The organism is Klenkia soli (assembly GCF_900103975.1).
In the GTDB taxonomy this organism is placed as follows: domain Bacteria; phylum Actinomycetota; class Actinomycetes; order Mycobacteriales; family Geodermatophilaceae; genus Klenkia; species Klenkia soli.
Genome location: NZ_FNIR01000007.1, coordinates 1 through 113,757 on the forward strand (window position 1 = coordinate 1; position 113,757 = coordinate 113,757).

The following is a 113,757-nucleotide window of genomic DNA, read 5'->3' on the forward strand; positions in this document are numbered from 1 at the left end:
CTCGCCGGTGATGTGCTGGGTCAGGTCGACCACGTGCGCGCCGATGTCGCCCAGTGCCCCGGAGCCGGCCTTGTCGGCCTCCAGCCGCCAGGACATCGGGGCCTGCGGGTCGGCGATCCAGTCCTGCAGGTAGGCCGCGCGCACGTGCCGGATCGTCCCCAGCCGCCCCTCGGCGACCAGCTGGCGGGCCAGCGCGATCGCCGGCACCCGGCGGTAGGTGAACCCGACCATGGCTCGGACGCCGCGCGCGGCCGCCCGGTCGGCGGCGGCGGTCATCGCCTCGGCCTCGGCGACGGAGTTGGCCAACGGCTTCTCGCACAGCACGTGCTTGCCGGCCTCGAGCGCGGCGATCGCGATCTCGGCGTGGGTGTCACCGGGGGTGCAGATGTCGACCAGGTCGACGTCGTCCCGCTCCAGGACCGCGTGCCAGTCGGTGGCGGTCTCGGCCCAGCCGAGCTGCTCGGCGGCTGCGGCGGTGCGCCCGGCGTCCCGACCGACCAGGACGGCGAGCTCGGGACGCAGCGGGAGGTCGAAGAAGCGGGGCGCGGTGCGCCAGGCGTGCGAGTGGGCCCGGCCCATGAAGGCGTGGCCGACCATCGCGACGCGCAGGGGGCGGGTGGTCATGGGGGTCCTCCCAGGTGGTGGCGGGGGTCGGTGGTGGCCGGCTGCGGGTCGGGGGACGGGACGGGCGGTGGCGGCGGGCCGGTGGCGGTGCCCGGGAGGGCCAGACCGCCGACCCCGGCGACCAGCACCAGTGCGGCGCCGACGAGCAGCGCCACCCCGTACCCGTCGGCGAGCAGGGCGGCCGACGGCACGGCGCCCCCGGCCCGGTGGGCGGTCACCGTCGAGGCGATCACCACGAACGCCGCCAGGCCGACGGCACCGCCGATCTGCCGCGAGGTGTTCAGCAGCCCCGAGGCCAGTCCGGCCTGCTCGCGGCCCACGCCGGAGGTCGCCGCCATCGTGATCGGCAGACCGGCGGCGCCGAACCCGGCCGTGGCCAGGAACAGCGGGCCGAGCACCTCGCCGGCGTAGCCGCCGCCCGAGCCGATCCGGGACAGCAGGAGCAGGCCGACGACGCTCACCAGGCAGGCGGCGCAGTACACGCTGCGCGGGCGGAACCGCCGGAGCAGCCGGGGCCCGGTCTGCAGGCCGACCACGATGCCCAGTCCGGCGGGCAGCAGCGCCAGACCTGCCTCGAGCGGCGGCATGCGCAGCCCCTGCTGCAGGTGCAGCGAGACGAAGAAGAAGATCGCCGGGATCAGCCCCGCGGTGAGCAGGCTGAGCCCATTCGCCAGGGCCAGCGACCGCACCCGGAACACCCCGAGCGGCACCAGGGGGTGCGCGGCCCGGCGTTCGACCAGCACGAACGCCGCACCGAGGACGACGGCCGCCCCCAGCAACCCGAGCGTGGACGGCGCCCCCCACCCGTGCTGCTCGCTGCCCACCAGCCCGCCGATCAGGCAGCTGGACGCCGCGGTGACCAGGGCCGCGCCGGTGAGGTCGAGCCGGCCACGCAGCGGTCGCCGCGGCTCGGGGGCCAGCACCCACCAGGCCGCGGCGAGCACCGCCAGCCCGATGGGCACGTTGACGATGAGCACCCACCGCCAGCTCAGCAGGCCGGTGAGCACGCCGCCGATCACCCCGCCCAGCGCGCCGCCCGCCGACGCCACCCCGGACCAGATGGCCAGCGCCCGGGCCCGCTCCCGCGGCTCCACGAACGTCGTCGTGACCAGGGTCAGCGTGGCGGGGGTGAAGACCGCACCGCCGACCCCCTGGAGCGCGCGGGCGGCGACCAGCTGCCAGCCCTCGGTGGCCAGCCCGCCCAGCAGGCTGGCCACCGTGAAGACCGCGAGTCCGGCGATGAACACCGGACGTCGTCCCAGCAGGTCCGCCGCCCGACCGCCGACCAGCAGCAGGCCGGCGTAGGTGAGCGTGTAGCCGTTCACCACCCACTGCAGGCCACCGGGTGACAGGCCCAGGTCGGCCCGCATCGACGGCAGCGCCACGTTCACGATGCTGACGTCGAGGATGCCCATGAACGAGGCCACGCAGGCCACGGCCAGGACGGCGTTCGGGCGGTGCCGGACGGGACGGTCGACGTCGGGCACCGCCCGGGTCGTCACCGGGCGCCGCTGCCGACGGCGCTGGTCAGCGGCAGCAGCTCGCGCTGCAGCAGGTACCCGGCGACCAACGTGCTCTGCGCCGGGTGCGGGCTCTGGTCGCTCTCCACCACCACCCAGCCGGTGTAGCCGGCGTCCAGCAGGGCGCGGGTCAGCGCCGGGAAGTCCAGCCGGCCGCCGTCGGCACCGGGCTCGGCGAACCAGCGCGGCACCTCCTGCGCTCCCCCGCGCACCCGCACGGTCCAGTGCGCGGCGGGCTGCCGGTACTCCCCCGCCTCGTCGACGGCCAGCGCGTCCTTGAACTGGACGTGCCGGATCCGGTCGCCGCGCGCGGCGATGACCGCCAGCGGGTCGATGCCGGCCACGGCCAGCTCGCCGGTGTCCAGGGCCAGCCCGACCAGCGCCGGGTCGGTGCGGGCCAGCAGCGCGTCGAGCGCTCCGTCGGCCCGCAGCGAGGAGAGGAAGTCGACGTGCACGGCGAGCTGCACGCCGTCCTCCGCCACGGCCGCACCGACGGCGTTCCAGGTCGCCGCCAGCTGGTCGAGGGCCGCGTCGTCGAGGGGCGGCTTGTCCTCCGCCGCCGGACCGGCCGGGACGACCAGCACCGATCCGCCGAGCTCGGCCAAGGCCTGGGCGTACCAGCGTGCCTCGGCGACGAGGGTCGGGACATCGTCGGCCGACAGCGGCGACAGCGACCCGGTGAGGTGCTCCATCGAGCGCTCGGACGGGTCGTAGACCCAGCTGCTGACGGCGGTGAGCGCGCAGCCCCGGACGAACCGGCCGAACCCGGCGACCGACCCGAAGTTGGCGGCCAGCTGCTCGGGGTTGCCCATCGGCTGCCAGCGGCCGGTGCCGCTGGTGAGCTCGACGCCCTCGAAGCCGGCGATCGAGATGGTCTTCAGCGCCCGCTCGTGCGCCTCGCGGCGGACGAAGTCGTCGAACTGCGGCTTCCACTGGTTGATCGCGTAGGCCCAACGGATGCCGCTCACCGGTAGATCTCCTCGAGGACGTTCTTCGCGTACCAGCGGGAGATCGCGGTGCTCTCGGAGTAGTCGCCGCCCTCCTTGTTGGCCTTGTCGTGCTCCACCGAGATCCAGCCGGTGTAGCCGTTGTCGCGGACGGCGGTCATCATCGCCTCGAAGTCGACCAGGCCGTCGGGGGTGCCCATCTCGTAGAACCACTTGCCGGTGGTCGGCGCCATGATCTCGGAGTCGGGCCGGTTGGCGTGCTCGCCGGGGGCGGCGACGTGGTGGGTGTCCTTGAAGTGGAACCCGCTCACCCGCTGGGCGTGCCGGTCGTACAGCGCCACCGGGTCCAGCCCCGCGATGCAGTGCTGCGCGGTGTCCACGAACAGCGACACGTACAGCGGGTCGGTGTAGGAGTAGAAGGTGTCGATGTCGGCCTCGGTCTGGATGCCGCAGAAGAACTCGTGGTGGCAGGTCAGCCGCACCCCGAAGCCGGCGGTGATCTCGCCGACCTTGTTCCAGACGTCGGCGGTGTGCTTGAGCTTGTCGTCGGTGACCGGCTCCATGTCGTAGGCCAGCGTCGCCGGCATCACGATGATGTTGTCCAGCTGGATCTCCGACCAGCGGCCCATGGTGACCCGGAAGTCCTCGAGGATGGCCTCGTGGGTCTCGGGCAGGTGCGGGGCGTAGGTGCGGGTGTCGTAGTCGGCGGCGTGGAAGGTGTTCACGATCCGCTCGAGGCCGTGGTCCTGGACCATCTCCTGGTACTTGGCCGGCCCGCCGTAGTCGCCGTACATCTGCCAGATGCGGAAGTCGAAGGTGTCGATGGCGTCGAAGCCGACCGCCTTCACCTGCTTGAGGAACGCCGACATCGTCCGGTGGGAGTGCCACTGGTCGACCGGGCCGGCGGGGCCGTTGCTGCGCCAGTGGTCCATGTAGCTCCACTTGATGGCGCGCTCGGCGGCCGTGGGTGCGGCGGTCATGCCGACGCCGCCAGCGACCGGATGTGCTGCACCGAGGCCACGGTCTCGGTGGTCGGCACGTACTCCAGACCGATGGGGCCGTCGTAGCCGACGGCGCGCAGCTCGCCCAGCCGGGCGGCCCAGTCGATGTCGCCCGTCCCGGGCTCGCCGCGGCCGGGGGCGTCGGCGATCTGCACGTAGGCGATCACGTCCGCCGCGCCCTTCAGCGCCAGCGTCGCGTCCTCGCCCTGGGCGACCGAGTGGTAGAGGTCGAACAGCAGGCGGAGGTCGTCCGAGCCGACCATGCGCACGACCTCGACCGCGTCGGCGGTGTGGTCCAGCAGCGCGCCGGGGTGGTCGACCCGGGTGTTGACCGGCTCGAGCACGAGGGTGATGCCGGACCCGGCGACCCGCTCGGCCGCCTGGGTGAAGATCTCGGCCAGCCGCTCGTGGTTCGCCGTCCGCTTGGCGCCGCCGAAGCCGCTGCCCGACCCCAGCACGATGCGCGGGCAACCGAGCGTGCGGGCGGCCTCGACACCCTTGTCCAGCCCGGCGAAGAAGGCGTCCATGGTCTCCCACGGCATGGCGAAGTTGGTGCGGGGCTCGGCCAGGATGCCGGTCATGGAGACCCCGGTCTCGCGCAGCGCCGCGGCGATGGCCGGGACGTCGCGGGTGGACGTCTGCCACATCTCCACGGCGTCGAAGCCGGCCGCAGCGGCCGCCCGGACCCGGTCGGCGAGGTCGGGCCCCGCCTCGCTGAAGAGCAGTTCGATGTTGGGTGACAAGCGGTACACGGGGACCTCTCCCGTTGCGGTGGGCGGGCCGTCGTCCGACGACCCGCGGGTGCTGGGCTGACGAGGTGGCTCGGGTGCCTCGTCGAGGTCGGCGTCAGGGAGGTGCCCGCACTCGAGCGGGTCCCGCAGAGCGGGCCTGGCGTCTAGCGGCTCTTCAGAACCGCCATTCTGATTCTAGCCCGACGTGGTCTGGGTCTCAACCCCCTGGGCCAGCCGGGCGGCGATCTCGCGGGCCCCGGCCACGGCCAGCGCGACGGAGGTCAGGGTGGGGTTGCAGGCCATCGGCGTCGGGATCACGCCGTTGCCGGCGACGAACAGGCCCTCGACGTCCCAGACCTCGCTGGTCGGGCCGCAGACCGAGGTGCCGTCGTCCACCGCGCCCATGCGGGTCGACCCCTGGTAGTGCAGCGAGGCGCCCGACGGCAGCACGAACGGCTCGTCGCCCAGTGCCTCGCCGAGCGCATCCGCGGCGCGCCGGACGCTGCGGGCGGCCTGCGCCAGCGTCGCCCGGTCGCGGTCGGTCAGCGTGTAGTGGACCAGCGGCTTCGGCATGCCGAACTCGTCGACGGCGTCGTCGTCGAACTCCACGCGGTCGGTGGCCTGCAGGTCCTTGCCGCAGAACCAGCCCAGCCCGACGACCGTGCCCGGCGCCGGGACGTCGCCCACGATCGGCACCGGCGAAGCGTCCAGCTGCATGACCTGGCCGTGGAAGGGGTTCGCGTCGGTGTAGGGCACCCACGACACCCCGCTCTGCTGCACGATCGCGGTGTCCCCGCGAGGGTCGTGCTGGTCGGCGGCGGTGCTGCCGACGTCGCGCAGCCGGACGGCGAAGACCATCTGCGGCTGGTCGTTGAGGTACCGGCCCAGCGCCGGCGGCCGCACACCCGAGGCGTGCAGCAGCTGCGGGGTGCGCACCGCATCGGCGGCGGCGACCACGAACCGGGCGCGCACCTCGTGGTCGGTGCCGTCCCGGCGGTCCCGGACGACGACGCCGACGGCCCGGCCGTGCTCGACCAGCACCCGGCGGACCTGGGCCTCGGGGAACAGCGTGGCGGCCGGGTTGTCCCGGGTCACGTCGCCGAAGACCACGTCGGCACCGCTCCAGGTCAGGGCGCCGTCGGCCCGGCGCTGCACGGCCAGCGGCATGGACCGCACGTACCGGTCGGCGGGGCGCTCGGCGTCGAACTCGGCACCCAGCCGCTCCCGGACGACGTCGGAGTACGGCGCGTCGCCGAAGGGGTCGCGGGAGACCCCGAGCAGTCGCTCGGCCTCGTCGAGCAGCTCGTCGAGGTCGGGGCGGGCGTCGATCCGCTCCGCCCCGCCGGGGCGGGGGCAGGCACAGGTCCAGTGCGCGCCCATGCCGCCGACGTTGCTGGACATCGCCAGGGCCGGGATGCCGTCCTCCCCCGGCTGCCGGAAACCGTCGGGCAGCACGTGGGTGCCGGGCCGGACGACCCGCTTGGTCGGGTCGGTGAGGGCGGCCTCGGCCTTGGTGGCGGTGTGCGGGTGCACGCCCTCGGACCGCCGCTGGGCGACCAGCCGCTCGTCGAGGTCGGCGATGTTCTTCACGTGCATGCCGGGCGGGTCGGTGAGCGCCGGGCCGACCTCGAACACCGCGAGGGTGGTGCCGGGCGACAGCTCGCTGAGCACGCGGGCGTAGGCGGCGCCGGTCGGGCCGCTGCCGACGATCGCGACGTCGACGGCGGAGGGGAAGGAGCGGGGCACGTCGTCTCCGGTCATCGGGGTGTGGTGGCGGTGGTCGTGACGACCTCGGCCACGAGGTCCAGGGCGCGGCCGACCGGCTCGAGCTCGGCGGGCAGGTTGAGGAAGGCGTGCAGCATCCCGGGGACGAGGACCTGGCGGACGTCGACCCCGGCCAGCGCCAGCGCCGCGGCGAACGCCTCGCCCGAGGCGCGCAGGTTGTCGTACTCGCCGTTGACCAGCACGGTGGGGCACAGGCCCTCGAGCACGGCGAGGGCGGGCATGGCGTACCCGTCGGCGGTGCCCAGCGGCCCGCCCAGGTAGTTGGTGGTCACCCACGAGGTGTCCTCGCCGGGCTTCTCCTGGTAGAGGCCGGGCAGCTCGGCCAACCGGGCGGCCAGCGCCCGGGACGGCGCGGGGACGACGGGGTGGAAGACGCCGTAGACCAGCACCAGGGCGGCCGGGACCCAGCTCTCCCGGTCGCGCAGCTTCAGCACGGCACCGGCGGTGAGGTTGGCCCCGGCGCTGGCGCCCCCGACCGAGATGCGTGCCGGGTCCACGCCCAGCGCCGCGGCCTGGTCGCGCACCCAGGCGATCGCCGCCACCGCGTCGTCGTGCGGCACGGGGTAGCTGACCTCGCCCTGGGCCAGCCGGTAGTCCACGCTCACCACGACGGCGTCGGCCCGGGCGCTGACCTCGCGGGCGGTCCAGTCGGCCTCCCGCATGTCGAGGTCACCGCCGGCGAACCCCCCGCCGTGCAGCCACACCAGGCAGGGGCGGGTGGTCCCGGCCTCCGGCCCGGGCCCGTAGACGCGGACCGGCACCGGGCCGTGCGGTCCGGGCGCACGGTCCTCGCGGACGTCGACCTGCGGTGGCGGGACCGTCGGGTCCCAGGCCTCGAACCGGTCGATCTGCGCGCGGCCGGCCGCGGTGCCGTAGGCCTCGCGCAACGAGGTGAGGCCGTCGAGGTGGTGGAACCGGGACGCGACGTCCGGGTGGATGGGCACGGATCTCCTGTCAGCGGGTCAGAACATCGGGTGGTCGGTGGCGGACGTCGCCGGCCAGGGCTGGATGACGTCCCAGTGCTCGACGACCTGCTCGCCGTCCCAGCGGTAGAGGTCGACGACGGCGGCCACCGGCCGGCCGTCGCGCACGATGCGCAGGTGCACCGCGCACAGGTCGCCGTCCACGAGGAGCCGGACAACCTCGGGGGCGAAGCCCGGGTCGGCGAACATCGCCACCAGCGGCTCCCGGGCGGCGTCCCGGCCGTCGGCCAGGCCGGGGTTGTGCTGCACGTAGTCGGCGGCCACGTAGGTGTCGAAGGCCGCGCCGACGTCCTTGCGGCGGTACATCACGTCGACGAAGTCCTCGACCAGCCGGCGGTCGGCGGTCACCCCGCGAGGGTCAGGCGCTTGCGGTCCCGGCCGCCGCCGGGCACCGGCATGTAGGAGATCCGCAGCCGCACCGCCACCGCCACGTCGTGCTCGCCGGGCGCGAGCGGTGCGTCGGTCTCGAAGGCCAGCTGGGCACGCTCCCCCATCTCCCACCGGTCGTGGAGCACCGTGGGCAGCTGGTCGAAGCCGTAGCTGTTCCCGTGCACCGTGAGGGTGGTGCGCGCAGCCGGGACCGGGACGCCGTCGAGGGTCAGGTCGACGGCCTCGACCATCGACAGGCCCAGACCGCGGTAGTAGGGCATGCGGACCTCGACGACGCCGCCGGTGCGGCCGTCGTCCCGGGCCCGGAAGCCCTCCTCGCAGACGATGTACTGGTCGAACATCAGACGGACTCCGTTCCGAGCAGGCGGGTGAACAGGGCGTGCTGGCGGCGGACCTGCTCGACGCTGTCCACGGGGAAGGCGTCCTGGATGTGCCGGTTGCCCTCGTACTCGCTGGACAGGTAGCCGTCGTAGCCGCCCTCGACGAGCACCGGGACGATCCGCTCGTAGGGGATCGAGTACTCGGAGCCCTCGTCGGTCATCTCGTAGAACTTCGCCTGGATGTGCCCGATCAGCGGCATGTGCGGCAGCATCGAGCGGGGGTCGGTCCAGATGTAGTGCGTGGCCTGGCGGGCCAGCCCGACCTCGACCGGGCCGCCGTGGCGGTAGTTCATGATGTCCATCAACGCGTGGGTGTCGCCGTGGTCGTCGTAGGTCTTGACGATGTAGTCCACGAGCTCGGGCCGGGCGCCGTCGCGCAGGGCGCGGTCGCTGACCACCCGTGGGAACCGCTCCACGAAGGTGCCCATGTCCGGCATGAGGCCCAGGGCCGGGGAGCCGGTGCGGTGCATGACCTCGAGGTGCTCGAGGATCCACGGGTGCTCGTAGTGGAAGGGCGCGTGCACCTCCAGCAGCAGCCGCACGCCGTGGGCCTCCGCGTAGGGCGCGGCCCCCTCCATCACCTCGGGCGGAGTGTTGATGATCGCCCGCACGATGCGCGCGTCCAGGCGCACGGCGATGTCGACGTCGCGGCGGACCGAGGCGACCTGCTCCGCGAGGGTCAGCCAGCGGTCGGCGTGCAGCTTGGTGTCCAGGAAGAGGTCGGTGGCCACCGGCGTGGTGCCGTAGGTCTCCATCCAGCCGTGCCAGGTCGCGACGAACTCGTCGGTCAGCTGCGGGAAACCCGGGACGGACTGCTCGGGGATGATCTCGATCCCCCGGGCACCCATGTCGGCGGCGGCGCGGATCTGGTCCTCGAGGCTCAGGGTGCGCAGGAAGTACTCCTCCTGGAAGGAGTACAGGCTCACGCCCCTCTTGATCTGGTGCTCGGCCACGGTGGGCTCCTGTCTGATCGGGTCAGGGGGCGGTGGGGGCGAGCTCGCCGGCCACCAGGTCGGGGGCGCCGCCGGCCTGCGGGTGGCCCGAGGCGGCGTCGAAGACGTGGCAGGCGACGACCCGGTCCTCGAACGGGGTGTCGGCGGGCCGGGTGGTCCAGCAGACCTCGGCGGCGTGCGGGCAGCGCGGGGCGAACGGGCAGCCCTGCTCGGGCGCCGGGCGGGCCTGCGCGGTGGTGGCGCGGACGACCGCCTGCCGCTGCCGGCGCAGCACCCGCTGGGCGGCCACGTCGGGCACGGGGACGGCGGCGCGCAGCGCCTGGCTGTAGGGGTGGGCCGGCCGGGCGTGGATGGTGGCCGCGGGGCCGGACTCCATGACCCGGCCGCGGTACAGCACCAGCACGCGGTCGGAGAAGTAGGACACCACGGGCAGGTTGTGCGCGATGAACAGGAACGCCACCCCGGTGTCGCGCTGGAGGTCGCGCAGCAGGTTGAGCACCTGGGCCTGCGTGACGACGTCGAGGGCGCTGATCGCCTCGTCGCAGACGATCAGCTTGGGGTTGACCGCCATCGCGCGGGCGATCGCGATGCGCTGCCGCTGGCCGCCGGAGAACGCGTTGGGGTACCGGTCGACGGCGTCGTCGGGCAGCCGGACCTTGCTCAGCAGACCGCGGATCTCGGCCAGCGCGGTGGAGCCGTCCGCGCCGGCGACCGCCTCGAGCGGCTCGGCGAGGGTCTTCCCGACCGTGCGGGAGGGGTTCAGCGAGCCGTAGGGGTCCTGGAAGACCACCTGCAGGTCGGAGGCGATGTGCTTGCGGTCGCCCGCCTTCGTGTGGGTGATGTCGTGCCCGGCCAGCTCGATCGAGCCGCTGGTGACCGGCGCGAGGCCGAGCAGGGCCCGGCCGATGGTCGACTTCCCCGAACCGGACTCCCCCACCACCCCCAGCGTCTCGCCCTCGGCGAGGGTCAGGTCGACCCCGTCGACCGCGCGCAGCGGCGTGGTGCGCCAGCCCGGCAGCTTGTAGTCCACGTGCAGGTCGGCGATCCGCAGCAGGGGTGACGACGGCGACGTGGTGCCGGGAACGGTCATGACTGGCCTCCGGTGGCAACGGGGTGGACGCCCCGGGCGGTCTCGGCGGTGCGGATGCAGCGGCTCTGGTGGTCGGGGCCGACCACCTCGATCGGGACCGGTCCGGTGCGGCAGGCGTCGGTGGCCAGCTCGCACCGGGCGGCGAACCGGCAGTGCGTCGGCCAGTCCTTCGGCAGCGGCACCACGCCGGGCACGGTCCGCAGCGGGACGCCGCGCTCGGCGTCCTCGGGCATGGCGTCCAGCAGGCCGCGGGAGTAGGGGTGCCGCGGGGCGGCGAGCAGCTCCTCGACGGGGGCGAGCTCGACCACCTGGCCCGCGTACATCACCGCGGCGGTGTCGCCGATGTCGGCCACCACGCCCAGGTCGTGGGTCACCAGCACCAGCGCCAGGCCCAGGCTGTCCTGCAGGGACCGGAGCAGGTCCAGGATCTCGGCCTGGATGGTGGGGTCCAGGGCGGTGGTGGGCTCGTCGGCCACCAGCACGTCGGGCTCACCGGCCAGGGCGAGGGCGATGCAGACCCGCTGCGCCATGCCCCCCGACAGCTGGTGCGGGAAGCTGCGCCCCACCCGCTCGGCGTTGGGGATGCCGACCAGCCGCAGCAGGTCCAGCGTCCGGGTGCGCACGTCGGCGCGGGAGCCACCGCGGTGCAGCCGGACCACGTCGCCGAGCTGGCTGCGCACGGAGAAGCAGGGGTCCAGGGCCACCATCGGCTCCTGGGACACCAGCGCGATCCGGCTGCCGCGGACCCGGGCCATGGCCTTCTCGTCCAGGCCGATGAGCTCCTGGCCGCCCAGCCGGACCGACCCGGCGGCCGCACCGCCCTCGGGCAGCAGGCCGAGGGTGGCCAGTGCGGTCATCGTCTTGCCGCAGCCGGACTCGCCGACCAGGCACAGCGTGCGGCCGCGCTCGACGGCGAACGAGACGCCGTCCACGACCGGCTGCCAGCGGCCGTCCTCGCCGCGGAAGGAGACCACCAGGCCCTCGACGACCAGCCGGGGCTCGTCGCCGCCCGGGCCGGCGGGCAGCGGGGCCGGGGCCGTCGAACCGGTGCCGTGGGCGTCGGCGACGGGCAGCACCGGCCGACGCGTCGGGGTGAGCAGCCGGGCCCGGCGGGAGGAGGGCAGGGTGGCCAGCAGCGCGTTGCCGACGTAGTTCAGCGCCGCGACGGTGGCGATGAGCACGACCCCGATCGGCACCATCAACCACGGGTCGGTGTCCAGCTTGGCCGTCGCGTCGAAGACCAGCTGGCCCCAGCTGGGCTCCTGCGGGTCGAAGCCCAGGCCGAGGAACGACAGCGAGGTCAGGAAGAGGAAGGCGCCGCTGTAGAGCAGGAAGCCCTGCACGATCAGCGGGCCGAGCACGTTGGGCAGGATGTGCCGGGCCAGGATGGTGGTGCGGGTGACACCGCTGACCCGGGCGGCGTCGACGTAGAGCAGGTCCCGCGAGGCCTGCGTGGAGGCCCGCACGAGCCGGAAGATGCCGCCGCTGACGACCACGCCGAACACCACGGTCATGATCGGCAGGTTGTTGTCGGTGACCACCGAGACGGCCAGCACGACCACGAGCGCCGGGATCGCGAACAGCACGTTGACCACGAAGTCGGCGACCGCGTCGGCCTTGCCGCCCACGTAGCCGACCAGCAGCCCGGCCGGGACGCCCAGCAGGTAGGAGACCAGCACGGGGACGACGGCGGCCAGCAGCAGCACCCCGCCGCCGTGCAGGATCCGCGACAGCAGGTCGCGGCCCAGGTCGTCGGTGCCCAGCAGGTGGGCGGCGGTCGGGCCCTGCAGCCGGCTGCCCAGGTCCTGGGCCAGCGGGTCGAACGGGGACAGCGGTCCGGCCAGGAGGCTGGTCACGACGACCAGCACCAGCCACCCGAGGGCGATCAGGACCGCGGGGCGGCGCAGCGTCTGCCGGACCGCCCGGGCGGTGGCGCCCACCGGGCGGGCGGCGCGGGCCGCGGGGGTGGCCGCGCCGACCTCCTGGCCGACGGGCGTGGGGACCGTGGTGGTCATCGGACACGCACCCTGGGGTCGAGGCTCGCCGTCGCCACGTCCACCACGAGGTTGACGAGGATGACGGCGAGGCTGAAGTAGAGGACGCCGCCCTGGACGACGCTGAAGTCGTTGGTCTGCACCGACCGCAGCATCAGGTTGCCCAGGCCCGGGAGGTTGAAGATCAGCTCGAGGATCACCACACCGCCGAGGGTGAAGATGAAGGTGAGCCCGGTGACGGTCACGACCGGCACCGACGCGTTGCGCAGCACGTGCTTGAACAGCACCCGCCGGCGCGGGGTGCCGGTGGCCTGCAGGGTCCGCACGTAGTCACGGCCCAGGGCGTCGGCGAACGCCGCGCGGGCCTGGAAGGCGATCTGGCCGAGGTTGACCGCGCTGAGCGCCAGCACCGGGAGCACCAGGTGGGACAGCCAGGGACCGAGGCCCTCGGTGGCGAGCTCGGCGTACCCGGTGGCCGGGAACAGCGGCAGCTCGATGGCGAGGACGAAGACCAGCAGGGCGGCCAGCCAGAAGTTGGGGATGGCCATGCCGAGGCTGCCGACCCACTGCACGGCCTTGTCGGTGCGCCCGCCGCGGACCGCGGCGGCCATGCCCATCACCAGGCCGAGGCCGAGGGTGAGCAGGGTCGACAGCACCGCCAGCGACAGGGTGGGCGCCAGCGCCTGGCTCAGCGCGTCGGACACGGGCTGCCCGGTGACGTAGGACCGGCCGAGGTCGCCGTGCGCGGCGCCGGTCAGCCAGTCCACGAACTGGGTGGTGGCCGGGGCGTCCAGGCCGAGGCTGCGCTCGAGGGCGTCGACCTGGTCCTGGGTGGCGGTCGGGCCGAGGATCGCGGCGGCCGGGCTGCCGGGCACCAGCTGCACGAGGAAGAAGGAGATGGTGGCGACGACGAGCACCAGGGGCACCGCGACCGCCAGGCGGCGGAGGACGTACCGGGTCATGGGGTCTCCTGCGGCGGTCGGGACGGATGGGGGTGGTGCACCGGGGGTGGGCCGGTCGGCCCACCCCCGGCGGGGATCAGCTGGGGAGCTGGTAGTCGTACAGGTGGATCGCACCGCGGTCCGGCGGGGTCACGGTCACGACCGAGGGGTCGTAGGCGGTGACGGTCTGCAGGACCAGGGTGGCGATGTACCAGGACTGCTCGGCGCCGGCGACGGCCGCCTGCTGGTACAGCGCGTTGCGGGCGGACTCGTCGGTCGCCTGCGCGGCCTGGGTCAGCAGCGAGGTGACGTCGGTCGCCTCGCCGTGGTGGACGTTGAAGAACGCGTTCGGGTCGAAGGCGTTCTGCAGGTCCTGGCCGGCGTCGCCGGTCAGCCGCTGCAGCACCAGGCCGGAGGACTTCGCGCCCGACTGCACGGTCTGCACCAGGTCGGCGCCGTGCACCTCGACCGACACCCGGACGCCGACGTCGGCCAGCTGGCCGGCGATGGCCTGGGCGAACTGCTCGGCCTGCGGGACGGCGATCATCGTCATGTCGAAGCCGTCGGCGTACCCGGCCTCGGCCAGCAGCTGCTTGGCCTTGTCCGGGTCGAAGGAGTACAGGTCACCCAGCTGGCTGCTGTAGGCGGCGCTGTCGGGGGTGATCGGCACGCCGGCGACGGGGATGGCGGTGTCCTGGTAGGCGACCTCGCCCAGCTGCTGGGTGTTGACCGCGTAGTTCAGGGCCTGCCGGACCCGCTCGTCGCCCAGCGCCGGGGTGACGGTGCCGGTCATGTCGACCCAGGCACCGGTGATGCCGGCCTGGTCCCCGGACTCGCTGGTGACCTGCTCGAACCCGGTGATGTCGGTGCCCGGCTGCACGGTGAGCGCGTCGACCTGGCCGCTGGTGGCCGCGTTCTTGGCCGCGGTCGGGTCGCCGATGATCGAGTAGGTGACCGTGTCGAAGGGGAAGAGGTCCTGGTCGGCGGCCCAGTAGTCGGGGTTGCGCTTGTAGACCACGGTGACGCCGGGGCGGGTGGCGTCGGTGTCGAGGAGGTAGGGGCCCGAGCCGACCGGCTCCTGCTGCAGGCCGTCCTCGGTGGCGAGCGCCTCCGGGCTGGCCATGTAGCCCGACAGCTGGGAGAAGTCGTAGGGCAGGGCCGGGTTGGGCTGGGTGAGCGCGATGTCGATGGTGGTGTCGTCGACCACCGTCATCCCGGAGATGTTGGCCAGGAAGGTCTGGTCCTGCTGGTTCGCGCCGGCGTCGATGGCGTACTGCAGGTTGGCCTGCACGGCGTCGGCGTCGAAGGTCGAGCCGTCGGTGAAGGTGACGTCGTCGCGCAGCTTCAGCTCGAGGGTGTTCGGGTCGGTGAACTCCCACGAGGTGGCCAGCCAGGGCTGCAGCTCGCCGTCGGAGTAGTGGATCAGCGTGTCGTAGACCGGGTCGAGGAAGGTCGAGGTGGCCGAGCCCGGGTCCCAGGGGTTCCAGAAGGAGGGGACCGGACCGGTGGTGGCGATGGTGATGCTCTCGCCCGCGGCGTCCCCACCTCCTCCGCCGGAGCTCGAGGAGCCGCAGGCGGCGAGGCCGGCGGCGAGGGCGACGACGCCGCCGGTGGCGACGACGGCCCGGAGGCTGCGAACCGTTCTGGGGAGGTGCACCGTGGTTGCTCCTGGTGTCGGGGTGTCCCTGGACGGGTCCACCGCGGCGTCGCGGACCTGGTGGTCTGCGTCACGTTCGGCGTCAGTGTGCACGGGACCGGGATCAGAAGCAAGGTTCTGATTCAGAGAATTCCGAGCGTGCCTGATACCCGGTATCGACGGTATCGATGCAGGTCACAGGCACGCCGAGGAGCCGGCCCGCAAGCGGGACCGGCTGGGCCCGATCGCCTCCGGATCGGGGTGGAACGGGTGGGTCAGCCCGCGGCGGGGCGCGCCAGGTAGGCGGTCACCATGTCCGACAGGTCGGCCAGGATCTGCTCCCAGTCGCCGTCCCCGGCCGCCTCGGGCGCGCTGCCCAACCCGAGGAACCGGGCCAGGACGCTGTAGACGACGCGGTAGGCCCACTCGACCGCGCGCACCGGGTCGGCGTGCGCGATCGCCTCGGCCCGGGCCAGCAGCCCGCTGGTGAAGCGGTGGTGCATGTCGTCGTAGGCGGGGCGGGCCTGCTGGTAGATGACCGGGTCGTCGCTGCCGATGCGCATGAACGGCGAGAGCACGGGCGCCTCGGTGCGCAGCAGCTCGGCGGTGACCCGCACGGTGCGGGTCACCGCCGACTCCAGGGAGTCCGGGACGTCGTCCCCGCCGTCCTCGAACGCGGCCCGCTGCACCCCGAGGAGGCGGTCGGTCTCGCGCAGGTGGGCCGCCCGGATCAGGTCGGACTTGCTCTCCACCCGGCCGTAGATCGACCCGGTGGAGACCCCCGCCAGCTGCGCGACCTCGGCCAGGGTGAAGGCGTCGGAGCGACGCTCGGCCAGCAGCGTGACGGTCGCGTCGAGCGCCTTCTCGAAGGACTGCCGGCTGCGTTCCTGCTTGGGCGCCTTCACCGGGCTGGTCGGGTTCTGCACGGCTCGACGGTACGGGCGGGGGGCGGTGACCGCGATACCCGAACGAGGGTTCTTGTTCACCGATGCACGGCCAGCTCCGCGGTCAGGTGCACCGACGACCGCCCCACCAGCACCTCGTGCCGGCCCGGAGGGGTGCGCCAACCGCCCTCGTCGGCCGACCACCGGGCGAAGGCGCGGTCGCCCAGCGGCACGGTGACCTCGGCGGTCGCCCCGGGCTCCACCCGGACGCCGGCGAACCCGGCCAGCCGGGTGTCGGCCTCCCCGGGTGCGCGCACGTAGACCTGGACGACCTCGCGGCCACGGCGCTGCCCGGTGTTGCGCACCGTGACGGTCACCTGCGCCCCGCCGTCGGGCAGGTCCTCGACCCGGGCGTCCCCGTGCACCCAGGTCGTCCAGCCCAGCCCCGACCCGAACGCGAACCGCGCCGCCCGGCCCTGCCGCTGCAGGCCGCGGTACCCGGTGGGCTCGGTGCCGGTGTAGTCCAGCGCCAGGTCCTCGTCGAGGGCGACGCCCCAGGTGGACCGGTCCTCGTCGGCCACCGGCACGGTGACCGGCATCCGGCCCGAGGGCTCGGCGTCCCCGGCCAGCACGGCGGCGACGGCGTCGCCGAAGCCCTGGCCGGGCAACCAGGTCTGCACCAGCGCCGCGACGTCGTCGGCCCAGGGGGTGTGCACCGGCCGGCCGGCGTTGAGCAGCACGACGGTGCGCGGGTTCTCCGCGGCCACCCGGCGCACCAGCTCGACCTGCTCGGGCGGCAGGCCCGAGGCGGGCAGGTCCCGGCTCTCGCGGGAGGTCTCCAGCACGTCGCCGACGACGAGGACGACGGCGTCGGCGGACGCCGCGGCCTGCACGGCCCGTTCCAGCACGCCGTCCGGCTGCGGCGCCAGGCACCCCACCGTCAGGGCCTGCACCCGCGCCCCGGCCGAGGTCATCTCGACCTCGACGGTGACCGGCCGGCCGGCGGTCAGCTCGACCTCGCCGTCCGTGGTCTCCGCTCGCGCCACCTGGCCCATCACGTCGCCCGGCGCGGGGGCCGGGCGGGTGGCCACGACCTCGCCGTCCACCCGGACGACGGTCTCCCCCGACCCCCCGGCGCCGATGCGGTGCACCCCGGTGGCGGTCGGCGTCAGGACGGCGGTCAGCCGCAGCACCCCCGGCGCTGTGGTCGGCCCGACCCCGGGCACCGCGCCGAACCAGATGAAGGCGGTGTCGGCGCGGACCTCGCCGAGCACCGCCTCCCCTCCCCCGGCCGGCAGGTGCTCCAGCAGCACACCGGGCTCGCCGTCGGGCGTCGTGGTGGCGAACCCGCCCAGCGGCTCGAGCCGGGTGCGCGCCACGCCGACCTCGTGCACGACGTCCCACGACCCGCCGAAGCGGTCGCGGACGGCGTCCAGCGGGGTGGCGACGACCCCGGCCGGGCGGACCCGGCCGAAGGTGGCGCCCTGGTAGGTGGGCCGGGAGGCGTTGGGGCCGACGACGGCCAGCCGGCCGCCGGCCGACGCCGACAGCGGGAGCAGGTCGCCCTCGTTGCGCAGCACGACGAAGGAGGCCGCAGCCGCCTCGACGAGCAGCTCGGGTGCCTGCTCGGCCGGGACGTACCCGGGCGGGGTCGGGTCGGCGGAGGGCCCGTCGCCGAGCGCACCGACGCGGGAGGCCAGCCGCAGCTGGCGCAGCACCGCGTCGTCGAGCCGGTCGGCCAGGACGTCGCCGTCGGCCACCGCGGCGCCGAACCGCGCACCGAGGTGGATCGCCGGGCCCGGCATCTCCAGGTCCAGCCCGGCGGTCGCCGGGCCGAGGGTGTCGCCCAGGGCGAAGTAGTCGGAGACGACCAGGCCGTCCCAGCCCCACTCGTCCTTCACCACCGCGATCAGCTCGGCGTGCGCGGTGCACGGGACGCCGTTGAGCCGGTTGTAGGCGGCCATGACCGCCCAGGCACCGGCGTCGCGCAGCGCCAGCTCGAAGGGCCGCAGGTACACCTCGCGGAGGCTGCGCTCGTCGACCTGCGCGCTCATCCGCTGGCGCTCGGTCTCGGTGTCGTTGGCCACCAGGTGCTTCGGGCAGGAGGCCACGCCCTGGCTCTGCATCGCGCTGACGAACGCCGCGCCCAGCACGCCGGCCAGCTCCGGGTCCTCCGAGTACATCTCGAAGGTCCGGCCCGACAGGCCCGTGCGGGCCAGGTTGAGGTTCGGCGAGTACACCGCCGCGTAGCCGCGGCGCAGCGCCTCCGAGGCCTGCGCGCGGGCCACCGTGCGCACCCGCTCGGGGTCCCAGGTGGCGCCCAGCGCGGTGCCGCAGGGCAGCAGCAGCGCCGTCTCGCGCTCGTCGAAGGTGTGGCTGACCAGGCCCAGCGGCCCGTCGCCCATGATCATCGCCCGCAGGCCGACCTCCGGGGCGGCGACCGTGCTCCAGCCGCTCGCCCCGGCGGTCAGCTCGGCCCGCCGCTGCGGGCCGAGGGCCTGCAGCGCCTCGTCGGGGCTCACCGCCCGGTGAACTTCGGCATGACGTCGGAGGCCATGAGCTCCATGGCCTGCCGGCCCCAGGCAAGCCGCTGCGGGGTGACCGTGCCGCCGAGGTAGCCGCCCAGGACGTTGCCGATGCCGATGTCGCGGACCTCGGCCAGGTGCTCGGTCACCGTGGCCGGGCTGCCCCACAGGCACCACGTCTTCTGCCACCCGGGGCTGCGGCCGTCGTGGGCCGGGCCCAGCTCGACGCCGCTGATCGCCTCGGCGGCCTTGTTCGCCTCGTGCTCGCGCTCGATCGCGGTCTGGTAGAGGTCGATGATCTGGCCGAACTCGTCCTCGGCCTGCGCGTCGCTCTCGGCCACGTGCACGTGCTGGTAGGTGTGCGTGGTCCACTCCAGCGCCGCGTCGACCTTCGCCTGCGGGTGGCCGGCGGCCTCGAGGGCCTCCTTGTAGGCGGCGAAGTAGCGACGCAGGTGCGGCAGCGGGTCGCCGTCGTCCAGGGCCGGCGGGGTGAAGGCCGGGATGAAGGCGGGCTGGCCCATGGTCGCCGCACGCTGCACGCTGGCCGGCCGCATGGCCACGCTCATCACCCGCGGGCCGTCGGCGGAGTAGGCGGCCGGTGCGATCCGCGAGACGACGGCACCCTTGTAGTGGCCGTTGTCGAACACCACGGGCTCGTCCTCGGGCTGCTTGGCCCACAGCTGCTCGACGATCGCGATGTTGGAGTCGGTGAGGGTCTTGGTGTCCTTGTAGTTGACGCCCAGCCCGATCATCTCCTCGGGCGTGGTGCCCGAGCCGATGCCGACCAGGATCTTGCCGTCGGTGAGCTGGTCGAGCAGGTTGAGCCGCTCGGCGAACCGGACCGGGTGGTGCAGCGGGATGGTCTGCACCGAGAAGCCGAAGTGCAGCCGGGGCAGCTTGGCGGCCAGGTAGGACGCGAACATCATCGGGTCGCTGGCCGGCGGGGCGTAGCCGGTGAAGTGGTGGTCGGGCAGGAAGACGGCGTCGAAGCCGAGGCGCTCGGCGTCCACGGCGTTCTGGACCATCGCGTCCATGACCGCGCGGTCCTCGTGGGGGCCGGACGAGCGGGTGGTGAGGAAGGCGGAGAAGTGCACGGGGTCCTCTTTCGGCGGGGGCGGGCGGGGTGGGTGGTGGTCGGGACGGCCGGTCAGCGGCCGAGCAGGAGGGAGCAGCGGGCCGCGGCGGCGTGCAGCTCGGTGACGGCGCGGCCGATCTCCCAGCCGGGCTCGGTGCCGGTGAAGCCGCTCAGGTGCAGGGCGAGCACGACGCGGCCGCCGGCGTCGCGGACCGGGGCGGTCAGCGAGGTGACGTCGACCAGCTCGGCGACGGGCTCCTCGGCGACGGGCAGCGGCCCGGTGTCGAGCAGGGCACGCAGCACCGGGGCCAGGCCGTCGGCCTCCTCGCCGCGGACGACCCGCTCGAAGGCGTCGGCGGTGGCGTGGCCGGTGGTGACGTGCACCCCGCGCTCGCGCACCGCGTGCAGCTGGGCGGCCAGGGCGTCGTCGTGGCCGCCCCCGGTGAGCGCCCGGGCCCGGTCGGCCCAGGCACGCTGCTCGGCCTCCGGGGCCCAGGCGACGAACACCGGTGCCAGCGGGGCGACGAGCGGGAAGGAGGTCCCGACCCGGGTGGCCGACCCGGCCGCGCGGGACTCGACCCCGGCGGCGACCAGCGACACGACACGGCCGTCGACGGCAGCGGTGACCAGGCACTCGAGGTGGGTGGCCGCAGCGAGCGCCTCGGCCTCGGGCCGCACCCGGTCGGCCCACGCCAACTGGGCGGCCCACGCCGGGACCTCGGCCTGGACGGAGGGGACCGACGGCGCACCGTAGCCGCCGCGGACGAACAGCAGGGGCAGCCGACCACCGGCGCCGGGCGCCAGCGAGCGGACGGCGCCCAGCACGAGGTGGTGGTCGCCGGCGTCCAGGACGTCGTGCACGGTGCAGTCCACGGTGAGCACGGCGCCGCGGACCGCGCGCCCGGCCGTGCCGGGCTCGACGGGGTCCAGCAGGTCGAACCGGCCCTCGGCCTTGGTGGCGAAGGCGCGGCAGACCGGCTCCTGGTCGGCGGCCAGCACGCTGACGCGGAACCCGCCGGTCGCGGCGATGCGCGGCCAGCTGCTGCTGGACCGGTCGGGCAGGAAGCCGACCAGAGGTGGGTCCAGCGAGACGGAGGTGAACGTGCCCACCACCATCGCCGCGGTGCCGCCGTCGGCCTCGGTGGCCGTGACGACCGCGACGCCGGTGGCGTGCAGGCCCAGGGCGCGGCGGAGGTCCTGCGGCGCGACGGCTGCCGTCACGGCGACCACCCCGATCCCGTATCCGAATGTTGATTCTGATCTGAGAGGAAGTTAGGTGGGCTGGGTCACGCTGTCAACACCCTGCGCGTGTCCGGACCTGCGATGCTGGCTGGTCGTGGCCGAGACACCCGTGGGCAGCCCGTTCGCGAGCCGGGGGTTCCGGTGGTTCTTCACCGGTCGGCTGGTCTCGCTGGCGGGCACGTCGCTGAGCTCGGTGGCGCTCGCCTTCGCCGTGCTGGACGCCGCGGGGTCGGCCACCGCGCTGGGGGTCGTGCTGACCGGTCACAGCCTGGCGATGGTCGTGTTCCTGCTGGCCGGAGGCGTGGTCGCCGACCGGCTCCCGCGCCGCGGCGTGCTGGTCGTCTCGCACCTCGGGGCCGGGCTCACCCAGGCCACCGTGGCCACGGTCCTGCTGTCGGGATCCTTCGACCTGGCGGCGGTCACCGCACTGTCGGCGGTCAACGGTGTGGTCACCGGCTTCACCATGCCTGCGTTGCGCGGCATCGTGCCCGAGCTGGTGGCCCGCGGGCAGCTGCAGCGGGCCAACTCGCTGCTGGCGAGCACGGCCAACGCGACCAAGGTGCTCGGGCCCACCGTGGCCGGGGTGCTCAGCGCCACCGCCGGCGGCGGGTGGGCGCTGGCCGTGGACGCGGTCAGCTACCTGCTGGCCGCGCTCTGCCTGGCTCGGGTCCCGGTCAGGCCTGCCGCCGGTGCGCCGCGCAGGTCGGTGGTGGACGACCTGCGCGACGGCTGGGACGCGTTCCGGTCGCTGACCTGGGTGTGGGCGGTGACCCTGGCGTTCCTGGTCGTCAACCTGGTGCAGCAGGGTGTCTGGTCGGTGCTGGGCCCGACCATCGCGCGGGCGTCGTTCGGCGAGGCGGCGTGGGGTGTGATCCTCAGCGGGCGGGCCGTCGGACTGCTGGCTGCCAGCCTGCTGCTGTACCGGGTCGCCGTCCGCCGCCCGCTGCGCGCCGGGCAGCTGTGCACCGCCCTGCTGGCCCTGCCGCTGCTGCTGCTGGGCACCGCCGCGCCGGTCGGCTGGTTGGTGGCCGTCGCCTGCCTGGCCGGTGCGGGCTCGGCCGTGGCCGGCATCTGCTGGGAGACCGCTCTGCAGGGGCACGTGCCGCAGCGGGTGCTCTCCCGGGTGTCCTCCTACGACGACCTGGGCTCGTTCGTGGCGATCCCGCTCGGTCAGGCGGTGGCCGGCCCGCTCGCCCTGGCCTTCGGCGCCGGTCAGGTGGCCGTCGCCGGCGCCGTCGTCCTCGCCGGGTCGGCGCTGCTGCCGCTCGCGGCCCGCTCCGTCCGCGACCTGCGGCACGCCTGAGCACGCCGTCCGACCCCGGAGCTCCACGTGGGCGGCGGCCGCGTCGTCCGGCCGCGCGGCCTGCAGTCAGCGTCCGAGCAGGTGGCGGACGGCGGCGTCGGCCTGGGCGGAGACGAAGGCGGCGTCGTCCAGCGGGACGGCGGTGGTGAAGTCGGCACCCCAGGCCACCCGCAGCACCCCGGCGGCGAAGACGGATCCGAAGCAGGTGCGGGCCGCGGCCGCGGGCGCGGGGTGGGTGACCGCCTCCCCCAGCCGGCCGACCAGCTCCACGAAGGCCTCCTCGAGGGCGTGCGCGTACCCGGCTCCGCGCCGGTGCACCTCCGGGTGGGCGGCGGAGATCAGCACGACGGCGCCGAGGAACCGCCGGTGCGCGAGCATCCCGCCCAGCACCGCGGCGACGGCGTCGCGGACGAGCTGCGCGGGATCGCCGTGCTGCAGGTCCTCCAGCGCGCCCTGCGCCGGGGCCAGCCGGGCGATGCCGTGCTCGTAGACGGCGAGGAAGAGCGCTTCCTTGTTCGTGGTGCGGGCGTAGATCGCCGGAGGGGCCACCCCGGCCCGCTCGCACAGCGCGGCGATGGTGAAGGCGTCGTAGCCGCCCTCCTCCAGCAGCTGCACGCCGGCGTCGAGCACCCGGGCCCAGGCCTCACGGCTGCGGCGCTGCAGGGGCGGGCGGATCTGCAGGTCCGACGGCAGGGGTTCAGCCACGACGACATCCTCCCTTGACAGCCGGGTGACCTGGGTTACGGTCGCAACAGTAGTGCTCACTACTGTTCAGCCGACACGACGAGGTGCCCGACATGTCCCACCCCTCCCCCGGACGGGTCGCCGTCCTCGGCGCCGGCCCCGCCGGCATGGCCGCCGCGCTCGGCGCGATCCGCGCCGGCCACGACGTCACGGTGTACGAGCGGTACCGGGAGGCACGGCCGGCCGGCAACATCCTCAACCTGTGGCCGCCGCCGCTGAAGGCGCTGCGGGCGCTGGGGGTGGACACCGTCGACCTCGGGGCCCCGACCGACTCCGAGTTCCGCAACCTGCGCGGCGACGTCCGGGTGCGGGTCAAGCTCGACCAGGCGGCCAAGGACGAGTTCGGCGGCGGGTTCATCGGCCTGCTGCGCCCCGAGCTCTACCGCCGCATGCTCGAGGCCCTGCCCGGGGGCACCATCCGCTTCGGCCAGCAGGTCGAGCGCATCGAGCAGGACGACCGCGCGGTCACCCTGCACTTCGCCGACGGCAGCACCGCCGAGCACGACGTGCTGGTCGGCGGTGACGGCATCGACTCGCTCGTGCGGCGGACCCTGTGGGGCGACGCCCCCAAGCGGGAGCACAAGCTGCACATCTTCGGCGGCTTCACCTTCGCCGAGGTCCCGGGCACCACCCCGAACAGCTGCGTGCTGACCCACGGCCCGACCGTGCAGGGCAGCTGGACGTCGATCCGGCACGAGGGCCGCGACGGCCACCAGTGGTGGGTGCTGACCGCCTGCGACCCCGACGCCCCCGCCCCGGCCGACCTCAAGGCCGCGGCGACCGCGCTGGCCACCGGCTTCCCCGCCCCGCTGCCCGGGCTGATCGCCGCCACCGCCGACGCCGACGTGCAGCGGTGGGTGCTCCGCGACCGGCCCGCGCTGGAGCAGTGGTCGAGGGGCCGCGCCACCCTGGTCGGCGACGCCGCCCACCCGACGTCGCCCTACGCCGCATACGGCGCGGGCATGTCCATCGAGGACGGCTACTTCCTCGGCGTCGCCCTGCGCGGGGTCGACCTCACCGACGCCGCCGCCGTGGCCGTGGCACTCCAGAGCTACGAGGACCCGCGCAAGCCGCACACCGCCCAGCAGGTGCAGCAGGCCTACCTGCTGGGCAAGGTGTTCCACCACGCGCCCGCGTTCCTGCGGCCGGTGCGGGACTTCGTCTTCGACCACACCCCGTTCCTGCAGAAGGTGGCCGGCGACAGCAACCCGGCGATGATCAGCAAGCAGCTGGCCCTCATCGAGGGCTGACCCGGTCCGCCGCAGGGTGGGCGACCAACCGGGCGCGGACCAGGTCGATCGTGTCCAGGACGGCGATCGTGTCCCGCAGCGGCCGGTCGGGGTGCTCCAGGAGTCCCGCGGCGAGGGCCTCGCCGACCGCGCGGAACATGGGCACGTAACCGTTGCCCTCCAGCGGCAGCGTGATGCGGTCGGGCCGCCGGGACGGCGGCGTCAGCACCTCGAGGGAACCCGTGGCGAAGAACGGTGCGTCCAGGGTGATCGCCCCGTCCGTCCCGCCGATGTCCGCGCCCGCCCCGACGAAGCTGCGCAGGCTGGTCAGCAGGGAGGCGAACCGGGCGTCGCCGTGGCGCAGGAACACCGACGCCGTCAGGTCGACGCCGTCCGCGCGCACCTCACCGGTCGCATCGACGGCCGTCGGCGCGCCGAGCAGCAGGTGCGCCAGGGTCAGCGGGTAGACCCCCATGTCCAGCAGCGCCCCGCCGCCGTCGGGCCGCCAGTGCGCCGCGCCGGGCGGTGGCGGGAAGCCGAAGCTGGCCCGGACCGAGCGCACCTCGCCGATCCTGCCGTCGGCGACCTCCTGGAGCACCCGGCGCACGGCGGGGTTGAAACGCATCCACATGGCCTCCATCAAGAAGCGGCCCTGCTCGGCGGCGAGCGCGGCCAGCGACCGCGCCTCGTCGGCCGTGCTGGCGAGGGCCTTCTCGACGAGGACGTGCTTGCCGGCCAGCAGCGCCCGGCGGGCGAGGTCGGCGTGGGTGCCGATCGGGGTGCAGAGGTAGACGACGTCGACGTCGTCGGCGGCGAGGAGCGCGTCCACGTCGCCGTACCACCGCGGGACCTCGTGGGCGGCCGCGAACGCGGCCGCGGTCTCCTCGTGGCGCGAGGCGACGGCCACGAGGTGGACGTTCTCGGCCAGGTGCAGATCACCGACGGTGGCCCGGCTGATCCCGCCGGTGCCGACCATCCCCCACCGCGTCCGGCCGCTCATCAGCCGGCCACGCCTCCGCCCTCGAGCAGCGCGTCCGCGGCATCCGACCCGCGGTACCGCAGGGCGCGCACCAGCACCCTGCCGTCGGTGCAGGTGATCCCGGCCAGCCGGCCGGTCATGCCGCCGGCGACCTCGGTGGAGACGTACCGGCCGTCCACCGACCCCAGGGCCTCGAACGCCCCGTCGACGACGATGCCCGCGGTGACCCGGTCCGGGCCCAGCCCCGTGGAGAACGGGCGCGGCTCGGTCCCCGGCGAGGTCGCGATCCGCAGCTGCGTGCCGGCCGGCAGCTCACGCGTCCCGAGCACGTGCCGGACGTCCCCGACCGCCCAGACCGCCGACACCCGGCCGTCGGCCACCTCCAGCTCCAGGCCGTGCCGCGGGTCGATGCGCAGCGCCACCCCCCCGGTGCCGGTGACCTCGAGGTCTGCGGTGACGTCGCAGAAGAGCTGCTCCTGCCGGGTGCCCAGGAAGCCCGGGCCCACTACCAGCCCGCGGTCGGTCCAGCGGGTCAGCTCTGCGGGGAACCGCTCGGCGGCCACCCACTCCGGGCCCGTGCCCGGGCCGGTCAGCTCACGGACGACGACCTCGTCCACCGGCCCGATCGGCTCGACCGGCCCCGCGACGACCGGCCAGCCGTCCACCCAGTCGATGTCGACGGCGAAGGTCTCCCGGCCCAGCACGTGCCACTCCGGGCTGGCGCCGCGGGCCCGCACGCCGTGGAACACCATCGCCCAGCTGCCGTCGGGGCGGTGCACCAGGTCGGCGTGCCCGGTGTTCTGCACCGGGTGGTCGGTGCCCCGGTGGGTGAGCACCGGCCCGGTCGGGCACGCCTCGAAGGGGCCGGACGGCGAGGCACTCCGCGCGATGGTCACGGCGTGACCGCGCTCGGTGCCGCCCTCGGCGATGAGCAGGTACCAGTGCTCGCCGATGCGGTACAGGTGCGGGCCCTCGGGGAACTTGCCCCCGGTGCCCGACCAGATCCGCCGCGGCGGGGTCAGCACCTCGCCGGTCACCGGGTCGATCGCCGACTGCACGATGCCGCCCAGGGCACCGAACCCGGCGTACGTCATCAGGCAGGTGCCGTCGTCGTCCCACGCCAGGTCGGGGTCGATGCCGACCGCGCCGGGGATCCGGGCGGGCACCGACCAGGGGCCGGCCGGGTCGGTCGCCCAGCTGATCAGCTGCCCGCCCTCGTCGGTCCAGTTGGTGGTGGCCATCCAGCACCGGCCGCCGTGGTGGCGCAGGGTCGGTGCGAACACACCGCCGGCCGGGCCCGCGTCGCGCACGTCGAGCTGCTCGGGCCGGTCCAGCACGTGCCCGATCTGCTCCCAGGTGCGCAGGTCGGTCGACCGGAACAGCGGGACGCCGGGGGCGTACTCGAAGCTCGAGCAGGCCAGCAGGTACTCCCCGTCGACGACGCAGACGCTCGGGTCGGGGTGGAAGCCCGGGACGACCGGGCGGGTGCCGACGCTCATGACCGCTCGGCAGCGATGGAGCGCATCAGGGCGTGCGACCGGCGGACCTGGTCCCCGCCGCGGTACGGGTCGCGCCGGCCCTCGTACTCGCTGGACAGCCAGCCCGACCAGCCGGCGTCCTGCAGCGCCGGGATGATCTCCCGCCACGGCACGTGCAGGTCGTGCAGGTCGTCGTCGACGGTGGCGAACTTGGCCTGGATGAAGTGCACGTGCGGCAGCACCTCGACCAGGTCGGCGATCGGCACGGCGAGCGGGCGCAGGTGCATCGGCACCTCCTCGTCGTCGTCGACCTGGATCTCCTCGGACAGCTCCAGGACCGGTGCGGTGTTGAAGATGCCGGTGTCGACGAGCAGCTTGAAGTGGTCGCTGCCGGTTCGCTCGATGAAGTCCACGTAGGCCTGGGTGACCGGGTGCTTGATCGGCGTCGGGGCGTGGATCTCCGGGCAGATGACGACGTCGAGCTCGGCGGCCAGCTCCAGCGAGCGCTCGACGGACTCCTGCCAGATCGGGTGCGGGTCCAGGTCCCAGGAGGTGACCCCGAACTTCGGCCGCACCGAGGTGAAGCCCAGCCGGGAGGCCAGCCGCAGGTCCTGCTGGATCTGGGCGGCGCCCTCCTCGGCGGTGAGGCTGCGGTCGTGCCACATCTCGGTGTCGACCCAGGAGCCGTAGTTGGTGGCGGTCAGGGAGTAGCGGTCCAGCAGGGTGCGCCAGTGGTCCACCCAGCCGGCGTCCGGGGTGGGGTAGCCCGGGATGTTGCCCTCGCCGAGGATCTCCACGCCGGTGGCACCCATGTCGGCGATGTCGGCGAGCACGTCCTCCATCGTCATCAGCGTGTAGATGTCGGCGGTGTAGCTGTAGGTGGAGACGCCGAACTTCAGCCCGCCGCCGGGCACCGGCGGGACCAGCACCGGGGTGGCCGAGGCGGTGAACGTCGTCCGGTTCACCATCGGCGGGAAGTAGGGACGGCGGAGGAAGACCACCACGTCGAGCTGGTGCACACCCGCGGCGAGGCCGCCGGGCTTCGGCACGGTGATGGTGGCCAGCTCGTCGAGCTGCCAGCGGACGTCGGTCGAGGCGCGCAGTTCGTCCAGGGTGAGCGTGCGGCCCTGCAGCGTCCACAGCGGCACGTGGTCGGGGACCCGCTCGCCGTCGACCACGACCTCGACGCCGTCGAGCAGGCTGCCCGAGACGCCCCGGTAGTTGGGGTTGCGGAGCTGGAACCGGAAGCCGGTGACCCGGCCGCCCTCGGTGACGTTGCGGAAGCCGCGGGATTGGATGACGGAGCGGTCGAGCATGGTCAGTTCCTCTCGGAGAGCGAGCCGGCGATCGAGCGCGCGCCGGCGACGGCGAGCGCGACCGAGGTCAGGGTGGGGTTGCAGGCGATGGGGGTGGGGATGACGCCGTTGCCCGCGACGTGCAGGCCGGGGACGTCCCAGACCTCCGAGGTGGGCCCGCAGACCGAGGTGCCGTCGGGGGTCTCGCCCATCCGGACGGTGCCCTGGATGTGCAGCGAGGCGCCCGGGCCGAAGGTGAACGGCTCGCCGCCCAGCGGGTCGCCGAGGGCCGCGGCGACCTCCTTCACCGCGGCGGTGGCCGCCGCGATCGAGGCGTGGTCGGCCTCGGTGAGCCGGTAGTGCACCTGGATGCCGGGCATGCCGTACGGGTCGGGCGCGGTCTCGTCGAACTCGAGCCGGTCGCTGTCCTGCAGGTCCTTGGCGCAGAACCAGCCCAGCCCGACGATGGTGCCCGGGGTCGGGACGTCGTCGGCGGCCAGCGGCACCGGAGAGGCGTCGAGCTGCATGACCTGGCCGTGGAAGGGGTGCTGGTCGGTGTAGGGCACCCAGCTGACCCCGCTCTGCGCCACGATCGAGCTGCGGCCGCGCGGGTCGACGTCCTCCTGGTCGGCGTGCCCGACGTCGCGCAGCCGGACGGCGTAGACGGTCTGCGGCTGGTCGTTGAGGTACCGGCCCAGCGCGTGCGGCCGGACGCCGGAGGCCCACAGCAGCTGCGGGGTGCGCAGACTGTCCGCGGCCACGACGACGTACCGGGCGGCGACGTCGTGCTCCTGCCCCGTCTGCAGGTCGCGCACCCGGACGCCGGACGCGCGCCCGTCGGTCAGCAGCACCCGGGTGACCAGCGCCTCGGGCAGCAGGGTGTGCCGCGGGTTGGCCCGGGTGACGTCGCCGTAGACGACGTCGGAGCCCGACCAGGTCAGCCGGCCGTCGGCGTGCCGGGTGACCGCCAGCGGCATCGGGCCGACCCGGCGGTCCTCCGCCCGGTCGGCGTCCAGGTGGTCGGCCAGCCGCTTGCGGACCTCGTCGGCGAACGGGGCGTCGTCGAAGGCGTGGTCGTCGACGGCCAGCAGCCTCTCGCCCTCGGTCAGCAGCTCGTCGAGGTCGGCCAGGAACGCGATCCGCTCGCCCTCGCCGGGCCGCGGGCAGGCGCCGGTCCAGTGCGCGCCCATGCCGCCGACGTTGCTGGACATCGCCGCGTTGGGCAGGCCGTCCTCGCCGGGCTGGCGGTAGCCCGCGGGCAGCAGCCAGGTGCCGGGGCGGGCCATCCGGGGCGCCTCGTCGGCGTAGCCGTCCATGGTGTCGGTCGGGGTGTCCGCCGAGAGCGGCGCCGGGCCCTCCGAGGCGCGCTGGGCGGCGGACCGGGCCTGCTCGTCGAGGATGTTCTTCACGTGCCCGCCGGGCGGGTCGGCCAGCTGCGGACCGACCTCGAGGGTCAGCAGGGTGGCCTGCGGGGCGCGCTCGCTGAGCACGCGGGCGTAGGCGGCGCCGCACGGGCCGCTGCCCACGATGACGACGTCGACGCTGGTGGGGAAGGTCCTGCTCATGGGGTGGCTCCTGCCGGTGCGGCGGTGGTGGGGGTGACGTCGACCCAGCGGTCCGTGCGCGCGGACTCCAGGACCGCGGCGGTGAGGTGCGCGGCCCGCAGGCCGTCGGTGAAGGTGGGCAGCCCGTCGGGGGTGTCCCCGGCGAGCGCGGCGTAGGTGTCGGCGACGAAGGCGTCGAAGCAGTCCTGGTAGCCCTGCGGGTGGCCGGCCGGGACCCGGTCGTACCGGGTCGCGCCGGGGTGCGCCGACGTTCCGCGGGCCAGCAGCGTGGTGGCGTCCCGTTCGCCGACCCACAGCGTCTCGGGGGCCTCCTGGTCGAAGACCAGGCCCTCGTGCTCGCCGTCCAGGGAGAACCACAGCCGGTTCTTCCGGCCCGGGCTGACCTGGCTGACGGTGAGGTTCCCGGTCGCGCCGCCGTCGGTCTCGAACAGCACGACGGCGCCGTCCTCGGTGCGCACCGGGCGCCCGCCCCGCTCGGGGACGGCGACCAGCAGCCGGGCGGCCAGGCGGGTGACCCGGTGGCCGGTGACGAACTCGACCAGGTCGCACCAGTGCACGCCGATGTCGGCGAACGCGCGGGAGGGCCCGCCGACGGCGGGGTCGACGCGCCAGTCGTCGTCCTCGTGGCCGGTCAGCCAGTCCTGCAGGTAGGACCCGTGCAGCAGGCGCAACGGACCGGTCCGGCCGTCGGCGACGCGGGCGCGGGCCTCGCGCACCGTGGGGTAGAAGCGGTAGACGAACGGCACGGTGGCGACCACGCCGGCCGCCGCGGCCAGCGCGGTGAGCTCGGCCGCCTCGGTCGGGTCGACGGCCAGCGGCTTCTCGCAGACGACGTGCTTCCCGGCGGCGAGCACCGCGCGGACCAGCGGGGCGTGCGTGGCGTTGGGCGTGCAGACGTGGACGACGTCGACGTCGGTGGCCAGCAGCTGGTCCAGGTCGTCGGCGCACGCCTGCGCACCCAGCCGGTCGGCGGCGGCGCGGGAGCGCTCGGGGGTGGAGCCGACGACGGCGGCGAGGACGCCGCCGCTGCGGGTGATCGCCCGGGCGTGCACGGTGGCCATGAAGCCACCGCCGACGACGCCGGCTCGGATGCGGTCGGTCACGGTCGTCTCCTCTCGGGGCTGTTCAGGACGTGCGGGACCCCGGCGACGGGGTGCGTCGTCGTGGCGGGGCGGGGCGGGGTGAGGGGTCAGGCGCGGGCGGCGGCGAGGCGGTGGCGCTCCTCCCGGCGGGCGGCCTGACGGGCGGGGTCGGGCACGGGGGCGGCCAGCAGCAGGGTGCGGGTGTAGGAGTGCCGCGGGTCGCTCGTCACCTGGGCGGCGTCGCCGGTCTCCACCAGCTCACCGCGGTGCATGACGGCGACCCGATGGCTGATGTGCCGGACAACCGACAGGTCGTGGGTGATGAACAGGTAGGCCACGCCGGTGCGCTCCTGGATCTCGATGAAGAGGTCCAGCACGCGCGACTGGGTGCTGAGGTCCAGCGCGCTGACCGGCTCGTCGCAGACGATCACCGCGGGGTCCCGGGACAGCGCGCGGGCGATGGCGATCCGCTGACGCTGGCCGCCGGAGAACTCCCGGGGCAGCCGCTGGCCGGCGTCCTGGGGCAGGTGCACCTCGTCGAGCAGGTCGCGCACCCGGCGGTCGGCGTCGGCCCGGCTGGCCCCGGCCACCACCAGCGGCTCGGTGAGGATGTCGGCGACGGTCATCGCCGGGTTCAGCGAGCTGTAGGGGTCCTGGAACACGACCTGGATGTCCCGGCTCAGCGCCCGGCGGGCCTTCGTTCCGATGCCGGAGATGCGCTCGCCGCGGAACCGGATCTCCCCGCCGGTCACCGGCGCGAGCCCGAGGACGGCGCGGCCCAGCGTCGTCTTGCCCGAGCCGGATTCTCCCACCAGCCCGACGGTCTCGCCGGGGAGGATGTCCAGGCTGATCCCGTGCAGCACCCGCGCGGGCGCCTGGCGGAAGCCGCGGAGCGGGTACTCCACGACGACGTCCTCGATCTCCAGCAGCGGCGCGGTCATCGGGTGCCTCCGGCGGGGGTGGTCAGGGCCGCCCGTGCGGGACCGCCCTCGAGGGTCGCGGCCAGCAGGCTGCGGGTGTACTCGTGCTGCGGGTCGGCGAACAGCTGGGCGGCCGCCGCGGACTCCACGACCTCCCCGGCGCGCATGACGGTGACCGTGTCGCACAGGTCGGCCACCACGCCGAAGTCGTGGGTGACCAGCAGGACGCCGAGGTCGCGCTCGGCCTGCAGGTCGCGGACGAGGTCGAGCACCTCGGCCTGCACGGTGACGTCCAGGGCGGTGGTGGGCTCGTCGGCGATCAGCAGGTCGGGGTCGCAGGACAGCGCGCCGGCGATGAGCACCCGCTGGGCCATGCCGCCGGAGATCTGGTGCGGGTAGCTGTCGAAGACCCGTGCCGGGTCGACGATGCCCACCCGGTCCAGCAGCTGGATCGCCTTGGCCTTGGCCTCCGCCTTCGACAGGCCCAGGTGGTGCCGCATCGGCTCGGTGAGCTGGGAACCGATCCGGAAGGAGGGGTCCAGGTTGCTCATCGGCTCCTGCGGGATGTAGCCGATCCGCCGGCCGCGCAGCTGGTTCATCCCGCGCCGGGAGATGCCCCGCAGGTCACCGCCGTCGAAGGTCAGGGTGGTCGCCGAGGTGTGCGCCTGCGGCGGCAGCAGCCCGAGGACGGCGAAGGCGGTCTGGCTCTTGCCCGAGCCTGACTCCCCCACCAGGCCGTGCACCTCGCCGCGGCGGATGGTCAGCGAGACGCCGTGCACGACCTCTCCCTCGCCGCCGTCCGGCTCGGGGTAGGCCACCCGCAGGCCCTCGACCCGGAGCAGGGCGTCGTCGGGGGCGGGGGCCGTCCCCGAGCTCGGCCGGCCGTCCTCGACGACCGGACCGACGGCCCGGACCGCCGAGCGCCTGCGCACCGGCGGGGTCGCCCCGACGCCGAGCACGTCGCGCAGGCCGTTGCCGACCAGGCTGCACGCGGTGACGGTGACGACGATCGCCAGCCCCGGGAGGAGGAGCAGGTTCGGCGCTGCGTAGATCTTGGCGAAGGCGTCGTTGAGCATCCCGCCCCAGCTGGCCTGGTTCGCCGAGCCCAGCCCGATGAACTCCAGGCCGGCCTGCAGCACGATCGCGATGCCCAGGACCTGCGACATCTGGATGATCGTCGGGGCCACCACCACGGGCAGCACGTGCCGCCGCATGATGCGCGGGTCCGAGAGCCCGGCGACCCGGGCGGCGTCGACGTACAGCTCGCCGCGGACGGCGATGATCGAGGCGCGCACCAGGCGGAAGACCCCGGGGGCGATGACGACGCCGAAGACCAGCATCGCCAGCTCGGTGCTGCGGCCGAACTGGGCCAGCACCACCAGCAGGATGATGATCGCCGGCTGGGCCATCACCAGGTTCGCCACCCAGCTCGCCGCGGCGTCGAAGCGGCCGCGGTAGTAGCCGGCCAGGACACCGGCCGGCAGGCCCAGCACCAGGGCCACCGCCACCACGATCAGTGCGCCGACCAGGCTGGTGCGGGCGCCGTAGAGCAGCTGGGCGAGCACGTCCCGGCCCAGGCCGTCGGTGCCCAGCGGGCTGTCGCCGCCGAAGGGGGCCAGCGCGTTGGTGATCGAGGACGCCGTGGGGCTCGCAGACGTGAGCAGCGGCGCTGCCGCCGCCAGGACCGCGACCAGCAGCAGCCAGGCCACCGAGGCCACCGCCACGGGCTTGCGCAGGAACCGGCGCGCCACGCCGGCCCGGGGCGGGACGGCGGTCGGGGCGACCGAGGACGAGGGAGCGGCTGCGGCGGCCGGACCGCCGTCGGACAGGAGGCTCATGCCGTGCGCACCTTCGGGTTGAGCCAGCCCAGGGCCAGATCGGCCAGCAGGTTGACGACGACGACGAGCACGACGGTGAGCACCACGACGCCCAGGACCACCGGGACGTCGCCCGTACTGGCCGCCGAGGTCGCGCGCTCGCCGATGCCGTTGAGACCGAACACCTTCTCGATCACGACCGCGCCGCTGATGAGGGCGATGAACTGCAGGGACAGCACGGTCAGCGAGGCCGGCGCGGCGTTCCGCAGGGCGTGCTTGAGCAGGATGCTGCGGGTCGGCAGGCCACGGCTGCGCAGCGTGCGGACGTAGTCCTGGCCCAGCACGTCGATCATCGAGCCGCGGGTCTGGGTGGCCACGGTGGCGGTCGCGCCGATGGCCAGCGCGACGGCGGGCAGCGTGATCGACGCCGCCCACAGCCCGGGGTCCTGGGCGAACGGGGTGTAGCCGATGGCCGGGAAGAGGCCCAGCTGCACGGCGAAGACCAGGGCGAGCAGGAGGCCGACCAGGAAGTTGGGGACCGCGAAGGCCAGGATCGAGGCGCCCTGCAGGGCCGAGTCGACCCAGCCGCCGCGCACCGCGGCCACCACGCCGATCACCACGCTGACCAGGGCGGTCAGCACGATCGCGGCGACGACCAGGGACAACGAGATGGGCAGGGCGTCGGCGACGGTGCCGCCGACCGGCTGGTTGGTGAACCAGGAGACCCCCAGGTCCCCGTGCACCGCGCTGGTCAGCCAGTCCCAGTACCTCTCGAGCACCGGGCGGTCCAGCCCGAGCTCCTGACGCTTGGCCAGCACGGTGGCGGCGTCGGCCTGCGGGCCGACGATCCGCCGGGCGGGGTCGGACCCGGTGGCGTTGGTGAGGAAGAAGGTCGCCGTGGCGGTGACCCAGACGAGCACGACACCGGCGCCGAGCCGCTTGAGCAGGAACCCGAGCATCGTTGCCCTCCTGGTCCAGGTGGATGGGTGGACCCGCGCCCGCGGGGGTGTCCCCGCGGGCGCGGGGTGGGTCAGCTACCGGCCGGTGCGAAGCTGCTCAGCGGCGGGATCGACAGCCCGGGCACGCCCTGGACCGTGACGTCGGCCGTGGTCACGTAGGCACCCTCGAGGGCGTACCAGGGGGCGAACCAGGCCTGCTCGACCAGCTGGTCGGACAGCTGCTGCAGCACGTCGGCCTGCTGGTCGGCCGGGGCGGTGACGGCCTGCTGCACCAGCGCGTCGATGGAGGGGTCGCTGCTCTTGAACGGGTTGAACGGCGACTGCTGGGTGAGCGTGAGGCCGATCATCTCGTAGGGCGACCCGGCGGTCAGCGTGAAGAAGTTCGCCGGCCACTGCGCGCCGATGATGCTGCCGACGACCTGGTCACCGGTGATCGGCGCGTAGGTGACGTCGATGTTCAGCGAGGAGAAGGCCTCGGTCATGGCGGCCTGCTCGTCGGGGTAGACCGGCGAGAAGTCCGGCAGCGTCATCGAGAAGCCGTCGGCGTACCCGGCCTCGGCCATGAGCTCCTTGGCCTTGTCCAGGTCGAAGTCGTAGGTGCCCTCGAGCGAGGCGTCGTAGCCGTCGGACTCCGGCCCGAAGACCTGCACGGTGGGCTGGCCCAGACCGTTCTTCACCACGTCGACGATCGACTGGCGGTCGATGGCGTAGTTGATCGCCTGCCGCACCCGCACATCACCCAGGGCCGGGGCCAGGGCGCCGGCGCGGTCCCACAGGTAGATGCCCTCGATGCCGCCGCTGGTGTAGGTGGTCACCGTCAGGCCCGCGCTCTCCGCGCCGTCCTGCAGGTCGTTGGTCTGGGCGGTCGAGCCGTCGATCTGGCCCGACCGCAGGCCGTTGAGCACCGCGGTGGTGTCGTCGAGGTACTGCACCTCGACGGTGTCGAAGGGGTAGGAGTCGGCGTCCCAGTAGTCCTCGTTGCGGGTGAACGTGTAGTCGCTGCCCGCGGTGCTGGCGTCGGCGTCGTAGACGTACGGGCCGGAGCCGACCGGGTTGGTGGCCAGGTCGGGGCTGTCCAGCGCGTCCGGGCTGGCCATGTAGCCGCTGCTGCGGGCCAGGCTCTGCAGCAGGCCCGGGTCGGGCCGGCTGAGGACGAGGTCCACGTGGGTGGCGTCGACGACCTCGACGCTGCTGATCGACCCGAGCGCGGTGCCGGCCTCGCCGGTGGCGGCGCGGGCGACGTCCAGGTTGGCCTTGACCGCGTCGGCGTCGAACGCGGTGCCGTCGGTGAAGGTCACGCCCTCGCGCAGGGTCAGGCTCAGCGTCGTGTTGGTCTCGTCGTAGGACCACTCGGTGGCGAGGTCCGCGGCGGGCTGGCCGTCGGCGTCCTGGGTGAGCAGCTTGTCGTAGACGGCCTGGTAGTAGGTGTCCTCGGGGCCGCTCTGCGCCATCGCGCCGATGGCGAACGAGCTGGGCGGGGTGATCGCGGCGAGGGTCAGGGTGTCGTCACCGCCCCCGGACCCGGAGGAGGAACCGCCCCCGCCGCCGCACGCGGCGAGCAGGAGCAGGGACGCGGCACTGGCCGCGATGAGGGACCGACGCATGGGGACTCCAGGGGCGACGGGACCGACGGTGGCCCCGGGCGGCGCGAGCCGCTGTGACAGGTCGCAGGCGCCCGGTCTGTGCCTCGGGTCACCCTGCATCGCCGACTTTAGCGCCAGTGGCACATATGTCAAGGACCACGTTCGTGGCTCAGCCCACGGCCACCTGGTGCAGGTGCGCGGCGTGGCCCACCGGGCTGCCGTGCTCGACCCAGTGGCCGAGCCCGGCCGGGTCGAAGAGCTGCTCGATGGCCAGGATGGCCGCGCCGGTCACCCCCTCCTGGAAGCCCAGCGAGGCAGGCCGGATCACCAGCTGCTGCCCGGCCAGCCGGGAGACCCGGCCGCGCACGGTCTCGGCGAAGGTGTCGAACACCGACTCCCCCACCCGCAGGGCGCCTCCGCCCAGCACCACGGTGCCCGGGTTCACGAAGTTCACCAGGTTGGCCACGGTGGTGCCGACCAGCCGGGCGCTGGCCAGCACCACCTCGGTGGCCAGCGGGTCGCCGTCCCGGGCGGCCATGCCGACGTCCTCGGCGGTGAGCTGGCCGTGCCGCTCGAGCAACCGGCGCAGCGCCGGGCTCTCGTCGACCCGGCCGGTCACGCGGCGCACCAGGCTCCAGCCCCCCGACAGCGCCTCCAGGCACCCGGTCTGGCCGCACCGGCACAGGACGTCGGGGTCGTCGGTGACCTGCAGGTGGCCGATGTCCCCGGCCGCCCCGCTGTCGCCGCGCCACACCTGGCCCCGCGAGACCAGACCGGCGCCGACCCCTTCGTCGACCAGGATGTACAGCAGGTCGCGCCCGTCCTGGGGCTCGCCGACGTGCCACTCGGCCAGGGCCATGAGGTTGACGTCGTTGTCCACCCAGACGGGGGCGTCGTAGCGCTCACGGAACCAGGTGCGCACGCTGTGGCCGTCCCATCCGGGCAGGATCGGCGGGGCCACGATGCGGCCGCTGCCGAAGCTGACCGGCCCGGACACGCCGACCCCGAACGCCCACGGCTCGGTGCGGGTCCGGCGGGCCAGCCGGGTGAACATGCCGTCGAGCATCGCCATGGTCGCCTCGGGCCCGACGTCGGCCACCCAGTCCTGCTGCATCGAGGCGATCACGGCGCCGTCGAGGGTGGCCACCGCCACGCGGCTCTCGGTGGCCCCGATGACCGCGGCGAACACGTGCCCGGCCTCGACCCGGAACCGCAGCTGGCGCGAGGGCCGCCCACCGCCGGAGGGCGCCAGGTCGGCGTCCTCTAGCAGGCCGACGTCGATGGCCTGCTGCACCCGCTGGGCGACGACCTTGCGGCCCAGCCCGCTCTGCTGCTCCAGGGCCGGCCGGGTCAGTGCCGCGCCGGTGCGCACCAGGTTGATCAGGCGGCTCTGCACGAAGGCGTCCTGCGGGGACGGTGCCGAGCTGGTCATGGGGGTTCCCTCCGAGCGATGTGCCCGCCATCATAAGTTCTTCCCGCACACAAGCCAGCGTCGCTGGCCCCGTCGAGCGATGCCGGAGTCCCCATGGTCCAGCCCTCCCCCGCCACACCTCGGCCCCGGGTCGTCGACCTGCGGGCCGGACGCCGTCGGGACGGCGTGCGGTGGGTCGACGGACCGGCCCCGGTGCTGTCCTGGCGCACCGCCGACGGGCCGCCCGGGTGGGTGCAGTCCCGGGCCGAGCTGAGGGTGACGTGGCTGGACGACGGCGGCAGCACCGGCACCGCGACGGCGTCCGGCCCGGTGAGCACCGGCATCGCCTGGCCCTGGCGGCCGCTGCGGTCACGGGAGCGGGTGCGCATCGAGGTCGTGACGGCCGCCGTGGACGGGCCCGCCTCGGCGGGCGCCGCCGTCGAGGTCGAGGCACCGCTGCTGGACGCCGCCGACTGGACCGCCTCGTGGATCGCGCTCCCCACCGGCGAGGACACCCCGGGGCAGCTGCGCCGCTGCTTCACCCTCCCCGCCGCACCGGTCCGCGCCCGCCTGCACGTGACCGCCCTCGGCGCGCTGGAGGTCGAGCTCAACGGGGTGCGCGTCGGCGACGAGGTGCTGGCCCCGGGGTGGACGGCCTACCACGACCGGGTGCTGGCCAGCACCCACGACGTCACCGACCTGCTGCGGGCCGGGACCAACGTGGTCGGCGCCTGGCTCGCCGGGGCCTGGTTCACCGAGCGGTACGGCTTCTTCGGCCGCGCCCGCCGCGCCTACGACGGCCCACCCGCCCTGCTGGCCCAGCTGGAGGTGGACCTGGTCGACGGCACCCGCGTGGTGGTCGGCACCGACGGCACCTGGACGGGGACGACGGAAGGACCGCTGCGCGCCTCGGGCATCTACGCGGGCGAGGAGTTCGACGCCACCCGCCACGACCCGGCGTGGTCGCGCCCGGGGCCCGCCGGCGACGGCTGGGCGCCCGTGCGGGTGCTCCCCGCGCCGTCGGCGGTGGTGCTGCCGGCCACCGCCGAGCCCGTCCGCCGCACGCAGCTGGTCACCCCGGTCGCCCTGACGACCAGCCCGTCGGGCGCGCAGCAGGTCGACTTCGGCCAGAACCTGGTCGGCCGGGTGCGGATCCGGGTCACCGGCCCGGCCGGGCACACGGTCACCCTGCGGCACGCCGAGGTGCTGGAGGACGGCGAGCTGGCCACCCGGCAGCTGCGGCACGCGTACTCGGTGGACCGGTACACCCTGGCCGGTACCGGGGTCGAGGAGTGGGAGCCGCGGTTCACCTTCCACGGGTTCCGTTACCTGCAGGTCGACGACTGGCCCGGCGAGCTGACCGCCGCCGACGTCACCGCGGTGGTCTGCCACTCCGACATGGCTCCGACGGCGTCCTTCTCCTGCTCGGAGCCGTTGCTGGAGAGGCTGCACGAGAACGTCGCGTGGAGCATGCGCGGCAACTTCCTGTCCATCCCCACCGACTGCCCGCAGCGCGACGAGCGGCTGGGCTGGACCGGGGACCTGCAGGTCTTCGCCGGCGCCGCGGCGACCCTGCACGACTGCGACGCCTTCCTCACCTCGTGGCTGGCCGACCTGGCCGCCGAGCAGCGCCGCAGCGGAGGTGTCGTCCCGATCATCGTGCCCACCGCGATGCCCGAGGACCGCGAGGGCGTCGTGGCGGCCTGGGGTGACGCGGCGACCGTCGTCCCGTGGACGCTGCACGAGCGGTTCGGCGACGTCGACGTGCTCGCCCGGCAGTGGGCGAGCATGCAGGCCTGGGTGGAGGTGGAGCTGGCGCAGGCCGACGAGGAGGGCCTGTGGTCCCGCGGCTACCAGCTGGGCGACTGGCTGGACCCGCGGGCGCCGGCGCACAGCCCGCGCGAGGGGCGGACGCACCCGTCGCTGGTGGCCTCGGCCTACCTGTTCCGCTCGCTGGACGTCGTCGCCCGCACCGCCCGGGTGCTCGGCCAGGACGCCGACGCTGACCGGTACGCGGGCCTGGCCGAGCGCACCCGCACCGCGTTCCTGGCCGCCTACGTGACCCCGGCCGGGCGGATGGTCTCCGCGGGACCCACGACCTACGCGATGACCCTGGTGTTCGGCATCGCCACCGACCCGCTGCTGCGCGAGCGGCTGGGGCGGCGGCTGGCCGAGGTCGTGCGGGAGGACGGCTACCGGATCGGCACCGGGTTCGTCGGCACGCCGCTGGTCATGGACGCCCTCTGCGCCACCGGTCAGCTGCACACGGCAGGTCGGCTGCTGCTGCAGACGGAGTCGCCGTCCTGGCTGTACCCGGTCACGGTCGGGGCGACCACGGTGTGGGAGCGCTGGGACGCCCTGCTGCCCGACGGCACGGTCAACCCGCACGAGATGACGTCGTTCAACCACTACGCCCTGGGCGCGGTGGTCGACTGGCTGCACCGCGGCCTGGTGGGCATCGCCCCCGCGGAGCCCGGCTACCGGCGGGTGCGGGTGGCCCCGGTCGTCCTGCCCGGCCTGACGTCGGCCACGAGCGACCTGGTCACCCCCTACGGCCCGGTGCACGCGGGCTGGGTGCTCGCCGACGGCGCCGTCCGCGTGACCGCGCACATCCCGACCGGGGCCGGCGCCGACGTCCTGCTGCCCGACGGCACGACAGACCAGGTCGGGTCCGGCGAGCACAGCTGGACGGTGCCGTGGGCCCCGCCGGTGCCCACCCCGCAGCTGGCCGGCCTGGACACCGACCTGGCCGAGCTGGTCGACGACCCCGAGGCGCTGGCCCTGGTCCGCTCCCGGGTGGCCGCCTTCGACCCCGGCCGGGCCCGGGCCTTCGACGGCCCGCTGCGCTACGAGGCCGGCTCCACCCTGCGCACCGCCCTGATGTTCGCCGACCCCGCCGGCCTGCAGCAGGTCGACCAGGCACTGCTCGACCTCGCCGCCCACCGCACCACCCCCACCGAGGAGACCCCGTGACCACCACCCCGCTGCCCCACCTGCGCGCCACCGCCACCGGGCACCAGCTCGTCGTCGACGGCCGCCCGGCGCTGCTGCTGGGCGGGCAGCTGCACAACTCCACCTCCTCGGACCCCGTCGGCGTCCGCGCGGTGCTGGCCCGGTTGGCCGCCGAGGGGGTGCGCACGGTGATCGGCTCGGTCAGCTGGGCGCAGGTCGAACCGGTCGAGGGCACCCTGGACCTGGCGACGGTCGATGCCCAGGTGGCCGCCGCGCAGGAGCTGGACCTGCGGCTGGTGCTGATCTGGTTCGGCGCGTTCAAGAACGCGTCGTCGACCTACGCGCCGACCTGGGTCCGTGCGGACACCGACCGCTTCCCCCGCGCGCGGACCCGCGGGGACCGGACGCAGGCCTTCACCTACCCCGGCGGCATGCCCAAGCCGGTGCTCAGCGTGTTCTCCCCCGAGCTGCTCGAGGCCGACCGCCGCGCCTACACCGGTTTCCTGCGGCACCTGGCCGAGGTCGACCCGACCCACCGGGTCGTCCTGGTCCAGGTGGAGAACGAGGTCGGGCTGCTCGGCGACAGCCGCGACCGCTCCCCGGTGGCCGAGCGGGCCTGGGCGGCACCGGTGCCGCAACCGCTGCTGGACCTGCTCGGACGGGGTGGGGAACTGCGCCCCGAGCTGACCGCGCTGTGGGCGCGCCACGGACGCCGGACGTCGGGCACCTGGGCGGAGGTCTTCGGCGACGACTGGGAGGCCGACGAGGTGTTCATGGCCTGGGGCTTCGGCTCCTACCTGGGCTCCCTGGCCACGGCCGGCAAGGAGGTCCTGGCGCTGCCCACCCTGGCCAACGCCTGGCTCGGGCCGCAGCCGGGCCAGCCCGAGGCCGGCGACTACCCCAGCGGGGGCCCGGTCGCCCGGGTGCTCGACGTCTGGCGGGCGGCGGCACCGGACCTGGACCTGCTCGGGCCGGACCTCTACGGCGCCGACGTCGCGCCGGTCATGGCCGCCTACGACCGGCCGGACAACCCGCTGTTCGTCCCGGAGTCGGCGCTGCGCACCGGGAGCATGTTCTGGGCGCTGGGCCGGCACCGGGCCCTGGGCATGTCGATGTTCGGCATCGACCACCTGCGCGCCGGCAGTCAGCTGGGCGAGGCCTGCCGGCTGCTCGGGTCCCTGGAGGACCGGATCACCGCGGCGCAGGCCGAGGGCCGGATCGCCGGGGTGCTGCTGGCCGACGGCGCCACCGAGCAGTCGTTCGAGGTGGCCGGGCACCGGGTCGTGGCCCGCGACGCCCGCGCCCTGCTGGACCGCATGCTGCTCGACGTGGGTGTGCAGGGACCGCCCCCGCCGGGCCCGCGCCCCGACGAGTGCCACGACCCCGACGGCCGGCCCTCCCCCGCGGACGGACGCGCCTTCGGGATCGTCATCGCCGAGGGCCCGGGCGACCTCCTGCTGGTCGGCCAGGGCCTGACCGTCGACGTCGAACCCGACGACGACACCCACGTCGTCGAGGTGGACGTCGTCGAGGAGGGCACCGTCGTGGACGGCGCCTGGGTGCCCGGGCGGCAGCTCAACGGCGACGAGCGGCTGTTCCTGCTGCCCCTGGACCGGTTGGGCGCGGTGCGGCTGCGGGTGCTCCGGCGCCCGCGGTGATCAGATGCGGCAGGCGTGGATCGACGTCACCAGGATGGCCCGGGCGCCGAGCTCCCACAGCTCGTCCATGAGCCGGTTGGTCTCGGCCTGGCGGACCATCGCCCGCACGGCCGACCAGCCCGGCGTCTGCAGCCGGCTGACCGTCGGGCCCTCGAGGCCCGGGGTGATGGCGGTGGCCTTCTCGAGGAGGTCGTCGGGGCAGTCGTAGTCCAGCATCACGTACTGCCGGGCCACCAGCACCCCGCGCAGCCGGCGCTGCAGCTGCGCCACGGCCGGGTTGTCCTCGGCACCGGTGCGCTGCACCAGGATCGCCTCGCTGGTCAGCACCGGGTCGCCGATCACGTGCAGACCTGCCTGGCGCAGCGTCGTCCCGGTCTCGACGACGTCGCAGACGGCGTCGGCCACGCCCAGCCGGCACGCGGTCTCGACCGCGCCGTCGAGCTTGACCACCGCGGCGTCGATGCCGGACTCGGCCAGGAACTTCTGCAGCAGCACCGGGTACGCGGTGGCGATGCGGGTGCCGGCCAGGTCGGCCACGGTCTCGATGCCCGAACCGGTGGGGCTGGCGAACCGGAAGGACGAGCGGCCGAAGCCCAGTGCCATGACCTCGACGGCCGGGGACTGCGTGGCCGGCGGGGTGGTCTCCTGCAGCATGTCCCGGCCGGTGATGCCGACGTCCAGCGTGCCGGCGGCGACGTAGACGGCGATGTCCCGCGGTCGCAGGTAGAAGAACTCGGTGTCGGAGTCGGGGTCGTAGACCGCGAGGTCCTTGGTGCTGCGGCGCTGGCGGTAGCCGCTCTCGGACAGCATCTCGGCCGCGGGTTCGGACAGGACGCCCTTGTTGGGGACGGCGACGCGCAGCACGGGGGAACTCCTGGTCATCGGTTCAGAGGTGGGTGTAGACGTCGTCGAGGGTCAGGCCCTTGGCGATCATCATCGCCTGGGTCCAGTAGAGGAGCTGGCTGATCTCCTCGGCGGCGCGGTCGGGGCCCTCGTGCTCGGCGGCCATCCAGCTCTCGGCCGCCTCCTCCACCAGCTTCTTGCCGATCGTGTGCACCCCGGCCTGCACCGCGGCGACGGTGCCCGAGGCGGGGTCGCCGGCGGCGACCTTGGCCTGCAGCTGGGCGAACAGGTCGTCGAACGAGGTGCTCACCCGATGCCGAACCCGAGGTCGGGCTTCGGGTTGCGCAGCCGACGGAGGGTCACCGCGGTGTCCAGCGCGGCGACGGTGGCCTCCCATCCCTTGTCCTCGGCGGAGTCCTCGAGGCCGGCCCGGTCGCGGGCCTGGCCCTCACCCTCGGTGGTGAGCACGCCGTTGCCGATCGGCACACCGGTGTCCAGGGAGACGCGGGTCAGCCCGGCGGTGAAGGAGTCGCAGACGTACTCGAAGTGCGGGGTGCCGCCGCGGACGACGACGCCCAGCGCGACGACCGCGTCGTGGTCGGCGGCCAGCGCCTGGGCCACGACCGGCAGCTCGAGCGCCCCGGCGACGCGGACGACGGTCGGCTCGGGCACACCCATCTGGTGCGCGCAGGCCACCGCGCGGGCCAGCAGCGACTCGCAGATGTCGCTGTGCCAGCGGGCGGCGACGATGCCCAGCCGCACGCCGGAGGCGTCCACCGTCTGGTCGCTGGGGGCACCTGAGCCGCTCATCGTCGGGTCTCCTCTGGGTCGGTGGTCACTGGTCCTGCTCGGGCTGCCGGATCGGGGTGTGCGTGCCGACCGGCACCGGGATGTCCTCGTCGGGGTCGACGATGTCCAGGATGTGGCCCATGCGGTCGCGCTTGGTCCGGAGGTAGCCCACGTTCTCGGGCGTCACGTGGCTGGGCAGCCCGACCCGGCCGGTGATCCGCAGACCGTAGCCCTCGAGCCCGGCCCGCTTGGCCGGGTTGTTGGTCAGCAGCCGCATGGAGCGGACCCCGAGGTCGACCAGGATCTGCGCGCCGGTGCCGTAGTCGCGGGCGTCGGCGGGCAGGCCCAGGTCGAGGTTGGCGTCGACGGTGTCCACGCCGGCGTCCTGCAGCTGGTAGGCCTGCAGCTTGTGCAGCAGGCCGATGCCCCGGCCCTCGTGCCCGCGGATGTAGAGCACCACCCCGCGGCCCTCCTGCGCCACCGCGGCGAGCGCGGCCTGCAGCTGGGGCCCGCAGTCGCACCGGAGCGAGCCGAACACGTCGCCGGTGAGGCACTCGGAGTGCACCCGGACCAGGACGTCCTCGCCGTCGCTGATGTCGCCGTAGACGAACGCGACGTGCTCGCGGTCGTCGTAGGAGCTGGAGTAGCCCACCGCGGTGAACAGGCCCGGCGCCAGCGGCACCTTGGCCTCGGCGACCCGCTCGACGAGCTTGTCGAAGCGCTTGCGGTAGGCGATCAGGTCGGCGATGGAGACCATCACGAGGTCGTGGTCGTCGGCGAACACCCGCAGCTCGTCGCCGCGGGCCATGCCGATCGGGTCCTTCTCGCTGACGACCTCGCACAGCGTGCCCGAGGGCCGCAGCCCGGCCAGCACGGCCAGGTCGACGGCGGCCTCGGTGTGCCCGGGGCGGCGCAGCACCCCGCCGTCGCGGGCCCGCAGCGGCACGATGTGCCCCGGGCGCGACAGGTCGGCGCTGGTGGTGTCGGCGCCGGCCAGCAACCGGATCGTGTGCGCCCGGTCGGTGGCCGAGATGCCGGTGCTGATGCCCTCGCGGGCGTCGACGGTGACCGTGTAGGCGGTGCCGCGGCGGTCCTGGTTGACCCGGAACATGGGCGGCAGGTCGAGCCGGTCGGCGTCGGTCTCGGTGACCGCGACGCAGATGTAGCCCGACGTGTAGCGGACCATGAACGCGACCAGCTCGGGGGTGGCCAGCTCGGAGGCGAAGATCAGGTCGCCCTCGTTCTCGCGGTCCTCGTCGTCGATGACCACGACCGGCTTGCCGCTCTTGATCGCCGCGATCGCGTCCTCGATCGAGTCCAGCAGCTGCCCGCTCACGCGCGTGCTCCGATCAGTCGTTCGACGTACTTGGCGATGACGTCCACCTCCAGGTTGACCGGGTCACCCGGGGCGCGCGTGCCGAGGGTCGTCTCGCGCAGGGTGGTGGGGATGAGGGAGACCTCGAGCCACGGCTCGGGGTCGGTGGCGGCGGTCAGGGCGCTCACGGTCAGCGAGACGCCGTCCACGGTGATCGAGCCCTTCTCCACGACGTAGCGGGAGATGTCCGCCGGCAGCGCCACCCGGACGACGGTCCAGTGCTCGCTCGGCGTGACCGACACGACGGTGCCGACGCCGTCGACGTGGCCCTGCACGATGTGGCCGCCCAACCGGGTGTCGGCGGTGACCGCGCGCTCGAGGTTGACCGGGTCGCCGTCGGAGAGCGAGCCGAGGCTGCTGCGACGCAAGGTCTCGGCCATCACGTCGGTGGACCAGACGTCGGCGGCCACACCGGTGACGGTGAGGCAGACCCCGTTGACCGCGATGGAGTCGCCGAGCGCGACGCCCTGGAGGGTCTTGGCTCCGCGGACCTGGAGGCGGGCGGAGTCGCCCTGGTCGTCGCGGACCACGAGCGTGCCGACCTCCTCGACGATGCCGGTGAACACGTCAGCTGCCCTCTTCCGTCGGTCGTGTGGCACCAGTGTGCCGGGTGGGCCGGTACCGGATCTGCACGTCCCTCCCCAGGGGGGTGACGTCCAGCATCCGCCACTGCAGCGCATCGGCCATCGTGCTGATTCCCAGGTCGGCGGTCGTCGCGGGCCCCGCACCCAGCAGCTGCGGGGCCAGGTGCAGCACGAGCTCGTCGACCAGGCCCGCCCGCAGGAACGCCGCGACCAGGGTCGGCCCGCCCTCCAGCAGCACCCGCCGCACGTCGCGGTCCCACAGCTCGGCCAGCAGTTCGACGGGCCCGGCCGCGCGGCTGACCAGGGTCGGTGCCGCGTCGTCGTGCACCCGGGCAGTGGCGGGCACCCGGCCGCGGCGGTCCAGGACCACCCGCAGCGGCTGGTGGGCCACGCCCGGCACGTCGCGCACGGTCAGCTGCGGGTCGTCGGCCAGCGCGGTGCCCGACCCGACGAGGACGGCGTCGCAGGTGGCCCGCAGCCTGTGCACCTGCGCCCGGGCGTCGGCGCCGGTGACCCACCGGCTGGTGCCGTCGCTGGCCGCGACCCGGCCGTCCAGGGTGCTGGCGACCTTCCACACCACCTGCGGCCGGTGCTCGTGGACGCCGAGCAGCCAGGGCGCCAGGGCGCCGTCCTCGGCTTCGTCCCGCTCGACGCCGAGCAGGACGTCGACCCCGGCGGCCCGCAGCCGGGCCGCCCCGCCCGCGGCGGTGCCGGTGGGCTCGGGGACGGCGACGACGACCCGGGCGACCCCGGCGGCCAGCAGCGCCGCACTGCACGGACCGGTGCGCCCGGTGTGGTCGCAGGGCTCCAGCGTGACGACGGCGGTGCCCCCGCGGGCCCGCTCCCCCGCCTGCTGCAGGGCGACGACCTCGGCGTGCGGCCCGCCCGGCGGCCGGGTGGCGCCCTCGCCGACGACGGCACCCGCGGGGTCCAGGACGACGGCGCCGACCGCCGGGTTGGGGCTGGTGGTGCCCAGCACGCTCAGCCCCAGCGCGCGGGCCCGGGCCATGGCGGCCAGCTCCACCGCGGTGGGCGTCGTGCTGGCGGGCGCGGTGCCCGTGGGTGCGGTGCCGGTGCGACCGGCGGCGGCAGCTCGGCTGGCGGCTGCGGCCTGCTCGGCGGTGACCGGGTCGGTCACGGCGTCGGGAACGAGTGCGCGGCCTGCGCCCGCAGCGCGGCGATCGCGGCCCCGGGGTCGGCGGCGCCGTAGACGGCGGAGCCGGCGACGAACATGTCCACGCCGGCCTCGGCGGCGGCCTCGATGGTGTCGGCGTTGATGCCGCCGTCGATCTCGACCAGGAGCTGCAGGTGGCCGGTGTCGACCAGCCGGCGGGCCTCGCGCACCTTGCCCAGCACCTCGGGCATGAACGACTGGCCGCCGAACCCGGGCTCGACGCTCATCACCAGCAGGGTGTCGAACTCGCGCAGCACCTCTTTGTAGGGCTCGAGCGGCGTGCCGGGCTTGATCGCCAACCCGGCCAGCGAGCCCGCGGCGCGCAGCGTCCGGGCCAGGTCCCGGGGGTCACCGGTGCAGGCCTCGGCGTGCACCGTGACGTTGCGGGCGCCGAGCTCGGCGTAGGCCGGCGCCCACCGCTCGGGGTCGTCGATCATCAGGTGGCAGTCCAGCGGGACCGGGCTGACCGCCTGGATCGCCTTCACCACCGGCTCGCCGAAGGTCAGGTTCGGCACGAAGTGGGCGTCCATGACGTCGACGTGCGCCCAGTCGGCGTCGACGATCCGCGCGGTCTCGTCGGCCAGCCGGGCGAAGTCGGCGGACAGCAGGCTCGGCGCGATCATGGGACGGCGGGACACCGGGTGATCGTAGGTGCGGGCCACCGTCACGCCCCTGCCCGGTGCGCCGTCCAGGCGTCCTGCACGGCGTCCAACGCGGCCGGGTCGGTCAGCGACGTGGTGTCCCCGCCCCCGCGGCCGGCGGTCAGGTCGGCCATCAACCGGCGCATGATCTTCCCCGAGCGGGTCTTGGGCAGGTCGGTGACCACGACGACCTCGCGCGGCTTGGCCACCGCGCCGACCCGCAGCGCCACGTGCGCCCGCAGCTCCTCGGCCAGCCCGGCGTCGTCCGCGCCCGCGTCGTCCCGGGTGATCACGAAGGCCACGATCCGCTGGCCGGTGATGTCGTCGGGCGCGCCCACGACGGCGGCCTCGGCCACCCGGGGGTGCGCGACGAGCGCCGACTCCAGCTCGATGCTGCTCAGCCGGTGGCCCGAGATGTTCAGGACGTCGTCGATCCGGCCGCCGATCCAGATGTACCCGTCGTCGTCCTTCGAGGCCGAGTCGCCGGCGAGGTACCACCGCTGCTGCGCGTAGGGCGCCCAGTAGGAGCGCACGAACCGGTCGTGGTCACCCCACACCGTGCGCGCCATGCCCGGCCACGGCGCGGTGATGACCAGGTTGCCCTCGACCCCGGGCGGGGTCTCGGTGCCGGCGTCGTCGACCACGGTCGCCGACAACCCGGGCAGCGGGACGGTCGCCGACCCCGGCTTCAGCGCGGTGACCCCGGGCAGCGGGGCGACGACGGCGGCCCCGGTCTCGGACTGCCACCAGGTGTCCACCACCGGGCACCGGCCACCGCCGACGTGCTCGTGCAGCCACCGCCACGCCTCGGGGTTGATCGCCTCGCCCACCGAGCCCAGCAGCCGCAGGGAGGACAGGTCGTACCCGGCCGGCAGCTGCGGCCCGTGCTTCATGAACGTGCGCACCAGCGTCGGCGCCGTGTAGTAGGTGGTCACCCCGTACCGCTCGATCACCTCGAAGTGGCGGCCGGGGTGCGGGGTGAGCGGGCTGCCCTCGTAGACCACCTGGGTCGCGCCGTTGGACAGCGGGCCGTAGAGCACGTACGTGTGCGCGGTGACCCACGCCAAGTCGGCCTGGCACCAGTAGACGTCGTCGGGCTCGAGGTCGAACAGCGCCCAGTGCGTCCAGCTGGCGTGGGTGAGGTAGCCGCCGGTGGTGTGCACCAGGCCCTTGGGGCGGCCGGTGGTGCCCGAGGTGTAGACAATGAACAGCGGGTGCTCGGCGTCGAAGGAGGCCGGCTCGTGGTGGGCGGGCTGCCGCTCCAGCAGCTCGTGCCACCAGACGTCGCGGCCCGCCGTCCACGGCACGTCGTCCTGCCCGGTGCGCCGCACCACGAGCACGTGCTCGACGTGCGCCAGGCCGGCCACGGCCTCGTCGGCGGCGGCCTTGACCCCGACCGCGGTGCCGCGGCGGAACTGGCCGTCGCTGGCGATGAGCAGCTTCGCGCCGGTGTCGGCGACGCGGAACCGCAGCGCATCGGCGGAGAACCCGCCGAACACCAGGCTCACCACCGCGCCGATGCGCGCGCACGCCATCGTGGCCACGACGGTCTCGACCAGCACCGGGAGGTAGAGCACGACCCGGTCACCGGCCTCGACGCCGAGCTCGGTCAGGCCGTGGGCCAACCGGCTGACGTCGGCCAGCAGCTGGGCGTAGGTGACGGTGCGCCGGTCACCCGGTTCGCCCTCCCAGTGCAGGGCCACCCGGTCGCCGTGCCCGGCCGCGACGTGCCGGTCGACGCAGTTCACCGCCACGTTCAGCCGACCGCCGTCGAACCACCGGGCCGTGGGCCACTGCGCGTCGTCGAACACCTGGTCCCAGGGCCGGTCCCACTGCAGCCGCCCGGCCTGCTGCGCCCAGAAGGCGAACGGGTCGGCGGCGGCCTGCGCGTACACGTCGGGCCCGACGTTGGCCTGCGCGGCGAACGCGGCGGGCGGGGGGACGACGTCGGGGCGCTGCATGGGCTCGCTCACCGCACCATGGTCCGCTGCACCCCGGCCCGGTCGCGCGCCCACCCGACCGTTCGTGACCAGGCCCACCGTGTTGTGCCCCGCGCGGCCGCAGGTGATCCTCGGGGCCGGCACGGACGGTGGACGGGGGCGGGGATGGACGAGCAGGTGATGGTGCGGCTGGCCCGCCGTCGGCGCCTCGGCCGGCGTCTCGGGGTCGTCGCCGTACCCGTCGTCCTGGTCGGCTGGTTCGTGGTGACGTCCGCGGACGACGGCCCGCCCGACGCCGTCAGCGTGCTGGCCCTGCTCGCGCTGGCCGCGGCGGTGGCGGTCGGGTGGTGGTGGCTGGAGCGCGGCGCCGGGCGGTCCTGGGCGGGGTTGCGCGCCCGCTCGGGCCCGAGCGGCCCGACGGCCGAGCAGCTCGCCGACGCCCGCGCCGAGCTGGCCCTGCGCACGTGCTCACCACCGGCCCCGGGCGACCGGGTCCGCGTCGAGGGCCTGGTGGACCGGTGATCCCGCGACGCCCGGTTCGGGCTGTGGGCCGCCCCGGTCTACGGGGCCTTCCTGGTGCTCATGGCCACCCACGGCGGGTACGACGAGGGCCGCAGGGTCCCGTGGCCGGTCACCGCGCTCTGGCTGGCGGTGGCGGTGTGGCTGCTGGGCCGGTCGCTCCACCGCCGACGGGTGACCCGCCGGTGGCTTGCCGCGCACGGGTCACCCGAGGTGGCCGGACGTCCCTGACGGTGTGCGCACCGGGCGACGGCCGGCCACCGTGCAGGACGTCCGGCCACCCCACCGGGCGAGGTCAGTCCACCGGCGAGGTCAGCCCCGGCGGCGGAGGAGGGCCACGAACATCGCGTCGGTGCCGTGCCGGTGCGGCCACAGCTGGAGCGCGTCGCCGCGGGCGGCGTCGGGCACGCCCGGGAACAACGGGGGCACGGCCAGCACCTCGACGTCGGGCCGGTCGGCCACCGCGGCCACCACGTCGACGGTCTCGGCGGTGTGCGGTGAGCAGGTCACGTAGGCCACCACTCCCCCGGGCCGGACGGCGACCAGGGCGGCGTCGAGCAGCTCGCGCTGCAGCTCCGCCAACGGGGCGACGTCCTCGGGCGTCCGCCGCCACCGCACCTCGGGACGACGGCGCAGCGCGCCCAGGCCGGTGCACGGCGCATCCAGCAGCACCCGGTCGAACGAGCCCGGCGCCCACGGGCCGGAGCGCCCGTCGGTGACCACGACCTCGACGTCCTCGGCGTCGCGCAGCGCCGAGGCCACCAGCCCGACGCGGTGCTCGGAGCGGTCGGCGGCGGTCAGCTGCACGCCCTCGGGGCGGACGGCGGCCAGCAGCGCCGCCTTGCCGCCCGGGCCGGCGCACATGTCCAGCCAGGTCTGGTCGGGACCCTCCATCGGCGCGCGGACCAGCGCCAGCGCGGCCAGCTGCGACCCCTCGTCCTGGACGCCGGCCGCCCCGGAGCGCACCTCGGCCAGCAGACCGGGGTCACCGCCCTCCAGGCGCACCGCGTAGGGCGACCACGGGCCGGGCAGGCCGTCGGAGGAGGCGATGAGCGTCGCCCGGTCGACCGACCGGGCCACCAGGTGCACCTCAGGGGCCTCGTCGTCGGCCAGCAGCGCGGCCTCCAGCTCGGCGTCGGCGCCCAACCCCTCGGCGCCCAGCGCCCCGCGCCAGGCGGCCACGATCCACAGCGGGTGGTCGGTCAGCAGCGACAGCCGCTCGTCGCCCTCGACGCCCAGGGCGGTGACCCACTCCTCGCGGGTCCCGCCCGCGGCCACCTTGCGCAGCACCGCGTTGACCAGGCCGGACGCGCCGGTGCCCACGATCGCCCGGGCCAGCGCGACGGTGGTGTCCACCGCCGCGTGCGCCGGCACGCGCAGGTCGATCAGCTGGTAGGCGCCCAACCGGAGCAGGTCCAGCAGCTTGGGGTCCAGCTCGGCCAACGGCCGCGAGACCAGACCGGTGAGGATGGCGTCGAGGGTGCCGGTGGCGCGCAGCGTGCCGTAGGCCAGCTGGGTCGCGAAGGCGGCGTCGCGCGGGCGCAGGTCGGCCGACCGCTCGCGCAGCAGCTGGGGCAGCAGCAGGTTGGCGTAGGCGTCCCGGGCGGACACGCCCTCCAGGACGTCGTAGGCGGTCAGCCGGGCACCGTCGAGGACCGGGCGGACCCGGCGGCCCTCCGGTCGGTTCTGGACGGTCCGCGGCCCCGCCGGCCGCCCGGACGGACCCTGCCGCCCGCTCGTGCCCTGCCGTCGTCCACCCTGCGTCACGCGCCCACCCTCTCGCCGTCGGTCGGCCGGGCGCCGCGCGCCCAGTCCGCCGCCGGCAGCATCTTCTTGCCCGCGGGCTGGACCAGGCCCAGCCGGACCGATCCCCGCCCGGTGCCCACCAGCACCCCGCTGGGCCCCACCAGCACCCCGCTGGGCCCCACCGACAGCTCGCCGGGCGCCAGGCCCAGCGCCGTCGGCAGCGGCTCGACCGGGCCCAGCCGCAGCCGGTCGCCGCGCCACGTCGTCCAGGCCCCGGGGGCCGGGGTCACCCCGCGCACCCGCCGGTCGACCACGTGCGCCGGCAGCGACCAGTCGACCGCGGCGTCGGCGGTCTCGACCTTGGGGGCCAGCGAGACGCCGTCGGCCGGTTGCGGCCGGGGCACCAGCGACCCGTCGGCGATGCCGTCCAGGGTGGCCACCAGCAGGCCGGCGCCGGAGACGGCGAGCCGGTCGAGCAGATCACCGGCGGTGTCGCGGGGGCCGACCGGTTCGGTGACGACGCCGTAGACCGGGCCGGTGTCCAGCCCCTGCTCCAGCCGGAAGGTGGCCGCACCGGTGACCTCGTCGCCGGCCATCAGCGCGTGCTGCACCGGTGCCGCACCGCGCCAGGCGGGCAGCAGCGAGAAGTGCAGGTTGACCCAGCCGTGCACCGGGACGTCGAGGGCCGCCGGCGGCACCAGTGCGCCGTAGGCGACCACCGGGGCGCAGTCAACGCCGAGGGCGGCGAACGTCTCCAGGAACGCGGGGTCGCGTGGGGACGGCGGCTGCAGCACCGGGACGCCGGCCTCGTCGGCGCGCACGGCCACCGGCGAGCGGACCTCGCGGCGCCCCCGCCCGGCCCGCGCGTCGGGCCGGGTCAGGACGGCGACCACCTCGTGGTCGCTGGCCAGCAGCGCCTCCAACGAGGGGACGGCGGGCGCCGGCGTACCGGCGAAGAGCAGCTTCAGTGCGGGCTCACCTTCACGACGGGAGCGGGTTCGCCCTGCGGCAGCCAGGCGGCGTGCCCCTGCCACTCGGCCCCGGCCAGCACGTCCAGGGCGGCGGCGCGGGCCTGAACATCCAACCGGTCGACGAACAGCACGCCGTCGAGGTGGTCTGTCTCGTGCTGGATCGCCCGGGCCAGCTTGTGCGACCCCTCGACCCGGATCGGCTCCCCGTGCATGTCCCACCCGCTCGCGGCGACGTACAGGTGCCGACGGCAGTCGAACCGGAAGCCGGGGATCGACAGGCAGCCCTCGGCGTCCTCCGCGGTCTCCTCGCCCACCGGGACGACGTCGGGGTTGACCAGGTGGCCGACCTCGCCGTCGACGTACCAGGTGAACACACGCAGGCCGACGCCGATCTGCGGGGCGGCCAGGCCCGCGCCGCCGGCGGCGTGCATGGTCTCGGTCAGGTCGGTGACCAGCCGGCGCAGCTCGGCGTCGAAGTCGACGACCGGCGCGGCGGGGGTGCGCAGCACGGGGTCGCCCATGATCCGGATCGGGGTGACGCTCACCGGTCGAGTCTAGGAGGGCCGGGGATCAGTCGAGCGCGGCGGCCAGGGCGGCCTGCACGTGCAGGGCGGTGGTGGCGAAGACGGGGACGTCGACGTCCTCCGGTCGGAGCAGCAGCTCGATCTCGGTGCAGCCCAGGACGACGCCGGTCGCGCCGTCCTCGACGAGCCGGCCGACGACCTCGACGAACCTGGCCCGCGACGCCGGGTTGACCACGCCGCGGCACAGCTCCTGGTAGACCACCCGGTGCACCTCGGCGCGGTCGGCCGGCCCCGGCACCACGACGTCGAGCCCGCCGGCGGCCAGCCGGTCCCGCAGGAACGGCTGCTCCATCGTGAACGCCGTACCCAGCAGGCCGACCCTGGTCACCCCGGCGGCGGTGACCGCTGCGGCGGTGACGTCGGCGATGTGCAGCAGCGGGACGTCGAGCACTGCTTCCAGCGCGGGCGCCACCCGGTGCATGGTGTTGGTGCAGAGCAGGACCAGGTCGGCCCCGGCCGCCTGCACAGCGGCGGCGTCGGCGGCCAGCAGCTCCCCGGCGGCGTCCCAGTCCCCGGCGGCCTGCAGGGCCTCGACGCCGGCGAAGTCCACCGACAGCAGCACGCACCGGGCGCTGTGCAGTCCACCGAGCCGCTCGCGCACCCCCTCGTTCAGCAGCCGGTAGTACAGGGCGCTGCTCTCCCAGCTCATCCCGCCCAGCAATCCGATCGTCCGCATCCGAGGACGATCCCACCTGGGTACCGTGGGGCATGGCTCCCGGTACCCGCCACCGCGCCCGCGCCCTCGTCAGCAGTGCCCTGGACGGCGTCCTCATCGGCGCCGCCGAGGCCGCGCTGGACCATCCCCGCAGGTCGCCGGTCCGTCGTCGCACGTACCTGGCCCTGGGCGCCGCGATGCTCACCGACGGCGTGCTGGGCGAGCTGCCCACCGTGCGGGCCATCGCCGCCGGGCGTCCGCCGCGCCCGGTCGAGCCCGCCCAGCAGCAGCTCGCGGTCGCGGCCGGCCTGGTCTCGGTCGGCTGGGGGTTCGTGGTGACCGTCGTGGACGGTCCGCTGGCCCGGTCGCTGCAGCGGCGCGGCGTGGCCCGCCCGCACCTGGTGCTGGGCGTGGCGACCGGCCTGGTCACCGCGGCGACGACGCTGCCGATGTGGTGGCGGCGGGCCACGCTGCGCATCCGCGAGGACGAGCGGACCACCGTCGAGGCGGCCGACCTGGCCGCGTGGGAGGCCGAGCTGGCGGCCGTCGACCGCTAGACCACCGTCGCCATGACGTCGCCGACGGCCCGGGGCGGACGGGCCCCCCTGGCGCAGGGGGACCACGTGCGGGTGCTCGCGCACGCCGACGACCCGGCGGGCGGCAACCCCGCCTTCGGCGTGGTCGGCGAAGCCCTGCCCGTCGGCGGGCTGCTGGTCGCGCAGGCGGGGGCCGGTCTCGGCGTGTTCGCCCCCGAGGACCTGCAGCGGGTGTCCCCCGGGGACATCCCGCCGGATGCGCTCGCGGACATCCACCGCCGCGCCGGGCTGCCTCCACCGGCCCCCCGACCTGCGCCGTAGGTGCCGACGGCCCCACGGCACCGCTAGAGCGAGTCGGGGTCCAGCTGCACACGCACGTGCTCGGGCGCCTTGCGCGCCGAGCGCACCCCCTGGACGTCGGCCAGCGCGCGGGCGAGCGCCAGGCCGTCGGCGCGGGCTGCCCGCACCAGGAACCGCTCGCCGGCCTCGTGCCCGGGCCTCGCCGGCTCGGGCACCGGGCCCAGCACCTCGGCACCCGGGGGTGGGCGCAGCAGCTCCAGGAACTCCGCCAGCGCCGTGGGGTCGCCCGAGAGCGCCGCCATGCGGGTGGCCGGCGGGAAGCCCAGCTCGCGCCGGTCGCCCAGCTCGCGCGCGGCCAGCCAGGCCGGGTCCCAGCGCACCAGCGCCTGCACCACCGGGTGCGCGGCGTCGGCGGTGACCACGACCTGCCCGCCGGCCGCGGCCGGGCGCACGAGTGCGGCGGCGTTCAGCCACCGCCGCAGGGTCTCCTCCCCCGCGCGCAGGTCGGCCCGGCCCAGCAACGCCCACGAGTCGAGCAGCAGCGCCGCCCCGTAGCCGCCCTCGACCACGGGCTCGGCCCCGGGCGTGGCGACCACGATGGCCGGCCCCGGCTCGACGTCGGCCAGCACCGAGCCGCGGCCGCTCACCCGCACGGCCGCCCCCGGGAAGGCCCGGCCCAGCTCCTCGGCGGTGCGCGCCGAGCCCACCACCGAGGCCCGCAGCTTCGTGCCGTGGCAGTGCGGGCAGTCGAAGGTGGCCGCCGGACGTGCGCACCACCGGCAGGCCGCCACCCGCTGCCCACCCGGCGCCGGCGCCGCGGCCACCCCGAGGGGCCCGGCGCAGTGGGTGCAGCGGGCCGGGGCCCGGCACCGGTCGCAGACCAGCCCGGGCGCGTAGCCCGCCCGGGGCACCTGCACCAGGACCGGTGCCCCGGTGGCCAGCGCCTCGCGGGCCACCCGGAAGGCCAGCGACGGGAGCCGGGCGCTGCGCGCGGCGGCGTCGCGAGCCAGCTCGGAGTCCGCGCCCAGGGCCTGCACCCGGGGCGCGGCCGACCGCAGCACCGCCCGCTCGGCCGCCAGCTCGTGCGCCCAGCCCGACTCCACCAGCAGCGCCGCCTCGGCCGTGCGGGCCGTCGCGGCCACGACCGCCGAGCAACCGGCCAGGTGCGCCCGCTGCACCAGGACGTCACGGGTGTGCGGGTAGGGCGCCCGCGGCTCGGCGTGCAGGTCGTCGCCGTCGTCCCAGACCACGACCAGGCCCAGGTCGCGGACGGGGGCGAACATCGCCGCCCGGGTGCCGAGCACCACCTGGGCGGTGCCGCGGGAGACCGACAGGAACCGGCCGTAGCGGGTGTCGGGGGCGGAGTCGGCGCGGAGCACCGCGACGGCGTCCTTCGGCAGCTCGCGGGTCGCAGCCGCGGCCAACCGGTCGAGGTCCTTGCCGTCGGGGACGACGACCAGGGCACCGCGGCCACCCGAGAGCGTGGCCCGGCACAGCTCGACGAGCCGGGCGGGCCAGTCCTCGCCGGGCAGCGCCGTCCACACGGCGCGCACGGGCCGGCCGAGAGCCAGCGCCTCGAGGAACTCCGGCCCGGTCGGGTACCGGGCGAACCCGGCCGGGTCGGGCAGGTCGGGCAGCGGCGGCGGGTCGGCCACCGGGCGCTTCTCCGGTGCCCCCCGCCGCGGGGGCAGGGCAAGCCGGAGGACGTCGGTCAGGCTGCCGGCGTACCGGTCGGCCACCACCCGGGCCAGCTCGGCCACCTCGGGGGTGAGCACCGGCTCGCTCGAGACCAGCTTCGCCAGCGGCGCGAGCTTCCCGGTGTGCTCGGTCGTCGTCCCCACGTCGAGGACGACGCCGTCGACCAGCCGGCCGGCGAACCGCACCCGCACCCGGCACCCCGCGACCACCGCCGCCGACCCGCCGTCCCCAAGGTCGTCGGGGACGGCGTAGTCGAACGGTCGGTCCAGGTGCGCCAGCGGGACGTCGACGACGACCCGGGCTACCCGCACGCGGTCATGGTGCCGGGCACCACCGACAAGATCAGAGAGCACCCTTCAGGGCCTCGACGCGGTCGGTCTTCTCCCAGGGCAGGTCCAGGTCGGTGCGGCCGAAGTGGCCGTAGGCCGCCGTGGGCCCGTAGATCGGGCGCAGCAAGTCGAGGTCGCGCACGATCGCACCCGGACGCAGGTCGAACACCGACGTGATCGCCTTCTCCAGGACGTCGTCCGGGACGGTGCCGGTGCCGAAGGTCTCGACGAACAGGCCGACCGGGCTGGCCGCACCGATCGCGTAGGCGACCTGCACCTCGCAGCGGCGGGCCAGGCCCGCGGCGACCACGTTCTTGGCCACCCAGCGCATCGCGTAGGCACCCGAGCGGTCGACCTTCGAGGGGTCCTTGCCGGAGAACGCGCCACCGCCGTGGCGGGCCATGCCGCCGTAGGTGTCGACGATGATCTTGCGGCCGGTCAGGCCGGCGTCGCCCATCGGGCCGCCGATGACGAACTTGCCGGTCGGGTTCACCAGCAGCCGGTGACCGGTGGTGGGCAGGCCCAGGGCCTCGAGCTCGGGCTGGACCACGAGCTCCTCGATGTCGGGGGTCAGCAGGGTCTCGATCGAGATGTCCTCGGCGTGCTGCGAGGACACGACCACGGTCTCGACGCCGACCGGGCGGTCGTCCTCGTAGACCACCGTGACCTGGGTCTTGCCGTCGGGGCGCAGGTAGGGCACCGAGCCGTCCTTGCGCACCGCCGAGAGCCGCTTGGACAGCCGGTGGGCCAGCGCGATCGGCAGCGGCATGAGCTCGGGGGTCTCGTCGCTGGCGTAGCCGAACATCAGGCCCTGGTCGCCGGCGCCCTGGCTGGCGATGAGGTCCTCGGCGGCCGCCGCGCGGTCGGCGGCACCGGTGCGGGACTCGTAGCCGACGTCGACGCCCTGCGCGATGTCCGGCGACTGCGCACCCAGCGACACGCTGACGCCGCACGAGGCGCCGTCGAAGCCCTTGCGGGAGGAGTCGTAGCCGATCCGCAGGATCGTCTCGCGGACGATCTGCGCGATGTCGACGTAGCCGGCGGTGGTGACCTCGCCGGCGATGTGCACCTGGCCGGTGGTGATCATGGTCTCGACGGCGACCCGGCTGCGCGGGTCCTGGGTCAGCATCTCGTCGAGGATGGCGTCGCTGATCTGGTCGGCGATCTTGTCGGGGTGCCCCTCGGTGACCGACTCGGACGTGAACAGGCGACGTGCCACTCGGTGCTCCCTGGGTGTACTGGGGTTCGGCCCGCGTGTGCGCGACCTCCGGGCGTTCGTTGCACGGGCGCCCGACGGATGAGGTTACCGGCGACCCGGGGACCGGGCAGCGACGGCGTCCCAGATGCCGGCGGCCACGACGTCCTTGCTGCCGGCCGGCACCTCGACGGCGGTGCCGTCGGCGGCCAGCACCGTGACGGCGTTGCCGGGGCGGCCGAAGACCTGGCCGCCGGACACGTCGTTGACCACCAGCAGGTCGCAGCCCTTGCGGGCCAGCTTGGCGCGGGCGTGGCCCAGGACGTCGTCGTCGGCGTCCCCGGTCTCGGCGGCGAAGCCGACCACCAGCTGGCCCGCCGGGCGCCGGCGCACCAGCTCGGCCAGGACGTCGGGGTTGCGGGTCAGCGCGACGGCCGAGGGCTCGCTGCTGCTGCCCTTCTTGAGCTTGCTGGCCGCGACGTCCGTGGGGCGGAAGTCGGCCACCGCGGCGGCCATGACCACCACGTCGGCGGCAGGCGCGTGGTCGGTCATCGCCGTGCGCAGCTCGTCGGCCGACCCGACCGGGACGACGGCGCAGCCGAACGGGGCAGCGGCCTCCACGTTCGCCGCGACCAGCGTGACCTCCGCGCCGCGGGCGGCGGCGACCCGGGCCAGTGCCCAGCCCTGCAGGCCCGAGGAGCGGTTGCCGAGGTACCGGACCGGGTCCAGCGGCTCGCGGGTGCCACCGGCGCTGACCAGCACCCGGGTGCCGGCGAGGTCCTGGACCAGCGACCCGCCGGCCAGCACGACGTCCAGCAGCGGGGCGACGTCGGCGGGCTCGGGCAACCGGCCCGGGCCGGAGTCGGGCCCGGTGAGCCGACCCACGGCCGGGGGCAGCACGAGCGCGCCGCGGCGGCGCAGGGTCGAGACGTTGTCCTGGGTGGCCGGGTGCAGCCACATCTCGGTGTGCATCGCGGGCACGAAGACCACCGGCGCGGCGGTGGCCAGCAGGGTGGCGGTCAGCAGGTCGTCGGCGCGGCCGGCCGCCGCCCGGGCCAGCAGGTCGGCGGTCGCCGGGTTGACGACGACGAGGTCGGCGGTCTGCCCGATGCGCACGTGGGCGACCTCGGGGACGTCGTCCCAGACCTCGGTGCTCACCGGGTTGCCGCTCAGCGCCTCGAAGGTCGCCGCGCCGACGAACCGCAGGGCCGACGCCGTGGGCACCACCCGCACGTCGTGCCCGCGCTCGGTCAGCGCTCGCAGCAGCAGGGCGGACTTGTAGGCGGCCACGCCGCCCCCGACGCCCAGCACGATCCGGCTCATGTCCTCATCCTCGCCCAGGGACGACGAAACCCCCGGCCCCGGGGCCGGGGGTCCCCCCTAGCGAGCTACTGGAACGGCCCGGGTGCAGGGTCCCGTCGCGCGCGGAGCGTGCGGCGGGGGGGCACCCGGGTCCTTTAATTCTCGCCGGCCGTGTGGGTCAGCAGGCCCTCGTTGATCTCGCGGAGCGCGATCGAGAGGGGCTTCTCCTGGGGCGCGGTGTCGACCAGCGGGCCGACGTACTCCAGCAGGCCCTCGGAGAGCTGGCTGTAGTAGGCGTTGATCTGCCGGGCCCGCTTGGCCGCGTAGATGACCAGGCCGTACTTGCTGCTGGTGCGCTCGAGCAGCTCGTCGATCGGCGGGTTGGTGATGCCCTCGGGGGCAGGTGCGACTCCGGACACGGGCGGGTGAGCTCCTCGGTAGATCGGGTTGCGCGGGGGGGCGATCGTCAGCCCGCGGGTGGCGCAGTCAGCAAGAGTACCAACTCGTCGGCGGCGCGGGCCAGGTCGTCGTTCACGACGACCACGTCGTAGTCGTCGACGGCCGCCATCTCGGCCCGCGCGATGGCCAGCCGGCGCTCGATGACGTCGGGCGGTTCCGATCCGCGGCCGGTGAGCCGGCTGACCAGCTCCTCGAACGACGGCGGGGCCAGGAAGACCAGCTGGGCATCGGGGGCGCTGGCCCGCACCTGGCGGGCACCCTGCATCTCGATCTCCAGCAGGGCCGGCAGGCCCACCCGCAGCTGCTCCTCGACCGGGCCGCGGGGGGTGCCGTAGCGGTTGCCGGCGTACTCGGCCCACTCCAGCAGGCCGTCGTTGGCGACCAGCCAGTCGAAGTGCTCGCCGTCGACGAACAGGTAGTGCTCGCCGTCGACCTCGCCGGCCCGGGGGGCGCGGGTGGTGACCGAGACCGACACCCACACGTCGGGGTGCCGGCGCCGGACCTCGGCGACCACCGTCCCCTTGCCCACGCCCGAGGGACCCGACAGCACCGTCAGCCGAGCAGGCGGCAGGGCCACGTGGGGCGTTCCTCGGACGTGGGTGGGGACGGGGCTCAGGCGGACTGCTCGCCGGCGAACTCGGCCTCCAGCGCCTTGCGCTGGTTGGCGCCGAGGCCGCGGACGCGACGCGTCGGGGAGATCTCCAGGCGCTCCATGATCTTGGCGGCGCGGGCCTTGCCCACACCCGGCAGCGACTCCAGGACGGCGGAGACGCGCATCTTGCCGATGATCTCGTCGGTCTCGCCCTGCTTGAGGACGTCGCCGACGGTGGTGCCCTTGCCCTTGAGCTTCTCGCGGAGCTCGGCACGGACCTTGCGGGCGGCAGCGGCCTTCTCGAGGGCTGCGGCGCGCTGTTCGGGGGTCAGCTGGGGAAGGGGCACGGGGCAACCCAATCGTTTCTCGTGTCGGCGGCGGTGGCCGCCGGTGGCGGATCTCGGTGTGTGGGGGGTCGAGCAGCAGGGTGTCGCCCAGGCTGCTCGGGCCTGGCGGTCAACCTAGTCACCCCGGCTGGGCCTGGTCACCTGGCCCCGGTGCGCCGGGGTCGGTCGCCGTGTGCTGCACCGCCCCAACCCTACGCCTGGGTAATGTCACGCTGGGTCATCCGGCCAGCTCAGCAGCCCACCGAGCGGCTGCGGCCCGCAGGGCGCCGACGTCCGGTCCGGTTCCGAGTACGTCGCGGGACACCGTGGGGACGACGGCCCGGCCGCGGCCGAACAGCCGGCGCAGATCGGCCGGGGTCCCGCCCTGGGCACCCAGCCCCGGGGCCAGCACCGGACCGCGCAGCCCGTCGAGGTCGACGTCCAGCTCGGCCAGCGTCGCACCGACGACGACGCCGAAGGACCCGGTGTCCCCGCCCCAGCGGCCCTGCAGCTCGGCGTAGGAGGCCGGGTCGGGGGCCGGGTCGCCCACCAGCCAGTCGGGGGTGTTCCACCGGCCCACCTGGTCGACGACGGCCTGCGCCACGGTGCGGCCGTCGTCGAGCTGCGCGTGCTGGAACACGGCGGCGTCGGGGTTGGAGGTGCGGGCGAGCACGAAGAGCCCCCCGCCGTGCCGGCGGGCCGCGTCGACCGCGGGTTCCAGCGACCCCGGACCGAGGTACGGGCTCACGGTGAGCGCGTCGACCTGCAGCGGGTGACCGGGTTCGAACACCGAGGCGTAGCCGGCCATCGTCGACCCGATGTCCCCCCGCTTGGCGTCCAGCAGGACCAGCGCCCCGGCCGCGCGCGCGGTGGCGACGGCGTCCTCGAGCACGAGCAGCCCGCGCGACCCGTGCCGCTCGTAGAACGCCGACTGCGGCTTGAGGACGGCGACGGTGCCCGCGAGGGCCTCGACGACGGCGTCGGTGAACCGGCGCAGCCCCTCGACGTCGTCGGTGAGGCCCCAGGACAGCAGGAGCTCGCGGTGCGGGTCGATGCCCACGCACAGGGGTCCACGGGTGGCGACGGCCGCCGCGAGCCTGGTGCCGAACCTGCCCGGGTGCTCGGTCATCGCCCGTGCCGTCCCTCGGGGCGCTTGTCCGGGGCGCGGTGGGCGTAGCCGACGGCGTCGGCCAGCCGGCCGAACCCGCGCTCGCCCAGCGCCTCGGCCAGCTCGGCGTGGATGCGGGCCGGCGCCGAGGGGTCGTTGAACACCGCGGTGCCCACCGAGACCGCACCGGCACCGGCCAGGACGAACTGCAGGGCGTCCAGGCCGGTGCGGATGCCGCCCATGCCCAGGATCGGCACGTTGGGCAAGGCCGCGTGCACCTGCCACACGCAGCGCAGCGCCACCGGCCGGATCGCCGGGCCCGAGAGCCCGCCGGTGACCCCGCCCAGCACCGGCCGCATGGTGTCGGGGTCGATCACCAGGCCCAGCAACGTGTTGATCATGGACAGCCCGTTGGCGCCGGCGTCGGCGCAGGCGCGGGCCACCGACACGATGTCGGTGACGTCGGGGGTGAGCTTGGCGTAGACCGGGTGCGCCGGGTCGGCGGCCTCGCGCACGGCGGCGACCACCGCGGCCGAGGCGTCGGGGTTGCAGGCGAACACCTCGCCCCGGCTCTCGACGTTGGGGCAGGAGATGTTGACCTCGATGCCCAGCACCCCCGGAGCCCCGCGCAGCCGGGTGGCCAGCTCGGCGAAGTCCTCGGTGCGGGCGCCGGCGATCGAGACGAAGGACCGCACACCGCGCTCGGCCAACCAGGGCAGCTCGTCGGCGAGCAGGCCATCGATGCCCGGCCCCTGCAGCCCGATGGAGTTGATCATGCCGCTGGGGGTCTCGGCCATGCGCGGCGTGGCCCGGCCCGACCGCGGGCGCAGCTGCACCGACTTGGTGACGACGGCCCCGATCGACGTCAGGTCGAAGAAGGGGTCGAGCTCGCGGCCGAAGGACGAGCAGCCCGACGCGGTGAGCACGGGGCTGACCACGGGGACCCCGCCGATCGAGGCCTGCATGTCGACGCTGGGCACCACCTCGGTCACGGTGTCTCCCCCTCGACGGCCGGGGTGTGCGACAGCGTCATCGCGTCGGCGCCCACCAGGTCCGGCGGCAGCGTGCCGACGTCGGCGAACCGCACGCGGTCACCGGCGAACACCGGCCCCTCGACGCAGGAGCGGGCGAACCGGGACCGGCCATCGGCGCCGACCACCGGCAGCACGCAGGTCATGCAGACCCCCACGCCGCAGGCCATCGACTCCTCCACGGCCACCCAGGAGGGCACGCCGCGGTCGGTGGCCAGCTTGGCGACGGCGGCCAGCATCGGCATCGGCCCGCAGGCGTACACGGCCCCGGCGCCGCTGACCAGGTCGGCGACCGGCCCGGTCACCCGCCCCGGCCGGCCGGCGCTGCCGTCGTCGGTGGTGACCACGAACGGTGCGGCGACCGCGGCGAGGTCGTCGACCGAGCACAGCCGGGCGGCGTCGCCGGCACCCACGACGGCGGCCACCTCGTGGCCGCGCGAGCGCAGCAGGCCGCCCAGACCGACCAGCGCCGCGGCACCGTAGCCGCCGCCGACCAGCAGCGTGGGCGTGCCCTCGGGCGGCAGCGGGAACGGGCGGCCCAGCGGACCCACCACGTCGACCTCGTCGCCGGGGCGCAGCCCGGCCAGCCAGGTGGACCCGGCGGCCCGGGCGCTCACCACGACCGAGAAGCGACCGTCGCCCACCCCGGCGATCGCGATGGACCGGCGCAGCAGCATCGCCGAGGTCGGCCCGCCCACCGCGAACGCGACGAACTGGCCCGGCTGGGCCACCTGGGCGATGTCGGGGGCCTCCAGGGTCAGCTCGGTGTAGGCGCTGACCGGTCGGGAACCCACGACCACGGCCAGACCCTGCACCGGCGGGTGCTCGGCCGGCGGCGCCGGCTGCCCCAGCGGCTCGGTGCGCGACCCCGGCACCGGAGGGAGCACCCGGTCGCCGGAGGGCAGCTGCACCATGCGGGTGGCGCCGTCCTCGGTCACGGCTGCACCTGCGCCTGGGCCTGGGCGCGGGAGGCGGCCAGCGCGGCGTGGAGGTCCTGCAGGCTGCGCACGCCGATCTCGCCGCGCCGCAGGGCCTCGACGCCCTGCACCGCGGCGGCCATGCCCTGCACCGTGGTGATGCACGGGATGCCCGCGGTCACCGCGGCGGCGCGGATCTCGTAGCCGTCCAGCCGCGGGCCGGAGTTGCCCGGTGCGCCGAACGGGGTGTTGACCACCATGTCGACCTCCCCGGCCAGGATGGCCTCGACCACGTTGCCCGGCCCGTCGGAGTACTTGCCCACCACCGTGCAGGCCACCCCGTTGCGGCGCAGCACCTGCGCGGTGCCGGTGGTGGCCAGCACGGTGAACCCGAGGTCGGCCAGCCGCTTGACCGGGAAGACCGCCGAGCGCTTGTCGCGGTTGGCCAGCGAGACGAAGACGGTGCCCCCGGTGGGCAGCGACCCGTAGGCCGCGGCCTGGGACTTGGCGAACGCGGTGCCGAACTCGGCGTCGAGCCCCATCACCTCGCCGGTGGACTTCATCTCGGGGCTCAGCACGGTGTCCACCCCCTGGCCGTCGGCGTTGCGGAACCGGTTGAACGGCAGCACCGCCTCCTTGACCGCGATCGGGGCGTCGTCGGGGGTGTCGGTGCCGTCACCGGTGACCGGCAGCACGCCGGCGGCCCGCAGCTCGCCGATCGTCTCGCCGACCGCGATCCGCGCCGCGGCCTTGGCCAGGGGCACGGCGGTCGCCTTGGACACGAAGGGCACGGTGCGGCTGGCCCGGGGGTTGGCCTCCAGCACGTAGAGGACGTCGTCCTTGAGGGCGTACTGCACGTTCATCAGCCCACGCACCCCGATCCGGGCGGCCAGCTTCTCGGTCGCCGCGCGGATCGCCCGCAGGTCGGTGGAGCCCAGGGTGATCGGCGGCAGGGCGCACGCGGAGTCGCCGGAGTGGATGCCGGCCTCCTCGATGTGCTCCATGACCCCGCCCAGGTAGAGGTCGGTGCCGTCGTAGAGCGCGTCGACGTCGATCTCGACGGCGTCCTCGAGGAACCGGTCGATCAGCACCGGGTGGTCGGGGCTGACGTCGGTCGCCTTCGCCAGGTAGGCCTCCAGCGTCGCGTCCTCGTAGACGATCTCCATGCCGCGCCCGCCGAGCACGTAGGAGGGCCGCACGAGCACCGGGTAGCCGATCGAGGCGGCGATCTCCCGGGCCTCGTCGAACCGGAACGCGGTGCCGTGCTTGGGCGCCGGCAGCCCGGTGTCGGTGAGCACGCGGGAGAACTCGGCGCGGTCCTCGGCGGCGTCGATGGCCTCGGGTGCGGTGCCCAGCACGGGCACCCCGGCGTCCTTGAGCCGCTGCGCCAGTGCCAGCGGCGTCTGGCCGCCCAGGGTGCAGATCACCCCGGCGACCGGGCCGGCGGCGCGCTCGGCCTCGACGACCTCGAGGACGTCCTCGAAGGTCAACGGCTCGAAGTAGAGCCGGTCGGCGGTGTCGTAGTCGGTGGAGACGGTCTCGGGGTTGCAGTTGACCATCACCGCCTCGTAGCCGGCGTCCTGCAGGGCCAGCACGGCGTGCACGCAGGAGTAGTCGAACTCGATGCCCTGCCCGATGCGGTTGGGCCCCGAGCCCAGGATCAGCACCGCCGGCGTCGTGCGCGGCGCGACCTCGGTCTCCTCGTCGTAGGTCGAGTAGTGGTAGGGCGTGGTGGCGGCGAACTCGGCGGCGCAGGTGTCGACGGTCTTGTAGACCGGGCGGATGCCCAGCCGCCAGCGCAGCGTGCGGACGCCGTCCTCCCCGGCCAGCTCGGGGCGCAGCGCCGCGATCTGCCGGTCGCTCAACCCGTGCCGCTTGGCCCGGCGCAGCAGCTCGGGGGTGAGCGAGGGGGCGTCGCGGACGGCGGTGCCGATCTCGTGCACCTGGAGCACCTGGTCGACGAACCACGGGTCGAACCCGCTGGCCTCGGCGACCTGCTCGACGGTGGCCCCGGCGGCCAGCGCCGCCTCGGCCACGTAGAGCCGGCCGTCGAGCGGGGTGCGCAGCTGCTCCAGCAGCTCCTCGGCGGTGCGCTCGGGCTGCACCGGGCCGGTCCAGAAGCCCACCTGGGGTGTCTCGGTCGAGCGCATCGCCTTGCCGAGGGCCTCGGTGAAGTTGCGGCCCATGCTCATGACCTCGCCGACGCTCTTCATCGTCGTGGTCAGCCGGGGGTCGGCGCCGGGGAACTTCTCGAAGGCGAACCGCGGGATCTTCACCACGACGTAGTCCAGGGTCGGCTCGAAGGCCGCCGGGGTGACCTTGGTGATGTCGTTGGTGATCTCGTCGAGGGTGTAGCCGATCGCCAGCTTCGCGGCGATCTTGGCGATCGGGAACCCGGTGGCCTTCGACGCCAGCGCCGACGACCGGGAGACCCGCGGGTTCATCTCGATCACGACCAGGCGCCCGTTCTCCGGATTGACCGCGAACTGGATGTTGCAGCCGCCGGTGTCGACCCCGACCGCGCGCAGGACGGCGATGCCGACGTCGCGCATGTGCTGGTACTCGCGGTCGGTGAGCGTCATCGCCGGGGCCACGGTCACCGAGTCGCCGGTGTGCACGCCCATCGCGTCGATGTTCTCGATGGAGCAGACGACCACCACGTTGTCGGTGTGGTCGCGCATCAGCTCGAGCTCGTACTCCTTCCAGCCCAGCACCGACTCCTCGATCAGCACGGTGTGCACCGGGGAGTCGGCCAGGCCGTGGCCGGCCATGCGGCGCAGCATGGCCTCGTCGGTGGCGAAGCCCGAGCCGAGCCCGCCCATGGTGAAGCTGGGCCGGATGACGACCGGGTAGCCGACCTCGGCGGCGGTGGCCAGCGCCTCGTCGACGGTGCCGCAGACGGTGGACCGCGGGGCGTCGGCGCCGATCGAGCGCACGATGTCCTTGAACAGCTGCCGGTCCTCGCCGCGGTTGATCGCGTCGGCGTCGGCGCCGATCAGCCGGACGCCGTACTTCTCCAGCACCCCGTTGGCCTGCAGCGCCAGGCCCAGGTTGAGGGCGGTCTGCCCACCCAGGGTGGCCAGCAGCGCGTCGGGGCGCTCGGCGGCGATGACCTTCTCGACGAACTCGGGGGTCAGCGGCTCCACGTACGTGGCGTCGGCGACCTCGGGGTCGGTCATGATCGTCGCCGGGTTGCTGTTGACCAGGCTGACCCGCAGGCCCTCGGCCTTGAGCACCCGGCAGGCCTGGGTGCCCGAGTAGTCGAACTCGCAGGCCTGGCCGATGACGATCGGCCCGGAGCCGATCACCATCACGTGCTGGATGTCGTCACGCTTCGGCACGGTTGTCCTCCATCAGGTCCACGAAGCGCTGGAAGAGCGGGGCGGCGTCGTGCGGGCCGGCGGCGGCCTCGGGGTGGAACTGGACGCTGAACGCCGGGACGTCGAGGCAGCGCAGGCCCTCGACGACCTGGTCGTTGAGCCCGACGTGGCTGACCTCGACCCGCCCGTAGGGGGTGTCGGTGGCGCGGTCGAGCAGGGCGTCGACGGCGAAGCCGTGGTTCTGGCTGGTCACCCGCACCGAGTCGGTGACCCGGTCGAGCACCGGCTGGTTCAGCCCGCGGTGGCCGAAGGGCAGCTTGTAGGTGCCCAGACCCAGCGCCCGGCCCAGGATCTGGTTGCCGAAGCAGATGCCGAACAGCGGCCGGCGGGCGTCGAGCACGCCCTTGACCGCGTCCACCGCGTAGTCGCTGGCCGCGGGGTCACCCGGGCCGTTGGACAGGAACACCCCGTCGGGCCCGGCGGCCAGCAGCTCGGCCGCGGTGGCCGTGGCCGGGAGCACGTGCGTCTCGACCCCGAGCTCGGCCAGGTGCCGCGGGGTGGCCGCCTTGATGCCCAGGTCGAGCGCGGAGATCGTGTACCGCTTCTCCCCCACCGCCGGGACGACGTACGCCGCCTCGGTGGTGACCTCGGGCGCCAGGTCGGCACCGCTCATCGAGGGCGCGGCCAGCACCCGGGCCAGCAGCGCGTCGGCGTCGAGCACCTCGGTGGAGATGCCCACCCGCATGGCGCCGCGGTCTCGGAGGTGCCGGGTGAGCGCCCGGGTGTCGACCCCGCTGATGCCCACCACGCCGTGGGCGACGAGCTCGGCGTCCAGGGTGCCGGTGGAGCGCCAGTTGGCCGGGCGGCGGGCCGGGTCGCGGACCACGAAGCCCGCCACCCAGATGCGTCGGGACTCGTCGTCCTCGTCGTTGACCCCGGTGTTGCCGATGTGCGGGGCCGTCATCACCACCACCTGCCGGTGGTAGCTGGGGTCGGTCAGCGTCTCCTGGTAGCCGGTCATCCCGGTGGAGAACACCGCCTCGCCGACCGTCGTCCCGGTGGCCCCGTAGGACTCCCCCCGGAACGCGCGGCCGTCCTCGAGCACGAGCAGCGCTTCACTCACTTCTGGACCTTCCCGTCGAGGACCGACAGTTCTCCGCGCAGCAGCGTGTGCACGACGCGTGCGGGCAGCTCGCGACCGGCGTAGGGGCTGTTGCGGCTCTTGCTGGCCAGCGCGGCCGGGTCGACGACCGCACGTGCCCCCGGGTCCACGAGGACCAGGTTCGCCGGCTCGCCGACGGCGATCGGCCGGCCCTGGTGCTCCAGCCGGCCGATCTGCGCCGGCCGCACCGACATGCGGTCGGCCACCTCGCGCCAGGTCAGCAGCCCGGTCTCGACCATCGTGTCGACGACCACCGAGAGCGCCTGCTCCAGCCCGAGCATCCCCGGCCGGGCCGCGGACCACTCGCACTCCTTGTCCTCGCCGGCGTGCGGGGCGTGGTCGGTGGCGACGGCGTCGATCGTCCCGTCGGCCAGCCCGGCGCGCAGCGCTGCGACGTCCTCGGCGGTGCGCAGCGGCGGGTTGACCTTGAACGTCGCGTCGTAGCCCTCGGCCTGGGCGTCGGTGAGCAGCAGGTGGTGCGGGGTGACCTCGGCGGTGACCTGCACACCGCGGGACTTGGCCCAGCGGATCAGCTCGACCGAGCCGGCGGTGGACACGTGGCAGACGTGCAACCGGGCGCCGACGTGCTCGGCCAGCAGCACGTCGCGGGCGATGATCGCCTCCTCGGCGACCGCGGGCCAGCCCGTCAGGCCCAGCCGGGCCGAGCGCTCGCCCTCGTGCATCTGGGCGCCCACGGTCAGCCGGGGCTCCTCGGCGTGCTGGGCGACGACGCCGTCCAGGGCCTTCACGTACTCCAGCGCCCGGCGCATGAGCGCGGGGTCCGAGACGCACTTCCCGTCGTCGGAGAACACCCGCACCCGGGCCGCGCTGTCGGCCATCGCGCCGAGCTCGGCGAGCCGCTCGCCGGCCAGGCCGACGGTGACCGCGCCGACCGGGACGACGTCGACCAGCCCGGCGTCGTGGCCCAGCCGCCAGACCTGCTCGACCACGCCCGCGGTGTCGGCCACGGGGTCGGTGTTGGCCATGGCGTGCACGGCGGTGTAGCCGCCCAGCGCCGCGGCCCGCGAACCGGTGAGCACCGTCTCGGTGTCCTCGCGGCCGGGTTCGCGCAGGTGGGTGTGCAGGTCGACCAGGCCGGGCAGCAGCACCAGCCCGGTGGCGTCGATCGTCTCGGCCGTGGTCGACAGGTCCGCGCCGATCGCCGCGATCACCCCGTCGGACACCAGGAGGTCGACGGCGTCCTCGCCGTAGGGGCGGACGCCCTTCAGGAGCAGGGTCACGCGTTTCCTCCGAGCAGCAGGTACAGGACGGCCATGCGCACGCTGACGCCGTTGCCGACCTGCTCGACGATGGTGGAGCGGGGTGAGTCGGCGACGTCGGCGGCGATCTCCATGCCGCGGTTCATCGGGCCGGGGTGCATCACGATGGCGTCGTCGGGCAGCTTCGCCATGCGGTCGGCGTCCAGGCCGTAGCGGCGGCTGTACTCCCGGGCCGAGGGGAAGAACGACGCGTTCATCCGCTCGGCCTGCACGCGCAGCATCATCACGACGTCCGCGGTGGGCAGGACGGCGTCCAGGTCGTAGGAGACCTCCACCGGCCAGGAGCCGACACCGACCGGCAGCAGCGTGGGCGGGGCCACCAGGGTCACCTCGGCGCCCAGCGTGTGCAGCAGCCGCACGTTCGAGCGGGCCACCCGGCTGTGCAGCACGTCGCCGGTGATCACCACGCGCACGCCCTCGAGCCGGCCCAGCCGCTTGCGGATCGTGTAGGCGTCCAGCAGCGCCTGGGTGGGGTGCTCGTGGGTGCCGTCGCCGGCGTTCACCACGCTGCCCTGCACCCAGGTCGCCAGCCGGTGCGGCGCACCGGAGGACCCGTGCCGGACGACGATGCCGTCGGCGCCCATGGCCTCCAGGGTCAGCGCGGTGTCCTTGAGGCTCTCGCCCTTGGACACGCTGGAGCCCTTGGCGGAGAAGTTGATGACGTCGGCGCTCAACCGCTTGGCGGCCAGCTCGAAGCTGATCCGGGTGCGGGTGGAGTCCTCGAAGAACAGGTTGACCACCGTGCGGCCGCGCAGCGTGGGCAGCTTCTTGACCTCGCGGCCGGCCAGCGCGGACTCGATCTGGGCCGCGGTGTCCAGGACCGACGTGGCGTCGGCGAGGTCGAGGTCGGCGGCCTCCAGCAGGTGCCTACGCATCGGTGATGGTCACCCCGTCCTCGCCGTCGACCTCGGCCAGCCGCACCTTGACCTGCTGGTTGCGGGAGGTCGGCACGTTCTTGCCCACGAAGTCGGCCTTGATCGGCAGCTCGCGGTGGCCGCGGTCGACCAGCACCGCCAGCTGGACGGCCCGGGGACGGCCGACGTCGCGCAGACCGTCCAGGGCCGCCCGGACCGAGCGACCGGAGAACAGCACGTCGTCGACGAGCACCACGAGCCGGCCGTCGACACCGGCCTCGGGCAACCGGGTCTCCTCGAGCGCGCGGACGCCCCGGGTGCGCAGGTCGTCGCGGTAGAGGGTGATGTCGACGGTGCCGACGTCGACCGCGGTACCGGTGAAGGCCTCGATCCGGGCGGCGAGGCGGCGGGCCAGCGGGGCACCGCGGGTGGGGATGCCGACCAGGACCAGGTCGGCCAGGCCGTCACCGGCGGTGGTCGAGCTCGCCGCCCGCTCGATCAGCTGGTGGGCCATCCGGTCCACCACACGGGTGACGTCGTCGGCGGTGAGCAGCGCAGGGTTCGGTGGCACGGCCAGCAGGCCTCCTTCCCCGCCTCACAGGACGGGTCGTTAAAGGAGTGGGATGGACTGCCCCAGACGCTAGCGCACGGCCCGTTGTGACCTGCATCGGCGCGATCTCACCCGACCGGGGTGCTCGACGTGCTGCACACCACCGATACCGAGTACTCTCCGTCACCAGCAGGAGCCGCATCCGACGACACTGAGTGAGCAGGACACGATGAGCACCGACTACTCCCGAGCGCTGGGCGCTCGCCTCCGGGCGATCCGGAACCAGCAGGGTCTCTCGCTGCAGGGTGTCGAGGACAAGTCGCACGGCCGCTGGAAGGCCGTCGTGGTCGGCTCCTACGAGCGCGGCGACCGCGCCGTGACCGTGCAGCGGCTCTCCGAGCTCGCCGTGTTCTACGGGGTGCCGGTCGCCGAGCTGCTGCCCGACCCGCGGCCCAGCTCCGCCATCACCAAGTCCACCAAGATCGTGCTGAACCTGGAGTCGCTGGGCTCCCTGCCCGCCGACGAGGCCGGCCCGCTGGCCCGCTACGCCTCGACCATCCAGGCGCAGCGGCACGACTACAACGGCAAGGTGCTGTCGATCCGCACCGAGGACCTCAAGTCGCTGGCGATCATCTACGACATGAGCCCCGACGAGCTGACCACCCGGTTGATCGAGTGGGGCGTGCTCTCGCCCGGCGCCGACGGCAGCATCTACGCCGACGAGGAGCTCGACGACGCCGACTGGGGCGACCGCCGCCGCAACCCGCGCTGAACGACGACGACGAAGGGCCCCTCCCGCACGCGGGAGGGGCCCTTCGTCGTCGGTGTCAGACCGTGGGGATCTGCGCCTGGAGGATGCCGCCGAGGACGCCGTTGACGTAGGCCGCGGAGTCGTCGGTGGACAGGCTCTTCGCCAGCTCGACGGCCTCGTCGATCACGACCGCGTCGGGGACGTCGTCGACCCACAGCAGCTCGAACACCGCCATGCGCAGGATCGCGCGGTCGACGTCGGGCAGCCGGTCCAGCGACCAGCCCTGGGCGTGCTCGCCGATCAGCCGGTCGATGTCGCCCGCGTGCTCGACCGCGCCCTCGACCAACCGCACGGTGTGCTCGCCGATCGGCGGGTGGCCGTCGGCGACCCGCTCGCGGAGCAGCGGCAGGACGTCACCGCCGCGCAGGTCGGCCTCGTAGAGGACGTCGACCGCGCGCTTGCGCGCCTTGGAACGGGCGGCCACGTGCTAGCTGACCCGGCCGAGGTACCGGCCGTCGCGGGTGTCGACCTTCAGCTTCTCGCCGGTGGTGATGAACAGCGGCACCTGGATCTCGGCGCCGGTCTCGAGCGTGGCGGGCTTGGTGCCGCCGGTGGAGCGGTCGCCCTGCAGGCCCGGGTCGGTGTGGGCCACGACGAGCTCCATGGAGACCGGCAGCTCGACGAACAGCGGGACGCCGTCGTGCACGGCGACCATGGCCTCGGTGTTCTCCAGCAGGTAGTTCGCGGCGTCGCCGACGGTCTGCTCGGACACCGGGATCTGGTCGAAGGTGTCGCCGTCCATGAAGACGAAGTCGGCGCCGTCCTTGTACAGGTAGGTCATGTTCCGCTTGTCCACGGTCGCGGTCTCGACCTTGAGCCCGGCGTTGAAGGTCTTGTCGACGACCTTGCCGCTGAGCACGTTCTTCAGGGTGGTGCGCACGAACGCGCCGCCCTTGCCCGGCTTCACGTGCTGGAAGTCGGTCACGGTCCACAGCTGACCGTCCAGCTTGAGGACGATGCCGTTCTTGAGGTCGTTGGTGGTAGCCATCTAGAGAACCAGCAGTTCCTTGCTCGTGAGGGTCAACAACTCGGGCTCGCCATCGGTCACGATCAGCGTGTCCTCGATCCGGACACCGCCGTGCCCGGGGAGGTACACCCCGGGTTCCACGGTGACGGCCATGCCAGCGGCCAGGGTACCTGCGCCCAGCGCCGAGATGCCCGGAGCCTCGTGGATCTCCAGGCCCACCCCGTGCCCGAGACCGTGGGTGAAGTGCTCGCCGTGCCCGGCCGCGGTGATCACGTCGCGGGAGGCGGCGTCGACCGCGGTGACCTCGACGCCGACGCCCAGCGCTGCGCGACCGGCCGCCTGCGCGGCCTGGACCAGCTCGTACACCTCGGTCTGCCAGTCGGCGACGTGCCCGAGCACCAGGGTGCGGGTCATGTCCGAGTGGTAGCCGTCGACCGTGGCCCCGAAGTCGAGCTTGAGGAGGTCGCCCCCGCGCAGCTCGGTGCCGTCGGGCCGGTGGTGCGGGATCGCCGAGTTGGCGCCGGTGGCCACGATGGTCTCGAAGGACACGGCCTCGGCACCGAGGGCCAGCATGCGGGCGTCGAGCTCGCGGCCGACCTCGCGCTCGGTGCGGCCGGGCCGCAGGGCACCCTCGACCGCCAGCTCGGCCAGCGCCCGGTCGGCCACGGCGCAGGCCCGGCGCAGCGCGTCGACCTCGTCGTCGTCCTTGACCGCGCGGAGCTCCTCGACGGCCCGCTGCACGCTCACCAGCTCGACCCCCGACGTGGCCTGCTCGAGGCCGCGCAGGCCGTCGACGGTGACCACGTGCGACTCGTAGCCCACCCGGCCAGTCGCCAGCCGGGCCAGCGCGGTGGCCGTGGCCCGGTCGACGAGCAGCTCGACGTCGGGCACCTGGGCGCCGGCCTGCGTGGTGTACCGGCCGTCGGTGCCGAGCACGTCGGCGCCGTCGGCCCGGACCAGCAGGGCCCCGTTCGACCCGGTGAACCCGGTCAGGTAGCGGACGTTGACCAGGTCGGTGACCAGGACGGCGTCCATGCCCCGACCGCCGATCGCGGCCCGGAGCCGGTCGCGGCGGCCGGCGTGGTCCATCAGCGGACCCCGCGGTCGGCCAGGTACCGCAGCGCCGCCTCGTAGCCGAACACCCCGAGCCCGGCGACGACGCCGTCGGCCACCGCGGAGACGTAGGAGTGGTGCCGGAAGGGCTCGCGGGCGTGCACGTTGGTGATGTGCACCTCGACCACCGGCGCCTCGACCTGGGCCAGCGCGTCGCGCAGCACCACCGAGGTGTGGGTCCAGCCGGCCGCGTTGACGACCACGGCGGTGCCGGTGTCGGCGGCGTCGTGCACCCAGCCCAGCAGCTCGGCCTCGCTGTCGGTCTGGCGCACCGTGACGTCCTGCCCCAGCTCGGCGGCGACCGCCTCGATCCGGGCGACCAGGTCGGCGTAGGTGGTCGAGCCGTACTTCTCGGGCTCGCGGGTGCCCAGCCGACCCAGGTTCGCCCCGTTCAGGACCACGATGCTCACGGCGTTGCCTCCACTGCTGCCCAGGCCGTGCGCAGCCAGGCCTCGTCGGGGTCGGTCAGGATGCCCGGCGCGCCCAGGCCGTCGAGGACGACGAACCGCAGCGAGGCACCCCGGGACTTCTTGTCCACGGCCATCGTGGCGCGCAGCCGGTCGAAGTCGCCGGCGTAGGAGACCGGCAGCCCCATCGCGGCGACCAGCTCGCGGTGCCGGTCGGCGTCGGCCCGGGGCAGCCGGCCCGCGGCGACGCCCAGCTCGGCGGCGAACACCAGGCCCACGGCCACGGCCTCGCCGTGCCGCCAGCCGAAGTGCTCGGCCTTCTCGATCGCGTGGCCCAGCGTGTGGCCGTAGTTGAGGAACTCGCGGCGGCCGGTGTCGTAGAGGTCCTCGCCCACCGCGTCGGCCTTGACCTGGACGGCCCGGGTGATCAGCTCGGTGGTCGACGTCCGCCCGGCGGGGTCGGCGGCGAGCAGGTCGAGGATCGCGCCGTCGGCGATGAAGCCGCACTTGACCACCTCGGCCAGCCCGGAGCGGAACTCGGCTGCGGGCAGGGCGTCGAGGGTCTCGGTGTCGACGAGCACGGCGACCGGCGGGTGGAAGGCGCCGACCAGGTTCTTGCCGGCCGCGGTGTTGATGCCGGTCTTGCCGCCGACGGCGGCGTCGACCATGCCCAGCAGGGTGGTGGGCACCTGCACGACCCGCACGCCGCGCAGCCAGGTCGCCGCGACGAACCCGGCCAGGTCGGTGACCGCTCCCCCGCCGACGCCGACCACGGCATCGGTGCGGGTGAACCCGAGACTGCCCAGCTGGGCCCAGAGCCCGGCGGCGACCTCGGCGGTCTTGGCCGCCTCGCCGTCGGGCACCACCAGCGCCTCCGCGGCCAGCCCCGCGCTCTGCAGCAGGGCGACCGCCTCGCCGGCGAGGGCTGCGGTGGAGGCGGTGTGCACGACGGCCGCGCGGGTGGCGCCGGCGAGCACCGTCTGCGGGAGGAGGGCCAGCTCCTGCCGGGCGCCGGGGCCGACGACGACGTCGTAGGGCCGGTCGCCCGCGACGGGGACGCGGGTGCTCATGTCGGGCTGCCGACGGCGGGCAGCGCGGCGAGGACGTCGGCGACCACGGCGGCCACCGGTCGGCCCCCGGTCTGCAGGTGCAGGGTGGAGACCTCCCCGTACAGCGGCGCGCGGGTCTCGAGCATCTGCCGCAGCATCTGCCGCGGGTTGACCCCCAGGATCGGCCGGTCGCGGGAGAGCCCGACGCGCTTGGCCGCGGTCGGCAGGTCGACGTCCAGCCACACCACGGTGCCGCCCGCCCGGCCGTGGTCGACCAGCAGCGCTCGGGTGTGCGCACTGGTCACGGCGCCACCGCCGAGGGCCAGGACACCGTCGTGCTCGGCCAGCCCGCGGGCCACGGCCCGCTCCTCCATCGCCCGGAAGTGCGGCTCGCCGTGGGTGACGAACACGTCGGCCACCGACGTGCCGGCCTCGGCCTCGACGTCGTGGTCGGTGTCGCGGAACGGGCAGCCGAGCTCCTGGGCCAGCCGGGTGCCCACCGTCGTCTTGCCCGAGGCGGGTGGCCCCACGAGCACCACCCGCGGGCCGTCGGCGGGCGTCAGCGCCACGTCAGGCCATCCAGGTAGCCGGTCACGTTGCGGCGGGTCTCGGCCACGGAGTCACCGCCGAACTTCTCCAGGACGGCGTCGGCCAGCACCAGGGCGACCATCGCCTCCATCACGACCGAGCCCCGGGGCACGGCGCAGGCGTCGCTGCGCTGGTGGATCGCCTCGGCCGCCTCGCCGGTGGTGGTGTCCAGGGTGGCCAGGGCGCGCGGCACGGTGCTGATCGGCTTCATGGCCGCCCGCACCCGCAGCACCTCGCCGTTGGTCATCCCGCCCTCGATGCCGCCGGCCCGGTCGGTGCGCCGGGCGACCGTGCCGGGACCGATCACGTCGATCTCGTCGTGGGCCACCGAGCCGCGCCGGCGGGCGGTCTCGAGGCCGTCGCCGACCTCGACCGCCTTCACCGACTGCACGCCCATCAGCGCACCGGCCAGGCGGCTGTCGAGCCGGCGGTCCCAGTGCACGTGCGAGCCCAGCCCCGGCGGCAGCCCGTGCACGACCACCTCGATGACCCCGCCCAGGGTGTCGCCGCTGTCGTGGGCGTCGTCGATCTCGGCCTGCATGCGGGCGCTGGTCGCCGGGTCGGCGCAGCGCACCGGGTCGGCGTCGAGGGCGTCGGAGTCGTCGGGGCCGGGCAGCACGCCGTCGGGCGCGGTGACCGCACCGATGCCGACCACGTGGCTGACCACCCGCACGCCGAGCACCTGGTGCAGGAACGCCTCGGCGATCGCGCCCAGCGCCACCCGAGCGGCCGTCTCACGCGCGCTGGCCCGCTCGAGCACCGGCCGGGCGTCGTCGAACCCGTACTTCTGCATGCCGGCGAGGTCGGCGTGACCCGGGCGGGGCCGGGTCAGCGGGGCGTTGCGGGCCCGGTTCGCGATCAGCTCGGGGTCGACCGGGTCGGCCGCCATGACCGTCGTCCACTTGGGCCACTCGGTGTTGCCCACCTGGACGGCGATCGGGCCGCCCTGGGTGAGCCCGTGCCGCACCCCGCCGGTCAGGGTGACGACGTCCTGCTCGAAGGCCATGCGGGCACCGCGGCCGTGGCCCAGCCGCCGGCGGGCGAGCTGGGCGTCGAGGTCGGTCGTCTCCACCGCCACGCCGGCGGGGAGTCCTTCGAGGATGGCGGTGAGCTGCGGACCGTGCGACTCACCGGCGGTCAGCCAGCGCAACATGGGGTGGAGTGTGCCAGCCGGGTCCGACAGCTCTGCTCAGAGCGGTCCGGCCAGCGCGAACGCCAGCGCGGCGCCGACCAGCAGCGGCGGGCCGAAGGGCACCGCCGAGCGCCAGCGGGCCCGCCGCAGGGCCAGCAGCACGAGGCTGCCCAGGGCGCCCAGCAGCAACCCGAGGAACAGGCCGGTCAGCAGCAGGGGACCGCCGCCGCGCCAGCCGAGCAGCACCCCGAGCGGTGCGAGCAGCTTGACGTCGCCGAACCCCAGCCCGGCCGGGGTGACCAGCCGCACCGCCGCGGCCACCCCGAAGGCCAGCGCCCCGAGCACCACGCCGTCCCTGGCCCGGTCCACCGACCCGACCACCGCCGCGTCGACGCCGACCGACACCAGGAGCACCGCCAGGGCGGGGAAGGTCACGGCGTCGGGGAGCCGGTGGGTGGCGAGGTCGACCCCGGCGAGCACCACCCCCGCCCCGGTCAGCCACAGCACGCCGGCCAGCACCGGCCGCGGCCCGACCAGCGCGGCGACGCCGGCCAGCGACCCCGCGGTGACCACGGCGGTCAGCGCGGCCCGCGCGCGGCCGGGCACCGCCCCCGGGTCGCGGCTGGCGAACCGGACCGTGGCCCGGGCCAGCCAGGGCCCGAGGGCAGCACCCAGCAGGCCGGCGGCGAGCGGCAGCACGGTCAGCGGGGGACGACGGCGTCCAGCGCGGCGCGCATCGCCTCGATGGGGGCCGGACGCCCGGTGATCAGCTCGACCTGGACGGTGGCCTGCCAGAAGAGCACCTCGATGCCGTGCACCGTGGTGCCGCCGGCGTCCTCGACCGCCGCGGCCAGCGGGGTCGGCCACCCCGCGTACAGCACGTCCAGGACGGTCTGGCCCGGCTGCCAGTGCAGCCCGGCCACGGTGGTCTGGCCGTCGACGGGCACGGTGCTGACCACGACCGGGGCGGCGACCTCGGGGGTCTGCGCGAAGGTGGCCACCCGGGCGGTCACGTCGAGGGCACCCAGGACGGCGACGACGCCGGCCGCCCGCGCGGGGTCCCGGACCACGACGTCGACGGTCTGCGCGCCCAGGCTGGCCAGGGCGACCGCCGCCGCGGTCGCCGTCCCCCCGTTGCCGAGGATCGCGGCGTGCTCGACGTGGTCGACCCCGGCCAGCTGCAGGGCCATGCCGACCCCGGTGACGTCGGTGTTCTCGGCCCGCCACCCACCGGGCACGCGCACCAGCGTGTTCGCCGCACCCAGCAGCAGCGGCAGCGGGTCGGACTCGGTGGCCACGGCCGCCGCGGCCTGCTTGCACGGCATGGTGACCGAGAAGCCCCGCCACTCCTCGTCGAGCCCGGCCAGCAGCACCGGCAACTCCTCGGCCCCGAGGTCGAGCGCCTCGTAGGTCCAGTCGTCGAGCCCGAGGGCGGCGTAGGCGGCCCGGTGCAGCACCGGGCTCAACGAGTGCGCGATCGGGCGACCGAGGACGGCGGCGCGCTCAGCCATCGGGGTTGTCGCGCAGCCACTGCTGGAACAGCGCCACGTTGGCGGCGTGCTCCTCGGCGGTCGCCGCGAACCGGGTCTCGCCGGTGTCGGGGTTCACCACCACGAAGTAGATCCAGTCACCCGGCGTGGGGTTGAGCACCGCCTGGAGGGCTTCCTCACCGGGGCTGTCGATCGCACCCGGCGGGAGGCCGGGGTACAGGTAGGTGTTGTACGGCGAATCGGTGGCGCGGTCCTCGGCCGTGGTGGTGATGCCGGACTTGCCGGTGGCGAAGTTCACCGTGGTGTCGAACTGCAACGGCATGCCGTCGGCGATGCGGTTGTCGATGACCGTGGCCACCTTCGACATGTCCTCGCTCGTCGCTGCCTCGGCCTGCACGAGGCTGGCCTCGGTGAGCACCCGCTGCCGGTCGGCCTCGGGGATCTGCAGCGAGTCGAACGTCTGCTCGGCGCGCGCCACCATGCTGCTGAGCACCTGGACGGCGGTCTGGCCCGGCTCGATGTCGTAGGTGGCCGGGAACAGGTGGCCCTCGAGCATGCCGTTCGCCCACGCCGGCAGACCCAGGGCCGCCGGGTCAGCGGCCGCGGCCTGCAGGTCGGCGAGCGGGATCTCGGAGTTGTCGGCGATGGCCTGCAGCGTCGCGCTCACCTGCAGGCCCTCGCGCACGGTGACCCGGGCGAACAACCGCGAGGCCGGGTCCAGCAACCGGTCCAGGGCTGCCTGCCCGCTCATCTGCAGGGCCATGCTGTAGACGCCGGGCTGGATGCCGGCCGCGGCCGGGTTGGCCGAGGCGGCGTCCACGAACGGCTCCGCCGAGGCCACCACGTCGTTGTCGACCAGCGTGTTGCCGATGGCGGTGAGGGAGTCACCGCTCTCGACGCGGATCTGCACCTCGCCGCTGCCCGACCCGGTGTAGTCGGCCGCCGTCGGGTTGATCTTCTGGATCAGCCACTGCCCGCCGACCACGATGCCGACCACCAGACCGGCGAGCACCAGCAGGGACACGACGATCGTGATCGGCCGCCGGCGACGGCGGGGCCGACGGGACGCCGCACCCCCGCGGGAGCGTCGCCCCCGTCGGCCGCGGTCCTCCTCGTGGTCGGCGCCGATGACCTCCAGACCACCGGTCTGGTCCCACACGGGGTGGTCGCCGGTGGCCGGGTGCTCCCTGGTCTCCGGGTGCTCACCGGTCTCCGGGTGCTCACCGGTCTCCGGGTACCGGGCGGCGGGGTGCTCCTCGGTCTCCGGGTACCGGGCGGCGGGGTGCTCCTCGGTGGCTGGGTGCTCGTCCAGGTGGTCGTCGTCGGCACGGTCGTCGTGGTGCCCGGCGTCGTCGTCGTGGTGCCCGGCGTGGTCGTCGTGGTGCCCGGCGTCGTCGGCCCGGACCCGGGCGTGCCGGTCGGTCGCGTGCTCGTCGTCGACGCCCGGCGCGTCACGGGGTGCGCGCACCGCCGGCGTCTCGCCGGTCGAGCCCAGCACCAGCCCGGACAGGGCGCTCACCGGCGGGCGCGGCACCGGGCCACGGGACGTCGGCTGCGCGCTGGGCACCAAGGGGGTCCGACGGGTGGCGTCGTCGTCCGGGGCCTGCGGAGGTCGGACTGCCCCCCCGCGGGCAGCCTCCTCGGCGGCGCGACGCCGTGCCCGGCGACCACCGGTCAGCGGGCCGGTCGGGTCGGCGTCGACCGCCGGGAACTCGCCGGTGTGCCACTCGGCCAGGAACTCGGCGGCCGGACGGCCCTCGCCGTCGCCCTCGTGCCGCCTGCGGCGGCCGGTGCCCTCGTCGTTCATGCGCTCACCGACCGCTCGCCGCGCGACAGCGGTCGAGATGGCTCTGCAGGATGACCACGGCCGCGGCCTGGTCGATGACCGCACGCTGCCGACGGGCGTCGATGCCGCCGGCACGCAGGTGACTGGCTGCGGTCACGGTGGAGAGCCTTTCGTCGACGAGACGCACCGGGACGTCCCCGATCCGCGTGGCCAGTGAACCAGCGTAGGCGCCCGCATCGGCGGCGGAAGCCCCGGACGCACCCGACAGGTGCCTCGGGTCCCCCACCACCACCTCCACCACCTCGTGTTCCACCACGAGGGCGGCCAGGCGGTCGAGATCGGTGCCCTTCCTCGAGCGCGGCAGCGTCTCCAGCGGCGAGGCCAGGAAGCCGGTGGGGTCGGACATCGCCACGCCGACCCGCACCGTGCCGACGTCGACGCCGAGCCGCCGGCCGGGGACCCACACCGGCGGCTCCGGGGACGTCACGCCTGCAGCGCCTGCTCGACGGCGGCCAGCGCGGCGGGGATGCCGGCGGGGTCGGTGCCCCCGCCCTGCGCCACGTCGGCCTTGCCGCCACCACGACCACCGACCGGGCCGGCAGCGGCCCTGAGCAGGTCGTTGGCCGACAGGCCACGCTCCTGGGCCGCCGGGTTGAGCGCGGCCACCAGGGCCACCTTCCCGTCGGCCTCCGAGGCCAGCACCACCGCGGCCGGACGATCGGTGCCCAGCCGACCACGGACGTCGAGGACCAGGCCCCGCAGGTCACCGCCGGACAACCCCGCCGGTGCCCCGGTGACCAGCTGCACGCCGGCGACCTCGCGGGCAGCCGCGGCCAGGTCACCGGCAGCGGCCAGCGTCTGCGCACCGCGCAGCTCACCCAGCTCGCGCTCGGCGTCCCGCTGACGGGCCAGCATGCCGGTGACCCGCTCGACGAGACCGTCCTGCGGGGTCTTCAGCAGGTCCGACAGCTGACGCACCAGGTCGCGCTCGCGGGCCAGGTAGCGGAAGCCCTCCAGCCCGACCACCGCCTCGACGCGCCGGGAGCCCGAGCCGACCGAGCTCTCGCCGGTCAGCGCCAGCGGGCCGATCTGCGCACTGCCGCGCACGTGGGTGCCACCGCACAGCTCGCGGGACCACTCGCCGCCGATCTCCACGACGCGCACCTGCTCGCCGTAGGTCTCGCCGAACAGCGCCAGGGCACCGAACTCGCGGGCCTCGGGCAGCGACATCCACAGCGCCCGGACCGCCTGGTCCTCGCGGACGGCGGCGTTGGCGACGTCCTCGATGTCGGTGCGCTGCTGCCCGGTGAGGGCGCCCTGCCAGGCGAAGTCCAGCCGCAGGTAGCCGGGTCGGTTGTAGGAACCGGCCTGCAGCGCCTGCGGACCGAGCACCCGCCGCAGCGCGGCGTGCACCACGTGGGTGCCCGAGTGGGCCTGGCAGGCCGAGCGACGCCACTCGAGGTCGACCTCGGCGGCCAGCTCGACGCCGTCCCGCAGCTCGCCCTCGATCACCCGCACCTGGTGCGCGACCAGACCCTTGACGGGGCGCTGGACGTCGACGACCTCGGCGCGGCCGCCGTCCCACACGAGGTGGCCGGCGTCGGCGACCTGCCCGCCGGACTCGGCGTAGAACGGCGTGGCGTCGAGCACGACCCGGGTGAGCTCGCCGGGGCCGGCGACCTCGGCGTCGCCGACCACGCCGAGCACGCGGGACTCGGTGCGCAGCGTGTCGTAGGCCCGCCAGTCGGTGGGGCCGTGCTGGGTCAGCAGCTCGGAGAACCGGCTGACGTCGACCCCGCCGGTGCGCTTGGACCGGGCGTCGGCCCGGGCCCGGTCGCGCTGCTCGGTCATGAGCGCGCGGAACCCGGCCTCGTCGACGGTGACGCCCTGCTCGGCGGCCATCTCCAGCGTGAGGTCGATCGGGAAGCCGTAGGTGTCGTGCAGCTGGAAGGCCTGCGCGCCGGGCAGCTGGGGCGTTCCGGCGCTCTTCAGCTGGGTCACCGCGGTGTCCAGCAGCGCGGTGCCGGCGGTGAGCGTGCGCGCGAAGGCCTCCTCCTCGGCGTAGGCGACCGAGCTGATCCGCGCGAAGTCGGTCGCCAGCTCGGGGTAGCTCGGGCTCATCGCGTCGCGGCTGACCGGCAGGAGGGTGGGCAGCACCGCGCCCTCGACGCCCAGCAGCCGCATCGAGCGGACCGCACGGCGCAGCAGCCGGCGCAGGATGTAGCCGCGGCCCTCGTTGCCCGGGGTCACGCCGTCCCCGATGATCATCAGCCCGGACCGGACGTGGTCGGCGACGACGCGCAGCCGCACGTCGGTGTCGTGGTCGGCGCCGTAGGTGACCCCGGCCAGCTCGGCAGCCCGGTGCAGGACCGGGGCGACCTCGTCGATCTCGTACATGTTGTCGACGCCCTGGAGCAGGAAGGCCACCCGCTCCATGCCCATGCCGGTGTCGATGTTCTTCTTCGGCAGCTCGCCGAGGATCGGGAAGTCCTTGCCCTCGCCGTCGCCGCGCTCGTACTGCATGAAGACGAGGTTCCAGATCTCGACGAAGCGGTCACCGCCCTCGTCGACCAGCGGGCCGCCGTCCGGGCCGTGCTCCGGACCGCGGTCGAAGAAGATCTCCGAGCAGGGACCGGCCGGGCCGGCCGCCCCGGTCGACCAGTAGTTGCTCTCCTTGCCCAGCCGCTGGATGCGCTCGGCGGGCAACCCGGCGATGCGGGCCCAGGCCTCGGCGGCCTCGTCGTCGTCCAGGTAGACGGTGACCCAGATCTTGTCCGTCGGGATGCCCAGACCGCCGTCCTCGACGGAGGTGGTGATCAGCGACCAGGCCGCCTCGATGGCGCCGTCCTTGAAGTAGTCGCCGAAGGAGAAGTTGCCGTTCATCTGGAAGAACGTGCCGTGCCGGGTGGTCTTGCCCACCTCCTCGATGTCGAGGGTGCGCACGCACTTCTGCACGCTGGTGGCCCGCGGGTACGGCGCGGGCTCCCGGCCGGTCAGGTACGGGATGAACGGCACCATGCCGGCGACGGTGAACAGCAGCGAGGGGTCCGGGGACACCAGGGAGGCACTGGGGACGACGGTGTGCCCGCGCTGCTCGAAGTGCTCCAGGAAACGGCGACGGATCTCGGCGGTCTGCATCTCAGCTCGTTCTCGGTCGGGCCCGGCAGGGCGCCCGGGTGTGCTGGCTTCGGGAAGGGTTCAGGAGTCGGCGGCGTGCGCACCGCGGCGGGCGTTGATGGCGGCCTGACCGTCGGCGGTGGCCTGGTCGCGGGTGGGGAGCGGGGCGTCCAGGCCGGTGCCCTCGCGCAGCTCCTCCTCGCGGTTGGCGGCGGCGGCGCGGACGTCGGCGCCGAAGTCGGCGATCGCGTCACCCAGGTCGCGCAGCCCGTCGGCCAGCTGGCCGGCGACCGACTGCGGGGTCAGCCGCTCGGCGGCCGCGGACATCTTGCGCACGACGAGGACGCCGATGGTGACGCCCATGGCCAGCCAGAACATGCGGCGCATCAGCCGGCCCGCCGGGCCGACCGGCGCGCGCGGCGCTCGGCCTTCTGGTCGCGCTGGCTGGCCGCCAGGGCCTGGCCCTCGCGCTTCTTGCTGACCGCGCTGCGCACGCCGTAGCTGAACGCGGCGGCCTTGATCAGCGGGCTGCCCAGGGTCGCGGCGAAGACGCTGGTGAGCGCGGCGACGTTGCTGGACACGTTGGCCGCGTTGCCGGTGATGTCGTCGACCCGCTCGAGGTTGGCGTTGACGTGGGTGACCGTCGTCGACGCCTGGCTCAGGATGGGCTGGCTCTGCTCGCGGACCTGGCGGATGGTCAGCGTGGTCTCGTCGAGGGTGCGACCCAGCTTCAGCAGCGGCACGGCGAGCAGCACCACCAGCAGCACCAACGCGCCGGCGGCGATGAGCCCGGCGATCTCTCCTGCGGACACGTGGTTCCCCTTGCTCGTGGATCTGGACTGCCGGCCCGGCGGTCTCCAGGCTCGGGTCACCCTAGCTGCGGGTGCCGACGGTCATCGCCTGCGCCGGACGATCGCCCGCAGCTTGGTCAGCCGGGCGCCGATGCCGGCCTCCGCCCCGCGCCCGGTCGGGCGGTAGTAGTCGCGACCGACCAGGGCGTCGGGCGGGTACTGCTGGGCCAGGACGCCGTCGGGGTGGTCGTGCGGGTAGGCGTAGGTCGCGCCGTGGCCGAGCTTCTTGGCCCCGGCGTAGTGGGCGTCGCGCAGCCCGGCCGGGACCGGCCCCGCCCGGCCGGCCCGGACGTCGGCCACGGACTCGGAGATCGCCACCGTGATCGCGTTGGACTTCGGCGCGGTGGCCAGGTGGACCACGGCCTGGGCCAGGGCGAAGTGGCCCTCGGGCATGCCGATGAACGCCACCGCGTCGGCGGCGGCCACGGCGACCGGCAGGGCGGTGGGGTCGGCCATGCCGATGTCCTCGCTGGCGCTGATCACCAGCCGGCGGGCGATGAAGCGCGGGTCCTCGCCGGCCTCGACCATGCGGGCCAGGTAGTGCATCGCGGCGTCGACGTCGGATCCCCGGATGCTCTTGATGAGCGCGCTGGCGACGTCGTAGTGCTGGTCGCCGGCCCGGTCGTAGCGGACGGCGGCCTGCGCGACCGCGGTCTCCAGCGTGGCCAGGTCGAGCACCGGCACCCCGGCGGCCTGCGCGGCCCCCGCGCCGGACTCCAGCGCGGTCAGCGCCTTGCGGGCGTCGCCGCCGGCCACCCGCAGCAGGTGCTCCTCGGCGTCCTCGGCGAGGGTGATCGCACCGGCCAGGCCGCGGTCGGAGGCGATCGCCCGGTGCAGCACCTCGCGGACGTCGTCGTCGGACAGCGACTGCAGCGCCAGCACCAGCGACCGGGACAGCAGCGGTGAGACCACCGAGAAGAACGGGTTCTCGGTGGTGGCCGCGATCAGGCTGACGATCCGGTCCTCCACCGCCGACAGCAGGGAGTCCTGCTGGGTCTTGGAGAACCGGTGCACCTCGTCGATGAACAGGACGGTGCGCCGGTTGCCGTGCACCAGCTCGCTCTTGGCCGCGGCGATGACCGCGCGGACCTCCTTCACCCCGGCGTCGAGCGCGGACAGCTGCACGAACTTGCGCTTGGTGGCCAGCGAGATGACGTGCGCCAGGGTGGTCTTGCCGGTGCCGGGTGGGCCGTAGAGCACCAGCGACATCGGCTCGTCGGCCTCGACCAGGCGGCGCAGCGGTGCCCGGGGGCCGAGCAGGTGCTTCTGGCCGACCACCTCGTCCAGCCCGCGCGGGCGCATGCGGACCGCGAGCGGTGCCCCGGGGTCGACGGCGGCCGGGCGCTCCTCGGGCGCCGGGTCGAACAGGGTGCTCACGCTTGCGACGCTACCGGCGGGGGCAGACAGTCCCGGTAGTTCCCATCCACGAGAGGACTCCCCGTGCAGCACCGCACCATCGGCAACGACGTCGTCGGCCGGGTCACCGTGTCGGCCATCGGCCTGGGCGCGATGCCCCTGTCCGTCACCGCGCAGCGCCCCTCCCCCGAGGCGGCCGAGGCCGTCGTGCACGCCGCCCTCGACGCCGGCGTCACCCTGATCGACACCGCCGACGCCTACTGCCTCGACGACACCGAGGTCGGCCACAACGAGCGCACGGTGGCCGCCGCGGTCCGGTCCTGGGGCGGGCCGGACGACGTCCTCGTCGCCACCAAGGGCGGGCACACCCGGCCCGGCGGCTCCGAGTGGGGCCTGGACGGCTCGCCCGAGCACCTGCGCCGGGCCTGCGACGCCTCGCTGCAGGCCCTCGGGGTCGACGCCATCGGGCTGTACCAGTTCCACCGCCCCGACCCGCAGACGCCGTGGGCGGACTCGATGGGCGCGCTCAAGGACCTCGTCGACGCCGGCAAGGTGCGGATGGTCGGGGTGTCCAACGCCGACGTCGGGCAGATCGACGAGGCCCGGGCGATCTGCGGCGACGCGTTCGTCAGCGTGCAGAACCAGTTCTCCCCCGGCTTCCGCTCCTCGGCCGACGAGCTCGCGCACTGCGCGGCGCTGGGCATCGCCTGGTTCCCGTGGAGCCCGTTCGGCGGCATGGGCGACGCCGGCTCGCTGGCCGACACGGCGTCCGAGTTCGCCGCGGTGGCCGACGAGCTGGGGGTGTCGGTCTACCAGGTGACGCTGGCGTGGCACCTCGCCCAGGCCGACGTCGTCATCCCGATCCCCGGGGCCAGCAAGCCGCGCAGCATCCAGGACTCCGCCGCCGCGAGTCACGTCCAGCTGACGGCGGAGCACCTGGCGAGGCTGAACACGACCGCCTGACCCACGCCCGCTCGCCCGTCCCGTTGATGATCATCGTCAGGTGCAGGTGGGACCCGCCGTGGTCGGGCGTGTCCCGCCTGCCGCTCACCATGATCAACAACACTGGAGGGCTCCGGCACATCGAGGGCCGGCGTGGGCGCGGGTGTCTACACCGGCGGGCGTCGTCCACAGATCTGGTCCGGACGCTCCACCGCCCGTGCTGCGGTCGCACCGTGTCCGCATGGACGTCCCACGAGTGCTGACCGCCGCGCAGGCGACCGCTGGCGGTGCCGGACGCGGACGCCGGCAAGGTGCCGACTGGCTGCACCTGGCCCACGACCGCTGGGTGCAGCTCGCCGACGCCCTCGACGGGCGGGAGCGCCTGGCGCTGCTCGCCCAGGGGCTGCCGGACGACGCGGCCTTCAGCCACCTGACCGCCGCCCACGTGCTGGGCGCCCACGTCGCCATGCCGGCCCGCCCCACGGTCGCGCTCACCCCTCGCCGGGTGCTCCCCCAGCGGGCCGAGGTGGTGACCCGGATCCGCACCCTCACCGCGGAGGACGTCGTGGTGCGCGACGGCCTCCGGGTGACCAGCGGGCCGCAGACCTTCCTGGACTGCGCGGCGATCATGTCCGCCGACGAGCTCTGCGCCGTCGGCGATGCGCTGCTCCGCGCTGGGGCGATGACCGACGAGGAGCTCAGCGCTCGTCTGGCTCGCGGCGGCCGAGCCCGGGGCGTCGTCCGCGCGCGGACCGTCGCCCCGCACCTGGATGGCCGGGCCATGTCCCGTCCGGAGAGCCAGGTGCGCTGGTGGTTGCTGGACAGCGATCTGCCACCGGTGGAGCTGCAGGTTCCGGTCCGGGACCGGCGGGGCGCTGTCGTCGCCCACGCGGACCTGGGGTGGGAGGAGTGGCGGGTGCTCGGGGAGTACGAGGGTCGCCAGCACGCCGAGCCCGACCAGTTCGACCGGGACGTCGACCGCTACTCGCTGATGGCGGCCGACGGGTACCTGCTGCTGCGCTTCGCCAACCGCCACCGGAACGCCCGCACCGTCGTGGACCGCAGCCGCAGAGCGTTGCTCAGCCGTGGCTGGCGACCACCTCGCCAGGTGTGATCATCGCCATCGGCAGGTCGCATACGCCGGGGTCCAGCGGGTCCGAGCTGCGGATGACGATGATCAACTGCGGAGGAGGTCTCAGGCGAGGACGGCGTCCAGGGCGGCCAGGAACATCGCCACCGTGTCGGGGCGGGCGTTGTGGCCCATCATCCCGATCCGCCAGACGGTGGCCGCGTACTGGCCGACCCCGCCGCCGATCTCGATGCCGTACTCCTCCAGCAGGCGCTTGCGCACGGCCGCGGAGTCCACGCCGTCGGGCACCCAGACGGTGGTGAGCTCGGGCAACCGGTGGCCCTCGGCGGCGAACAGCCGCATGCCACGGGCCTCGAGGCCGGCCTGCAGCGCGCCGCCGGCGGCCGCGTGCCGGGCGTGGACGGCGTCCAGCCCCTCCTCCAGCACCCGGCCCAGGCCGGCGTGCAGCGAGACGACCATGCCGGTGGGCGCGGTGTGGTGGTAGGTGCGGCCGCCCGAGCCACCGGCCTCACCGGCGTACCCGCCGAGCAGACCCAGGTCGAGGTACCACGACTGCGGGCGGGTGATGCGCCGCTCCCACGCGCGGTCGGAGATCGTGAACGGCGCCAGTCCGGGGGCGACGCCCAGGCACTTCTGGGACCCGGAGTAGGCGATGTCCACGCCCCACTCGTCCAGCGCCACGGGGATGCCGCCCAACGAGGTCACGCAGTCGGCGACCAGGAGGGCGTCGCCCTTGCCGGCGCCCAGGGCCGCCATGTCGGACTCCACCCCGGTGGAGGTCTCGGCGTGCACCGCGGCGATGACCTTGGGCGAGGGGTGGGCCGCGAGCACCCGGTCGGTGTCGACCGGCTGGCCCCACTCGTGCTCGACGGCGACCACCTCGGCACCGGTGCGGGAGGCCACCTCGACCATCCGCTGGCCGAACAGGCCGTTCACCGCGACCACGGCGACGTCGCCGGGGCCCAGCGTGTTGACGAACGCGGCCTCCATGCCAGCCGACCCGGTGGCCGACAGCGGCAGCGTGCGCCGGTTCTGCGTGCCGAAGACGGTGCGCAGGCGGTCGGAGGTCTCGTCGAGCACCTGGAGGAAGAGCGGGTCGAGGTGCCCGAGCAGCGGCTGCCCGAGGGCGACCGTGGCCTCCGGGTAGGGGTTGCAGGGGCCGGGTCCGAGCAGGGTGCGGGCGCGCAGCATGTGCCGCAGGTTACCCACGGCCGCTGCGCGCCCGGCCCCCCGTCACGCCTCGGGCTGCTCGGGCTCCGCGTCGATGCCGGCTTCCTTGCGCTGGGCCTCGCTGATCGGGGTGGGGGCCCCGGTCAGCGGGTCGTAGCCGGCCCCGGTCTTCGGGAAGGCGATGACCTCGCGGATGGAGTCGACGCCGGCCAGCAGCGCGGTGAGCCGGTCCCAGCCCAGGGCCGCGCCGGCGTGCGGCGGCGGGCCGTAGGCGAACGCCTCGAGGAAGAAGCCGAACCGCTCGCGGGCCTCCTCGCGGGACATGCCGAGGGTCTCGAAGACCCGCTCCTGCAGCGCGGCGTCGTGGATGCGGACCGACCCGGACATGCACTCGTTGCCGTTGATCACCAGGTCGTAGGCGTCGGACAGCGCCGCGCCCTTGTCCTCGGCGAACCGCTCGCGCCACTCGGGGGTCGGCGAGGTGAAGGGGTGGTGCATGAACGTCCAGCCGCCGTCCTCGGTCTCCTCGAACATCGGGAAGTCGACGACGAACAAAAAGGACCACGAGCCCTCGGGGACCAGCTCGAGGCGCTTGGCGATCTCGTTGCGGGCCGCGCCCAGCAGCTCCTGCGCCGGCCGGCGGGGCCCGGCGGCGAAGAAGATGCAGTCACCCGGGGATGCGCCGACGGCCTCGACCAGTCCGGCGCGCTCGGCGTCGGAGATGTTCTTGGTGACCGGCCCGCCCAGCGTGCCGTCGTCGGCGACGGTGACGTAGGCCAGGCCCTTGTGGCCGCGGGAGCGGGCCCAGTCCTGCCAGGCGTCGAAGGTGCGCCGCGGCTGCGACCCGCCCCCGGGCATGACGACGGCGCCCACGTAGGGCGACTGGAAGACCCGGAACGGGGTGTCGGCGAAGTACTCCGTGAGCTCGGTCAGCTCGAGGCCGAAGCGCAGGTCGGGCTTGTCGGAGCCGAAGCGGTCCATGGCCTCGCGGTAGGTCATGCGCGGGATCTCGCCGACGTCGTGGGACGCGAGCTCCGCCCACAGCGCGGTGACCACCGAGGAGGCGACGTCCAGGACGTCGTCCCGGTCGACGAAGCTCATCTCGAAGTCCAGCTGGGTGAACTCGGGCTGCCGGTCGGCGCGGAAGTCCTCGTCGCGGAAGCACCGGGCGATCTGGTAGTACCGCTCCAGGCCACCGATCATCAGCAGTTGCTTGAACAGCTGCGGCGACTGCGGCAGCGCGTACCAGGAGCCGGGCTGCAGCCGCACGGGGACGACGAAGTCGCGCGCGCCCTCGGGGGTGGACCGGGTCAGCGACGGCGTCTCGACCTCGGTGAACCCCTGCCCGCCCATGACCCCGCGCGCGATGCGGTTGATCTCGCTGCGCAGCTTCATGACCCTGGCCGGGCCCTGGCGGCGCAGGTCGAGGTAGCGGTGGGCGTACCGGACGTCGTCGCCGGCGGCCTGGGTGGTCTCGATCGGGAACGGCAGCGGTGCCGAGGTGGACAGCACCTCGAGCGTCGAGGCCACGACCTCGATGGCACCGGAGGGCAGCTCGGGGTTCTCGTTGCCCGCCGGCCGGGCCTGGACCTCGCCGGTCACCAGCACGCAGAACTCGTTGCGCAGCGCGTGCGCCTCCTCCTCCCGCACGACGACCTGGGCGTAGCCCGAGCCGTCACGGAGGTCGAGGAAGACCACCCCGCCGTGGTCGCGGCGGCGGGCGATCCAGCCGGCGAGGGTGACGGTGGTGCCGGCGTCGGCAGCGCGGAGGGTGCCGGCGTCGTGGGTGCGCAACAAGGGAGTCGGCCTTTCGAGGGGTGGGAGGGCTTACCAGCGGTCGTGCACGTGTGCGCGGATGCGCTCGTCGTACACCCGCTCGAGCGCGGTGAGCTGGTCGGTGGTGAGCGGGGCGAGGGTGGCGGCCGCGACGTTGCCGCGGACCTGCTCGACGCTGCGGGCGCCCGGGATCACGGAGGTGACACCGGGCTGGTCGATGACCCAGCGCAGCGCGAAGGCCGCGGTGGTGACGCCCTCGGGCGCGATCTCGGCGACCTCGCGGGCGGCGGCGAGACCGACGTCGTAGGGCACCCCCGAGAAGGTCTCGCCGACGTCGAAGGCCTCGCCGTTGCGGTTGAAGTTCCGGTGGTCGTCGGCGGCGAAGGTGGTCGACTCGTCGTACTTCCCGGTCAGCAGCCCGCTGGCCAGCGGCACCCGGGCGAGGATGCCGACCTGGGCCTTCGCGGCTGCCGGCAGCAGCTCCTCGAGCGGCTTGCGGCGGAGGACGTTGAGGATCACCTGGATGGACTGCACGCCCTCGTGCTCGAGCGCGGTCAGCCCCTCGGCCACGGTCTCGACCGAGACGCCGTAGGCGGCGATCGAGCCGTCGGCGACGAAGGCGTCGAGGGTGTCGTAGACCCGCTGGTCGGAGTACACCGGGGGCGGCGGGCAGTGCAGCTGCACCAGGTCGAGGGTGTCGACGCCCAGGTTGCGGCGCGAGCGGTCGACCCAGGCCCGCAGGTTCTCGGGCGTGTAGGTCTCGGCGACGAACGGGTCGGCGCGGCGGCCGGCCTTGGTGGCCACGAACGGCCGCTGGGCGCGGGTGACCAGCGCCTGCCGGATCCGCTCCTCGGAGCGGCCGTCGCCGTAGACGTCGGCGGTGTCCAGCAGGGTGACGCCGGCGTCGAGGGCGGCGTCGAGGACGCCGGCTGCGCCCTCGGAGCTGACGTCGCCCCAGTCGCCGCCCAGCTGCCAGGTGCCCAGGCCGACGACGGAGACGTCGGCGCCGGTGCGGCCGAGGGGGCGCTGCTCGATGCTCATGCCCCCACCGTCGCACGCACCCGGTCGACCAGCTCACCGAGGGGGACGGCGACCTGCTCGCCGGTGGCCATCGTCTTCAGCTGCCCGACGCCCTCGGCGAGGTCGCGGTCGCCGATCACCACCACCTGCGCGGCGCCCGAGCGGTCGGCGGCCTTCATGGCGCCCTTCAGCCCGCGGTCGCCGTACACGGTGTCGGCCGAGACCCCCGCCGCGCGCAGCTGCCCCACCAGCCGGACGGCGAGCTTCTTGGCCTCGGCACCCAGCGGGACGACGAAGGCCTGCACGCCGGCCGGGACGGCGACGTCGAGCCCTTCGGCCTGCACCGCGAGGATGGTGCGGTCGACGCCGACGGCGTAGCCGATGCCCGACACGTCGGGGCCGCCGAGGGCGGCGGACAACCCGTCGTAGCGCCCGCCGCCGCCGATGGCCGACTGCGAACCCAGCCCGCCGTGCACGAACTCGAAGGTGGTTTTCGTGTAGTAGTCCAGCCCGCGCACCAGCCGCGGCGCCTCGACCCAGGCGACGCCGAGGGCGGCGAGGTGCTCGCGGACGGCGTCGTAGTGCGCGCGCGTGGTGTCGGAGAGGTGGTCGACCATCAGGGGGGCGTCGACCAGCTGGTCCTGCACCTGCTGGCGCTTGTCGTCCAGCACCCGCAGCGGGTTGATCGCGGCGCGACGCCGGGTGTCGGCGTCCAGGTCCAGCTTCGCCAGGAAGGCGGTCAGCAGCTCGCGGTACTGCGGGCGGCAGGTGCTGTCGCCCAGCGAGGTCAGCTGCAGCTGGTACCCGGTGAGCCCGAGGTCGCGGTAGCCCTGGTCGGCCAGCGCGATCATCTCGGCGTCGAGCGCGGGGTCGTCGACGCCGAGGGCCTCGACGTCGACCTGGGTGAAGTGCCGGTACCGGCCGGCCTGCGGTCGCTCGTAGCGGAACGCGGACCCGACGCTCCACAACTTGACCGGCAGCGGGCCGGAGTACAGCCGGTGCTCGATGAACGCCCGCATCAACCCGGCGGTCAGCTCGGGGCGCAGGGTCAGCGAGCGGCCGCCCTTGTCGGTGAAGGTGTACATCTCCTTGCTGACGACGTCGGTGGACTCCCCCACCCCGCGGGCGAACAGCGCGGTGTCCTCGAAGACCGGGGTCTCGACGTAGCCGTAGCCGGCCCGGCGCAGCGGCGCGGTCAGCGTGTCGCGGACGGCGAGGAACCGGGCGGAGTCGGGCGGCAGGACGTCGAAGGTGCCCTTCGGGGCGGTCAGGTCGCTCACAGCCCGCGGCCCTTCGGGGCGGCGGAGGCCTCGGCCAGGTAGGGGTTCGTCGCCCGCTCCCGGCCGATCGTGGTGGCCGGCCCGTGCCCGGGCAGGACGACGGTGGCGTCGTCCAGCGGGAGCACGACGTCGCGCAGCGAGCCGAGCATCGACTCCCACGACCCGCCGGGCAGGTCGACGCGGCCGACCGACCCGGCGAACAGCACGTCACCGGCCAGCAGGCCCGGGGAGTCGTCGAGGTCGAGGGAGAACATGACCGAGCCCTGCGTGTGGCCCGGTGCGTGCCGGACGGTGAGGTCGACGCCGGCCAGGGACAGCACGGCGCCGTCGTCCAGCCGGCGGACCTCGGCCGGGTCGGGCAGCGCGACGCCCTGCGCGAGCGGCGCCAGCGCCGGGCCGTGCCAGGCAACCGGGTCGGCGATCATGCCGAGGTCGTCGGGGTGCAGGTAGGCCGGGATGTCGTAGCCCTCGCACACCGGCAGCACCGAGAAGGTGTGGTCGAGGTGCCCGTGGGTCAGCACGACCGCGACCGGCTTCAGGCCGTCGGCGGCGAGCAGCTGCGCGAGGGGCTCGACGGCGTCCATGCCGGGGTCGACGACCACGCACTCGGCCCGCGGACCCGAGGCCACGGCGTAGCAGTTGGTGCCGAACGCGCCGGCGGGGAACGAGCGGATGAGCACCTGCGCAGGGTACGTGCCACCACCGACACGACCGGAGTCACAGCCGACCGCCAGGAAGGCTTGCCTAGACTCCGCACCCGTGGTCAGCAACAAGCAGCGCCGTCAAGCCGCCCAGCGTCACCTGCAGCGACAGCTGGAGCGACGGGCCGAGCAGCAGCGCAGGCGCCGTCGCAACGTGCTCATCGGGGTGACGGTGGCCGCCGTCGTCGTGGTCGTGGGTGCCGCCCTGCTGGTCACCGGCCTCGGCGGGGACGACGACAGCACCGCCGCCGCCGGCAGCTCGACGGCCGCCACCTCGGCCGCCGCGACCCCCACCCCGGGCCCCGGTGCCGAGCGGGCCGGGCAGACCACCACCGCGGGTTCCTGCACCTACACCTACGACGCGCAGGGCAGCTCCGGCACGTTCGCCGTCGACGCCCCGCCCGCGGGCAACCTGCCCACCGGTACGGCCGGCGAGACCATCGCCACCAGCGCCGGGGACATCGGCGTCACCCTGGACTTCGACGGCCCGGGCGTCTGCGCCTCGGCCAGCTTCGCGTCGCTGGCCTCCCAGGGCTTCTTCGACAACACCGTCTGCCACCGGCTGACCACCTCGGACGGCCTGAAGGTGCTGCAGTGCGGCGACCCGTCGGGCACCGGCACGGGCGGCCCGGGCTACTCCTTCCCGACCGCGGTGGCCGGCACCGAGACCTACGGCCGCGGCGTGCTGGCGATGGCCAACAGCGGCCAGGGCACCGACGGCAGCCAGTTCTTCCTGGTCTACGGCGACAGCCAGCTGCCGGCCAGCTACACCGTCTTCGGCAGCATCGACGAGGCCGGCCTGGGGGTCCTGGACCAGGTGGCCGCCGCCGGTGTCGCCGACGGCAGCCAGGACGGCGCACCGGCTACCCCGGTCACCATCACCGCGGTCACCCCGACCGCATGAGGCGCCGGGCAGCCGGCGCCGTGGTGCTCGCGGGGCTGGTCCTCGCCGGCTGCACGTCCACGATCACCGGCACCGCCAGCCCGGCCGACCCGACCTCCGGCCCGGCACCGACGGCCACCACCTCGGCGGGTCCGTGCACGTACACCGAGGACCCGCGCGGGAGCGCCGGTGACGTCGTGCCGGATGCTCCGTCGGGCCCACCGCCGACCGGCACCGTCCGCGAGACCGTCGCCACCGGCGCCGGCGACATCGGCCTCGAGCTGCGCACCAGCGGCCCGGGCACCTGCGCCACGGCGAGCTTCGTGTCGCTGGCGGCCCAGGGGTACTTCGACGACACCCCCTGCCACCGGTTGACCACGAGCCCCGGTCTGCAGGTCCTCCAGTGCGGCGACCCGTCCGGCACCGGCGCCGGCGGCCCCGGGTACACCTTCCCGACCGATGTCGACGGCACCGAGACCTACGGCCGCGGCGTGCTGGCGATGGCCAACAGCGGCCAGGGCTTCGACGGCAGCCAGTTCTTCCTGGTCTACGGCGACAGCCAGCTGACGCCCGACTACACCGTCTTCGGCACCGTCGACGAGGCCGGCCTCGGCGTCGTCGACCAGATCGCTGCCGCGGGCGTCGCCGACGGCAGCCAGGACGGCGCCCCTGCCGTCCCGGTGACGATCACCGCGGTCACGCCCACCACCTGAGCCGTGCACATCGCGGTCCTCCGGATCGCACCGCGGCCAGGAGCCGTCCCCCGTTGCGACGAGCGGTGCTGCTCCCTCCGGGCCCCCGCGCCTCAGGCGGTGACGCGCTCCACGTCGAAGACGCCCTCGACGTTGCGAACGGTCTGGAGCACGGCGCCCAGGTGGGCGGGGTCGGCGAGCTCGAAGGTGAACCGGCTGACCGCGACGCGGTCGCGGCTGGTCTGCACCGACGCCGACAGGATGTTGACCCGCTCGTCGGCGAGGGCCTTGGTGACGTCGGAGAGCAGCCGGTGCCGGTCGAGGGCCTCGACCTGGATGGCGACCAGGAAGACGGCCCCGGGCTGCGCGGCCCAGGCGACCTGGACCAGCCGCTCGGGCTTGCGCTGCAGGTCGTCGGCGTTGGTGCAGTCGGTGCGGTGCACGCTGACGCCGCCGCCGCGGGTGACGAAGCCGAGGATGTCGTCGCCGGGCACCGGCGTGCAGCACTTGGCGAGCTTGGCCCACACGTCGGTCATGTCCGTGACGACGATGCCGGGGTCGCCGCTGGCCGTGCGGGCCACCGCGCGACGGGTGGGGATGGCGGTCTCGGCGATGTCCTCGGTCGCCCCCTCGGAGCCGCCCAGGGCGACCATCAGCTTCTCCACCACGGAGGAGGCCGAGACCTGGTTCTCCCCCACCGCGGCGTACAGCGCGCTCACGTCGGCGTGGTGCAGGTCGGCGGCCAGGGTGGCCAGCGCCTCACCGCCCATCAGCCGCTGCAGCGGCAGGCCGGCCTTGCGCATGGCCTTGGTCAACGCGTCCTTGCCGGCGTCGACGGCGTCCTCGCGGCGCTCCTTGGTGAACCACTGCCGGATCTTGGTGCGCGCCCGGGAGGACCCGACGAACTCCAACCAGTCGCGACTGGGCCCGGCGGTGGGCGATCGGGAGGTGAAGACCTCGACGACATCGCCGTTGGCGAGCTTGCTGTCCAGCGAGACCAGGGAGCCGTTCACCCGGGCACCGATGCACCGGTAGCCGACCTCGGTGTGCACGGCGAAGGCGAAGTCGACCGGGGTGGACTCCCCCGGCAGGCTGATCACGTCGCCCTTCGGCGTGAAGACGAAGACCTCCTGCGGGCCCAGGTCGTAGCGCAGGGTCTCGAGGAACTCGCCGGGCTCCTGCGCCTCGCGCTGCCAGTCCAGCAGCTGGCGCAGCCACAGCATGTCGTCGCCGCTGGAGCCGGGCTTCATCGGCGTGACCGGGCCGCCACCCCGCGCCTTCTCCTTGTACTTCCAGTGCGCGGCGATGCCGTACTCGGCCGTGCGGTGCATGTCGTGGGTGCGGATCTGCAGCTCGACCGGTTTGCCCTGCGGGCCGATGACCGTCGTGTGCAGCGACTGGTACATGTTGAACTTGGGCATCGCCACGAAGTCCTTGAACCGACCGGGGACCGGCTGCCAGTGGGCGTGCATGATGCCCAGCGCCGCGTAGACGTCGCGGACGGAGTCGACCAGGATCCGGATGCCGACGAGGTCCCAGATGTCGGTGAAGTCGCGGCCGCGCACGATCATCTTCTGGTAGATCGAGTAGTAGTGCTTCGGCCGGCCGGTGACCGCGGCCTCGACCTTGGCGCCCTTGAGCTGCTCGGTGACCGCGCTGGTCACCTCGGCGAGGTAGGTGTCGCGCGAGGGCGCGCGCTCGGCCACCAGCCGCACGATCTCGTCGTAGCGCTTGGGGTAGAGCGTGGCGAACGCGAGGTCCTCGAGCTCCCACTTGATGGTGTTCATGCCCAGCCGGTGGGCCAGCGGGGCGAGGATCTCCAGCGTCTCGCGGGCCTTCTTCTCCTGCTTCTCGGGCGGGAGGAAGCGCAGCGTGCGCATGTTGTGCAACCGGTCGGCCAGCTTGATGACCAGCACCCGGGGGTCCCGGGCCATCGCGACGATCATCTTGCGGATGGTCTCGGCCTGGGCGCCGTCGCCGAACTGCACCTTGTCGATCTTGGTGACGCCGTCGACCAGGTGCGCGACGTCCGGGCCGAAGTCGGCCACGATCGTGTCGAGTGCGACACCGGTGTCCTCGACCGTGTCGTGCAGCAGGGCGGCGACCAGCGTGGTGGTGTCCATGCCCAGGCCCGCCAGCACCGTGGCCACGGCCAGCGGGTGGGTGATGTAGGGGTCGCCGGACTTGCGCTTCTGGTCGGCGTGCGCGGCCTCGGCGACGTCGTAGGCCCGCTGCAGCAGGGCCAGGTCGGCCTTGGGGTGGCTCTGCCGGTGCAGGACCGCCAGCGGCTCCAGCACGGGACGGACGACGGTGGACCGCTGCCCGGCGACGATCCGCCGGGCGAGCCGGTCGCGCACCCGGCGCCGGGGCACGCTGTCCAGCACGGTGCCCTCGCCCTCGGGCTCGCTGGGCACGCCGGCCGGACGGGCGTCGGGGAGCTGGACGGCGGGGCGCTCGGGCAGGGCGGCGCGCTGGGGGGCCTCGGCCGGCCCGTCGGCGGCCACCTCGGGCACGGCAGGGTGAGCCACTTCGGGGGTCATGGCCGCTCCTGGGTCCTGGCGGGACGGGACCCGCACCATGCTAGCCACGCCCTGGGCCGCGGTGACCGCTCGGGAGGGTGAGCTGCGTCAGGTGGCCCAGAGGGCGTGCACGGTGTGCGGCCGCAACCGCTCGCGGCCACCCAGCGCGGGCAGCTCGACGACCACCGACACCGCGCTGACCACCCCGCCCACCTGCTCGACCAGGCCGACGGCGGCCTCGAGCGTGCCGCCGGTGGCCAGCACGTCGTCGACCAGCAGGACCCGCTGCCCCGGCACGAGGGAGTCGGTGTGCATCTCCAGCGTGGCGGTGCCGTACTCCAGCACGTAGTCCGCCGACACCGTCTGCCGGGGCAGCTTGCCGGCCTTGCGGACGGGCACCACCCCGGTGCCGGCGGCGAGCGCCACGGCGGCGGCGAGCAGGAACCCCCGGGCCTCCACCCCGACGACGACGTCGAACCCCTGGTCCGCCGGTCCGCCGCCGAGCGCGGCGACCCGGGGGTCCTCCAGCACCGAGGCGGCCAGGGCCTCGACGACCAACCGGAAGGCACCGGCGTCGGCGAAGACCGGTGTCAGGTCGCGGAAGACGACGCCCGGCTCCGGGAAGTCCGGGATGTCGACGGCGATCGAGGCGATCAGCTGGTCCAGCGGCGGTGCGGTCACCGGCGCTTCTTGCCGCCGGGCCGCTGCGGACGCGCACCCGGCTTGGGGGCGGCCACCGACCGGGTCACCGATGCCGGCGACTCGACCTGCTCGACCGCCTCGGGGCGCTCGGGCAGCTCGTCGCGGTCCAGGAGCGCGGTGGCCGACCGGGCGGGCCGAGCCCGCCGGGCGCTGGCCACCGGGCCCGCCACGGCTCCCGAGCCGGTGGCCCGGGCGTCGGCCGCCCGGCGGGCCAGCACCCGCTTGCGGAGCGCCTGGACGCCGGGCTCGCGGGCCTTGAGGTCGGCCAGGATCGGGGTGGCCAGGAAGATCGAGCTGTAGGTGCCGGCGGCCAGGCCGACGGTGAGCACCAGCGCGAGGTCCTGCAGGGTGCCGACCCCGAGCAGGCCGACGCCCACCACGAGCAGCCCCAGCACCGGCAGCAGCGCGATCACCGAGGTGTTGATGGACCGCATCAGGGTTTGGTTGACCGCGAGGTTGGCCGCCTCGCCCCACGTCATGCGGGCGCCCTTCTCCAGGTCCTTGACGTTCTCGTCGACCTTGTCGAACACCACCACGGTGTCGTAGAGGCTGAACCCGAGGATGGTCAGGAAGCCGATCACCGTGGAGGGCGTGACCTCGAACCCGACCAACGAGTAGACGCCGGCGGTGAGCACGATGTCGTGGATCAGCGCACCGATGGCGCCGACCGCCATCTTCGGCTGGAACCGGATGGCCAGGAACACCACGACGGCGGCCAGGAAGACCACCAGCGCGATCAGGGCCTGGTTGGTGATGTCGCTGCCCCAGTCGGCGCTCACCGACTCGGGGCTGACCTGGTTCTCCGCCACCCCCGCCGCCTCGGCCACGGCCGACACGACGGCCGCCTCGCCCGCGTTGTCCAGGGAGCCCGTGCGCAGCAGCACGGTGTTGCCCCCGACCACCTGGGCGGTCGAGACCTGCGCGCCGGCGTCCTCGGCGGCCGTGCGGATGTCGGCCAGCTGCGCGGACGACGCCGGGACGCGGAAGCTGTTGCCGCCCTCGAAGTCGATGCCGAAGTTGAACCCGCGGAACACCATCGAGGCGATGCAGACGAGCACCACCACCGCGGTGACCTTGTACCAGAACCGGCTGCGCCCGACGACGTCCAGCCCCGCCTCGCCGTTGTAGAGGCGGTGGGCCAGCGAGGCCTTCCGCCGCGGGGCCGACCCCGGCGCGGCGTCGTCGCCCTCGGCGGGCAGGCCGGCCTCGGCGAGGGCGTCGTCGTCGGCGTCGCGCGCGGCGTCCTCGCGCACCTCGGCGTCGGTCTCGTCCAGGACCTCGGAATCCTGTGCGGCGTCGCCGTCGCGGGGGGTGCCGGTCATCGGTCGCTCCTGTCGCTGGCCGTGCTGCCGGAGGTGGCCTTCGGGCGCTGGCCGGGCCGGGCACCCGGGAGGGGTGCCGCGACCGCCCGGCGGGTCACGTCGACGGCGCCCAGGCCCGAGAACCGGCTGGAGCCGAAGCTCCGGAACCGGCTCAGCACGGCCATGAGCGGGTGGGTGAAGAGGAAGACCACGATCAGGTCGAGCACCGTGGACAGACCCAGGGTGAACGCGAAGCCCTTGACGTCGCCGATCGCCAGCACGTAGAGGATCGCGGCGGCCAGGAAGCTGACGGCGTCGGCCGACAGGATGGTCCGCCGGGCGCGGACCCAGGCCCGGGGCACGGCGCTGCGCAGCGTGCGGCCCTCGCGGATCTCGTCCTTGAGTCTCTCGAAGTAGACGACGAAGGAGTCGGCCGTGATGCCGATGCTGACGATGAACCCGGCGATGCCCGCCAGGCTCAGCGTGAAGCCGATCTCGCGCCCGAGCAGCACCAGGCTGGCGTAGACCACGACCGCGGACAGCAGCAGGCTGGCGATCATCACCAGCCCGAGGGCGCGGTAGTACAGCAGCGCGTAGAGGAAGACCAGCGCGATGCCGATGGCACCGGCGATCAGACCGGCCCGCAGCTGCTCGCCGCCCAGCTCGGTGGTGATGGTCTGCGCGGTGGCCTGGGTGAAGGTCAGCGGCAGCGCGCCGTACTCCAGCTGGTTGGCCAGCGTCTGCGCCTCGGTCTGGGTGAAGTTGCCGGTGATCTGCGTGGTGCCGCCGGTGATCGCGCTCTGCACCGTCGGCGCGGAGACGACGCGCCCGTCCAGGACGATCGCCACCGCGCTGCCCGACGCCGCGGCCTGCGCCGTGTAGGTCGCCCAGGTGGAGGACCCCTCGGAGTTGAAGTCCACCGTGACGATCCACTCGCCGGTCTGCGCGGTCGTGCCGGCGCTGGCCGTGGTGATCTGGGTGCCCTCGATGACGGTGGGCCCGAGCAGGTACTTGGCGGTGCCGTCCTCGGAGCACGCCGCCAGGTAGGAGCCGGACAGGTCGACGTCGGCGGCGTCGGTCTGGTCGGTGGAGCAGGTGAGCGTCGCGTACTCCGCGGTGGCCTGGTCGACGGTCACCGCCGTGGGCGCAGCGCCGTCGGCGCCCGAGGCGTCGGCGGGCGCACCCGACGTGGTCGCCGGAGCGGTGGTGGCCGGGGCGGTGGTGGTGGCGGGGGCCGTGGTCGTGTCGTCGGCGGCCAGGGAGTTGGGCGCGGCACCGCTGGTCGGCGCCGCGCTGTCCGTCGGCACCGCGTCGGTCGGTGCTGCGGTGTCGGTCGGCGTCGCGGTGTCGGTCGGCGTCGAACCGTCCGTCGGCGTCGCGCCGTCGGTGGTCGGGGCCGCCGAGTCGGTGGCCGCCGCGGTCGCCGCCTCGGGGCCCTGCAGCACCGGGCGGAAGCGCAGCTGGGCGGTCTGGCCCAGCTCGCGGGCCTGGTCGCCGTCCTCGCCGGGCACCGAGATGACGATGTTCGAGTTGCCCTCGGTGACCACCTCGGCCTCGGCGACGCCGAGGCCGTTGACGCGCTGCTCGATGATCTGGCGAGCCAGCTCCAGGTCCTCCCGGCTGGGCGTGCCGCCGCCGGGGACGGCCGCGGTGAGCGTCACCGTGGTGCCGCCCTGCAGGTCCAGGCCCAGCTGGGGGGTGCGCTGGGATCCGGTGAAGAAGATCAGGCCGTACATGAGGGCCACGATCAGGACGAACGCCCCGAAGTACCGGGACGCCGGGAGCTGGCGGGAGGCCATGTCAGTCCTTGCGCGGCGACGGGTCGCCGTCGCCGTCGACGAGGCCGGTGCGCTCGGCGGTCGGCGGGACGACCTCGCCGGCCTGGGCGTCGAGGACGGCGCCGTCCTTCGTGCGCACCTCCATGACCGCCGGGCGGGCGAAGGTGGCGACGACGCCCGGGGCGATCTCGATGTCGACGGTGCCGTCGCCGAGCGCGGCCACCGTGCCGTGCAGGCCGCTGGTCAGCATCACCGGGGTGCCCACCGTCAGCGACTCCTGCAGCTTCTGGGTGTTCGCGGCCATCTTCTTGCGCTGCCGGGCGGGCAGGACGATGAGCAGTGCGAAGGCGAGCACCAGCAGGATGAGCGGGAAGAACTGCTCCACGGTTGTCGTGCCTCTCCACCGCGCCTGGTTCGCGCGGTTGTGCGACCGCCGTCGGCGGCCACGTCGGGGACGTCGGCTGCGGCGCGCCCGCGGGCGCGACCGGCGCAGGGCACGCCTCACCCAGGGGCGGGCGCGCCAGCGGGGTGGAGTCTAGGCGTCGAACAGGGTGGGTGACGCAGCCTGGTCACCCGGCGTGCCCCCGCGCAGCCAGACGCCGTCCGGGACGGGCAGCCCCAGGTGGCTCCAGGCGGCCTCGGTGGCGACCCGCCCGCGGGGCGTGCGGGCCAGCAGACCGGCCCGCACCAGGAACGGCTCGCAGACCTCCTCGACGGTGTGCGGCTCCTCCCCCACGGCCACCGCGAGGGTGGCCACCCCGACCGGGCCGCCGTTGAACTTGGCGACCAGGGCGTGCAGCACCTCGCGGTCCAGCCGGTCCAGGCCCAGCTCGTCGACGTCGTAGAGCGCCAGGGCCGCGCGCGCCACCGCCCGGGTGACCCGGCCGTCGGCCCGCACCTCGGCGTAGTCGCGCACCCGGCGCAGCAGCCGGTTGGCGATGCGCGGCGTGCCCCGCGAGCGGCCGGCGATCTCGGCGGCGCCGTCGGGGTCGATGGCCACCCCCAGCAGGTCGGCGCTGCGCCGCAGCACGAGCTGCAGGTCGTCGGAGGAGTAGAACTCCATCTGCCCGACGAAGCCGAAGCGGTCGCGCAGCGGCCCGGTGAGCAGCCCGGCGCGGGTGGTGGCCCCGACCAGGGTGAACGGCGAGATCTCCAGCGGGATGGCGGTGGCGCCGGGGCCCTTGCCGACGACGACGTCGACCCGGAAGTCCTCCATCGCCATGTACAGCAGTTCCTCGGCCGGCCGGGCGATGCGGTGGATCTCGTCGATGAACAGGACGTCGCCCTCGCCGAGGTTGGACAGCATCGCCGCCAGGTCACCCGAGCGCTCGATCGCGGGCCCGGAGGTGATCTTCACGGTGGTGCCCAGCTCGGAGCCGATGATCAGGGCCAGCGACGTCTTGCCCAGCCCGGGCGGACCCGACAGCAGCACGTGGTCCGGCGGCCGGCCGCGCCGCCTGGCGCCCTCGAGCACGAGGTCCAGCTGCCGGGCCACCTTGGGCTGGCCGACGAACTCCCCCAGCGAGTGCGGGCGCAGCGCGGACTCGACCACCCGCTCCTCGTCACCGGCCCAGGGGCTGGCGTCGGAGTCGGGGGTGCTCATGCCCGACCCAGCAGGCGCAGCGCCTGCCGGAGGAGGACGGCGACGTCGACGCTGCCGGTGTCGGCGATCTGCTCGTCGACGACGGGGGCCAGCTGGGCCAGGGCACCCTCGGCCTCGCGCACGCTCCACCCCAGCCCGACCAGGGCGGTGGTGAGCTGGTCGCGCCAGGGGGCGACCGCGGCCACGGTCGAACCGGTGGCACCCGCGGCGGCGGCACCGGCGTCCAGGCTGGTGTCCCCGGTCGCCGAGCCCAGCCGGTCGCGCAGCTCGAGCACGAGGCGCTCGGCGCCCTTCTTGCCGATGCCGGGCACCTGCATGAGCGCCTTGAGGTCGGCGGTGGCCACCGCCCGCCGGACGTCGCGGGGCGGGTGGATCGCCAGCACGGCCTGGGCCAGGCGGGGCCCGACGCCGTTGGCGGTCTGCAGCAGCTCGAACAGCTGCCGCTCGTCGTCGTCGGCGAACCCGTAGAGGGTCAGGGAGTCCTCGCGGACGACCAGGCTGGTGGCCAGCCGGGCCTGCTCGCCGACCTGCAGCCGGGCGATGGTGCCCGGGGTGCACTGCACGGCGAGGCCGATGCCGCCGACCTCGACGACGGCGCCGTCCGGGGAGACCGCGGCCACCCGGCCCGCCACGCTGGCGATCACGACGCGCTCCCGATGCCCTGCCACCGGCTGGCCCGCACCGGCGGGCGGCGTGCGGTGGTCAGCGGGCCCTGGGCGATGCCGGCGCCCGTGGCGAGCGCGGCCACGCGCAGGCGGTCCTGGGTGGGCCCGCGCCAGACGTGGCAGACCGCCAGGGCCAGGGCGTCGGCGGCGTCGGCCGGCCTGGGCGGGGTGTCGAGCCCCAGGATCCGGGTGACCATCAGCGTGACCTGCTCCTTGTCGGCCCGGCCGCTGCCGGAGATCGCTGCCTTGACCTCGCTGGGGGTGTGCCAGTGCACCGGCCGGCTGGCCTGGGCGGCGGCGAGGGCGGCGACGCCGGCGGCCTGCGCGGTGCCGGTCGCCGTCCCCTTGTTGTTCTGCTGGAAGACCCGCTCGATGGCCACGACGTCGGGCCGGTGCTCGCGGACCAGCGCGGTCACCGCGGTGTGCAGCTCGAGCAGGCGCAGCTCCAGGGCCAGGGTGTGGTCGCTGCGGACCACGCCCACGCCGACGGCGGCCGGCCGGGCGCCGGGCCGGCCGTCGACCACGCCCCACCCGCACCGGGTCAACCCCGGGTCGATCCCCAGCACTCGCATGCGTCCCCCTCGAACGAACGTACGTTCGACAGGTTAGGCGTCGAGGAGCTCCATGACCTCGTCCGACACGTCGTAGTTGGCGTAGACGTTCTGCACGTCGTCGCAGTCCTCGAGGGCGTCGATGAGCCGGAACACCTTGCCCGCGGCGTCGGCGTCCAGCTCGACCTGCACGCTGGGCACGAACGCGGCCTCGGCCGAGTCGTAGTCGATGCCGGCGTCCTGCAGGGCGGTGCGGACGGCGACCAGGTCGGTGGGCTCGCTGACCACCTCGAAGGTGTCGCCCAGGTCGCGCACCTCCTCGGCGCCGGCGTCCAGCACGGCCTCCATGACGGCGTCCTCGGAGGTGCCGGCGGCCGGGACGACGACGACGCCCTTGCGGCTGAACATGTAGGCGACCGACCCGGGGTCGGCCATGGACCCGCCGTTGCGGGTCATGGCGGTGCGGACCTCCATGGCCGAGCGGTTCTTGTTGTCGGTCAGGCACTCGACCAGCACCGCGACACCCCCGGCGGCGTAGCCCTCGTAGGTGATGCCCTGGTACTCGACCCCACCGGCCTCCAGGCCCGCACCGCGCTTGACCGCGCGGTTGATGTTGTCGATCGGCACCGAGGACTTCTTGGCCCGCTGCACGGCGTCGAACAGGGTCGGGTTGCCGTTGACGTCACCGCCGCCGGTGCGGGCCGCGACCTCGATGTTCTTGATCAGCTTGGCGAAGAGCTTGCTCCGCTTGGCGTCGATCCCGGCCTTCTTGTGCTTGGTCGTCGCCCACTTGGAATGGCCGCTCATCGCTGTCTCCTCGCTCGCGCCGTCAGTGGCCGCCGGACCTGTCGCGCACCAGCTCGACGAAGAACCGGTGCATGCGGGTGTCGCCGGTGAGCTCCGGGTGGAAGCTGGTGGCGACGACGCTGCCCTGGCGGACCGCGACGATCCTACCGTCGGCCGGTCCACCGGAGACCCGGCCGAGCACCTGCACGGTGTCCGCCGCCTCCTCGACCCACGGCGCGCGGATGAACACCGCGTGCACGGGGCCGCCGGCGAGCCCCTCGACTTCGACCTGCGACTCGAAGCTGTCGACCTGCCGGCCGAACGCGTTGCGGCGCACGGTGACGTCCAGCCCGCCGATCGTCTGCTGGTCGGCCGGTGCGTCCAGCAGCCGGTCGGCCAGCAGGATCATCCCGGCGCAGGAGCCGTAGGCGGGCAGTCCACCGCGGACGGCGGCGCGCAGCGGCTCGAGCAGCCCCCACCGGTGGGCGAGCTTGGCGATGGTCGTGGACTCGCCACCGGGGAGCACCAACCCGTCCAGCCCGTCGAGCTCCTCGGGCCGCCGCACGGCCGACGTCCGGGCGCCCTGGGCCTCGAGGACCGCACGGTGCTCCCGGACGTCGCCCTGCAGCGCGAGGACCCCGATGGTCGGCGCGCTCACCAGCCGCGGTTGGCGTACCGCTGCTCGGCCGGGAGCGTGTCCACGTTGATGCCGACCATGGCCTCGCCCAGCCCGCGGCTGACCTTGGCGATCACCGACGGGTCGTCGTGGAACGTGGTGGCCTGCACGATGGCGGCCGCGCGCTGCGCCGGGTCGCCGGACTTGAAGATGCCCGAGCCCACGAACACGCCCTCGGCGCCCAGCTGCATCATCATCGCCGCGTCGGCCGGGGTGGCGATGCCGCCGGCGGTGAACAGCACCACCGGGAGCTTGCCGGTGCGGGCGACCTCGAGCACGAGGTCGTAGGGGGCGCGCAGCTCCTTGGCCGCGACGTACAGCTCGGTGTCGTCCAGGGTGCCCAGCCGGCGGATGCCTGCACGGATCGACCGCATGTGCCGGGTGGCCTCGACGACGTTGCCGGTGCCGGCCTCGCCCTTGGAGCGGATCATGGCCGCGCCCTCGGAGATGCGGCGCAGCGCCTCGCCCAGGTCGGTGGCCCCGCACACGAACGGCACGGTGAAGTCGGTCTTGACGATGTGGTGCGCCTCGTCGGCCGGGGTGAGCACCTCGGACTCGTCGACGTAGTCGACCCCGAGGGACTGCAGCACCTGCGCCTCGACGAAGTGCCCGATCCGGGCCTTGGCCATCACCGGGATGGAGACCGCGGCGATGATGCCGTCGATCATGTCCGGGTCGCTCATGCGGGCGATGCCGCCCTGCGCGCGGATGTCGGCGGGCACGCGCTCGAGGGCCATCACGGCCACCGCGCCGGCGTCCTCGGCGATGCGGGCCTGCGCGGCGTCGACGACGTCCATGATGACGCCGCCCTTGAGCTGCTCGGCCATGCCGCGCTTGACGCGGTCGGTGCCGGTGGTGCTCGGGCTGGTCTCGGACATGCTGGCGCCTCGCTCGTGCGACGGAAGGGTTGCGGACGACCCATCCTAGGTGCGCGTCAGGCGGTGCCCGACCGCCCGGTGGCCACCACGGCGTCCAGGCCGTCGTCGATGTCGAAGAAGCGGGGCAGCGGTCGGCCGGCGTGCAGCCGCAGCACCCGGGCGATCGGCCGGCGGCGCAGTGCGCGGGTGTCGCGGACGGCGTCGTTGTAGAACCGGCGGGCCAGCCCCACCCGCCACCCGGCGTCGTCCAGCTCGGGGCTGCGGGCCGCCTCGGGCAGCTCCCGCACGACCCGGCCGAGCGCGTTCTCGGCGACCTCGCGGTCGCCGCCGGGCGGCCGGCGGGCGGCGTCCACGGCCCGCCCGAGGTCGACCACCCGATCGGGGCCCAGGACGTCGGCTCCCTCCCGCCCGGCGGCGGCGAGCAGGTCGGCGCGGCGGGTCAGCGCGGCGTCCAGGACCTCCCAGGCGCGGGTCACCCGGCCCTCCAGGCGGCGCAGCCGGGTGAGGGTGAAGGTGACCCACCCGAGCAGGAGGACCAGCACGATCCCCGCGGTGAGCAGGGTCCAGGTCGGGGGCACCACGTCGGGGGACGCTACCGGCGCCCTCAGCCGACCGGCCCGCGGCGCAGCCAGCGGGGCAGGAACCGGTCGGTCGTGGAGGGGGTGGGGGGCAGCTCGTCGTCGGACCGGTCGTCGGTGGTGACCTCGCCGGCGCCCGGCGGCGCGACGGTCTCGTACACGGCCAGGATCTGCTGGGCGAGGGTGCCCCAGTCGTAGTCCGCGGCCCGGCGGTGCCCCGCCGCCGACAGCTGCGCCCGACGCTCCGGCGAGCCGAGCAGGTCGACCAGCACCCGGCCCAGGGCGCTCGCGTCGCCGCGGCGGACCAGCACGCCGGCGCCGTCCTCGAGCACCCGGGCGAAGGCGTCGAGGTCGGCGGCCACCACGGGTGCCCCGGCGGCCATCGCCTCGACCAGCACGATGCCGAAGCTCTCGCCCATGAGGTTGGGCGCGCAGTACACGTCGACCGAGCGCAGGAACGCCGCCTTGTCCGCCTCGCTCAGCTCGCCCAGGAGCGTGACCGCCGGCTCGAGGTCGGGCCCCAGCAGGGCACGGAGCTCGTCGGGGTCCCCCCGCCCGGCGACCAGCAGCCGGGCCTCCGGGCACTCGCGGACGACGGTGCGCATGGCCTCCAGCAGCACCGGCAGGCCCTTGCGCGGTTCGTCGTAGCGACCCAGGAAGCCGATGGTGGGGGTGCCGCTCCCCCGCACGTACCCGGCCAGCGACGGCCCCTCGGCGAAGGCGGCCACGTGCACGCCGTTGGGGATCACGACGGCGTCCCCGCCCAGGTGCTCGACCTGCAGCCGCCGGGCGAAGTCCGACACCGCGATCCGGCCGGCGATCTTCTCCAGCCACGGCCGGACGACGGGCCCCCAGGCGGACAGGAAGATCGAGCGGATCGCCGCGGCGTGGTAGGTGGCCACGATCGGGCCCTGGGCGAGCACGCACACCAGCAGGGAGGCCGACGGCGGTGCCGGTTCGTGCACGTGCACGACGTCGAAGTGCCCGTCGCGCAGCCACCGCCGCACCCGCCCCGCCGACAGCGGGCCGAACTGCCAGCTGGCCATCGACCCGTTGTAGGGCACCACGTTGGCCCGCCCGGCCCAGGTGACGTGCTCGGCGGGCAGGTTCTCCTCGTGCAGCGCCGGGGTCAGCACCTCGACGTGGTGGCCCAGCCCGCGCAGGGTCTCGGCCAGGTCGCGCACGTGGTACTGCACGCCGCCGGGGACGTCCCAGTGGTAGGGGCAGACCAGGCCCACCCTCACCGCGGTGCCCCCGGCCGGACGTCGGCCCAGATGCGGCCCAGCTGGTGCCAGTCGACCGGACGCCGGGCGATGCTCAGCGCGAACGCGTCGGCCACCCCCTGCATGCCGTCGTGCACCCGGGCCCGCAGCCGCCCGGCCCCGTGCACGTCGACCTCGGGGTGCACGGTGTGCCGCCAGCCCGCGCCGTCGAAGTGCGAGACCACCGGCATGAGCGCGGCGCCGGTCTGGGCCGCCAGCAGGGCCGGGCCCCCGGGCATCGTGGTCGGCCGGCCGAAGAAGGTGACCGGGATGCCGGCCGCGGTCAGGTCCCGGTCGACCAGCAGGCAGGCCGAGCGCCCGGCGCCCAGCCACTCCTTGAGCAGCGCCGAGCTGGGGCGCTCACCCCCGGTGAGCGGCACGACCCGGAACCCCAGGGACTCCCGGTAGGCCAGGAACCGCTCGTAGAGCGCCTCGGGCCGCAGCCGCTCGGCCACGGTCATGAACGGCCCGCCGAGCCAGTCGACGAACCACACGCCGGCGGCGTCCCAGTTGCCGCTGTGCGGCAGGGCGAGCACCACCGGCCGGCCGGCGTCGCGCGCCGCCTCGAGGTGCTCGGTGCCGACGACGGTGGTGCCGGCCAGCAGCCGGGGCACGCCGAGCGTGGGCAGCCGGAAGGCCTCCAGCCAGTACCGGGCGTAGGACCGGACGGCGTCCCGGGTCAGGTCGTCGAGCTCGGGCCCGGTGAGCCCGGTGACGACCTGCAGGTTGGCCCGCAGCTGGCGCACCCCCGCGCCGTCGCGCCCGGCCGCCCAGGCACCCGCCCGGTCGAAGGCCGCGCGGGCCACCGGCTCGGGCAGTGCCTTGACCGCGCCCCAGCCGGCTGCGTAGCCGGTGTCGACCAGCCGGTCCCGCAGTCCGCTCACCACCGCGCCGTCACCGCAGCGCGCGGCCCTGGGCCTGCTGGTGCACCGCGGCGAACCGCTGGCCGACGGTGATCGCGCTGCCCACCAGCAGCACCCACAGGCAGACCTGCAGCGCGTACGGGATGCCCAGACCGGTGAAGCCGGTGCCCACCAGGATCAGGATGAGGCGCTCGGTGCGCTCGACCAGGCCGACGTCGCAGCTCAGGCCCAACCCCTCGGCTCGGGCCTTCACGTACGAGGTGAGCACGCCCAGCACCAGGCAGGTCAGCGACAGCCAGACCACCATGCGGTTGTCGCCCGCGCCGGAGAACCACCAGGCGAGCCCGGCGAAGATCGCGGCGTCCGCGGCCCGGTCACCGGTGGAGTCCAGGACGGCGCCGAACACCGACCCGCCCCCGCGCGCCCGGGCCAGTGCACCGTCCAGCATGTCCAGCAGGACGAAGACGGTGACGGCGAAGGCACCCCAGAACAGCACGCCGTTGCCGATCAGGAACACCGCCGAGACGACCGCGCCGACCGTGCCGATCACGGTGATGGCGTCGGCGGTCACACCCAGCCGGAGCAGCGTGCGGACGACGGGTGCCCACACGCGGGCGACGGCCGGCCGCAGGTTGACCCCGAGCATCAGGTGGCCGGTCCCGGGCTGGTGGGCACCGGAGCGGGCGGGTCATCGGGCCAGGCGTCGGCCAGCAGCTGGCGGGTGTCGGTGAGCACCTGCGGCAGCACCCTGGTCAGCCCCAGCACCGGCATGAAGTTGGTGTCCCCGCCCCAGCGCGGCACGGCGTGCTGGTGCAGGTGGTCGGCGATGCCGGCGCCGGCCACGGATCCCTGGTTCATGCCGATGTTGAACCCGTGGGCGCCGCTGACCTCGCGGACCACGCCCATGGCCGTCTGGGTGCAGGCACCGAGCTCGGCGACCTCCGCCCCGGTCAGGTCGGTGTAGTCGGCGACGTGCCGGTACGGGACCACCATGAGGTGCCCGGCGTTGTAGGGGAACTTGTTGAGCACCACGAAGACCGTCGTGCCGCGGGCCACGATCAGCCCGTCGACGTCGGTCATCGCCGGGATCAGGCAGAACGGGCAGTCGTGGTCGCCGGTCGGCTTGCCCTCGCCCTGGATGTAGGCCATGCGGTAGGGCGTCCAGAGCTGCTCGAAGACCGTCGTCGGCCCCCCGGCGTCGGGGTTCACGCGGTGCTCTCCGCGGGTTGGTCGGCCGGTGCGGTCGGGTCGTCGTTGCGCCGGGCCTCGACCCAGGCGGCCACGGCGTCGACCGCCTCGGCGACCGGCACCCCGTTGCGCTGGCTGCCGTCGCGGTAGCGGAAGGACACCGCCCCGGCCTCGGCGTCGGTGGCGCCCGCGATGAGCACGAAGGGCACCTTCTGCTTGGACGCGGTGCGGATCTTCTTCTGCATCCGGTCGTCGGAGTCGTCGACCTCGACCCGCAGGCCGCGGGCACGGAGCAACGTCCCGATCTCCTCCAGGTAGGGGATCTGCTCGTCGGTGATGGGGATGCCGACCACCTGCACCGGGGCCAGCCAGGCCGGGAAGGCGCCGGCGTAGTGCTCGGTGAGGACGCCGAAGAACCGCTCGATGGAGCCGAAGAGGGCCCGGTGCAGCATCACCGGGCGCTGGCGCGAGCCGTCGGCGGCGGTGTACTCCAGGCCGAACCGCTCGGGCAGGTTGAAGTCGACCTGGATGGTCGACATCTGCCAGGTGCGGCCGATGGCGTCCTTGGCCTGGACGGAGATCTTCGGGCCGTAGAACGCCGCGCCGCCCGGGTCGGGGAACAGCTCCAGCCCGGAGTCGACGGCGGCCTGCCGCAGCGCCTCGGTGGCCCGCTCCCAGCTCTCGTCGGTGCCCACCGACTTCTCCGGGTTGCGGGTCGACAGCTCGAGGTAGAAGTCGCTCAGGCCGTAGTCGGCCAGCAACCCCAGCACGAAGTCCAGCAGGGCCTTCAGCTCGCCGGCCATCTGCTCGGGGGTGCAGTAGATGTGCGCGTCGTCCTGGGTGAACCCGCGGGCCCGGGTCAGGCCGTGCACCACGCCGGACTTCTCGTACCGGTAGACGGTGCCGAACTCGAACAGACGCAGCGGCAGCTCCCGGTAGGAGCGCCCCCGGGAGTCGAAGACCAGGTTGTGCATCGGGCAGTTCATCGGCTTGAGGTAGTAGTCCTGCCCCTGCCGGCGCACGTGGCCCTCGCTGTCCCGCTCCTCGTCCAGCTGCATCGCCGGGTACATGCCCTCGGCGTACCAGTCGAGGTGGCCCGAGGTCTCGAACAGCTGGCCCTTGGTGATGTGCGGGGTGTTGACGAAGGAGTAGCCGGCCTCCTCGTGCCGCCGCTGGCTGTACTTCTCCAGCTCGCGCCGGATGATCCCGCCCTTGGGGTGGAACACGGCCAGCCCGGACCCGACCTGGTCGGGGAAGCTGAAGAGGTCCAGCTCGGTGCCCAGCCGGCGGTGGTCGCGGCGCTCGGCCTCGGCCTGCTGCTCCTGGTGGGCCCTCAGGGCGTCCTTGGACTCCCAGGCGGTGCCGTACACCCGCTGCAGCTGGGGGTTCTTCTCGTTGCCGCGCCAGTAGGCGGCAGCCACCCGGGTCAGCGCGAACGCCGGGATCGACGAGGTGCGGGGCAGGTGCGGGCCGCGGCACAGGTCGGTCCAGACCCGCTCCTTCGACCTCGGGTCGAGGTTGTCGTACATGGTCAGCTGCGCGCCGCCCACCTCGACGTCGGCGCCCTCGGCCGCGGCGGCGACCTCGGAGCCGGCCCCGCCCTTGAGACCGATCAGCTCCAGCTTGTAGGGCTCGTGGGCCAGCTCGGCGCGGGCGTCGTCGTCGCTGATCTCGCGGCGGGCGAAGAACTGGCCCTCCTTGACGATCGCCTGCATGCGCTTCTCGATCGCCTGGAGGTCCTCGGGGGTGAAGGGCCGCTCGGGGTCGACGTCGTAGTAGAAGCCGTCGGTGACCGGGGGCCCGATGCCCAGCCGGGTGCCCGGGAAGAGGTCCTGCACGGCCTGGGCCAGCACGTGGGCCGCCGAGTGCCGGATGACCGCACGCCCGTCGGCGCTGGACGCCGCGACCGGCTCCACCTCGGTGTCGACCTCGGGGGCCCAGGCGAGGTCCTTGAGCTCGCCGTCCACCCGCACGACGACGGCGGCGTCGGGGCCCTTGAGCGGCACCCCGGCGTCCTTGAGCGCCTGGGTCGCCGTGGTCCCACCCGGCACCTGGACGGCGGCGAGGGCGGGGACGGGCGGCACTGCTGGCACGGGAGGACTCCTGGAGGTGGTGCGGGAGAGAGGACACCGTGAGGGTACGGCCCGCAGGTGTCCGGCTCAGCCGAGTTCGACGACGTCACCCACCGCGCCCGCGCCCGCGCCCGGGCCCGGGTGGACCACGATGAGTTCCGCGCACGAGGGCGGTCTCCCCCGCCGAGACCCCCACCACCGAGACCGAGGAGCCACCATGGGCAGCATCAAGGTGCACGAGTTCACCACCGTCGACGGGGTGGTCGACGTCCCCACCTGGACCTTCCCCTACGGGTTCCCCGAGGACCTGGCCGCCGCTATCGGGGCGCTGACCGCCGACGCCGCGGGCATCCTGCTGGGCCGCACCACCTTCGAGATGTTCGCGCCGGCGTGGTCCACCCGCACCGTCGAGGAGGACCCGGGCGCACCGTTCTTCAACGACAGCCCGAAGTACGTCGTCGCCTCGCAGGCGCCGTCGGTGGAGTGGGCGAACACCACGGTGCTCCCCGGCTACGACCCCGACCGCATCCGCGAGCTGGCCGCGCAGGGCGACCTCTACGTCAGCGGGAGCTCGACCCTGGTGCGCGCCCTGCTGACCGACCGGCTGGTGGACGAGCTGCACCTGTTCGTCTACCCCGTGGCGGTGGGTGCAGGCATCCGGCTGTTCCCCGAAGGTGCCCCGCAGACGACGCTGACCCTGCTGTCGGCGGACAAGCTCAGCAACGGCGTGGCGCACCTGGTCTACGGCCCCGCCTGAGCCGTCACGGCCCGGTCGGCGGCACGACCAGCCGCGGACTCGACCCGAGCAGCCTGGTCGCCGCCAGGCCGAACATGCCTGCGCGGCGAACAGGTGCAGGAACCAGGACGTCGACAGCCCGACGGCCGCAGCGACGTCGGCCGCCGCGGCCTCCTGCGGGTGCTCCCTGAGCAGCTGCATCGCCCGGCGGATCCGCGGGTCCGCGGTCCGGGTGCCGTCGTCGGGGGCGATCGCGGCCACGAGGTCCGGGAGGTCCACCTGGTCCTGCGCGACGAGCCGGGGCAGCAGGGCCGGCTCGTCGCGGTGCCCCACGAGGGCGTCGCCGCAGCCGCCCGCCCGCACCTGCGGGTCGCCGCCGGGGCCGCCCTCGCGCGGCCGGCCCCCGACATGTCGCAGGCCCCCCGTCCCGGAGGGACGGAGGGCCTGGGATGGCGAACTCTGTGGGCGATACTGGGATCGAACCAGTGACCTCTTCGGTGTGAACGAAGCGCTCTACCGCTGAGCCAATCGCCCGGCTGCGGTGCTCGCAACAGTGTGCCAGACGCTCAGCGCCAGAGCGGCACCCACCCCGGCACCCACGACGGGACGCCGAGCAGGTGCAGCACGACGACGATGACCCCGTAGACGAACGCGGCCGTGAGCAGGGCGAACAGCACGCGCACCCAGACCGGTTGCTCGCCGAGCCAGTCGGTCCAGCGCTTGACGTTGCGCTTGGTGAACTCGAGCAGCCGCTCGGCCCAGGTGAACTCGGTGGCGAGCACGAACAACGCGGCGATGACCGTCAGCCAGCCGGGCCCGGGCAGCGGGATGGTGACCAACCCGAAGACCAGCAGCAGCGCGCCGACCACCCCGACCCCGGCCCGGTAGGCGGTGTCGAAGGTCTTGTTCGCGGCCAGCTTCC

General features: G+C 74.4%; 107 protein-coding genes and 1 tRNA gene. 14 read left to right on the forward strand and 94 right to left on the reverse strand.

Translation table 11 applies throughout. The features are described from left to right. The 18 genes from BLS67_RS11750 to BLS67_RS11835 all read right to left on the reverse strand — a co-directional run. On the reverse strand, positions 1-624 hold a 624-nt coding region (locus tag BLS67_RS11750; protein WP_131801724.1), incomplete at its 3' end, for a Gfo/Idh/MocA family protein. Continuing rightward, the gene (locus BLS67_RS11755) at positions 621-2,126 is read right to left on the reverse strand and encodes an MFS transporter (RefSeq protein ID WP_242654010.1); all 1,506 of its coding nucleotides are present in this window, start codon (positions 2,124-2,126) and stop codon (positions 621-623) included. The genes BLS67_RS11755 and BLS67_RS11750, both read right to left, overlap by 4 nt. Beyond that, the gene (locus tag BLS67_RS11760; RefSeq protein WP_091245098.1) at positions 2,123-3,112 is read right to left on the reverse strand and encodes a sugar phosphate isomerase/epimerase family protein; all 990 of its coding nucleotides are present in this window, start codon (positions 3,110-3,112) and stop codon (positions 2,123-2,125) included. Before BLS67_RS11760 ends, BLS67_RS11755 begins: the two co-directional genes overlap by 4 nt. Then, a complete protein-coding gene (locus tag BLS67_RS11765) occupies positions 3,109-4,071 on the reverse strand; it encodes a sugar phosphate isomerase/epimerase family protein (protein WP_091245099.1) in 963 nt (320 codons plus the stop codon). The genes BLS67_RS11760 and BLS67_RS11765 overlap by 4 nt, the downstream gene beginning before the upstream one ends. Beyond that, positions 4,068-4,844, reverse strand: a complete 777-nt coding sequence (locus BLS67_RS11770) for a TIM barrel protein (RefSeq protein WP_091245103.1) — start codon at positions 4,842-4,844, stop codon at positions 4,068-4,070. Before BLS67_RS11770 ends, BLS67_RS11765 begins: the two co-directional genes overlap by 4 nt. A 174-nt stretch (positions 4,845-5,018) precedes the next feature. Then, entirely contained in the window at positions 5,019-6,584 is a 1,566-nt protein-coding gene (locus BLS67_RS11775) for a GMC oxidoreductase (protein WP_091245106.1), read from the reverse strand. Continuing rightward, positions 6,581-7,552: an alpha/beta hydrolase gene (locus tag BLS67_RS11780; protein ID WP_091245107.1), complete on the reverse strand. Its 972-nt coding sequence runs from the start codon at positions 7,550-7,552 to the stop codon at positions 6,581-6,583. The genes BLS67_RS11775 and BLS67_RS11780 overlap by 4 nt, the downstream gene beginning before the upstream one ends. 18 nt (positions 7,553-7,570) lie before the next feature. Beyond that, entirely contained in the window at positions 7,571-7,939 is a 369-nt protein-coding gene (locus BLS67_RS11785) for a nuclear transport factor 2 family protein (RefSeq protein ID WP_091245110.1), read from the reverse strand. Then, a complete protein-coding gene (locus BLS67_RS11790) occupies positions 7,936-8,322 on the reverse strand; it encodes a C-glycoside deglycosidase beta subunit domain-containing protein (protein WP_091245115.1) in 387 nt (128 codons plus the stop codon). The genes BLS67_RS11785 and BLS67_RS11790 overlap by 4 nt, the downstream gene beginning before the upstream one ends. After that, entirely contained in the window at positions 8,322-9,314 is a 993-nt protein-coding gene (locus tag BLS67_RS11795) for a sugar phosphate isomerase/epimerase family protein (RefSeq protein WP_091245118.1), read from the reverse strand. The genes BLS67_RS11790 and BLS67_RS11795 overlap by 1 nt, the downstream gene beginning before the upstream one ends. A 22-nt stretch (positions 9,315-9,336) precedes the next feature. Beyond that, positions 9,337-10,404 (reverse strand): oligopeptide/dipeptide ABC transporter ATP-binding protein, encoded by a 1,068-nt coding sequence (locus BLS67_RS11800; protein WP_091245122.1) that lies wholly within the window; start codon positions 10,402-10,404, stop codon positions 9,337-9,339. Further along, a complete protein-coding gene (locus BLS67_RS11805; RefSeq protein ID WP_091245125.1) occupies positions 10,401-12,419 on the reverse strand; it encodes a dipeptide/oligopeptide/nickel ABC transporter permease/ATP-binding protein in 2,019 nt (672 codons plus the stop codon). Before BLS67_RS11805 ends, BLS67_RS11800 begins: the two co-directional genes overlap by 4 nt. After that, on the reverse strand, positions 12,416-13,360 hold the full coding sequence (locus tag BLS67_RS11810; RefSeq protein WP_091245128.1) for an ABC transporter permease: 945 nt from the start codon (positions 13,358-13,360) through the stop codon (positions 12,416-12,418). The genes BLS67_RS11805 and BLS67_RS11810 overlap by 4 nt, the downstream gene beginning before the upstream one ends. 76 nt (positions 13,361-13,436) lie before the next feature. Next, entirely contained in the window at positions 13,437-14,996 is a 1,560-nt protein-coding gene (locus tag BLS67_RS11815; RefSeq protein ID WP_091245132.1) for an ABC transporter substrate-binding protein, read from the reverse strand. Positions 14,997-15,250: 254 nt separating this feature from the next. After that, positions 15,251-15,901 (reverse strand): TetR/AcrR family transcriptional regulator, encoded by a 651-nt coding sequence (locus BLS67_RS11820; protein ID WP_091245134.1) that lies wholly within the window; start codon positions 15,899-15,901, stop codon positions 15,251-15,253. A 56-nt stretch (positions 15,902-15,957) separates the two neighbouring features. After that, entirely contained in the window at positions 15,958-18,381 is a 2,424-nt protein-coding gene (locus tag BLS67_RS11825) for a glycoside hydrolase family 3 protein (RefSeq protein WP_242654011.1), read from the reverse strand. Next, a complete protein-coding gene (locus BLS67_RS11830; RefSeq protein ID WP_091245136.1) occupies positions 18,378-19,478 on the reverse strand; it encodes an LLM class flavin-dependent oxidoreductase in 1,101 nt (366 codons plus the stop codon). The genes BLS67_RS11825 and BLS67_RS11830 overlap by 4 nt, the downstream gene beginning before the upstream one ends. A gap of 53 nt (positions 19,479-19,531) precedes the next feature. Next, positions 19,532-20,680 carry a flavin reductase gene (locus tag BLS67_RS11835; protein WP_131801725.1) on the reverse strand — a complete coding sequence of 383 codons (1,149 nt, stop codon included), beginning with the start codon at positions 20,678-20,680 and terminating at the stop codon, positions 19,532-19,534. Positions 20,681-20,795: 115 nt separating this feature from the next. Between BLS67_RS11835 and BLS67_RS11840 the strand changes: the two genes are divergently transcribed. Continuing rightward, positions 20,796-22,004, forward strand: a complete 1,209-nt coding sequence (locus BLS67_RS11840; protein WP_207500523.1) for an MFS transporter — start codon at positions 20,796-20,798, stop codon at positions 22,002-22,004. Between the two features lie 66 nt (positions 22,005-22,070). Here the strand turns inward: BLS67_RS11840 and BLS67_RS11845 are convergent, their stop codons facing one another. Then, positions 22,071-22,709, reverse strand: a complete 639-nt coding sequence (locus BLS67_RS11845; protein ID WP_091245142.1) for a TetR/AcrR family transcriptional regulator — start codon at positions 22,707-22,709, stop codon at positions 22,071-22,073. Positions 22,710-22,801: 92 nt separating this feature from the next. On the opposite strand from BLS67_RS11845, the gene BLS67_RS11850 reads away from it, so the two are divergent. Further along, positions 22,802-23,998 (forward strand): FAD-dependent oxidoreductase, encoded by a 1,197-nt coding sequence (locus BLS67_RS11850; protein ID WP_091245144.1) that lies wholly within the window; start codon positions 22,802-22,804, stop codon positions 23,996-23,998. Here BLS67_RS11850 and BLS67_RS11855 read toward each other — a convergent pair. The 10 genes from BLS67_RS11855 to BLS67_RS11900 form a co-directional block, all read right to left on the reverse strand. Continuing rightward, positions 23,985-24,977 (reverse strand): Gfo/Idh/MocA family protein, encoded by a 993-nt coding sequence (locus BLS67_RS11855; protein WP_091245147.1) that lies wholly within the window; start codon positions 24,975-24,977, stop codon positions 23,985-23,987. The two genes, BLS67_RS11850 and BLS67_RS11855, sit on opposite strands and share 14 nt — an antisense overlap. Beyond that, on the reverse strand, positions 24,977-26,455 hold the full coding sequence (locus BLS67_RS11860; RefSeq protein ID WP_091245148.1) for a glycoside hydrolase family 43 protein: 1,479 nt from the start codon (positions 26,453-26,455) through the stop codon (positions 24,977-24,979). Before BLS67_RS11860 ends, BLS67_RS11855 begins: the two co-directional genes overlap by 1 nt. After that, positions 26,452-27,750, reverse strand: a complete 1,299-nt coding sequence (locus BLS67_RS11865; protein WP_242654012.1) for a C-glycoside deglycosidase beta subunit domain-containing protein — start codon at positions 27,748-27,750, stop codon at positions 26,452-26,454. Before BLS67_RS11865 ends, BLS67_RS11860 begins: the two co-directional genes overlap by 4 nt. Positions 27,751-27,752: 2 nt before the next feature. After that, a complete protein-coding gene (locus BLS67_RS11870; protein ID WP_091245151.1) occupies positions 27,753-29,294 on the reverse strand; it encodes a GMC oxidoreductase in 1,542 nt (513 codons plus the stop codon). Beyond that, positions 29,291-30,397, reverse strand: a complete 1,107-nt coding sequence (locus BLS67_RS11875) for a Gfo/Idh/MocA family protein (RefSeq protein WP_091245155.1) — start codon at positions 30,395-30,397, stop codon at positions 29,291-29,293. The genes BLS67_RS11870 and BLS67_RS11875 overlap by 4 nt, the downstream gene beginning before the upstream one ends. A gap of 86 nt (positions 30,398-30,483) precedes the next feature. Then, on the reverse strand, positions 30,484-31,317 hold the full coding sequence (locus BLS67_RS11880; protein ID WP_091245158.1) for an ATP-binding cassette domain-containing protein: 834 nt from the start codon (positions 31,315-31,317) through the stop codon (positions 30,484-30,486). After that, entirely contained in the window at positions 31,314-33,134 is a 1,821-nt protein-coding gene (locus BLS67_RS11885; protein ID WP_091245160.1) for a dipeptide/oligopeptide/nickel ABC transporter permease/ATP-binding protein, read from the reverse strand. The genes BLS67_RS11880 and BLS67_RS11885 overlap by 4 nt, the downstream gene beginning before the upstream one ends. After that, a complete protein-coding gene (locus tag BLS67_RS11890) occupies positions 33,131-34,072 on the reverse strand; it encodes an ABC transporter permease (protein ID WP_091245163.1) in 942 nt (313 codons plus the stop codon). Before BLS67_RS11890 ends, BLS67_RS11885 begins: the two co-directional genes overlap by 4 nt. Positions 34,073-34,143: 71 nt before the next feature. After that, a complete protein-coding gene (locus tag BLS67_RS11895; RefSeq protein WP_165617563.1) occupies positions 34,144-35,676 on the reverse strand; it encodes an ABC transporter substrate-binding protein in 1,533 nt (510 codons plus the stop codon). Positions 35,677-35,824: 148 nt separating this feature from the next. Next, positions 35,825-37,087 (reverse strand): ROK family protein, encoded by a 1,263-nt coding sequence (locus tag BLS67_RS11900; protein ID WP_091245168.1) that lies wholly within the window; start codon positions 37,085-37,087, stop codon positions 35,825-35,827. Positions 37,088-37,180: 93 nt separating this feature from the next. Between BLS67_RS11900 and BLS67_RS11905 the strand changes: the two genes are divergently transcribed. Together BLS67_RS11905 and BLS67_RS11910 are read left to right on the forward strand one after the other, a co-directional pair. After that, positions 37,181-40,039, forward strand: a complete 2,859-nt coding sequence (locus BLS67_RS11905; RefSeq protein ID WP_091245169.1) for an alpha-L-rhamnosidase — start codon at positions 37,181-37,183, stop codon at positions 40,037-40,039. Next, positions 40,036-41,676 carry a DUF5597 domain-containing protein gene (locus BLS67_RS11910; RefSeq protein WP_091245172.1) on the forward strand — a complete coding sequence of 547 codons (1,641 nt, stop codon included), beginning with the start codon at positions 40,036-40,038 and terminating at the stop codon, positions 41,674-41,676. Before BLS67_RS11905 ends, BLS67_RS11910 begins: the two co-directional genes overlap by 4 nt. Here BLS67_RS11910 and hisG read toward each other — a convergent pair whose 3' ends face one another. The 8 genes from hisG to acs are packed head-to-tail and all read right to left on the reverse strand — an operon-like array spanning position 41,677 to position 49,055. Then, complete coding sequence (gene hisG, locus BLS67_RS11915; protein ID WP_242654013.1) at positions 41,677-42,558, reverse strand: ATP phosphoribosyltransferase; 882 nt, start codon at positions 42,556-42,558, stop codon at positions 41,677-41,679. A gap of 4 nt (positions 42,559-42,562) precedes the next feature. Continuing rightward, the gene (locus BLS67_RS11920; RefSeq protein WP_242654014.1) at positions 42,563-42,829 is read right to left on the reverse strand and encodes a phosphoribosyl-ATP diphosphatase; all 267 of its coding nucleotides are present in this window, start codon (positions 42,827-42,829) and stop codon (positions 42,563-42,565) included. Continuing rightward, positions 42,826-43,329: a 6,7-dimethyl-8-ribityllumazine synthase gene (gene ribH, locus BLS67_RS11925; RefSeq protein WP_091245179.1), complete on the reverse strand. Its 504-nt coding sequence runs from the start codon at positions 43,327-43,329 to the stop codon at positions 42,826-42,828. Before ribH ends, BLS67_RS11920 begins: the two co-directional genes overlap by 4 nt. Before the next feature lie 25 nt (positions 43,330-43,354). After that, a complete protein-coding gene (locus BLS67_RS11930) occupies positions 43,355-44,644 on the reverse strand; it encodes a bifunctional 3,4-dihydroxy-2-butanone-4-phosphate synthase/GTP cyclohydrolase II (RefSeq protein ID WP_091245181.1) in 1,290 nt (429 codons plus the stop codon). After that, positions 44,641-45,249, reverse strand: a complete 609-nt coding sequence (locus BLS67_RS11935) for a riboflavin synthase (protein ID WP_091245183.1) — start codon at positions 45,247-45,249, stop codon at positions 44,641-44,643. Before BLS67_RS11935 ends, BLS67_RS11930 begins: the two co-directional genes overlap by 4 nt. Position 45,250: 1 nt before the next feature. Then, complete coding sequence (ribD, locus tag BLS67_RS11940; protein ID WP_242654015.1) at positions 45,251-46,405, reverse strand: bifunctional diaminohydroxyphosphoribosylaminopyrimidine deaminase/5-amino-6-(5-phosphoribosylamino)uracil reductase RibD; 1,155 nt, start codon at positions 46,403-46,405, stop codon at positions 45,251-45,253. Next, positions 46,402-47,079 (reverse strand): ribulose-phosphate 3-epimerase, encoded by a 678-nt coding sequence (gene rpe / locus BLS67_RS11945; RefSeq protein WP_242654016.1) that lies wholly within the window; start codon positions 47,077-47,079, stop codon positions 46,402-46,404. Before rpe ends, ribD begins: the two co-directional genes overlap by 4 nt. Positions 47,080-47,105: 26 nt before the next feature. Continuing rightward, a complete protein-coding gene (acs, locus tag BLS67_RS11950; protein WP_242654017.1) occupies positions 47,106-49,055 on the reverse strand; it encodes an acetate--CoA ligase in 1,950 nt (649 codons plus the stop codon). A 132-nt stretch (positions 49,056-49,187) separates the two neighbouring features. On the opposite strand from acs, the gene BLS67_RS11955 reads away from it, so the two are divergent. Together BLS67_RS11955 and BLS67_RS23800 are read left to right on the forward strand one after the other, a co-directional pair. Then, positions 49,188-49,544, forward strand: coding sequence for a hypothetical protein (locus tag BLS67_RS11955; protein WP_091245186.1), 357 nt, complete (start codon positions 49,188-49,190; stop codon positions 49,542-49,544). A gap of 60 nt (positions 49,545-49,604) precedes the next feature. After that, positions 49,605-49,772 carry a hypothetical protein gene (locus BLS67_RS23800; RefSeq protein ID WP_165617564.1) on the forward strand — a complete coding sequence of 56 codons (168 nt, stop codon included), beginning with the start codon at positions 49,605-49,607 and terminating at the stop codon, positions 49,770-49,772. A gap of 81 nt (positions 49,773-49,853) precedes the next feature. Here BLS67_RS23800 and BLS67_RS11960 read toward each other — a convergent pair whose 3' ends face one another. From BLS67_RS11960 to BLS67_RS11975, 4 genes are read right to left on the reverse strand one after another with little or no spacing between them, the layout of a single operon-like run. After that, positions 49,854-51,308, reverse strand: a complete 1,455-nt coding sequence (locus BLS67_RS11960; protein ID WP_091245188.1) for an RsmB/NOP family class I SAM-dependent RNA methyltransferase — start codon at positions 51,306-51,308, stop codon at positions 49,854-49,856. Beyond that, positions 51,305-52,303: a methionyl-tRNA formyltransferase gene (locus BLS67_RS11965; RefSeq protein ID WP_341350144.1), complete on the reverse strand. Its 999-nt coding sequence runs from the start codon at positions 52,301-52,303 to the stop codon at positions 51,305-51,307. The genes BLS67_RS11960 and BLS67_RS11965 overlap by 4 nt, the downstream gene beginning before the upstream one ends. Then, positions 52,252-52,803, reverse strand: a complete 552-nt coding sequence (def, locus tag BLS67_RS11970) for a peptide deformylase (RefSeq protein WP_091245191.1) — start codon at positions 52,801-52,803, stop codon at positions 52,252-52,254. Before def ends, BLS67_RS11965 begins: the two co-directional genes overlap by 52 nt. Before the next feature lie 25 nt (positions 52,804-52,828). Next, positions 52,829-53,518, reverse strand: coding sequence for an aspartate/glutamate racemase family protein (locus tag BLS67_RS11975; protein WP_091245194.1), 690 nt, complete (start codon positions 53,516-53,518; stop codon positions 52,829-52,831). A gap of 32 nt (positions 53,519-53,550) precedes the next feature. Between BLS67_RS11975 and BLS67_RS11980 the strand changes: the two genes are divergently transcribed. Together BLS67_RS11980 and BLS67_RS11985 are read left to right on the forward strand one after the other, a co-directional pair. Further along, positions 53,551-54,054 carry a hypothetical protein gene (locus tag BLS67_RS11980; RefSeq protein WP_091245196.1) on the forward strand — a complete coding sequence of 168 codons (504 nt, stop codon included), beginning with the start codon at positions 53,551-53,553 and terminating at the stop codon, positions 54,052-54,054. Between the two features lie 12 nt (positions 54,055-54,066). Further along, on the forward strand, positions 54,067-54,354 hold the full coding sequence (locus tag BLS67_RS11985) for a hypothetical protein (protein ID WP_091245199.1): 288 nt from the start codon (positions 54,067-54,069) through the stop codon (positions 54,352-54,354). A 23-nt stretch (positions 54,355-54,377) separates the two neighbouring features. Here BLS67_RS11985 and BLS67_RS11990 read toward each other — a convergent pair whose 3' ends face one another. The 14 genes from BLS67_RS11990 to pyrR all read right to left on the reverse strand — a co-directional run bounded on the left by BLS67_RS11990 (position 54,378) and on the right by pyrR (position 70,477). Continuing rightward, the gene (locus tag BLS67_RS11990; RefSeq protein ID WP_091245202.1) at positions 54,378-56,342 is read right to left on the reverse strand and encodes a primosomal protein N'; all 1,965 of its coding nucleotides are present in this window, start codon (positions 56,340-56,342) and stop codon (positions 54,378-54,380) included. A 31-nt stretch (positions 56,343-56,373) separates the two neighbouring features. Continuing rightward, a complete protein-coding gene (metK, locus tag BLS67_RS11995; RefSeq protein ID WP_091245205.1) occupies positions 56,374-57,579 on the reverse strand; it encodes a methionine adenosyltransferase in 1,206 nt (401 codons plus the stop codon). An 84-nt stretch (positions 57,580-57,663) separates the two neighbouring features. Continuing rightward, the gene (gene coaBC / locus BLS67_RS12000; RefSeq protein WP_091245207.1) at positions 57,664-58,878 is read right to left on the reverse strand and encodes a bifunctional phosphopantothenoylcysteine decarboxylase/phosphopantothenate--cysteine ligase CoaBC; all 1,215 of its coding nucleotides are present in this window, start codon (positions 58,876-58,878) and stop codon (positions 57,664-57,666) included. 134 nt (positions 58,879-59,012) lie between these two features. Continuing rightward, on the reverse strand, positions 59,013-59,276 hold the full coding sequence (gene rpoZ / locus BLS67_RS12005) for a DNA-directed RNA polymerase subunit omega (protein WP_014741310.1): 264 nt from the start codon (positions 59,274-59,276) through the stop codon (positions 59,013-59,015). Between the two features lie 47 nt (positions 59,277-59,323). Continuing rightward, the gene (gene gmk, locus BLS67_RS12010) at positions 59,324-59,893 is read right to left on the reverse strand and encodes a guanylate kinase (protein ID WP_091245209.1); all 570 of its coding nucleotides are present in this window, start codon (positions 59,891-59,893) and stop codon (positions 59,324-59,326) included. A 35-nt stretch (positions 59,894-59,928) separates the two neighbouring features. Next, the gene (gene mihF, locus BLS67_RS12015) at positions 59,929-60,255 is read right to left on the reverse strand and encodes an integration host factor, actinobacterial type (protein ID WP_091245213.1); all 327 of its coding nucleotides are present in this window, start codon (positions 60,253-60,255) and stop codon (positions 59,929-59,931) included. 217 nt (positions 60,256-60,472) lie between these two features. Next, a complete protein-coding gene (pyrF, locus tag BLS67_RS12020; protein ID WP_091245215.1) occupies positions 60,473-61,363 on the reverse strand; it encodes an orotidine-5'-phosphate decarboxylase in 891 nt (296 codons plus the stop codon). Next, positions 61,360-62,334, reverse strand: coding sequence for a dihydroorotate dehydrogenase (locus tag BLS67_RS12025; protein ID WP_242654019.1), 975 nt, complete (start codon positions 62,332-62,334; stop codon positions 61,360-61,362). The genes pyrF and BLS67_RS12025 overlap by 4 nt, the downstream gene beginning before the upstream one ends. Continuing rightward, positions 62,331-63,311 (reverse strand): dihydroorotate dehydrogenase electron transfer subunit, encoded by a 981-nt coding sequence (locus BLS67_RS12030; RefSeq protein ID WP_242654020.1) that lies wholly within the window; start codon positions 63,309-63,311, stop codon positions 62,331-62,333. Before BLS67_RS12030 ends, BLS67_RS12025 begins: the two co-directional genes overlap by 4 nt. Continuing rightward, complete coding sequence (gene carB / locus BLS67_RS12035) at positions 63,308-66,631, reverse strand: carbamoyl-phosphate synthase large subunit (protein WP_091245218.1); 3,324 nt, start codon at positions 66,629-66,631, stop codon at positions 63,308-63,310. The genes BLS67_RS12030 and carB overlap by 4 nt, the downstream gene beginning before the upstream one ends. Next, on the reverse strand, positions 66,618-67,733 hold the full coding sequence (carA, locus tag BLS67_RS12040) for a glutamine-hydrolyzing carbamoyl-phosphate synthase small subunit (protein WP_091245220.1): 1,116 nt from the start codon (positions 67,731-67,733) through the stop codon (positions 66,618-66,620). Before carA ends, carB begins: the two co-directional genes overlap by 14 nt. Beyond that, complete coding sequence (locus tag BLS67_RS12045) at positions 67,730-69,013, reverse strand: dihydroorotase (protein WP_091245223.1); 1,284 nt, start codon at positions 69,011-69,013, stop codon at positions 67,730-67,732. Before BLS67_RS12045 ends, carA begins: the two co-directional genes overlap by 4 nt. After that, entirely contained in the window at positions 69,010-69,927 is a 918-nt protein-coding gene (locus tag BLS67_RS12050; protein WP_091245226.1) for an aspartate carbamoyltransferase catalytic subunit, read from the reverse strand. The genes BLS67_RS12045 and BLS67_RS12050 overlap by 4 nt, the downstream gene beginning before the upstream one ends. Then, entirely contained in the window at positions 69,920-70,477 is a 558-nt protein-coding gene (gene pyrR, locus BLS67_RS12055; RefSeq protein WP_278247129.1) for a bifunctional pyr operon transcriptional regulator/uracil phosphoribosyltransferase PyrR, read from the reverse strand. The genes BLS67_RS12050 and pyrR overlap by 8 nt, the downstream gene beginning before the upstream one ends. Positions 70,478-70,685: 208 nt before the next feature. On the opposite strand from pyrR, the gene bldD reads away from it, so the two are divergent. After that, positions 70,686-71,228: a transcriptional regulator BldD gene (gene bldD, locus BLS67_RS12060; protein WP_091245229.1), complete on the forward strand. Its 543-nt coding sequence runs from the start codon at positions 70,686-70,688 to the stop codon at positions 71,226-71,228. A 55-nt stretch (positions 71,229-71,283) separates the two neighbouring features. Here bldD and nusB read toward each other — a convergent pair whose 3' ends face one another. The 15 genes from nusB to BLS67_RS12135 all read right to left on the reverse strand — a co-directional run bounded on the left by nusB (position 71,284) and on the right by BLS67_RS12135 (position 85,144). Then, entirely contained in the window at positions 71,284-71,691 is a 408-nt protein-coding gene (nusB, locus tag BLS67_RS12065; protein ID WP_091245231.1) for a transcription antitermination factor NusB, read from the reverse strand. Positions 71,692-71,694: 3 nt separating this feature from the next. After that, positions 71,695-72,255, reverse strand: a complete 561-nt coding sequence (efp, locus tag BLS67_RS12070; RefSeq protein WP_091245233.1) for an elongation factor P — start codon at positions 72,253-72,255, stop codon at positions 71,695-71,697. Further along, positions 72,256-73,323, reverse strand: coding sequence for a M24 family metallopeptidase (locus BLS67_RS12075; RefSeq protein WP_091245236.1), 1,068 nt, complete (start codon positions 73,321-73,323; stop codon positions 72,256-72,258). It abuts the gene before it with no gap. Continuing rightward, positions 73,323-73,757 carry a type II 3-dehydroquinate dehydratase gene (gene aroQ / locus BLS67_RS12080; protein WP_091245237.1) on the reverse strand — a complete coding sequence of 145 codons (435 nt, stop codon included), beginning with the start codon at positions 73,755-73,757 and terminating at the stop codon, positions 73,323-73,325. Before aroQ ends, BLS67_RS12075 begins: the two co-directional genes overlap by 1 nt. Next, positions 73,754-74,824, reverse strand: coding sequence for a 3-dehydroquinate synthase (aroB, locus tag BLS67_RS12085; RefSeq protein ID WP_091245240.1), 1,071 nt, complete (start codon positions 74,822-74,824; stop codon positions 73,754-73,756). Before aroB ends, aroQ begins: the two co-directional genes overlap by 4 nt. Next, positions 74,821-75,372, reverse strand: a complete 552-nt coding sequence (locus BLS67_RS12090) for a shikimate kinase (protein ID WP_242654021.1) — start codon at positions 75,370-75,372, stop codon at positions 74,821-74,823. Before BLS67_RS12090 ends, aroB begins: the two co-directional genes overlap by 4 nt. Beyond that, a complete protein-coding gene (gene aroC, locus BLS67_RS12095) occupies positions 75,363-76,544 on the reverse strand; it encodes a chorismate synthase (protein WP_091245244.1) in 1,182 nt (393 codons plus the stop codon). Before aroC ends, BLS67_RS12090 begins: the two co-directional genes overlap by 10 nt. 36 nt (positions 76,545-76,580) lie before the next feature. After that, positions 76,581-77,222, reverse strand: a complete 642-nt coding sequence (locus BLS67_RS12100) for a prepilin peptidase (protein WP_242654022.1) — start codon at positions 77,220-77,222, stop codon at positions 76,581-76,583. Positions 77,223-77,224: 2 nt separating this feature from the next. Further along, a complete protein-coding gene (locus BLS67_RS12105; protein WP_091245247.1) occupies positions 77,225-78,034 on the reverse strand; it encodes a shikimate dehydrogenase in 810 nt (269 codons plus the stop codon). Beyond that, positions 78,027-79,820: an endolytic transglycosylase MltG gene (mltG, locus tag BLS67_RS12110; protein WP_091245249.1), complete on the reverse strand. Its 1,794-nt coding sequence runs from the start codon at positions 79,818-79,820 to the stop codon at positions 78,027-78,029. The genes BLS67_RS12105 and mltG overlap by 8 nt, the downstream gene beginning before the upstream one ends. Positions 79,821-79,824: 4 nt before the next feature. Beyond that, the gene (gene ruvX / locus BLS67_RS12115; RefSeq protein ID WP_091245251.1) at positions 79,825-80,286 is read right to left on the reverse strand and encodes a Holliday junction resolvase RuvX; all 462 of its coding nucleotides are present in this window, start codon (positions 80,284-80,286) and stop codon (positions 79,825-79,827) included. Beyond that, the gene (gene alaS / locus BLS67_RS12120) at positions 80,283-82,937 is read right to left on the reverse strand and encodes an alanine--tRNA ligase (RefSeq protein ID WP_091245254.1); all 2,655 of its coding nucleotides are present in this window, start codon (positions 82,935-82,937) and stop codon (positions 80,283-80,285) included. Before alaS ends, ruvX begins: the two co-directional genes overlap by 4 nt. Positions 82,938-82,997: 60 nt before the next feature. Beyond that, entirely contained in the window at positions 82,998-83,303 is a 306-nt protein-coding gene (locus tag BLS67_RS12125; protein WP_091245255.1) for a hypothetical protein, read from the reverse strand. Further along, positions 83,303-83,728 carry a DUF948 domain-containing protein gene (locus BLS67_RS12130; RefSeq protein WP_091245258.1) on the reverse strand — a complete coding sequence of 142 codons (426 nt, stop codon included), beginning with the start codon at positions 83,726-83,728 and terminating at the stop codon, positions 83,303-83,305. The genes BLS67_RS12125 and BLS67_RS12130 overlap by 1 nt, the downstream gene beginning before the upstream one ends. An 81-nt stretch (positions 83,729-83,809) precedes the next feature. Then, on the reverse strand, positions 83,810-85,144 hold the full coding sequence (locus tag BLS67_RS12135) for a replication-associated recombination protein A (protein WP_207500524.1): 1,335 nt from the start codon (positions 85,142-85,144) through the stop codon (positions 83,810-83,812). A gap of 63 nt (positions 85,145-85,207) precedes the next feature. On the opposite strand from BLS67_RS12135, the gene BLS67_RS12140 reads away from it, so the two are divergent. Together BLS67_RS12140 and BLS67_RS12145 are read left to right on the forward strand one after the other, a co-directional pair. Then, complete coding sequence (locus BLS67_RS12140; protein WP_165617565.1) at positions 85,208-86,086, forward strand: aldo/keto reductase; 879 nt, start codon at positions 85,208-85,210, stop codon at positions 86,084-86,086. A gap of 220 nt (positions 86,087-86,306) precedes the next feature. Next, positions 86,307-87,179, forward strand: coding sequence for a hypothetical protein (locus BLS67_RS12145; protein WP_091245753.1), 873 nt, complete (start codon positions 86,307-86,309; stop codon positions 87,177-87,179). Between the two features lie 81 nt (positions 87,180-87,260). Here BLS67_RS12145 and BLS67_RS12150 read toward each other — a convergent pair whose 3' ends face one another. Genes BLS67_RS12150 through BLS67_RS12170 form a run of 5 tightly spaced genes read right to left on the reverse strand, consistent with a single transcriptional unit; the run spans position 87,261 to position 93,081 of the window. Continuing rightward, positions 87,261-88,346, reverse strand: a complete 1,086-nt coding sequence (locus BLS67_RS12150) for a pyridoxal-phosphate-dependent aminotransferase family protein (RefSeq protein ID WP_091245259.1) — start codon at positions 88,344-88,346, stop codon at positions 87,261-87,263. 42 nt (positions 88,347-88,388) lie between these two features. Beyond that, on the reverse strand, positions 88,389-90,119 hold the full coding sequence (gene aspS / locus BLS67_RS12155; RefSeq protein ID WP_242654023.1) for an aspartate--tRNA ligase: 1,731 nt from the start codon (positions 90,117-90,119) through the stop codon (positions 88,389-88,391). Positions 90,120-90,152: 33 nt separating this feature from the next. Then, positions 90,153-91,142 carry an aldo/keto reductase gene (locus BLS67_RS12160; protein ID WP_091245264.1) on the reverse strand — a complete coding sequence of 330 codons (990 nt, stop codon included), beginning with the start codon at positions 91,140-91,142 and terminating at the stop codon, positions 90,153-90,155. Beyond that, on the reverse strand, positions 91,139-92,401 hold the full coding sequence (gene hisS, locus BLS67_RS12165) for a histidine--tRNA ligase (RefSeq protein ID WP_091245266.1): 1,263 nt from the start codon (positions 92,399-92,401) through the stop codon (positions 91,139-91,141). Before hisS ends, BLS67_RS12160 begins: the two co-directional genes overlap by 4 nt. Next, positions 92,398-93,081: an MBL fold metallo-hydrolase gene (locus BLS67_RS12170; RefSeq protein ID WP_091245268.1), complete on the reverse strand. Its 684-nt coding sequence runs from the start codon at positions 93,079-93,081 to the stop codon at positions 92,398-92,400. The genes hisS and BLS67_RS12170 overlap by 4 nt, the downstream gene beginning before the upstream one ends. Before the next feature lie 79 nt (positions 93,082-93,160). Here BLS67_RS12170 and BLS67_RS12175 point away from each other — a divergent pair, with 79 nt between their 5' ends. Together BLS67_RS12175 and BLS67_RS12180 are read left to right on the forward strand one after the other, a co-directional pair. Beyond that, the gene (locus tag BLS67_RS12175) at positions 93,161-94,006 is read left to right on the forward strand and encodes a peptidylprolyl isomerase (protein ID WP_091245270.1); all 846 of its coding nucleotides are present in this window, start codon (positions 93,161-93,163) and stop codon (positions 94,004-94,006) included. Then, positions 94,003-94,698 (forward strand): peptidylprolyl isomerase, encoded by a 696-nt coding sequence (locus BLS67_RS12180; protein ID WP_091245272.1) that lies wholly within the window; start codon positions 94,003-94,005, stop codon positions 94,696-94,698. The genes BLS67_RS12175 and BLS67_RS12180 overlap by 4 nt, the downstream gene beginning before the upstream one ends. 92 nt (positions 94,699-94,790) lie before the next feature. Here the strand turns inward: BLS67_RS12180 and BLS67_RS12185 are convergent, their stop codons facing one another. The 17 genes from BLS67_RS12185 to thrS all read right to left on the reverse strand — a co-directional run bounded on the left by BLS67_RS12185 (position 94,791) and on the right by thrS (position 112,120). Then, positions 94,791-97,217: a RelA/SpoT family protein gene (locus BLS67_RS12185; RefSeq protein ID WP_091245275.1), complete on the reverse strand. Its 2,427-nt coding sequence runs from the start codon at positions 97,215-97,217 to the stop codon at positions 94,791-94,793. 87 nt (positions 97,218-97,304) lie between these two features. Further along, entirely contained in the window at positions 97,305-97,877 is a 573-nt protein-coding gene (locus tag BLS67_RS12190; protein ID WP_091245756.1) for an adenine phosphoribosyltransferase, read from the reverse strand. Then, positions 97,874-99,220: a protein translocase subunit SecF gene (gene secF / locus BLS67_RS12195; RefSeq protein WP_207500525.1), complete on the reverse strand. Its 1,347-nt coding sequence runs from the start codon at positions 99,218-99,220 to the stop codon at positions 97,874-97,876. Before secF ends, BLS67_RS12190 begins: the two co-directional genes overlap by 4 nt. Beyond that, positions 99,217-100,998, reverse strand: a complete 1,782-nt coding sequence (gene secD / locus BLS67_RS12200; RefSeq protein WP_091245277.1) for a protein translocase subunit SecD — start codon at positions 100,996-100,998, stop codon at positions 99,217-99,219. Before secD ends, secF begins: the two co-directional genes overlap by 4 nt. 1 nt (position 100,999) lies before the next feature. Then, the gene (gene yajC / locus BLS67_RS12205) at positions 101,000-101,362 is read right to left on the reverse strand and encodes a preprotein translocase subunit YajC (protein WP_091245279.1); all 363 of its coding nucleotides are present in this window, start codon (positions 101,360-101,362) and stop codon (positions 101,000-101,002) included. 150 nt (positions 101,363-101,512) lie between these two features. After that, positions 101,513-102,580: a Holliday junction branch migration DNA helicase RuvB gene (ruvB, locus tag BLS67_RS12210; protein WP_091245281.1), complete on the reverse strand. Its 1,068-nt coding sequence runs from the start codon at positions 102,578-102,580 to the stop codon at positions 101,513-101,515. Then, a complete protein-coding gene (gene ruvA / locus BLS67_RS12215; RefSeq protein WP_091245283.1) occupies positions 102,577-103,224 on the reverse strand; it encodes a Holliday junction branch migration protein RuvA in 648 nt (215 codons plus the stop codon). The genes ruvB and ruvA overlap by 4 nt, the downstream gene beginning before the upstream one ends. Continuing rightward, entirely contained in the window at positions 103,221-103,817 is a 597-nt protein-coding gene (gene ruvC, locus BLS67_RS12220) for a crossover junction endodeoxyribonuclease RuvC (protein WP_091245285.1), read from the reverse strand. Before ruvC ends, ruvA begins: the two co-directional genes overlap by 4 nt. A gap of 33 nt (positions 103,818-103,850) precedes the next feature. Beyond that, positions 103,851-104,603 (reverse strand): YebC/PmpR family DNA-binding transcriptional regulator, encoded by a 753-nt coding sequence (locus tag BLS67_RS12225; RefSeq protein WP_091245287.1) that lies wholly within the window; start codon positions 104,601-104,603, stop codon positions 103,851-103,853. Positions 104,604-104,625: 22 nt separating this feature from the next. Then, the gene (pdxT, locus tag BLS67_RS12230; protein ID WP_091245289.1) at positions 104,626-105,240 is read right to left on the reverse strand and encodes a pyridoxal 5'-phosphate synthase glutaminase subunit PdxT; all 615 of its coding nucleotides are present in this window, start codon (positions 105,238-105,240) and stop codon (positions 104,626-104,628) included. Continuing rightward, on the reverse strand, positions 105,237-106,136 hold the full coding sequence (gene pdxS, locus BLS67_RS12235; protein ID WP_091245292.1) for a pyridoxal 5'-phosphate synthase lyase subunit PdxS: 900 nt from the start codon (positions 106,134-106,136) through the stop codon (positions 105,237-105,239). The genes pdxT and pdxS overlap by 4 nt, the downstream gene beginning before the upstream one ends. A gap of 56 nt (positions 106,137-106,192) precedes the next feature. Continuing rightward, positions 106,193-106,717, reverse strand: a complete 525-nt coding sequence (locus tag BLS67_RS12240; protein ID WP_091245296.1) for a LemA family protein — start codon at positions 106,715-106,717, stop codon at positions 106,193-106,195. Between the two features lie 23 nt (positions 106,718-106,740). After that, a complete protein-coding gene (locus BLS67_RS12245; protein ID WP_242654024.1) occupies positions 106,741-107,952 on the reverse strand; it encodes a glycosyltransferase family 4 protein in 1,212 nt (403 codons plus the stop codon). Between the two features lie 2 nt (positions 107,953-107,954). Continuing rightward, the gene (locus tag BLS67_RS12250; RefSeq protein ID WP_091245758.1) at positions 107,955-108,860 is read right to left on the reverse strand and encodes a phosphatidylinositol mannoside acyltransferase; all 906 of its coding nucleotides are present in this window, start codon (positions 108,858-108,860) and stop codon (positions 107,955-107,957) included. Between the two features lie 10 nt (positions 108,861-108,870). Beyond that, positions 108,871-109,485 carry a phosphatidylinositol phosphate synthase gene (gene pgsA, locus BLS67_RS12255; RefSeq protein ID WP_091245302.1) on the reverse strand — a complete coding sequence of 205 codons (615 nt, stop codon included), beginning with the start codon at positions 109,483-109,485 and terminating at the stop codon, positions 108,871-108,873. Next, positions 109,485-110,048, reverse strand: coding sequence for an HIT family protein (locus tag BLS67_RS12260; RefSeq protein WP_242654025.1), 564 nt, complete (start codon positions 110,046-110,048; stop codon positions 109,485-109,487). Before BLS67_RS12260 ends, pgsA begins: the two co-directional genes overlap by 1 nt. Then, on the reverse strand, positions 110,045-112,120 hold the full coding sequence (gene thrS, locus BLS67_RS12265; RefSeq protein WP_091245304.1) for a threonine--tRNA ligase: 2,076 nt from the start codon (positions 112,118-112,120) through the stop codon (positions 110,045-110,047). The genes BLS67_RS12260 and thrS overlap by 4 nt, the downstream gene beginning before the upstream one ends. Before the next feature lie 196 nt (positions 112,121-112,316). On the opposite strand from thrS, the gene BLS67_RS12270 reads away from it, so the two are divergent. Further along, complete coding sequence (locus tag BLS67_RS12270; protein ID WP_091245306.1) at positions 112,317-112,856, forward strand: dihydrofolate reductase family protein; 540 nt, start codon at positions 112,317-112,319, stop codon at positions 112,854-112,856. Positions 112,857-113,297: 441 nt separating this feature from the next. On the opposite strand, the gene BLS67_RS12280 is transcribed toward BLS67_RS12270, so the two are convergent. Together BLS67_RS12280 and BLS67_RS12285 are read right to left on the reverse strand one after the other, a co-directional pair. Further along, positions 113,298-113,369, reverse strand: a tRNA-Val gene (locus BLS67_RS12280). Positions 113,370-113,401: 32 nt separating this feature from the next. Next, on the reverse strand, positions 113,402-113,704 hold the full coding sequence (locus tag BLS67_RS12285) for a PGPGW domain-containing protein (protein WP_091245310.1): 303 nt from the start codon (positions 113,702-113,704) through the stop codon (positions 113,402-113,404). Positions 113,705-113,757 lie beyond the last annotated feature (53 nt).

Bases quoted from the DNA above. Each gene is read 5' to 3' on its own strand.
- BLS67_RS11765 (WP_091245099.1), bottom strand. From the start codon at position 4,071: ATGACCGCCGCACCCACGGCCGCCGAGCGCGCCATCAAGTGGAGCTAC.
- BLS67_RS11775 (WP_091245106.1), bottom strand. From the start codon at position 6,584: ATGACCGGAGACGACGTGCCCCGCTCCTTCCCCTCCGCCGTCGACGTC.
- BLS67_RS11790 (WP_091245115.1), bottom strand. From the start codon at position 8,322: ATGTTCGACCAGTACATCGTCTGCGAGGAGGGCTTCCGGGCCCGGGAC.
- BLS67_RS11800 (WP_091245122.1), bottom strand. From the start codon at position 10,404: ATGACCGTTCCCGGCACCACGTCGCCGTCGTCACCCCTGCTGCGGATC.
- BLS67_RS11805 (WP_091245125.1), bottom strand. From the start codon at position 12,419: ATGACCACCACGGTCCCCACGCCCGTCGGCCAGGAGGTCGGCGCGGCC.
- BLS67_RS11810 (WP_091245128.1), bottom strand. From the start codon at position 13,360: ATGACCCGGTACGTCCTCCGCCGCCTGGCGGTCGCGGTGCCCCTGGTG.
- BLS67_RS11850 (WP_091245144.1), top strand. From the start codon at position 22,802: ATGTCCCACCCCTCCCCCGGACGGGTCGCCGTCCTCGGCGCCGGCCCC.
- BLS67_RS11855 (WP_091245147.1), bottom strand. From the start codon at position 24,977: ATGAGCGGCCGGACGCGGTGGGGGATGGTCGGCACCGGCGGGATCAGC.
- BLS67_RS11860 (WP_091245148.1), bottom strand. From the start codon at position 26,455: ATGAGCGTCGGCACCCGCCCGGTCGTCCCGGGCTTCCACCCCGACCCG.
- BLS67_RS11865 (WP_242654012.1), bottom strand. From the start codon at position 27,750: ATGCTCGACCGCTCCGTCATCCAATCCCGCGGCTTCCGCAACGTCACC.
- BLS67_RS11870 (WP_091245151.1), bottom strand. From the start codon at position 29,294: ATGAGCAGGACCTTCCCCACCAGCGTCGACGTCGTCATCGTGGGCAGC.
- BLS67_RS11880 (WP_091245158.1), bottom strand. From the start codon at position 31,317: ATGACCGCGCCGCTGCTGGAGATCGAGGACGTCGTCGTGGAGTACCCG.
- BLS67_RS11885 (WP_091245160.1), bottom strand. From the start codon at position 33,134: ATGAGCCTCCTGTCCGACGGCGGTCCGGCCGCCGCAGCCGCTCCCTCG.
- BLS67_RS11890 (WP_091245163.1), bottom strand. From the start codon at position 34,072: ATGCTCGGGTTCCTGCTCAAGCGGCTCGGCGCCGGTGTCGTGCTCGTC.
- BLS67_RS11895 (WP_165617563.1), bottom strand. From the start codon at position 35,676: ATGCGTCGGTCCCTCATCGCGGCCAGTGCCGCGTCCCTGCTCCTGCTC.
- BLS67_RS11900 (WP_091245168.1), bottom strand. From the start codon at position 37,087: ATGACCAGCTCGGCACCGTCCCCGCAGGACGCCTTCGTGCAGAGCCGC.
- BLS67_RS11905 (WP_091245169.1), top strand. From the start codon at position 37,181: ATGGTCCAGCCCTCCCCCGCCACACCTCGGCCCCGGGTCGTCGACCTG.
- hisG (WP_242654013.1), bottom strand. From the start codon at position 42,558: ATGACCAGGAGTTCCCCCGTGCTGCGCGTCGCCGTCCCCAACAAGGGC.
- ribH (WP_091245179.1), bottom strand. From the start codon at position 43,329: ATGAGCGGCTCAGGTGCCCCCAGCGACCAGACGGTGGACGCCTCCGGC.
- BLS67_RS11955 (WP_091245186.1), top strand. From the start codon at position 49,188: ATGGACGAGCAGGTGATGGTGCGGCTGGCCCGCCGTCGGCGCCTCGGC.
- BLS67_RS23800 (WP_165617564.1), top strand. From the start codon at position 49,605: ATGGCCACCCACGGCGGGTACGACGAGGGCCGCAGGGTCCCGTGGCCG.
- BLS67_RS11975 (WP_091245194.1), bottom strand. From the start codon at position 53,518: ATGCGGACGATCGGATTGCTGGGCGGGATGAGCTGGGAGAGCAGCGCC.
- BLS67_RS11980 (WP_091245196.1), top strand. From the start codon at position 53,551: ATGGCTCCCGGTACCCGCCACCGCGCCCGCGCCCTCGTCAGCAGTGCC.
- BLS67_RS11985 (WP_091245199.1), top strand. From the start codon at position 54,067: ATGACGTCGCCGACGGCCCGGGGCGGACGGGCCCCCCTGGCGCAGGGG.
- coaBC (WP_091245207.1), bottom strand. From the start codon at position 58,878: ATGAGCCGGATCGTGCTGGGCGTCGGGGGCGGCGTGGCCGCCTACAAG.
- pyrF (WP_091245215.1), bottom strand. From the start codon at position 61,363: ATGACCGAGCACCCGGGCAGGTTCGGCACCAGGCTCGCGGCGGCCGTC.
- BLS67_RS12050 (WP_091245226.1), bottom strand. From the start codon at position 69,927: ATGCGTAGGCACCTGCTGGAGGCCGCCGACCTCGACCTCGCCGACGCC.
- bldD (WP_091245229.1), top strand. From the start codon at position 70,686: ATGAGCACCGACTACTCCCGAGCGCTGGGCGCTCGCCTCCGGGCGATC.
- efp (WP_091245233.1), bottom strand. From the start codon at position 72,255: ATGGCTACCACCAACGACCTCAAGAACGGCATCGTCCTCAAGCTGGAC.
- BLS67_RS12075 (WP_091245236.1), bottom strand. From the start codon at position 73,323: ATGGACCACGCCGGCCGCCGCGACCGGCTCCGGGCCGCGATCGGCGGT.
- aroB (WP_091245240.1), bottom strand. From the start codon at position 74,824: ATGAGCACCCGCGTCCCCGTCGCGGGCGACCGGCCCTACGACGTCGTC.
- aroC (WP_091245244.1), bottom strand. From the start codon at position 76,544: ATGTTGCGCTGGCTGACCGCCGGTGAGTCGCACGGTCCGCAGCTCACC.
- BLS67_RS12105 (WP_091245247.1), bottom strand. From the start codon at position 78,034: ATGGCTGAGCGCGCCGCCGTCCTCGGTCGCCCGATCGCGCACTCGTTG.
- mltG (WP_091245249.1), bottom strand. From the start codon at position 79,820: ATGAACGACGAGGGCACCGGCCGCCGCAGGCGGCACGAGGGCGACGGC.
- alaS (WP_091245254.1), bottom strand. From the start codon at position 82,937: ATGCAGACCGCCGAGATCCGTCGCCGTTTCCTGGAGCACTTCGAGCAG.
- BLS67_RS12125 (WP_091245255.1), bottom strand. From the start codon at position 83,303: ATGCGCCGCATGTTCTGGCTGGCCATGGGCGTCACCATCGGCGTCCTC.
- BLS67_RS12145 (WP_091245753.1), top strand. From the start codon at position 86,307: ATGGACGTCCCACGAGTGCTGACCGCCGCGCAGGCGACCGCTGGCGGT.
- BLS67_RS12150 (WP_091245259.1), bottom strand. From the start codon at position 88,346: ATGCTGCGCGCCCGCACCCTGCTCGGACCCGGCCCCTGCAACCCCTAC.
- BLS67_RS12160 (WP_091245264.1), bottom strand. From the start codon at position 91,142: ATGAGCATCGAGCAGCGCCCCCTCGGCCGCACCGGCGCCGACGTCTCC.
- BLS67_RS12180 (WP_091245272.1), top strand. From the start codon at position 94,003: ATGAGGCGCCGGGCAGCCGGCGCCGTGGTGCTCGCGGGGCTGGTCCTC.
- BLS67_RS12185 (WP_091245275.1), bottom strand. From the start codon at position 97,217: ATGACCCCCGAAGTGGCTCACCCTGCCGTGCCCGAGGTGGCCGCCGAC.
- secF (WP_207500525.1), bottom strand. From the start codon at position 99,220: ATGACCGGCACCCCCCGCGACGGCGACGCCGCACAGGATTCCGAGGTC.
- secD (WP_091245277.1), bottom strand. From the start codon at position 100,998: ATGGCCTCCCGCCAGCTCCCGGCGTCCCGGTACTTCGGGGCGTTCGTC.
- ruvB (WP_091245281.1), bottom strand. From the start codon at position 102,580: ATGAGCACCCCCGACTCCGACGCCAGCCCCTGGGCCGGTGACGAGGAG.
- ruvC (WP_091245285.1), bottom strand. From the start codon at position 103,817: ATGCGAGTGCTGGGGATCGACCCGGGGTTGACCCGGTGCGGGTGGGGC.
- BLS67_RS12225 (WP_091245287.1), bottom strand. From the start codon at position 104,603: ATGAGCGGCCATTCCAAGTGGGCGACGACCAAGCACAAGAAGGCCGGG.
- pdxS (WP_091245292.1), bottom strand. From the start codon at position 106,136: ATGTCCGAGACCAGCCCGAGCACCACCGGCACCGACCGCGTCAAGCGC.
- pgsA (WP_091245302.1), bottom strand. From the start codon at position 109,485: ATGCTCGGGGTCAACCTGCGGCCGGCCGTCGCCCGCGTGTGGGCACCC.
- BLS67_RS12270 (WP_091245306.1), top strand. From the start codon at position 112,317: ATGGGCAGCATCAAGGTGCACGAGTTCACCACCGTCGACGGGGTGGTC.